The sequence below is a fragment of the Anaerocolumna aminovalerica genome (genome assembly GCF_900115365.1).
Lineage (GTDB): Bacteria > Bacillota > Clostridia > Lachnospirales > Lachnospiraceae > Anaerocolumna > Anaerocolumna aminovalerica.
In genome coordinates this window covers 1-102,636 of record NZ_FOWD01000016.1, presented here as the reverse complement: position 1 = coordinate 102,636, position 102,636 = coordinate 1, and the positions used below count along the sequence as shown (strand labels likewise).

At 36.5% G+C, this 102,636-nt stretch carries 94 protein-coding genes and 2 pseudogenes; 60 read left to right on the top strand and 36 right to left on the bottom strand.

Features of this window, described 5'->3' with window-relative positions; genetic code table 11:
• Positions 1 to 215: 215 nt before the first annotated feature.
• Together BM183_RS10715 and BM183_RS10710 are read right to left on the bottom strand one after the other, a co-directional pair.
• Positions 216 to 1,424 carry an FKBP-type peptidyl-prolyl cis-trans isomerase gene (locus BM183_RS10715; protein ID WP_091686835.1) on the bottom strand — a complete coding sequence of 403 codons (1,209 nt, stop codon included), beginning with the start codon at positions 1,422 to 1,424 and terminating at the stop codon, positions 216 to 218.
• 586 nt (positions 1,425 to 2,010) lie between these two features.
• Entirely contained in the window at positions 2,011 to 2,790 is a 780-nt protein-coding gene (locus tag BM183_RS10710) for an Ig-like domain-containing protein (protein ID WP_091686834.1), read from the bottom strand.
• A gap of 474 nt (positions 2,791 to 3,264) precedes the next feature.
• Between BM183_RS10710 and BM183_RS10705 the strand changes: the two genes are divergently transcribed.
• Positions 3,265 to 4,596 carry a uracil-xanthine permease family protein gene (locus BM183_RS10705; protein WP_091686832.1) on the top strand — a complete coding sequence of 444 codons (1,332 nt, stop codon included), beginning with the start codon at positions 3,265 to 3,267 and terminating at the stop codon, positions 4,594 to 4,596.
• 584 nt (positions 4,597 to 5,180) lie between these two features.
• On the opposite strand, the gene BM183_RS10700 is transcribed toward BM183_RS10705, so the two are convergent.
• Entirely contained in the window at positions 5,181 to 5,546 is a 366-nt protein-coding gene (locus BM183_RS10700; protein WP_091686831.1) for an amidohydrolase family protein, read from the bottom strand.
• Positions 5,547 to 6,041: 495 nt separating this feature from the next.
• On the opposite strand from BM183_RS10700, the gene BM183_RS10690 reads away from it, so the two are divergent.
• From BM183_RS10690 to BM183_RS10675, 5 genes are all read left to right on the top strand, one after another.
• Entirely contained in the window at positions 6,042 to 8,249 is a 2,208-nt protein-coding gene (locus tag BM183_RS10690; RefSeq protein ID WP_091686829.1) for an alpha-galactosidase, read from the top strand.
• Positions 8,250 to 8,288: 39 nt separating this feature from the next.
• Positions 8,289 to 8,594 carry a hypothetical protein gene (locus BM183_RS20525; RefSeq protein WP_242960968.1) on the top strand — a complete coding sequence of 102 codons (306 nt, stop codon included), beginning with the start codon at positions 8,289 to 8,291 and terminating at the stop codon, positions 8,592 to 8,594.
• A gap of 242 nt (positions 8,595 to 8,836) precedes the next feature.
• Complete coding sequence (locus tag BM183_RS10685; protein WP_091686827.1) at positions 8,837 to 9,778, top strand: glycoside hydrolase family 113; 942 nt, start codon at positions 8,837 to 8,839, stop codon at positions 9,776 to 9,778.
• On the top strand, positions 9,775 to 10,758 hold the full coding sequence (locus BM183_RS10680; protein ID WP_091686825.1) for a type I phosphomannose isomerase catalytic subunit: 984 nt from the start codon (positions 9,775 to 9,777) through the stop codon (positions 10,756 to 10,758). The genes BM183_RS10685 and BM183_RS10680 overlap by 4 nt, the downstream gene beginning before the upstream one ends.
• 249 nt (positions 10,759 to 11,007) lie before the next feature.
• On the top strand, positions 11,008 to 12,015 hold the full coding sequence (locus BM183_RS10675) for a LacI family DNA-binding transcriptional regulator (RefSeq protein WP_091686823.1): 1,008 nt from the start codon (positions 11,008 to 11,010) through the stop codon (positions 12,013 to 12,015).
• Positions 12,016 to 12,041: 26 nt separating this feature from the next.
• Here BM183_RS10675 and BM183_RS10670 read toward each other — a convergent pair whose 3' ends face one another.
• The gene (locus BM183_RS10670) at positions 12,042 to 12,938 is read right to left on the bottom strand and encodes a helix-turn-helix domain-containing protein (protein ID WP_091686822.1); all 897 of its coding nucleotides are present in this window, start codon (positions 12,936 to 12,938) and stop codon (positions 12,042 to 12,044) included.
• Between the two features lie 389 nt (positions 12,939 to 13,327).
• On the opposite strand from BM183_RS10670, the gene BM183_RS10665 reads away from it, so the two are divergent.
• The 8 genes from BM183_RS10665 to BM183_RS10630 all read left to right on the top strand — a co-directional run bounded on the left by BM183_RS10665 (position 13,328) and on the right by BM183_RS10630 (position 25,198).
• Positions 13,328 to 14,737 carry an ABC transporter substrate-binding protein gene (locus tag BM183_RS10665; RefSeq protein ID WP_091686820.1) on the top strand — a complete coding sequence of 470 codons (1,410 nt, stop codon included), beginning with the start codon at positions 13,328 to 13,330 and terminating at the stop codon, positions 14,735 to 14,737.
• Between the two features lie 82 nt (positions 14,738 to 14,819).
• The gene (locus BM183_RS10660) at positions 14,820 to 15,803 is read left to right on the top strand and encodes a carbohydrate ABC transporter permease (protein WP_091686818.1); all 984 of its coding nucleotides are present in this window, start codon (positions 14,820 to 14,822) and stop codon (positions 15,801 to 15,803) included.
• Positions 15,803 to 16,642, top strand: coding sequence for a carbohydrate ABC transporter permease (locus BM183_RS10655; RefSeq protein ID WP_091686817.1), 840 nt, complete (start codon positions 15,803 to 15,805; stop codon positions 16,640 to 16,642). The genes BM183_RS10660 and BM183_RS10655 overlap by 1 nt, the downstream gene beginning before the upstream one ends.
• Before the next feature lie 36 nt (positions 16,643 to 16,678).
• Positions 16,679 to 17,701: a glycoside hydrolase family 130 protein gene (locus BM183_RS10650; protein WP_091686815.1), complete on the top strand. Its 1,023-nt coding sequence runs from the start codon at positions 16,679 to 16,681 to the stop codon at positions 17,699 to 17,701.
• Between the two features lie 15 nt (positions 17,702 to 17,716).
• Entirely contained in the window at positions 17,717 to 18,892 is a 1,176-nt protein-coding gene (locus BM183_RS10645) for an AGE family epimerase/isomerase (protein WP_091686814.1), read from the top strand.
• Positions 18,882 to 20,069 carry a glycoside hydrolase family 130 protein gene (locus BM183_RS10640; protein ID WP_091686812.1) on the top strand — a complete coding sequence of 396 codons (1,188 nt, stop codon included), beginning with the start codon at positions 18,882 to 18,884 and terminating at the stop codon, positions 20,067 to 20,069. Before BM183_RS10645 ends, BM183_RS10640 begins: the two co-directional genes overlap by 11 nt.
• Positions 20,070 to 20,210: 141 nt before the next feature.
• Positions 20,211 to 22,313: a methyl-accepting chemotaxis protein gene (locus tag BM183_RS10635; RefSeq protein WP_170847960.1), complete on the top strand. Its 2,103-nt coding sequence runs from the start codon at positions 20,211 to 20,213 to the stop codon at positions 22,311 to 22,313.
• A 98-nt stretch (positions 22,314 to 22,411) separates the two neighbouring features.
• Positions 22,412 to 25,198 (top strand): glycosyl hydrolase, encoded by a 2,787-nt coding sequence (locus tag BM183_RS10630; RefSeq protein WP_170847959.1) that lies wholly within the window; start codon positions 22,412 to 22,414, stop codon positions 25,196 to 25,198.
• A gap of 1,372 nt (positions 25,199 to 26,570) precedes the next feature.
• Here the strand turns inward: BM183_RS10630 and BM183_RS10625 are convergent.
• Entirely contained in the window at positions 26,571 to 27,503 is a 933-nt protein-coding gene (locus tag BM183_RS10625) for an AraC family transcriptional regulator (protein WP_091686808.1), read from the bottom strand.
• A gap of 237 nt (positions 27,504 to 27,740) precedes the next feature.
• Here BM183_RS10625 and BM183_RS10620 point away from each other — a divergent pair, with 237 nt between their 5' ends.
• Genes BM183_RS10620 through BM183_RS10605 form a run of 4 tightly spaced genes read left to right on the top strand, consistent with a single transcriptional unit; the run spans position 27,741 to position 32,150 of the window.
• Positions 27,741 to 29,027 carry a Gfo/Idh/MocA family protein gene (locus tag BM183_RS10620; protein ID WP_091686806.1) on the top strand — a complete coding sequence of 429 codons (1,287 nt, stop codon included), beginning with the start codon at positions 27,741 to 27,743 and terminating at the stop codon, positions 29,025 to 29,027.
• A 36-nt stretch (positions 29,028 to 29,063) separates the two neighbouring features.
• On the top strand, positions 29,064 to 30,368 hold the full coding sequence (locus BM183_RS10615) for an ABC transporter substrate-binding protein (protein WP_091686805.1): 1,305 nt from the start codon (positions 29,064 to 29,066) through the stop codon (positions 30,366 to 30,368).
• A gap of 14 nt (positions 30,369 to 30,382) precedes the next feature.
• Positions 30,383 to 31,306, top strand: coding sequence for a carbohydrate ABC transporter permease (locus BM183_RS10610; protein WP_091686803.1), 924 nt, complete (start codon positions 30,383 to 30,385; stop codon positions 31,304 to 31,306).
• Between the two features lie 16 nt (positions 31,307 to 31,322).
• Positions 31,323 to 32,150, top strand: coding sequence for a carbohydrate ABC transporter permease (locus BM183_RS10605; protein ID WP_091686846.1), 828 nt, complete (start codon positions 31,323 to 31,325; stop codon positions 32,148 to 32,150).
• A 367-nt stretch (positions 32,151 to 32,517) separates the two neighbouring features.
• Here the strand turns inward: BM183_RS10605 and BM183_RS10600 are convergent, their stop codons facing one another.
• The 4 genes from BM183_RS10600 to BM183_RS20710 form a co-directional block, all read right to left on the bottom strand.
• Positions 32,518 to 32,946 (bottom strand): DUF4362 domain-containing protein, encoded by a 429-nt coding sequence (locus BM183_RS10600; protein WP_091686801.1) that lies wholly within the window; start codon positions 32,944 to 32,946, stop codon positions 32,518 to 32,520.
• 81 nt (positions 32,947 to 33,027) lie between these two features.
• Positions 33,028 to 33,723, bottom strand: coding sequence for a transglutaminase-like domain-containing protein (locus tag BM183_RS10595; RefSeq protein WP_091686800.1), 696 nt, complete (start codon positions 33,721 to 33,723; stop codon positions 33,028 to 33,030).
• Between the two features lie 54 nt (positions 33,724 to 33,777).
• Complete coding sequence (locus BM183_RS10590; protein ID WP_091686798.1) at positions 33,778 to 34,527, bottom strand: helix-turn-helix transcriptional regulator; 750 nt, start codon at positions 34,525 to 34,527, stop codon at positions 33,778 to 33,780.
• Between the two features lie 488 nt (positions 34,528 to 35,015).
• Positions 35,016 to 35,174 carry a hypothetical protein gene (locus BM183_RS20710; protein ID WP_170847958.1) on the bottom strand — a complete coding sequence of 53 codons (159 nt, stop codon included), beginning with the start codon at positions 35,172 to 35,174 and terminating at the stop codon, positions 35,016 to 35,018.
• Positions 35,175 to 35,488: 314 nt separating this feature from the next.
• Here BM183_RS20710 and BM183_RS10585 point away from each other — a divergent pair, with 314 nt between their 5' ends.
• The 6 genes from BM183_RS10585 to BM183_RS10560 all read left to right on the top strand — a co-directional run bounded on the left by BM183_RS10585 (position 35,489) and on the right by BM183_RS10560 (position 39,604).
• Positions 35,489 to 36,268, top strand: coding sequence for a SagB/ThcOx family dehydrogenase (locus tag BM183_RS10585; RefSeq protein WP_091686844.1), 780 nt, complete (start codon positions 35,489 to 35,491; stop codon positions 36,266 to 36,268).
• 325 nt (positions 36,269 to 36,593) lie between these two features.
• The gene (locus BM183_RS10580; RefSeq protein ID WP_091686796.1) at positions 36,594 to 37,040 is read left to right on the top strand and encodes a MarR family winged helix-turn-helix transcriptional regulator; all 447 of its coding nucleotides are present in this window, start codon (positions 36,594 to 36,596) and stop codon (positions 37,038 to 37,040) included.
• A gap of 27 nt (positions 37,041 to 37,067) precedes the next feature.
• The gene (locus tag BM183_RS10575) at positions 37,068 to 37,907 is read left to right on the top strand and encodes a DUF6544 family protein (protein ID WP_091686795.1); all 840 of its coding nucleotides are present in this window, start codon (positions 37,068 to 37,070) and stop codon (positions 37,905 to 37,907) included.
• Between the two features lie 11 nt (positions 37,908 to 37,918).
• The gene (locus tag BM183_RS10570) at positions 37,919 to 38,326 is read left to right on the top strand and encodes an FMN-binding protein (protein WP_091686793.1); all 408 of its coding nucleotides are present in this window, start codon (positions 37,919 to 37,921) and stop codon (positions 38,324 to 38,326) included.
• Between the two features lie 84 nt (positions 38,327 to 38,410).
• Positions 38,411 to 38,884, top strand: coding sequence for a flavodoxin domain-containing protein (locus BM183_RS10565; RefSeq protein WP_091686792.1), 474 nt, complete (start codon positions 38,411 to 38,413; stop codon positions 38,882 to 38,884).
• Positions 38,885 to 39,034: 150 nt separating this feature from the next.
• Positions 39,035 to 39,604, top strand: a complete 570-nt coding sequence (locus BM183_RS10560; RefSeq protein ID WP_091686790.1) for a xanthine phosphoribosyltransferase — start codon at positions 39,035 to 39,037, stop codon at positions 39,602 to 39,604.
• 134 nt (positions 39,605 to 39,738) lie between these two features.
• Here the strand turns inward: BM183_RS10560 and BM183_RS10555 are convergent, their stop codons facing one another.
• A complete protein-coding gene (locus BM183_RS10555; RefSeq protein ID WP_091686789.1) occupies positions 39,739 to 39,957 on the bottom strand; it encodes a DUF3006 domain-containing protein in 219 nt (72 codons plus the stop codon).
• A gap of 26 nt (positions 39,958 to 39,983) precedes the next feature.
• Positions 39,984 to 41,093, bottom strand: a complete 1,110-nt coding sequence (locus BM183_RS10550) for a ComEC/Rec2 family competence protein (protein WP_091686787.1) — start codon at positions 41,091 to 41,093, stop codon at positions 39,984 to 39,986.
• Positions 41,094 to 41,440: 347 nt separating this feature from the next.
• Here BM183_RS10550 and BM183_RS10545 point away from each other — a divergent pair, with 347 nt between their 5' ends.
• The 4 genes from BM183_RS10545 (at position 41,441) to BM183_RS10530 (ending at position 45,050) form a co-directional block, all read left to right on the top strand.
• A complete protein-coding gene (locus BM183_RS10545; RefSeq protein WP_091686785.1) occupies positions 41,441 to 42,160 on the top strand; it encodes a LytR/AlgR family response regulator transcription factor in 720 nt (239 codons plus the stop codon).
• Positions 42,161 to 42,358: 198 nt separating this feature from the next.
• Positions 42,359 to 43,090, top strand: a complete 732-nt coding sequence (locus tag BM183_RS10540; protein WP_091686784.1) for a YiiX/YebB-like N1pC/P60 family cysteine hydrolase — start codon at positions 42,359 to 42,361, stop codon at positions 43,088 to 43,090.
• 206 nt (positions 43,091 to 43,296) lie between these two features.
• On the top strand, positions 43,297 to 44,400 hold the full coding sequence (locus tag BM183_RS10535) for a hypothetical protein (protein ID WP_091686782.1): 1,104 nt from the start codon (positions 43,297 to 43,299) through the stop codon (positions 44,398 to 44,400).
• Positions 44,401 to 44,417: 17 nt separating this feature from the next.
• A complete protein-coding gene (locus BM183_RS10530) occupies positions 44,418 to 45,050 on the top strand; it encodes a DNA alkylation repair protein (RefSeq protein ID WP_091686780.1) in 633 nt (210 codons plus the stop codon).
• Positions 45,051 to 45,286: 236 nt separating this feature from the next.
• On the opposite strand, the gene BM183_RS10525 is transcribed toward BM183_RS10530, so the two are convergent.
• Positions 45,287 to 46,180: a metallophosphoesterase gene (locus BM183_RS10525; RefSeq protein ID WP_091686778.1), complete on the bottom strand. Its 894-nt coding sequence runs from the start codon at positions 46,178 to 46,180 to the stop codon at positions 45,287 to 45,289.
• A 121-nt stretch (positions 46,181 to 46,301) separates the two neighbouring features.
• Complete coding sequence (locus BM183_RS10520) at positions 46,302 to 47,267, bottom strand: GIY-YIG nuclease family protein (protein WP_091686777.1); 966 nt, start codon at positions 47,265 to 47,267, stop codon at positions 46,302 to 46,304.
• Positions 47,268 to 47,583: 316 nt separating this feature from the next.
• Here BM183_RS10520 and BM183_RS10515 point away from each other — a divergent pair, with 316 nt between their 5' ends.
• A complete protein-coding gene (locus BM183_RS10515) occupies positions 47,584 to 48,774 on the top strand; it encodes a coenzyme F420-0:L-glutamate ligase (protein ID WP_091686842.1) in 1,191 nt (396 codons plus the stop codon).
• Between the two features lie 137 nt (positions 48,775 to 48,911).
• Here the strand turns inward: BM183_RS10515 and BM183_RS10510 are convergent, their stop codons facing one another.
• A complete protein-coding gene (locus BM183_RS10510; protein WP_091686775.1) occupies positions 48,912 to 49,544 on the bottom strand; it encodes an SIMPL domain-containing protein in 633 nt (210 codons plus the stop codon).
• A 44-nt stretch (positions 49,545 to 49,588) separates the two neighbouring features.
• Here BM183_RS10510 and BM183_RS10505 point away from each other — a divergent pair, with 44 nt between their 5' ends.
• The 4 genes from BM183_RS10505 to BM183_RS10490 all read left to right on the top strand — a co-directional run bounded on the left by BM183_RS10505 (position 49,589) and on the right by BM183_RS10490 (position 52,651).
• Positions 49,589 to 49,741 (top strand): hypothetical protein, encoded by a 153-nt coding sequence (locus tag BM183_RS10505; protein WP_170847957.1) that lies wholly within the window; start codon positions 49,589 to 49,591, stop codon positions 49,739 to 49,741.
• A gap of 512 nt (positions 49,742 to 50,253) precedes the next feature.
• Positions 50,254 to 50,697, top strand: coding sequence for a MarR family winged helix-turn-helix transcriptional regulator (locus BM183_RS10500; RefSeq protein ID WP_091686771.1), 444 nt, complete (start codon positions 50,254 to 50,256; stop codon positions 50,695 to 50,697).
• Positions 50,698 to 50,809: 112 nt separating this feature from the next.
• Positions 50,810 to 51,511, top strand: coding sequence for a pirin family protein (locus BM183_RS10495; protein ID WP_091686769.1), 702 nt, complete (start codon positions 50,810 to 50,812; stop codon positions 51,509 to 51,511).
• A gap of 105 nt (positions 51,512 to 51,616) precedes the next feature.
• On the top strand, positions 51,617 to 52,651 hold the full coding sequence (locus BM183_RS10490) for a pirin family protein (protein ID WP_091686768.1): 1,035 nt from the start codon (positions 51,617 to 51,619) through the stop codon (positions 52,649 to 52,651).
• A 224-nt stretch (positions 52,652 to 52,875) separates the two neighbouring features.
• Here BM183_RS10490 and BM183_RS10485 read toward each other — a convergent pair whose 3' ends face one another.
• On the bottom strand, positions 52,876 to 53,760 hold the full coding sequence (locus BM183_RS10485; protein WP_091686766.1) for a DMT family transporter: 885 nt from the start codon (positions 53,758 to 53,760) through the stop codon (positions 52,876 to 52,878).
• A gap of 401 nt (positions 53,761 to 54,161) precedes the next feature.
• Here BM183_RS10485 and BM183_RS10480 point away from each other — a divergent pair, with 401 nt between their 5' ends.
• From BM183_RS10480 to BM183_RS10455, 6 genes are all read left to right on the top strand, one after another.
• Complete coding sequence (locus BM183_RS10480; protein WP_091686765.1) at positions 54,162 to 54,548, top strand: VOC family protein; 387 nt, start codon at positions 54,162 to 54,164, stop codon at positions 54,546 to 54,548.
• Between the two features lie 448 nt (positions 54,549 to 54,996).
• Complete coding sequence (locus tag BM183_RS10475) at positions 54,997 to 56,448, top strand: radical SAM/SPASM domain-containing protein (RefSeq protein ID WP_091686763.1); 1,452 nt, start codon at positions 54,997 to 54,999, stop codon at positions 56,446 to 56,448.
• Positions 56,449 to 56,934: 486 nt separating this feature from the next.
• Complete coding sequence (locus BM183_RS10470) at positions 56,935 to 57,849, top strand: radical SAM protein (protein WP_091686761.1); 915 nt, start codon at positions 56,935 to 56,937, stop codon at positions 57,847 to 57,849.
• 109 nt (positions 57,850 to 57,958) lie between these two features.
• A complete protein-coding gene (rlmD, locus tag BM183_RS10465) occupies positions 57,959 to 59,356 on the top strand; it encodes a 23S rRNA (uracil(1939)-C(5))-methyltransferase RlmD (protein ID WP_242960966.1) in 1,398 nt (465 codons plus the stop codon).
• 442 nt (positions 59,357 to 59,798) lie between these two features.
• Complete coding sequence (locus tag BM183_RS10460; RefSeq protein ID WP_170847956.1) at positions 59,799 to 60,356, top strand: RNA polymerase sigma factor; 558 nt, start codon at positions 59,799 to 59,801, stop codon at positions 60,354 to 60,356.
• On the top strand, positions 60,353 to 61,813 hold the full coding sequence (locus BM183_RS10455; RefSeq protein WP_091686758.1) for a hypothetical protein: 1,461 nt from the start codon (positions 60,353 to 60,355) through the stop codon (positions 61,811 to 61,813). The genes BM183_RS10460 and BM183_RS10455 overlap by 4 nt, the downstream gene beginning before the upstream one ends.
• A 115-nt stretch (positions 61,814 to 61,928) precedes the next feature.
• Here BM183_RS10455 and BM183_RS10450 read toward each other — a convergent pair whose 3' ends face one another.
• The 18 genes from BM183_RS10450 to BM183_RS21380 form a co-directional block, all read right to left on the bottom strand.
• Complete coding sequence (locus tag BM183_RS10450; RefSeq protein ID WP_091686756.1) at positions 61,929 to 63,497, bottom strand: recombinase family protein; 1,569 nt, start codon at positions 63,495 to 63,497, stop codon at positions 61,929 to 61,931.
• Positions 63,484 to 63,915, bottom strand: coding sequence for a serine integrase family protein (locus BM183_RS10445; RefSeq protein ID WP_091686754.1), 432 nt, complete (start codon positions 63,913 to 63,915; stop codon positions 63,484 to 63,486). Before BM183_RS10445 ends, BM183_RS10450 begins: the two co-directional genes overlap by 14 nt.
• Positions 63,916 to 65,478, bottom strand: coding sequence for a recombinase family protein (locus tag BM183_RS10440; RefSeq protein WP_091686752.1), 1,563 nt, complete (start codon positions 65,476 to 65,478; stop codon positions 63,916 to 63,918).
• Between the two features lie 60 nt (positions 65,479 to 65,538).
• Positions 65,539 to 65,778 (bottom strand): SHOCT domain-containing protein, encoded by a 240-nt coding sequence (locus tag BM183_RS10435; protein WP_330392401.1) that lies wholly within the window; start codon positions 65,776 to 65,778, stop codon positions 65,539 to 65,541.
• A 105-nt stretch (positions 65,779 to 65,883) separates the two neighbouring features.
• Complete coding sequence (locus BM183_RS10430) at positions 65,884 to 66,606, bottom strand: N-acetylmuramoyl-L-alanine amidase (protein WP_091686750.1); 723 nt, start codon at positions 66,604 to 66,606, stop codon at positions 65,884 to 65,886.
• On the bottom strand, positions 66,603 to 67,016 hold the full coding sequence (locus BM183_RS10425) for a phage holin family protein (RefSeq protein WP_091686748.1): 414 nt from the start codon (positions 67,014 to 67,016) through the stop codon (positions 66,603 to 66,605). Before BM183_RS10425 ends, BM183_RS10430 begins: the two co-directional genes overlap by 4 nt.
• An 82-nt stretch (positions 67,017 to 67,098) precedes the next feature.
• Positions 67,099 to 69,570, bottom strand: coding sequence for a glycosyl hydrolase family 18 protein (locus BM183_RS10420; RefSeq protein ID WP_091686747.1), 2,472 nt, complete (start codon positions 69,568 to 69,570; stop codon positions 67,099 to 67,101).
• Positions 69,567 to 70,136: a hypothetical protein gene (locus BM183_RS10415; protein WP_091686745.1), complete on the bottom strand. Its 570-nt coding sequence runs from the start codon at positions 70,134 to 70,136 to the stop codon at positions 69,567 to 69,569. Before BM183_RS10415 ends, BM183_RS10420 begins: the two co-directional genes overlap by 4 nt.
• A gap of 221 nt (positions 70,137 to 70,357) precedes the next feature.
• Positions 70,358 to 72,877, bottom strand: a complete 2,520-nt coding sequence (locus BM183_RS10405) for a phage tail spike protein (RefSeq protein ID WP_091686742.1) — start codon at positions 72,875 to 72,877, stop codon at positions 70,358 to 70,360.
• Positions 72,878 to 72,881: 4 nt separating this feature from the next.
• Positions 72,882 to 73,655, bottom strand: coding sequence for a distal tail protein Dit (locus BM183_RS10400; protein ID WP_091686740.1), 774 nt, complete (start codon positions 73,653 to 73,655; stop codon positions 72,882 to 72,884).
• A gap of 12 nt (positions 73,656 to 73,667) precedes the next feature.
• Positions 73,668 to 76,136, bottom strand: a complete 2,469-nt coding sequence (locus BM183_RS10395; RefSeq protein ID WP_091686738.1) for a phage tail protein — start codon at positions 76,134 to 76,136, stop codon at positions 73,668 to 73,670.
• A gap of 213 nt (positions 76,137 to 76,349) precedes the next feature.
• Positions 76,350 to 76,736, bottom strand: a complete 387-nt coding sequence (locus tag BM183_RS10390) for a hypothetical protein (protein WP_091686737.1) — start codon at positions 76,734 to 76,736, stop codon at positions 76,350 to 76,352.
• Positions 76,737 to 76,739: 3 nt separating this feature from the next.
• The gene (locus BM183_RS10385; protein WP_091686735.1) at positions 76,740 to 77,339 is read right to left on the bottom strand and encodes a major tail protein; all 600 of its coding nucleotides are present in this window, start codon (positions 77,337 to 77,339) and stop codon (positions 76,740 to 76,742) included.
• A gap of 1 nt (position 77,340) precedes the next feature.
• Positions 77,341 to 77,685 carry a hypothetical protein gene (locus tag BM183_RS10380; RefSeq protein ID WP_091686734.1) on the bottom strand — a complete coding sequence of 115 codons (345 nt, stop codon included), beginning with the start codon at positions 77,683 to 77,685 and terminating at the stop codon, positions 77,341 to 77,343.
• Complete coding sequence (locus BM183_RS10375) at positions 77,682 to 78,113, bottom strand: HK97-gp10 family putative phage morphogenesis protein (RefSeq protein ID WP_091686732.1); 432 nt, start codon at positions 78,111 to 78,113, stop codon at positions 77,682 to 77,684. The genes BM183_RS10380 and BM183_RS10375 overlap by 4 nt, the downstream gene beginning before the upstream one ends.
• Complete coding sequence (locus tag BM183_RS10370; protein ID WP_091686730.1) at positions 78,106 to 78,432, bottom strand: head-tail adaptor protein; 327 nt, start codon at positions 78,430 to 78,432, stop codon at positions 78,106 to 78,108. The genes BM183_RS10375 and BM183_RS10370 overlap by 8 nt, the downstream gene beginning before the upstream one ends.
• A gap of 2 nt (positions 78,433 to 78,434) precedes the next feature.
• Positions 78,435 to 78,743: a head-tail connector protein gene (locus BM183_RS10365; protein ID WP_091686728.1), complete on the bottom strand. Its 309-nt coding sequence runs from the start codon at positions 78,741 to 78,743 to the stop codon at positions 78,435 to 78,437.
• Between the two features lie 18 nt (positions 78,744 to 78,761).
• Complete coding sequence (locus BM183_RS21380) at positions 78,762 to 79,385, bottom strand: hypothetical protein (RefSeq protein ID WP_330392400.1); 624 nt, start codon at positions 79,383 to 79,385, stop codon at positions 78,762 to 78,764.
• Between the two features lie 34 nt (positions 79,386 to 79,419).
• Here BM183_RS21380 and BM183_RS10355 point away from each other — a divergent pair, with 34 nt between their 5' ends.
• The 14 genes and pseudogenes from BM183_RS10355 to BM183_RS10290 all read left to right on the top strand — a co-directional run bounded on the left by BM183_RS10355 (position 79,420) and on the right by BM183_RS10290 (position 90,826).
• Positions 79,420 to 79,974: a MerR family transcriptional regulator gene (locus BM183_RS10355; protein WP_207650145.1), complete on the top strand. Its 555-nt coding sequence runs from the start codon at positions 79,420 to 79,422 to the stop codon at positions 79,972 to 79,974.
• A 948-nt stretch (positions 79,975 to 80,922) separates the two neighbouring features.
• A complete protein-coding gene (locus BM183_RS10350) occupies positions 80,923 to 82,383 on the top strand; it encodes an AlkA N-terminal domain-containing protein (protein WP_091686725.1) in 1,461 nt (486 codons plus the stop codon).
• Positions 82,384 to 82,394: 11 nt separating this feature from the next.
• Positions 82,395 to 82,934: a methylated-DNA--[protein]-cysteine S-methyltransferase gene (locus BM183_RS10345; protein WP_091686723.1), complete on the top strand. Its 540-nt coding sequence runs from the start codon at positions 82,395 to 82,397 to the stop codon at positions 82,932 to 82,934.
• Between the two features lie 16 nt (positions 82,935 to 82,950).
• Positions 82,951 to 83,253 (top strand): phosphotransferase family protein, encoded by a 303-nt coding sequence (locus tag BM183_RS10340; protein ID WP_091686722.1) that lies wholly within the window; start codon positions 82,951 to 82,953, stop codon positions 83,251 to 83,253.
• 58 nt (positions 83,254 to 83,311) lie between these two features.
• Positions 83,312 to 83,533 (top strand): annotated as a pseudogene (locus tag BM183_RS21495) (DUF6273 domain-containing protein); the annotation flags it as partial.
• A 62-nt stretch (positions 83,534 to 83,595) separates the two neighbouring features.
• The gene (locus BM183_RS10330; protein ID WP_091686720.1) at positions 83,596 to 84,072 is read left to right on the top strand and encodes a pyridoxamine 5'-phosphate oxidase family protein; all 477 of its coding nucleotides are present in this window, start codon (positions 83,596 to 83,598) and stop codon (positions 84,070 to 84,072) included.
• A 740-nt stretch (positions 84,073 to 84,812) separates the two neighbouring features.
• Positions 84,813 to 85,847, top strand: coding sequence for a hypothetical protein (locus tag BM183_RS10325; protein ID WP_091686719.1), 1,035 nt, complete (start codon positions 84,813 to 84,815; stop codon positions 85,845 to 85,847).
• A gap of 69 nt (positions 85,848 to 85,916) precedes the next feature.
• A pseudogene (locus BM183_RS10320) lies at positions 85,917 to 86,284 on the top strand (ACT domain-containing protein).
• An 80-nt stretch (positions 86,285 to 86,364) separates the two neighbouring features.
• On the top strand, positions 86,365 to 86,730 hold the full coding sequence (locus tag BM183_RS10315) for a hypothetical protein (protein WP_091686717.1): 366 nt from the start codon (positions 86,365 to 86,367) through the stop codon (positions 86,728 to 86,730).
• Between the two features lie 237 nt (positions 86,731 to 86,967).
• A complete protein-coding gene (locus tag BM183_RS10310; RefSeq protein WP_091686716.1) occupies positions 86,968 to 87,339 on the top strand; it encodes a helix-turn-helix transcriptional regulator in 372 nt (123 codons plus the stop codon).
• An 18-nt stretch (positions 87,340 to 87,357) separates the two neighbouring features.
• Complete coding sequence (locus BM183_RS10305; RefSeq protein WP_091686714.1) at positions 87,358 to 88,233, top strand: methionyl aminopeptidase; 876 nt, start codon at positions 87,358 to 87,360, stop codon at positions 88,231 to 88,233.
• Between the two features lie 237 nt (positions 88,234 to 88,470).
• The gene (locus tag BM183_RS10300; protein ID WP_091686712.1) at positions 88,471 to 88,932 is read left to right on the top strand and encodes a MarR family winged helix-turn-helix transcriptional regulator; all 462 of its coding nucleotides are present in this window, start codon (positions 88,471 to 88,473) and stop codon (positions 88,930 to 88,932) included.
• A complete protein-coding gene (locus BM183_RS10295) occupies positions 88,925 to 90,067 on the top strand; it encodes an MFS transporter (protein WP_091686711.1) in 1,143 nt (380 codons plus the stop codon). Before BM183_RS10300 ends, BM183_RS10295 begins: the two co-directional genes overlap by 8 nt.
• A 111-nt stretch (positions 90,068 to 90,178) precedes the next feature.
• Positions 90,179 to 90,826: an FMN-dependent NADH-azoreductase gene (locus BM183_RS10290; RefSeq protein WP_091686709.1), complete on the top strand. Its 648-nt coding sequence runs from the start codon at positions 90,179 to 90,181 to the stop codon at positions 90,824 to 90,826.
• Between the two features lie 210 nt (positions 90,827 to 91,036).
• Here the strand turns inward: BM183_RS10290 and BM183_RS10285 are convergent, their stop codons facing one another.
• Positions 91,037 to 92,032 (bottom strand): SPL family radical SAM protein, encoded by a 996-nt coding sequence (locus BM183_RS10285; RefSeq protein ID WP_091686708.1) that lies wholly within the window; start codon positions 92,030 to 92,032, stop codon positions 91,037 to 91,039.
• Positions 92,033 to 92,598: 566 nt separating this feature from the next.
• Between BM183_RS10285 and BM183_RS10280 the strand changes: the two genes are divergently transcribed.
• The 6 genes from BM183_RS10280 to BM183_RS21270 all read left to right on the top strand — a co-directional run bounded on the left by BM183_RS10280 (position 92,599) and on the right by BM183_RS21270 (position 100,015).
• Positions 92,599 to 93,114 (top strand): GNAT family N-acetyltransferase, encoded by a 516-nt coding sequence (locus BM183_RS10280; protein WP_091686706.1) that lies wholly within the window; start codon positions 92,599 to 92,601, stop codon positions 93,112 to 93,114.
• Between the two features lie 84 nt (positions 93,115 to 93,198).
• Entirely contained in the window at positions 93,199 to 94,104 is a 906-nt protein-coding gene (locus BM183_RS10275) for a poly(ethylene terephthalate) hydrolase family protein (protein WP_091686704.1), read from the top strand.
• A 240-nt stretch (positions 94,105 to 94,344) separates the two neighbouring features.
• Entirely contained in the window at positions 94,345 to 95,760 is a 1,416-nt protein-coding gene (locus tag BM183_RS10270; RefSeq protein WP_091686702.1) for an MATE family efflux transporter, read from the top strand.
• A gap of 576 nt (positions 95,761 to 96,336) precedes the next feature.
• Positions 96,337 to 99,510: an AMP-binding protein gene (locus tag BM183_RS10265; RefSeq protein ID WP_091686700.1), complete on the top strand. Its 3,174-nt coding sequence runs from the start codon at positions 96,337 to 96,339 to the stop codon at positions 99,508 to 99,510.
• A gap of 110 nt (positions 99,511 to 99,620) precedes the next feature.
• The gene (locus BM183_RS10260) at positions 99,621 to 99,905 is read left to right on the top strand and encodes a hypothetical protein (protein ID WP_139221509.1); all 285 of its coding nucleotides are present in this window, start codon (positions 99,621 to 99,623) and stop codon (positions 99,903 to 99,905) included.
• Positions 99,887 to 100,015, top strand: a complete 129-nt coding sequence (locus BM183_RS21270) for a hypothetical protein (RefSeq protein ID WP_276326330.1) — start codon at positions 99,887 to 99,889, stop codon at positions 100,013 to 100,015. Before BM183_RS10260 ends, BM183_RS21270 begins: the two co-directional genes overlap by 19 nt.
• A 126-nt stretch (positions 100,016 to 100,141) precedes the next feature.
• Here the strand turns inward: BM183_RS21270 and BM183_RS10255 are convergent, their stop codons facing one another.
• A complete protein-coding gene (locus BM183_RS10255; protein WP_091686696.1) occupies positions 100,142 to 100,381 on the bottom strand; it encodes a hypothetical protein in 240 nt (79 codons plus the stop codon).
• A 557-nt stretch (positions 100,382 to 100,938) separates the two neighbouring features.
• On the opposite strand from BM183_RS10255, the gene BM183_RS10250 reads away from it, so the two are divergent.
• Complete coding sequence (locus BM183_RS10250) at positions 100,939 to 102,237, top strand: dicarboxylate/amino acid:cation symporter (protein ID WP_091686694.1); 1,299 nt, start codon at positions 100,939 to 100,941, stop codon at positions 102,235 to 102,237.
• Positions 102,238 to 102,363: 126 nt separating this feature from the next.
• Here BM183_RS10250 and BM183_RS10245 read toward each other — a convergent pair.
• Positions 102,364 to 102,636: hypothetical protein (locus BM183_RS10245; RefSeq protein WP_330392398.1), on the bottom strand; the 273-nt coding region annotated here is incomplete at its 5' end.

Genomic DNA, 102,636 nt, shown 5'->3' with positions numbered 1-102,636 from the left:
AGGTTTATTTCGTGTACCCAAAAACAGATAATTATAAGTAGAATATCAAAAAGGCTCTAATACCAGTTGTAAAGTGGGTTCCAAGGGAACCCACCCCAAAACTTGACAAAGAGCCATAATAAATAGCTTTCTTTGGTGATTAACTTGTACCAAAGAAAGCTATTTTTATAGTCATTATTTAAAAAGTTTTTGATTCTTCAAACAACCAGTTTCAATTACTCTATAACGGAATTTTCTTTTAAGTATTCTAATACTTTTTCATGTATTAAATCCTGCATAATATACCCTTTACCATATGACTTAATAAGAGTATCATAATCCTCTGTTGCTTTGTCACCCAGATATTTATCAAATTCATCTAATGTTACTTTAAGACCTTCTTTTTGATAAATCATTTGGAACAATAAAGCCATCTTAGCCGGATCTTGCACTTTTTTCTCTAACCCTGCATCGTATTCTTTCTCAGACATACCGATATATTGTTCAAAACTTGCATAAGGTGGGGTTGATCCAAAAGAAGTATATAATTGATTCATATATTCAAAATAACTTTGATCTTCGAATTTCTGAATGGATTTTAAATGCTTTATATATTTCTCAGGATAGGATGAAACGGTAGTATTATCCATTAGGTAATCTTCTAACCAAGTGTTTAGCTTATCTTCATATTTGGATTTTTTTAAATATTCCTTATATCCGTCAGCAGTCATTGCATATTCAGATAGGTTTTCTTTTACAAAGGCATCTGTTAATTCCGGTATGTTATAAATTCCATTAATTTCAACTTCAAAAACTGCATCTTTTCCGGCTAAAGATTCTTCTTTATAATCTGCTGGGAAAGTTACTTCTACGGTCACTTTATCACCAACGCCATGACCGATTAATTGTTCTTCAAAATCATCTACATAGGTTCCGGAGCCGATTACTAAATCTGTTCCGGCATTTTTTGTATTACCACCTTCAAATTCTTTTCCATCAACAGTTCCCACATAGTCGATGCTTACTTGATCACCATCTTTAATCAACGCATCGGTTTCTGTTTCCAGGGTACCATGGTTTTCCAATAATTCCTGAATATCCTTTTCCATATCTTTATCGGTATATTCTACTTCACTTTTTGGTATGATAATATTGGAATAATCACCTAATACTATATGATCAGATACTTGTACATCTTTTATTAAGCCATCTTCTGTCAGCCTTGCACTAAAGTCACTGCTTGGTCTTACTCTGTTAATACTTCGTTGTACAGAGTAAGCGAATAAGGCTACAAAACCAACACACACCAGAACAATTAAGCTGATAGAAACAATCTTAGATAAGTAAGCATCACGTTTCATCTTTTTAATTTCTTTTTTTCTTTCAATTTTTCTCATTTTGCTCATACTTGTAGAATTTTTTTCATTTTGTGTTGCATCATTCATATTTTACACCCATTTCATATCACATGTTTCTTGTGATAGCGCCACTTATAACTTATGTGAAAGATTCCTTTGTGGCATCCTTTCGATATTATATTTCTTTCACACATGGTGTTATGGCTGTCTTTTGCGGCAGCAAACAGCACATGAAAATCCGAGGAAATATAATAATTAAGCCTCTCCGGTTTCATTACCATATTTCCGCAGGAACTGCTTTGCAGTTATGTTTCATACTTCAAAACAGGATATCCCTTTGGGGTATCTTAGATAATACTTCATTTTTGTCCGGGTATCAGAACATAATCCCTTATGTAATTCATTATACATTAAAATTATGTATGATTTGTGTACAAATTAATTTTTTGGACAAACATAGTATAGAAACTTATAGATATTATACAATAAAAATTAACTAATTTATATAATAAATTATAAAGATTGGATTTAAATATGTAATTGCAGAATGGAACGTGTTAATGCAATTTTTTGGTACCATATTTTCAGAAGTTTCTTTCAGCTTTCATTCTTACACCATTGATATTACTTTGCTTAAAGATGTTTTTTACACTTCTCTCCCCATAGATTATAATTACTCAGTTACATAGATAGTACATCTTGCTTTAGTTCCGTCTTCCTTTGCATAGACATAGGCCCTTCCTTTTTTTAGTGCCTTTATTTGTCCTTTGGAGTTTATGGATATAATTTTTGAATTACTGGTTGACCAGATGGGAGAATTACCCGAGGATACATTGGCAGTAATTGAAGTGGCAGAACCCGCTTTTATAGTCAGTTCCTCTGCACTTAAAGTAATTACGGGTTTTTTTACAATTACTTCGCAAATGTCAGAAACACCGTTAACGGTTGCGGTGATGACAGCAGTTCCATTTTTGACGGCTGTTATATTACCATTTTGATCTACTGTAGCAACACTTTTTTTGCTGGTTTTCCATTTAGGTTTAACTTTGGATGAAACTTTAGCAGAAAGTTTGGCACCCTGTCCCCGGTATAAAGTGATATGGGATTGGTTTAGGGTAACAGTGGGAGAATTAACCGTAACCAGACAGGAGGCATATGCTCCTTTTATACTGGCTGTGATAACCGCTGTACCGGCTTTTTTAGCAGTGACTTTACCATACTTATTCACTGAGGCTATTTTAGAATCACTGCTTTTCCATGTTGGTTTCTTACCAGTGGAAGTTAAAGCAATTATGTAGAATTCATCACTTATAGTAACGGTTTTTTCGTATTGTGTTAGTATTATAAATGAGATTTCTGAGGAAACTGCATTTGCTGGCTGTGAAGGCAGAATAAAAGGAATTGATATAAAAGATAATAGTACAGATAATAAGATCTTCTTTAGATTTAACAATAGAATCCTCCATTCTTTAAATGCAGGAGAGAATCATACAGCTGAAAGAAACTTTCAACTAGTATATCATAAAATTCACTAATTGTAAAATTATTCTTTTTCTAATTTGTTGTACAAGTAGATGATAATAACATAAAATCCAGTCTTGCTTTTGTAAGAATTATATTGTATACTAATGTCGTAAAATAAAATAAGTATTAAAAATGTATAAATAAAACATAAAATATGAATTTTTTTGTATATTTTTAAGTTGTTATTAATATTAAAACGGGTACGGAAATACATAAAAACTGAATAGAGAATAATCTTTATATGAATTTTATATTCATGTGCGTTATTTGCTATTAAATAAGGTCTGAAACCATCAGTAAAAATTAAAACCAGAGAAGGGAGGATTTACATAACAGATGGTTAAAGCCTTTAAGCCGTTTTCTATTTGAAGACATGTAGAATATCGAAAAGGAAGGTTATTATATGATAAATAAGAAAGTTGAAAGATCGGACAAAGCACTTTTTGAATTAAACGGCAAGCCTAGCTGGGGCTTAGCATTTCCACAGGCTATGCAGCATGTTTTAGCAATGTTGGTAGGTAATATTACTCCACCTATATTAATTGCGCAACTACTGGGTCTGCCAGAAAGTGATAAAATAATTTTAATGCAGGCTGCTATGTTAATTGGTGGTATCACTACTTTGATTCAGTTATTTCCTGTATTTGGTTTTGGTATGGGGTTACCAAACGTAATGGGTGTAGCCTTTGCGTATATGCCAATATTATCTGCTATTGGTTTAAGTTATGGTATTAAAGCCATTTTTGGAGCTCAATTGGTAGGTGCCTTTGCTTCAATATTTATAGGTATGTTTATAGGTAAATTAAGAAAGTTTTTCCCGCCAATTGTAAGTGGTACGGTAGTACTAAGTATAGGTTTATCCTTATATACCACAGCAATTAATTATATGGCAGGCGGTAATGCTAATGCAGATGATTTTGGAAAGACTCAATATTGGATTGTAGCTTTAGTTGTTTTAGCGGTTACCCTTGCATGCAGTTTATTTGGCAAAGGATATATTAAAGTATCCGGTATGTTGATTGGTATTGGTGTTGGATATGTAATTGCTCTTTTTATGGGTGATATTAGTTTTGATAATGTAGTAAGTTCATCATGGCTTGCACTTCCACGTTTTATGAAGTGGGGAATTGAATTCCATCCATCAGCTATTATTTCTATGATTCTAATGTACATAGTACAAGCAGTACAAACAATAGGTGACGTTTCATCCACTACCATAGGTGCATTTAATCGTGAAGCTACGGATAAAGAACTTGGCGGAGCTATTAAGGGACAAGGTATCTGCGGTATGTTAGGAGCATGTATGGGCGGTTTGCCAACTGACCCTTACAGCCAGAATGTTGGTTTAATTGTTACTACAAAGGTTATAGCAAAAAGAGTATTTACCATTGTTGGTGTTATTATGATTGCAGCCGGTCTGTGTCCCAAATTTGGTGCGCTTATGACTACCATCCCCTATCCGGTATTAGGCGGTGCAACAGTTACAGTATTCGCTGCGATTACCATGTCCGGTATCCAATTAATTTCACAACAGCCTTTAAATTATCGTAATAAGATGATTGTTGGTATTGCCCTTGCTCTTGGTGTTGGTATCAGTACGGTTACTAAATCTTTACAGTTCTTACCTGTTGATGTACAAAATATAATTGGCAAATCTCCTATTGTTCTTGCCTTTGCAATAGCGTTTGTATTGAATATTATTGTACCGGAAGATAATACGGAAGAGGAAGATTAGTGTTTTTTAAAATATGATAGAAGTTAGACTATATCATTCTAAGTCTTTATGGAAGAATCTCGGGTAGGATTCCACATAAGACTTAGAATGATTTTTTGTTTTAGACAGTTTATATATGAGAAATTAGACAGCCTTTATTTAATGCTTGGGAGATGCCTTTATATAAATGTCTATTCTGCTTATAAATTGGTAGTATAGACGTTTTGTATATTAAGTTCTTTGGTAATTGGTATCTATGCTTTATATACAACCTTTCCGTTAACGATAGTCATGGAAACTTTCACGTCACAGATAGTGTCCATAGATGTATGAAAAATGTCAGCATCTAATACAGAAATATATCTGCCAATTTATCCTGTTTCGAGAACTCCAAGTTCGTATTCACGTCCTAGATTATACTGACCGATTTAAATCCGCAGGATCTCAGCATTCTAGGTCAGTAATTGCATGGCGGTTTACTAATTTATTGTTATCATCTTTTATACAGGAATCAAAAATATCTATAGTTTTGCAAATAGCACCATCACCTTGAGGGTGTAATGAGAAGCGAAATCCTTCTGCATCTGCAGCTAACACATCAGCTTTTATGCCTTCCCATTGACGTTTTTTGCACAACAGGTATTTTTACAAAGATACGGTTGTTTCATATCCCCTTTTAACTGGCTGATAGAGCCATCTGTCATCTGATTGAAGCCAGAAAAACGAACGAATTCGTCTTTTAACATGTTTCTCATTTTCTGACCGTATTCCAGATTCATCAGTGCACTAACTGGCTGACTCATAAAATGAACTCTTGCTGTAAGTTCTTCCTTTTCTTCCAATTCTTTCAGTACTTCAGTAAAGTCATAATAATCATCAAATCCCATTTCTTTTATAGATGTAATACCACGGGAATTCATCATGGAAAGATAATTTTTAAATTCAGGAACAGAAAAATCCCTTTCGTTCAAGAGATATCTTAAAGTTTCCAATAGCTTTCTGTTGGTTTGTCAAACATATGTTACACCATACTTCAAGAAATTCATGAGAGTAGTTCTAGGAGATTTCCATCCTAGAGGTCTCATTGGAAAGTTATAATAGTCCCTTTGGTTATATATACTTAGTTGCTTAGAGAAGTCATCAAAAGAAAAGAAACTGTGTGTAGCATAGAATCTTTCATTATCTTTCCGAATCAATATGTCAAAAATTCAAAATAGAAATACTCGAAACCACCTTGAGAATCAATTGACTCGGGCTAGATCAGAACTTAGATATATGCAAAACTATGGTTATAATCTCTACTGTTCGTATGAGTGATATTATATAGGCGGTTTTTCTGAGTGTTAAAACTTTTTTATAGGAGCGGCTTTTAATTTAAAAATTAATTAAAAAAGATTAAAAAAAGGTTGACATTAGAATAATATTCGATATTATTAAGTTAATTATAATTAAAAATAGGAGGCGTAATGAAAATTGTATTTAATGAAAAAAATAAAGTGTTTCTGATACATACGGATCATACGACATATGGAATCGCTGTCGTGGATGATAAATATCTGGCGCATCTGTATTACGGAAAACGTCTTGAAGATGCAGATATCCGCTATCTACTTAGGGAGGATGAGGCACCATTTGTACCGTCAAAGAATAAGCGGGAGAAAGGTTCTTTTCATGATAGCACGTTTATGGAATATCCAGAGACAGGAATGGGAGACTACAGAGAAAGTGCCTTATGTATTAGAAGCGAGGAGGGATACAGGGCTAGTGAACTGGCTTATGAAAACTACGAGATTATAAATGGAAAACCGGAGCTTTCCGGTCTTCCAGCTACATGGGGCTGTGAATCGGACTGTATGACGCTTAAGATATATGCTGGAGATAAAGTGCTGGGACTTCAAATTATACTGATGTATTCTATTTTTGAAGGATTGGATGTCATTACCAGATCCGTGATTGTGAAGAATAGGGGAGATAGACCGTTTTATCTTGAAAAGGTGCTGAGTGCCTGTTTGGATATGGATGACAGAAATTTTGAAGTGACAGGTTTGTTTGGTTCTTGGGCAAGGGAACGTCATGTACAGCGTATGCCTGTCGGATACGGTAGACAAAATATTGCTTCTTTTAGGGGGGTATCCAGTCATCAGGAACATCCGTTTATAGCTCTGAATACGCCGGAAACAACACAGGATACAGGTGAAGTATATGCCATGAATTTTATTTATTCTGGAAACTTTATTGCACAGGTGGAAAAGAACCAGTTTGATTCTTTGCGTATGCTTGTTGGGATCCATCCAGAAGGTTTTACATGGAAGCTTAATCCAGGGGAAATATTTACTGCACCAGAGGTGGTTCTAATTTATTCCGACGAAGGATTTGGCAAGATGACGCGTACTTTTCATAATCTGTACAGAATTCATCTGATCAGAAGTCCTTATCTTCATAAAAAACGACCAATTTTGATTAATAATTGGGAGGCAACTTACTTTGATTTTGACGAAGAAAAACTCTTGGATATTGCGAAAGATGCGGCAGTACTTGGGATTGAGATGATTGTTATGGATGACGGATGGTTTGGAAAGAGAAATCTGGATGACAGCTCACTTGGGGACTGGTATGTAAATGAAGAGAAGATCAGGGGGGGGCTTAATAATCTGGTGGAAGAAGTGAAAAAACTTGGCATGAAGTTTGGTATCTGGATTGAACCTGAGATGATTTCACCGGATTCGGAATTGTATAAGGCACATCCGGACTGGGCAATTCAAATTCCGGGGCGTGATACAACTCAGAGCCGGGCACAGTATGTTCTAGATTTTTCGAGAGAAGAAGTTGTGGATAGTATTTATGAAATGATTGCATCTGTTTTAAGAAGTGCAGATATTTCTTATGTAAAATGGGACATGAATAGACAACTGGCAACTATGGGAAGTTTTGCTCTTGAGTCGGATCGTCAGGGAGAACTTTGTCATAGGTATATGTTGGGCGTTTATCGAATGCAGGAAAGGTTGATTACGGATTTTCCGTATCTACTACTTGAAAACTGTTCTGGAGGTGGTGCCCGTTTTGATGCAGGAATGCTCTATTATAGTCCGCAGATATGGTGTTCGGATGATACTGATGCTATTGAAAGGCTTGCAATTCAGGAAGGAACAGCACTGGTTTATCCAGTGTCTACAATGGGTACTCATGTGAGCATCTGCCCAAACCATACAGTGGGAAGGACAACTCCGTTTGAAACAAGAGGACATGTGGCACTGTTAGGAACATTCGGGTATGAGCTGGATATCACAAAATTGTCAGTGGAAGAAAAGAAGATTGTAAAGAAGCAGATACAAGAATATCACAAATACAATAAGTTAATCAGAGAAGGGGATTATTACCGGCTAGCTTCATATAGGGAGAATGGGTACTATGACAGTTGGATGATCGTGGATAAAGATAAAAAGAAGGCTCTTATTTTCTATGTTCACGTAAGGGCAAGAGCAAACGGAAAAAGTCGTTTTATGCGTTTGAAAGGGTTGGACGGTAACAAGAAATACGTGACTGATGGGACAGAATATTCTGGAGCAGCACTGATGCAGGCTGGACTTCGAATGCCTTCTGTACAGGCGGATTACAAGAGCTGCCTGATTGAACTTTTGGAGGCAGAAGATGATGAAAATATGGCCTGGTCGTGAGGAACTTCAGTACAACGGAAGAATATTGTGGGAGTCAATATGGGCAGTTGTTTTTGTTTTTCTGTTTACATGGGTGCACAAAAGATTCAGTCGATGATGGAACAGATCCGCACAAATGTGCTAGAAGATATCGGCGGACTTAAAATGCTTCAGTTCCCGGATTACATAAAGGATGTGTTAAGAGAATGTGTAACTGGAGAAGTGACTGTGACAGGGTTTCCAAAATCCAACGTACTTTACTTTGAATTGGAGGATGGTGCTTGGTACTGTATCCGTCAGGAACTGAGCCGAAGATTAAATTTTACATTGGTATCAAGGGTAGCAGTGAAGAGGATGCGTCCATGAAACTTCCAGATTTACAAAAGGTTGTGGAGACACTGGCAGAATAGGGGGAATATGGGATTCTTCCAAAAAATTTCATTGGGGTCCTGTCACCAGTCCTTATTCAATTGAAGGCTGTGTGTATAGAAATAAAGGCAATACTGAAGAACCAGTTAGTATAGGGGTGTAATCTAGAATAAGGGTAAGATTTTAGAAAAATGGTATAGATTAAAAACAACAGAAGATAGAATAGGAGATAGCGGGATATGGAATATATCAGAGGAATGACATTTGCTCCCTTTGCGGGGCGGAATACGCTGTTGGGGGAGGAACCCCTGCTTAGTATGAAGATAATGAAAGAACGGTTGGGAACGAATACTGTTATACTGGTACCTGGGGGTGTACAGCAGACGCCTCAGTCAACGGTAATCGACTATACTTCAGAGCACACGATGTCAGATAAAGAACTGAAATGTATGATCCACCACGCTCAGGAAATGGGGCTTAGAGTGTTTTTGAAGCCCACAGTGAATTGTCTCAACGGAACGTGGCGTGCACATATTAATTTTTTTGATGAAGACGTGCCATGTGAGCCGAAATGGTTCGAATGGTTTTCATCTTATGCGGATTTTCAGCTTCACTATGCAACGATTGCCGAAGAGAATGGCTGTGAGATGTTCATCGTAGGCTGCGAGATGGTTATGGCGGAGCGAAGAGAAACCGAGTGGCGTAAGCTGATAGAGGAGATTCGTGGAGAATATCATGGACTGATTAGCTACAATACAGACAAGTATCAGGAGAATAATGTGAAATGGTGGGACTGTGTGGATGTAATCTCCTCCAGCGGATATTATCCTGCAGATGACTGGGAGAACCAGCTTAATAGGATAGAGAAAGTGGTAGACAGATATAAAAAGCCGTTCTTTTTTGCTGAAAGTGGTTGTATGTCAACTACAGGCTCATCGGAAAGACCGAATGACTGGAAATTAGAAGGCAGTATAAATCTTCAGGAGCAGAAGCTATGGTATGAAAAAGCTGTTCATGCAATGAAAAAAAAATCATGGGTGCAGGGAGTGGCCTTCTGGTCTTGGGATGCAAGGCTTTATTCACCGGATGAAGCAGAAAATCACAAATATTATCAAATATATGAAAAACCGGCAGAGCAGGTGATCCACTGGTTTTTCAGCGATAGGAGTGAGAAGCTATGAGCATATTGAAGTTAAAGCCAAGTTTTAAAGATTATTTATGGGGTGGACACAAGCTGGTAGATGAGTACGGAAAGAAATATTCCGGGGACATTCTTGCTGAGAGCTGGGAGCTGTCCTGCCATCCTGATGGTCCATCCATAGTTGCCAACGGGCCTTATATGGGGAAGACGCTGGAAGAATATATTGAGGCGGAAGGGAAAGTAGTTCTGGGCACTCACTGCCGTCGATTCAAAGAATTTCCTATCCTTATCAAATTAATTGATGCAAAGCAGAATCTTTCTATTCAGGTACATCCGGACAACCATTATGCAATGAAAAATGAGGGACAGTACGGAAAGACGGAGATGTGGTATGTGATGGATGCAGGAAAAGATGCATTTCTCTACTACGGTTTTAAAAAAGAAATTAGTAAGGAAGAGTTCAAGGAACGGATCCACAATGATACACTGATAGAAGTGCTTAATGCAGTTCCGGTTCAAAAAGGAGATGTATTCTTCATCGAGCCAGGAACGATACATGCTATTGGTAAGGATATACTGATAGCAGAAATACAGCAAAATTCAAACCTAACATACCGAATATATGATTACGGAAGAGTAGGAAAGGATGGAAAAAAGAGAGAGCTTCATATTGATAAGGCCCTGGCGGTAACAAACCGTGTTCCACTGAACAAGAGTAAGAACTGTTATCCCCATGTGGCAGACTGTGACTATTTTACAGTAGATAAGCTAAACTTGGATGGAAAGATGATGCACCTCATGAAAGGACAGGTGTTGGAAGAATCTTTTGTCAGTATACTTATGCTTGATGGAGAAGGAAAAATATCTGGAGGTGAGGATATTCTTTCCTATAAAAAGGGCGATAGCTTTTTTCTTCCAGCAGGAACTGGCAACTATATGGTTGAAGGAAGCTGTGATGCACTGATAACAACTATAAGGGGTAAGAAGCCTTCTGTGAGAATTGGAATTGATATCATTTAGTTAAGACATCAAATATAGTATTACTAAAAAAGCAGAGTATCAAAAAATTATACTCTGCTTAATTTTTAACAAATAGTAAAAAAATGCGGCGAAGCCCTTAATTTATAATAAACCAATGTTTATTTTTAAATTTTTATAACTGTTATTTTAAGTTGACAAACCTAATTAACTTAATTATAATTAATTTAACTTAAAAAAAATTAAATTAACCTTTTAAATATTATATATAAGAGGCTGGAGGTACAAGGAATGGCAAAAGTTGTAAAGTTAGCTGATATAGCAAGTGTATTAAATGTGAGTACAGTAACTGTTTCAAAAGCATTGGCTGATAAACAAGGTGTCAGTGAAGAGATGCGAGAAAAAATAAAAGTTTTAGCCAAAGAAATGGGATATAGGCATCCATCCTCTATCAAATCAGAGAGTAATATTGTCAATAAGAATATTGGTGTCATTGTGTCAGAACGATATTTATCACAATATACTTCATTTTACTGGGAACTCTATCAAAATGTTGTAACTCAGGGGAGTAACAAAGACTGTTTTACTTTATTAGAAGTATTAAACAGACAGGATGAGAAGAATCTAGTATGCCCTAAAATCATTCGTGAGAAAAAAGTGGATGGCTTAATTATCATTGGCAAGATTAGTAAAGAATTTCGGGAAAAGTTATATGAAGTATCGCAAGTACCATTATTACTATTAGATTTCTATGATGAAAAATCCCAATATGATTCTGTTATCTCTGATAGCTATTATGGAATGTATCTAATGACGAATTACTTATTTGAAATGGGACATAAAGATATAGCATATGTCGGATCTTTATTGGCTACGAGTAGTATTACAGATCGCTATTTTGGTTATTGCAAATCATTATTAGAACATGGTGTCAAGGTTCGAGAAGAATGGGTATTGTCAGATAGAAACATAGAATCAGGAGATATTATTATTAATATTCCTAAGAATATGCCAACTGCATTTGTATGTAATTGTGATTTTGTCGCATCAGTATTAATTAGAGAACTAAATAAAAATGGTTATCGAGTTCCAGAGGACATTTCTGTAGTTGGATTTGATAATTTTTTATTTCCCAGCCTTAGTAATGTTGGTATCACTACCTATGAAGTTGATATGAAGGAAATGGCTATAATTAGTGTTGAGGCTATTCTTGAAAAGATTCAAGGTACTTATAAAGGTGGCATCAAGGTAGTAGAAGGTCAGGTAATAATTAAAGAAAGTGTAAAAGATATTAGATAACTGGATTAGTCTAATATGCGTGGTTTCTATGGGCGTTGCCTCCTATAATTTAAGGGAGTGACACCCATTGTCTTTTTGAATAGTCTAATAAAATGGCTAGTATTATCAATACCAATAAGGGAACTAATTTCATTTATAGTATAATCCGTTGTCCATAGCAGATTTTTAGCAGCATTCATGCGGCAGTTGATTAAATAATTAATCGGTGAGAGTTCCAGGTAACTTATAAATTCTCTGGAAATGCGATATTTACTTTTATTATATTTTAAAGCAAGAGCGTCTAAAGAATAGAATTCATTATAGTTGTTTTCAAACTGTCTTTTTATATCAAGAATATAAGATGGTATATTTTCTTTTTCCTTTCTTTTATGATTTTTCTCAAATAATATTTCACTTAACAAATCTGTCAGAGTTCTAGAATTTCTTAATTCGTCAAATATAGTATTAGCAAAGTGGTTATGTTTTAAATTATCAAATATATTAGGTATGGGTGAATAATCATTTAAACTAATCATGATAGAATTATCATGTATATATAAATTGTAATAGTATTTACTTGCTCCCCCATTAAAAAATACATGATGAAAATGCCATGAGTTACAATCATGGATTTTTATAGAATATTTTAAATGGCAATCTATAAAGATAAGAGAACCAGCTGTTAATAAATAGGTTCTGCCCCTATAGGAAATAATACCTTTTCCTTCTAAGGTATAAAGAATAAGATAAGAGTTTAAATTCTCGATTTCATAATAATATGGGGCATTAACATTTAAATCACCATATCCCTGCAGGTAAAAAAGAGCTTTTGAAGATTTCTCAGACACTGGTATTGATTCTGGAATATAAGTAGTTAAAGAAATCGACGGTGTTAGTATTTCATTTGATAGTAATGAATCTAAAAATTCTTCTCGAAATTCCATAATATTCTCCTTTCAATTAATTAATCGCCTATGATTGATTGGGTAATATTAAAAAAATTATATGATAAAAATTAAGTAAATGCAACTATATAATTAAGTAATAGAATTATTTGTGTTGAATCAGTCTAATATTTATATTAAATTAAGAATAAATTCGAAGTAAAAGTACATTAATCTACAAGTTTGTTCTAATTTTACAATATAAAAAATTGTGTAAAAATACTAGAAAATATAGTTTGTACTAATATAAATTTAATATTATAATAAAAAAATACAATATACTGCTATAAAACGCAAGATAATATAATGACTAAAAAATAATTTTATAGTACAATATATTTAAGTTAAAATAATTAAATTAACTTAAAAAATTATAAGGAGGATAAGGTATGAAATTAGTGAAAAAAGTGCTAAGCTTAGGGTTATTATGTATTCTTGCAGTATCTCTTGTTGGATGTGGTGATAAGAAAAAAACAGTAGATACGGAGAAAGAACAAGTGAGTGAAAAAGGGGATGGGGCAGATAGTAATTCTTCAACACTTAAAACTATTGATCAAATTAAATTAGGTGAGGATTACAAAGACATTAAAGCAACAATTAAGTTTTTAACAAACAGAACAGATCTTGTCGACACAATATTTGCAGATTATATAAAAAAATTCCAGAAGATATATCCTGGTATTAATATTGAATACGAAGCAGCTACTGATTATTTTGAAGATATTACAATCAGATTAACAACAGATAACTGGGGAGATATCTGCATGATACCAACAACCATAGATAAGAATGAACTACCAAATTTATTTGTTAGCTTTGGAGATAAACCATCTCTTGATAAGGAATATATTATGTTAAATAATTTTTCTTATCAAGATAAAGTATATGGTATTCCATCTACTGGTACTGCACAAGGTATTGTCTATAATAAAAAGGTATTTGAAAAAGCTGGTATTACGGAAATGCCTAGGACGCCAGATGATTTCTTAGCAGTTCTGCAAAAAATCAAAGATAATACAGATGCAATTCCAATGTATTCTAATTTTGCTGCTAATTGGACAATGACAGCATGGGATGCATACATAGGGGGATCCGCAACAGGTGATCCTGATTTTATGAATAATGGCTTAGTACATGGTAAAAATCCATTTTCAAAACGTGATGATATGACAGGACCTTATGCAGTTTATTATGTATTATATGAAGCAACTGCAAGAGGGTTGATTGAGGACGACCCAACTACAACGGATTGGGAAGGCTGTAAAGGTATGATTAATAATGGTGAAATTGGAACAATGGTACTGGGTTCTTGGGCTGTTACGCAGATGCAAGAAGCGGGTGAGAATGGCGATGATATTGGTTATATGCCATTTCCTATTACTATAAATGGGAAACAATATGCTACTGCAGGACCTGACTATAACTATGGAATTAATATTAATAGTTCAGAAGAAAATAAGATTGCTTCTATGCTGTATATTAAATGGTTAACAGAAGAATCTAATTTTGCATATGATCAGGGTGGTATTCCAATTAAAGTAGGTGCAGAATATCCTGATGTTTTATCTGCATTTGATGGTGTTGATTTAGTAATAGACAACCCAGCAGCTCCTGGAGAAGAAACTTTCTTTAACGATATAAATAATGAATCTGAAATTGGCTTAAATGTAGATAATTACCATGTTAGTCAAGTGTTAGAGCATGCATTAACAGGCGATATGACACTTGATGAAATCGTAGCTGATTGGAATGCAAAATGGTCAAAGGCACAGGAAAAGTTTGGTATTAAAGTGAGATAACGGGTAGTCATCAGATAAAGCATAAGTTTTTAGGGTGTACTTAACTATGCTATAAGTACACCCTTCTTAACAGGAGGTAAATATGAGTGAGTTAAGTGTTCATAAATCATCAGGAAAATCAAAAGGCTTTATTAAATGGCTAAAAAGTAGTAAAGGACAACGAGCTACTGTTGTTGTTACATTTATGTTTATACCACTGGTACTATTATTTGTATTTACATACCTACCTTTTGGGAAAATGGTTGAATTTAGTTTCTTTAATATGAAATATATTGGAAAACGGGAATTTGTAGGATTAAGGAATTATATTGATGTCTTTCAAAGAGACGATTGTTTTAAAGCGCTAAAACTAAGTTTTTATTATATGGGAGCATCTTTTGTGCAATTAGCACTTGCACTATATTTTGCTACACTATTAAGTTTTAAAGTTAAAGGGGGAGGTCTGTTTAAAGGAATGTTGTTTTTCCCTTATTTAATATGTGGTATTGCTGTGGGATTTATATTTAAATTTTTTTATACAAGAGGTTTTGTATTGGATTCTTTATTGGGATTCTTAGGATTTGATTTAGAAAAACTACCATATTGGTTAAAAGACATGAGAATTAATAATATTTCATTAGCTGCTGCTTCTGTTTGGAGGTATATGGGTCAGAATATGGTGCTGTTTATTGGTGCAATTATGTCTGTTGATAGCGAAATGTATGAAGCTGCTGCACTGGATGGTGCAAATTATTGGCAGAAATTTAGATATATTATATTACCAAGTATAAAAACCATTGTTGTTCTTAATTTAATACTTTCCATTACAGGTTCTTTAAGTGCGTTTGAACCTCCATATGTAATAACAGGTGGCAATTTTGGAACAGGAACTTATTTTGTAATCATGGATCGTATTGCCCACCAAAATATGAAAGTTGGCTTAGCATCTGCAATGGCAGTAATACTGTTGATTATTATTTTATTTGCAACCTTATTGCAGAAAATGTTTTTCCGGTATGTATTTAATGATGGAAATGAAGACAGCTCAAAAAAAATAGCTAAAAAGATGGCGAAGGAGGCAAAATAATGAAAAAATTACAATATACAATATTAATATTAATAAAATATGCCTCATTGCTTTTCGGATCTTTTTTGTCAATAATTCCTGTTGTTGTTTGTGCAATTACAGCCTTTAAAACAGAAGAAGAATATTCAAGAACCAATGTTATGACTTTGCCAGAAAACTGGGGTTACATAGGAAATTTTAAGATTGCTTGGGAAAAAGCAAATATGGGAAAGGCATTCATAAATTCCTTAATCATTATGATTGTTGTTTTAGCCGGAGCAATAATGATAGGTACCATGTTAGCTTATGTATTAAATCGTTTTCAATTTAGAGGGAATAGATTAATACGTAATCTGTTTTTAGTTGCAACATTATTACCTGGTATTGCCATGCAGGTAACCGTATATCAGATTATGTATAGCTTAAATTTGATAAATACTATGGTAGGTTACATGATTCTTATGATGGGAACGGATGTCATATCTATTTATATATTCTTACAATTCTTTGAAAACATTCCTGTTTCATTAGATGAATCAGCTATTATTGATGGTGCAAGCTATTTTGGTGTTTTTTTTAAGATATTATTACCTTTATTAAAACCGGCAATTATAACAGTAGCTATATTAAAAGGGGTAAGTACTTATAATGAATATTATATGGCAAATCTTTACCTTCAATCAAAAGACAAATTGGTAACAGTAGCTACTTCTTTATATAAATTTACTGGCCCAATGGGAAATCAGTATAACTATATATGTGCAGGTGTAATTATTACTCTATTGCCTGCCCTTATTGTTTTTATTATATGCCAAAAGCAAATATATAGTGGATTAACACAAGGTGCAGTAAAAGGATAAAAATTAAATAGCCTTAAAAGGCAGATAGGAGATTCTATGGGTGACATAAAAATTATAGGAAATATAGTAGAAAAGATACCATGGGAGGAGAAGAAGGGAGGAAAGTATGGTTCTCCAGTATGGAGGTATTCCAACAACCCAATTATTGGTAGAAATCCAGTAAAAGGAGTTGCAAGAATATTCAATAGTGCAGTTATTCCTTACGGGGGTGAGTTCATTGGAGTTTTTCGTGGTGAACAAACCAATGGAATTCCATATATTTATTTAGGAAGAAGTGAGGATGGAATAACATGGAACTTTGATGAGAACAGAATACCTTTTGAAGATGAAGAGGGCAATCCATTCATGCCATTGTATGCATATGATCCACGCTTAGTAAAAGTAGAGGATATTTATTACATAATCTGGTGTCAGGACTTTTATGGTGCGGCTATTGGGATGGCAAAAACGAAGGATTTCAAAAAATTTATTCGTATCGAAAATCCATTTTTACCATTTAACCGTAATGCAGTACTATTTCCAAGAAAGATTAATGGAAATTTTTTAATGCTATCTCGTCCAAGTGATAGTGGACATACTCCTTTTGGTGATATCTTTGTGAGTGAAAGTAAAGATATGGTTTACTGGGGTAAACACAGACATGTAATGGGAAAAAGCTCCAACTGGTGGGAATCTCTTAAAATTGGAGGGGGAGCAGCTCCTATTGAGACAACAGAAGGATGGTTGCTACTATATCACGGAGTATCCAGCACCTGTAATGGTTATGTGTATAGCATTGGTGGGGCCATATTAGATATGGATAATCCATCCATAATAAAATATCGTTGTGAGAATTTTTTATTAACGCCTGAGGAATGGTATGAAGAAAGAGGATTCGTACCTAATGTAACGTTTCCTTGTGCTACAATTCATGATGCTGCAACGGGAAGAATTGCAATCTATTATGGGGCAGCAGATAGTTATGTAGGTTTGGCATTTTCAAAAGTTGATGAATTAGTTGGTTATATTAAAGATAATAGTAAAGTATCAGAATCGGATACGGAAATTGGGAAAAGATAAGTACGAGGTAGAAATATGCTAATTGAAGAAGTGAGAAATCATTTAAATAATGTAATTATCCCATTTTGGAAGAGTATTCATGATGATGTTTATGGTGGATATTATGGATATGTTAATTACGATTTGAAAATAAATGAGAAGGCAGTAAAGGGTTGTATTTTAAATAGTAGAATTCTCTGGTTTTTTTCCAATGCTTATAAATTATTAAAAGATGAAAGTCTACTAAAAGAAGCTAACCATGCTTATACTTTTCTGAAAGAACACTGTATCGATAAGATAAATGGTGGAGTCTATTGGTCATTGAATTATGATGGAACCGTTTATGATAATACAAAGCATACATATAATCAGGCATTTGCGGTGTATGCATTATCTTCATATTATGAAATTTCGAAAAAGACAGAAGCAATAGAACTAGCATGGTCTATTTATGATGTTATCGAAGATAACTGCTTGGATATTAATGGGTATAAAGAAGCTTTTAATATTAAATTTGAGCCAGTTAATAATGATAAACTCTCTGAAAATGGTATTATTGCAGAAAAAACAATGAATACACTTCTACATGTTTTTGAGGCATATACTGAACTTTACAGAGTAACAGAAGAAGAAAAAATTAAGAATAGATTACGATTTATGTTAGATATTTTTATGGAAAAAATATATAATCCAGAGAAACTACGCCAAGATGTTTTTTTTGATAAAGATTGGAATAGTTTAATTGATCTTCAGTCCTATGGTCATGATATTGAAACAGCATGGCTACTGGATCGTGGCTTAGAAGTATTGAATGATGTGGCTTATACCAAAAGAGTGAAACCAATTATCTCTAATTTAACACAGATAGTTTATGAAAGGGCTTATGTCAGACATTCTCTTCTAAATGAATGTGAAAATGGAGTGGATAACACTTCTAGGATTTGGTGGGTTCAGGCTGAAGCCATAGTTGGCTTTTTAAATGGTTATCAAAATGATATGAAAAAGAAGGAATATATGGAAGCTGTAATTTCTATCTGGAATTTTATTAAACAATTTCTTGTTGATAAAAGAAAGAACTCAGAATGGTTTTGGGAGGTGAATGAAGACGGAAATCCAACAAGCAAGAAACCAATTGTAGAACCATGGAAATGTCCCTATCATAATGGAAGAATGTGTCTTGAAATTATCAGGAGGAATATAGATGCTGCATAAACAATACTATATTGAATTGGAAAAATATAACGTATTAATACAAAAAAAAAATAAAAAAACTGATTTTTATAATGGGATCTTTGAACGTTGGGAAAATCCAATTTTAACCAGAGATCATATTCCTCTTACTTGGAGGTATGATCTAGATGTGAATACCAATCCTTTTTTTATGGAGAGACTTTCTGTAAATGCAGTTATGAATTCTGGTGCGATAGAATTAGATGGCAAGTTTTATATTGTTGCCCGTATTGAAGGAAATGATAGAAAATCATTCTTTGGTGTTGCTGTGAGTGATAATGGTGTCGATAATTTTGAATTTTTTGAATATCCTATTCTTTTAGAAGATAAATATCCAGAAGAAACAAATGTATATGATATGCGCCTTACAAAACATGAAGATGGCTATATATATGGAGTATTTTGTTCTGAAAGTAAAAATACTTTAGTGGATGACTTATCTGTTGCTATAGCAGCTGCTGGAATCGTTCGTACAAAAGATTTGAAAACATGGGAGAGATTAGATAATTTAACGACTCTAAATTCTCCACAACAGAGAAATGTAGTATTGCACCCTGAATTTATTGATGGTAAATATGCATTTTATACGAGGCCTATGGATGATTTTATTAATACCGGGTCAGGCGGAGGTATTGGCTTTGGACTATGTGATGATATTACTCATGCAGTGATTGATGAAGAAATTATTACAAGTAAAAGAAAATATCATACTATCACAGAAGCAAAGAATGGTGCTGGTGCAGTTCCAATAAAGACTCCAAAAGGATTTATACATATTGCTCATGGTGTGAGGAATACCGCAGCAGGTCTAAGATATGTTATCTATGCTTTTGCTACTAATCTTCAAAAACCATGGGAAGTAATTGCAGAACCGTCTGGATATCTTATAGCTCCTCTTGGCAATGAGAGAGTCGGAGATGTGTCTAATGTTGTTTTTACCAATGGTGCTATTGCAAGGGAAGATGGTAGTGTATATATTTATTATGCATCTTCTGATACTAGAATGCATGTTGCAACAACAACATTAGATAAATTAATGGATTATGTATTTTCTACCCCAGCAGATCCATTAAGATCAGTAAAATGTGTAGAACAGCGTTATCAATTAATTCAAAAAAATCTAAAGATATTAAAATATGAAGCAGGAGTGCTTAATTGAAATATCCAGGACTTTCTTGGAAAACCAAACGTTCATAGCAGAAGAATACGATTTTTGTACTAGGTTTGAAGGGAGGTTTTAAAGGGGAACAATATTATTTTGCAATGGTTTCGTAAGTGAATGTATAAGGGGTGCAAGAAGATGAAAGATAATCATTTAAGATGGATGGATTTACATAAAAATAAATTAAAAAGTATAAAAGTCAAATTGGTGAAAGAGAGACAAAACAAGATTAAAGTAAGACTGATTAGTGCTTTTTCTATTCCAGCGATTTTAATAATCCTTTTGGGAATTCTTTCTTATCAAAGCGCATCTAAAACAGTAACAGATCATTATGAAAAATCGATTGTAAGTATATCAGATACATCCAGTCTGTATTTACGTTATGTAATGGAAGAGTTATCATCGAAAGTTACTGAGGTAGCAAATAGCAAGAGTTTAGCAAATTATTATAATAAATATGAAAAATTAGACACTAGTAAAAGAGGGGAACTTCTACGAGATACTAAGAATATGATTGTTAATATGAAGGCTAGTACAAACAAAATATTTAGTTATCATATTATTGGAGAAAAGGGAAGTGCAATATCTTCCAATGGAACATTACCTGATTCTATATATACAGACTATATAAATTCAAAGGAAGGAAGAATGTGGAGAGATAATCCATCTTTGAAAGAATTCTGGTCGGGATATCATCATTTTATAGATGATAAATTTAAATTTAATCAGGAGGATTACGGGTTATCATTAACAAGAAAATTTAAAGATGGCAATGGTTTTATTATTGTAGATATAAAAAAAGATGTTATTTTTGAAGCTTTAAATAAGATATGTCAGAGTAAAAATACCATTGCAGCTTTTATTAGTCCAGATGAAAGAGAAATCATAATGTCAGGAAAAGAAATTAAGGGAAATATTTTTATAAATCAGGACTTTTATAAGAATGCAGTAACTTCTCCTGAAAATTATGGAAGTTATTATGTGAATTACAACAATGAAGCCAATTTGTTTGTATATTCTAAATTAGGGAATACAGGTATGATTTTATGCAGTTTAATACCAAAAAGAGATATTATAGATCAATTATCATTGATTGGTTTTTCAACATTTTTCGTTGCATTTTTTGCTGCAGTGGCGGCAATTATTATTGGAACTATGATAGCAACAGGTATAAGCAATGAAGTCAATCATATGACGAAATCTTTTGCTTTGGTTTCAAACGGGGATTTTACAGCTGATTTTAAAACTGAAAGAAGAGATGAGTTTAAGATTTTGAATTCCAGCGTTAAAGGAATGTTAGAAAATATTTGTGTTCTAATTAAAGATATGCTGAAGTTTGGGAAAAAAGTCTATTTATCTACAGAAAGTGTACTAAAAAATGCAGAAACCATTTTATCAGCAACAAAAGATATTTCTACTGCAATGGAAGAGGTAGGAAAGGGCATTGGGACACAGGCAGAGGATGCGGAAAAAAGTTATAAAGAGATGTTCCTCTTTTCTGATAAGATGAATGAAGTGTGTAAACGAAGCAAAAAAATGGGTGAAGTTGTAGATATTGTAATGGGTACTTTAAATAATGGTAAAACTATGATGGAAGAATTCAATACTAAGACGTTAGCAACTACGGGTATTACAAAAACAATCATTCATGAAATTGAAGATCTAAAGTATCAATCCAGTTTAATATCCAGTATTGTTGGTACAATAAATGAACTAGCAAAACAAACCAATCTTCTGTCCTTAAATGCTTCCATAGAGGCAGCAAGGGCTGGTATCAATGGCAGAGGATTTGCAGTAGTTGCAGAAGAAATCAGGAAACTGGCTGAACAATCTATAAATGCTTCCCAAAATATAAGTGAAATTGTTAATATGATTCAGGATAAGATAAAGCATTCAGTATGCACTGCCAAACAGGCAGAAGATTATCTAGAATCACAAGGAATAGCATTAGTAAATACTATAACTATTCTTAATGAGGTAAACACGTCTGTAGACAGTTTGCTGGAAGGATTTGGGGAGATTTCAAAACATATGGTTGAGATAGAGGAATCTAAGAATAAAGTATTGGATTCCATCCAGAGTATCTCTGCTGTATCAGAAGAAGCTGCCGTTTCTTCAGAAGAGATTACAGCTACCATTAACGAGCAGGTTATTGCAGTTTCTTATCTGGTGAATGAAGTAGAAGAATTATCTGTAAAAGCGAAAGAACTTGAAGCATCAATGAATCGCTTTAAAGTATAAAGGTTATAGATATTCTTGTCAGAATCAAAGTAATATGTTTTATGAACCTCGCCAGAAATGGTTATTATAGGTTAAAAAATGGAGAAGGAGTTGTAAGTATGTTTAGAACAGGGTTAAAAAGATGGATATGTGTTTGGGTAATAGTATCATTATGTGTAACAGGTTTTGGATTTTGTAGAAGTAAGGTTGTGAAGGCTTCCACTGTTATAGGCGAGAATATTAAATTTCTCTTTGACAATAATGTTACTGGATTTACAGATGGTGGAGAATATCAATATCATGGTATAAAAAAGATTTCACATGATATTTTGCATGGAGAAGGAGTAATGAAACTGGAACTAGATTATAGTAAAGACAAAGATAAGAATTGGAGTGAGGCCAAGATAGATTATACTTTTGGCTCAAAGATAACTTTCAAATATTATTCAAAATTATCCTTTGATATGATTTACAACACAACGTATAAAACGACAGGTTCTTTTAAAGCAAAATTATTTGCTAGCCAAGAAGGAGCAGGAGAAATCAATGTAGATACAGAGATATCTGAAGGAGAAAAATATTCGACCAATTTAGTAAAAAGTAAAGTAATAATAACCATTCCAACTAACAATATTACTGCAGATAAATTTAGTTTGGGTATTGTTGGATGTAATACAGATTATTGTGGAGAGATTTATATAGATAATCTTGAATTTATTCATAAGTCAATGCAATATGTAAAAGCATCTTTAAAACCTATACCCCAGGCAAGTATTCAGGTGGGAAAGGACTCTATTAGTATTGGTAATATAACAATGCCCGTGAAAACTAAAGTAAAACTTGTAGATAATTATGCTAAAGACTATGTGGCTTCCTTATATTCTTATCTAGATGCAATTGGAAAAACCGAGCTTGTTTTGTATGGACACCAAAATGATATACATCATAAAGCTGGAAATAAGGGAAAGGAATATTCCGGTTCTGATACGAAAGATGTTACAGGCTCTTATAGTGCTGTTGTTGGTATTGATACACTATCGTTAACGGGAAATGAAATGGGAACTTTTGATCAAACACAGTCGCAAAGGGTAAAAAAATGTGTCAAAGTAGCAAAAGAGGCAGCAGACAATGGGGCAATTCTTACACTTTCAGCACATATGCCAAATTTTGAGTTGATTGATAAAAGGGTAAAAAATCACAAATCAGGTTCTAATCATCAGGATGAAGTAGGATACCTGTCTGATGGCAGTTATAATTTCTATGGTTATACACCAAATGTAATATCAGGAAATATTGTTGAAAGAATTATGCCAGAAAATGATTTAAATTATCTTTATACGGCATATTTGGATCTCATTGCAGAATATGGAAAGGAGTTAGAAAAAGTTAATATACCGGTCCTTTTCCGTCCATTTCATGAAAATACGGGTAATTGGTTCTGGTGGGGAGCTGCCCAATGTGATGCTAAAGCATATAAAAATCTATATCGTTATACAGTTACTTATCTTCGGGATAAAAAGCAGGTTCACAATTTTTTATATGTTTATAGTCCGGGAAGTGAACCAGAAAATATAGAAGAATTTGAAACACGTTATCCTGGTGATGCTTATGTGGATATGGTAGGCTTTGATATGTATCATCAATATCCTAATAATAATGACAACTTCATAGAACAATTTCAAAAACAAATAAAGATTGTTGAGGATTTTGCTAAAAATAGGAATAAATTATTTGCAATAACAGAAACGGGTATTGCAAATGGAAATGAAGCCTTATTAATAGCAGGTAATGTGAGAAAGGATTGGTATACTGAAATTCTTAATGTAGTATCAAGAACCAATGCATCTTATTTCTTACTCTGGGCCAATTTTGGTGAAGATAGTAGTTTTTATAGTCCATATGTTGTGGAGAAAAAAGGAGATACAGTCATCGGACATGAATTGATAGATAATTTTATTGATTTTTACAATAATAATAACTCCGTTTTTGCAGCTCAGACAGGGCAATATAAGAATCTAAAAGTAAAGGTATTACCGGAAAAAGGAGTAAATGGATTTATTATTAGTCCTGTTTCTGGTAACAGGATATTAAAAACAATTACATTAAGAGCACAATTAAGTAATGTGGACAAACAGGATACGGTGGAATTTGTTGCAAAAAATCAAAAAGGTTCTGTAATCAAAAAAATTCAGGCAGTTAAAGGGAAGGAAGGTTTCTATAGTGGTAAGTTTTTAAAGTCAGCATTAAAGGATTTAGGAGCCAATATAGGTACAATACAGCTTGTAGTCAATAATAAGGTGTATGATTCTATTGATGTGAAATTTAATATGCCAGAAATAAAACTTCCTTTCACGGTAGTAGATACATTTGAAGGCTACTATGGGGAAGAAAGACTACTTGAGAAACAATGGAGTGTTGGCAAAGGTTCTGGTTGTAGTATCAAGTCTAAATTAGTTACTGATAAGAATAAAATATATAAAGGAAAGTATGGCTTAAAACTTGATTTTATATTAACGGAAAATGGTTATGCTGGAGTTGTAAAGAATATGAATAATGCTGATTGGTCTAAGAAAAATGCACTACAGTTTTTTACGATTCCAGATGGAAAGAAGAAAAAGGTGGTAATTCAGATTACAAGTAATGGTAATGTATTCGAGGTCTATCTCAATGATTATAAAGAGTACAATAAAAACAATAATCCAATACTTGTAACAATACCTTTTTCAAGCTTTATAGGAAGGGATAATAAAGATGCAATCTTTTCAGCAAAATCAATTGATAGTGTAGGTTTATGGTGTAATAGTATAGATAATAAAGAAAAGCTATTAAATACTCAACTGTATTATGATGAAATTAAAGCAGTGAATACTAAATCGAAAAGTATAACCTTTGAACAGGTAAAATAAAGTAAGTTATTGTATCCAATGAACAATATTGCGGTAGGTTTATCAGGAACCACGATGAGGATTGTTGTAACAAATATACATGAGTATTACGATAATTATCGGGGACACCTTAAAATCCTATAAGGATGCCCTCACACTTTATGTAGTTTTTCTTGAAGTGAATGGAATTATGCCTAATAATCTAGACAAAAGTTATTTCGGAAATGGATGGATTACATGGTTGAAAGCTGAACGTAAATGTTGTCTGGCCTGCAATGTCCGACTTGCCTCGTTAAGATTATTCCTCGAATACTAGGAACCAGAGACATTAGTTTATTGTATCTTTATCAGAATGCCAAAAAGATAAAGAGGCAGAAAGTAAGCAAGAAGAAAGTTTCTGGTCTTTCAAGAGGTGGTCTAAAAAGGTAAAATGAAATCCAAATTTTATGCTGGCGAAAGATAGTAAATATTTGCTTTTTGCCAGAGAGTTTGGATTTCATAAAAGTTGTGATTTCGAAAAAATCCAAACATTTGGATTTTTTCGCCATTCCGGGGCTATGAACTTGTACCGAACGGAATGCCGCTACCACTTCTTGCTGAGTTGCTCTGTCATTCCCAAATGGATACAATTATTACGTATGATGCCAATGCAGATACAAAAATGAAAAAGGATGCAGTAGAAAAGCAACTACTAGATTAAATACTTTATTTCAAGATAATCCGGATTTTAATTGGGAAGATGATGAGAATGTTAAGGAAATTGGGATGATTATAAAAAGGGAAATAATTTTTAGCAATTATTTCTCTACTCGATTAATAGAGTTTTAATCATTTCATTCTAAGTCTTTATGGAAGAATCCCAGATAGTGTTATTACCGCTATTCTTTGTCCAAAACCAGACGGGAACTTTTTGTCCACTTACTACCGGAATTACTGCCGACTGAGAGCTTGATAAATTATCTCAGCCGGCTTTCTTTTTATAGTAGTCCCTTTATTTCCCTTATCGCAGTTGCTATTGTTACAGTCTTTTTGTTACCTTTGTAGTAGGTTATCTCACCTGTCCAACGTGTAAGTTTTTTATTTGCCTTATACGTGCATACAAACTTTATTCTCCGCACCTCCTATAAAAACTCACATTCACTCGTACATACTTTATCTATAATTCTGGCTGTTCCTGTACTATACTGATAAATGGAATCAATGGCTGCTTCACTGAATACTTCACTGGTACTTCCTGCTTATTTCATCTGGTGACGGATATAAACTCCTGCTTGCGAGCGGTCATAATGGTTTAAGAGTTTAAGACACTCTGGATATTAATTCTCTGGCGAATTGCTGTATAAGGCTGAAGCTGAATCTTCTTCCACAGTTCGGTCTGTCCAGTCAGTATTAATCACATGGGGAAATTTAACAGTTTTTTATTCAGTGCCTGGGAAATTCCCTTTACAGAAGAAGAATACTCCATAGGAGACATTCCGGTGGCTTTTTTAAATTGGTTTGAAAAATGCTGCAGTGAATTATAAGAAAGAAAATGTGAAATTTCAGTCAGGTTCATATTACCATCTCGAATAATTTCTTTTGAACGTTCTATTTTCATGTTACTAAAATATTCAATAACTCCACAATTTTTATTTTTTCGGAAAAGAGAGTGCAAGGTGGAATGACTAATGGAAAAAGCTTTGCAGATATCAGGAATTTTAAGCTGTTCACATATATGCAGCTCCATATATTGAATAATTTGTTCGAACATATTTGATTTAGCGGAACCCTCTTTTGAGGTGCTAAGGGTTGGTATTTCATTGTTGTCTTTTTCTGCAGAAAAATGATTTCGCTTTACTTGTATTAAAAACAGCTCTAAATACAGTGAGATCAGCTGATGTGAACCAAAGGGAGCATAATCGGATAATACCACCTCTTCTACCGATGGTATATGAAGGGGAGTGGTAAATGCCGCCCGTGCTTCTGCGATGATTTGTGCAATTAATGTTTTTTCAGGTGAAGATAAGGAAGTAACTCTTTCCATAAAAAATGACATGGCCGGAGAAGGGCTTAAAAATGAAATGGCTACCAAATTAGGTGCCTTCTCACCGATTGATTTAATGGAATGAAATTCATTAGGTTTATGGAAGATAATATCCCCAGTTTCTAGCTGATATTGTCTATCATCTGCCCGAACCAAAACGGTTCCTTTATCTACATATAAAAACTCCCAGAAATCATGGGCCTCTCCTTTGAATTCAAAATTTTTCATATATTCAAAATAATGAATTGTTATAATTTCATGGATTTCAATTTCTCGTTTCAATTTTGTACTTACGTATGCCATCCAACCCACTCCTTTAACTGATTCATATTTATATTTTAGCAAATATACTCATATATTACAAATCTAATATATAGGTATTTTGGATAATATGACAAAAAACTTGGATAATTATAAAAGCGGGTTTTAGTAAAAACGTTTATAATTAATTCTATAGTTACAAATTATTCAGCAAGGTGTTAGGTAAAGTACGTATAATACCTTTTTTAAAACAGCATGGTAATTATAGGAGGAATTGGAATGAACAAGAAAGTTAAAGTAGCTTTAGCAGGGCTTGGAAGCAGAGGAAAGGATACCTATGCACCAACCGCTAAATTATTTCCGGAAAAGATGGAAATAGCAGCCATTGCAGATATTGATTCTGCAAAAGTTAAAGAAGTGGCAAAAGAATATAATGTACCGGAATCCGCATGTTTTTCCAGCGCAGAAGAGTTGATCGCACAGGATAAACTTGCAGATGTGATGTTTATTACTACTCAGGATCAGCAACATGTAAGTCAGGCAATTCCTGCTCTTCGTAAAGGCTATGATCTGTTATTGGAAAAACCTATTTCACCTGACCTTGACGAGTGCAGAGAGATTGTTAAGGTAGCAAAAGAATGTGACAGAAAGGTAGTAGTATGTCATGTTTTGAGATATACCCCTTTTTATACAAAATTAAAAGAAGTATTGGATAGCGGTGTTATCGGAGATGTTGTATCCATTATGGCAATTGAGAATGTAGGATATTGGCATCAGGCACACAGCTTTGTCCGAGGCAATTGGAGAAATTCCAATACTACAAGCCCAATGATTTTACAAAAGTGCTGCCATGATTTTGACCTATTATTATGGCTGTCAGGTAAAACATGTAAATCTGTTTCTTCATATGGTAATACCTATTTGTTTAAGAAAGACAAGGCACCGGAGGGAGCAACATCCCGTTGTCTTGACGGATGCAAAGCAAAAGAACATTGCCCCTTTGATGCAGAAAAGATTTATATTACAAATAAAAAAACCGGTGTTGCACATGGAAAAACAGATTGGCCTCTTGATGTTGTAACTCTTCATCCAACTGTTGAAAGTATAACGGAAGCTATTAAGACAGGACCTTACGGAAGATGTGTTTACATGTGTGATAACAACGTAGTGGACCATCAGGTAATAAATATGAACATGACAGACGGTTCTACCATTTCTTTAACCATGACAGGTTTTAGTGCAACCGGCTCCCGCTATCAAAAAATTATGGGTACTAAGGGAGAAGTTGTAGCAGATATGTCTGAGAAGACCATTAAGGTAACTCCTTTTGGTAAAGAGACAGAAGTAATTGATGTTTCTAAATTAGCAACTGATTTTTCCGGGCATGCAGGAGGGGACAACCGCATGGTGGAAGAATTTATTGATATGATTTCAAAAGCAAAAGAGCCTACTAATAAGATTACATCTGTTGAACGCTCCATGGAAAGTCATTATTGTGCTATGGCGGCAGAAAAATCAAGACTGGCAGATGGTGCAGTTATTGATTTGGATACCCTTAGAAAATAGTGAAACAAATAATTTAGAAAGAGAAGGAGATTTGTTATGAAAAAAAACTTGAAGTATTTAGTAACCTTGGGTCTTGTAGCTATTATGGGGGCAACATTACTTACCGGCTGCGGTAAAAAACAGGATAATAAGGATGGTAACACAGCAGGCGGAAAAACAAAAATAACTTTTGGTATATGGGATGAAAATCAACGTCCTACTATGGAAAACTTAGCAACGGCTTACGAAGCAAAGAATAACAATGTAGATGTTGAGATTCAATTAACACCATATAAAGGCGGGGAATACTGGACCAAGTTAGAAGCTTCCGCAACAGGGGGTACTGCACCTGATGTATTCTGGTTAAATACTTTACATGCAGAAAGTTATAAAGACGGCGGAATTCTTTTAGACTTAACTGATTATATAACAAAATCAGATTTGAATCTGGAAGAAAACTATCCGGCTGCTTTAATCAGTATGTATAAATTTGATGATAAAATATATGCAATTCCGAAAGACTTTGATACCAATGCTTTATGGTATAACAAAGAAATCTTTGATAAAGCAGGTGTAGACTATCCAACAGATGACTGGACCTGGGATGATTTTGTAGCAACAGCACAAAAATTAAAGGATGCAGGACTGGATGCAGGGGTTTATCCTTTAGCTGCTCCACTGGATTTCCAAACAGATTATTATCCAACCGTTTATGCAAATGGCGGATGGATTCTAAATGCAGATAAAACAGAAACAGGTTATGAAGATCCTAAGACACAGGAAGGCATTCAGGTATGGATTGATTTAATTAAGGCAGGATTATCTCCTGATCTTGCCACTATGACTGATACATCAGCAGATGCTATGTTTGAAGCAGGTAAATTAGGTATGCTCCTTGCTGGCTCTTATATGACACCTCAGTACATGTCTAATGATGGAATCAATAAAATAATCAATTTAGTTGAATTCCCGGAATTCAATGGTGTAGAGCCTAACATTATTAACGGACTTGGATATGCAGTATATTCAGGAAGCAAGAATAAAGATGCTGCGGTAGACTTTGTATTATGGTTAGGAAGTGCAGAAGCTATGAAGATTCAGGGTGAAGGCGGAGCAGTTATTTCAGCAAGAAACGATGCCTGGCAATATTTTGCCGCAACAAATCCGGATTTAAATCTTGCCGCATATACAAATCATTCAGATGTGGCTTATCCATTACCAGTATGTAAATCTTCAGCTGAACTTTATGATTTAGAAGCAAATTATTTAAAATGGGCTTACAGTGGTGAAAAAACTTTAGGGGAGGCAAGCAAAGAATTAAAGGTAGAAGCAGATGCAGTCCTTAGCAAGATGAATAAATAGGCAGGTGATAAACCATGAGTGACATGGCAAAAACGAAACCAATGAGAAGAAAAACCACCAAACGTGAGAAAAAAGAATGGGTCGCAGCCTATATATTTATTGCACCATTGGTAATCGGTATATTTGTATTTTACATTTATCCCTTTATTCAGAATTTTTGGTTTAGCTTTAATGATGTAAATCGTTTTAACATAAGTACTTTTACAGGTTTAGAGAATTATAAGGCTTTAATTAAAGATAAAGAGTTATACAGAACTTTAGGAAATACTATAAAATATGTTATCATTACCGTTCCCGTTGGAATATGTTTGTCTATACTGATAGCCACACTTTTAAATGCTAAAATCAGAGGTACCTCCATATACAGAACCATTTATTTTCTTCCCTCTGTAACTATGTCCGTAGCCATAGCATTAGTATGGAAATGGATGTACAACGGTGAATTCGGTATATTAAATAATATTTTAGGTGCATTTGGAATAGAGGGCCAGAACTGGCTCTCTAACCCAAAGACAGCTTTGTATATGGTTATGATTGTTGGTATCTGGATGTCGGTTGGTTATAATATGATTATTTTACTGGCAGGTATGCAGGGAATTTCAAAATCCTATTATGAAGCTGCAGCTATTGATGGTGCCGGTCCTGTGAAACGGTTTTTTAAGATTACGATACCAATGTTAACTCCAACAATTTTCTTTGTTATGATTACTTCTATAATCGGTGGTTTCCAGGTATTTGACACTATTTATATGATGATCGGTAAAACCAGTTTGGCCTATGAAAGCACACAGACTTTGGTTATGATGTTCTACCGTTATGCCTTTGATTACGGTCAAAAGGGATATGCGGCAGCTATCTCCATTGTTATATTTGCTATCATTATGCTTATAACAATCTTTCAGTTTGTGATGCAGAAGAAGTGGGTAAATTATGATTAAGAAAGGGGGAAAGAGTATGCGAAATCGTCAAAGTATTCAACATTTATTTATTCATTTAGCCTTAATCATTGGTACCGGTGTAACAATACTCCCATTCCTCTGGATGGTATTCACTTCTTTTAAAACAGTAGGTGAAGCAATGGCCATACCGCCAACAATTCTCCCTAAGGCATTTAATTTTGATTCCTATAAGAATATATTAGATTCTCTGCCTTTTGAAAGAGTTTATCTAAATACGATTATTTCAACTGTTGCAACTGTAATCGGACAGATAACTTTTTGTACTATGGCAGGTTATGCATTTGCCAGACTTGATTTTCCCGGAAAAAATATGATATTTATTATAATTTTATCCGTATTAATGGTACCCGGGCAGATATTCCTTGTACCTCAATATATGATTATATTAAAAATGGGACTGTTAGATACCATACCGGCTTTGTTCCTTCCAAACTTATTCAGTGCCTTTGGTACTTTCATGATGAGACAGTTTTTCACCTCAATTCCAAAAGAATTAGAAGAGGCAGCTATGCTGGATGGATGCAACAGATTCCAGACCTTTGGAAGAATTATGGTTCCATTAGTAAAATCAGGTGTTGTTGCATTAGTTATCTTCACTGCAAAATTTGCATGGAATGACTTTATGTGGCCATTGATTGTTAATACATCACCTAAGATGATGACCTTAGGTCCCTCCCTTTCTACTTTACAAGGACAGTATACCACCAATTATCCGGCTCAAATGGCAGGTGCGGTTATGGCGGTTGTCCCTATGGTTTTATTATTCTTTATCTTCCAGAAACAATTTGTGGAGGGTGTTGCACATACTGGTGTTAAGGGTTAGTCTATTATTTTTCAAAAAGAACGCTTTGCCCTGACGGTTGTGTTAGGATGTTGCAATAGTCAGGTTATGAATAATGCGCGGTCGGGCATGTATCATATTTTTTCGAAATCTGTGTCGAGTCGCGGGCAAAATACTTATCTCTCATTAAAACCTTACTAAAAAATCCTTGCAAAAACCCATAAATTAAAGATTTTTACAAGGATTTTTTAGAGGTTTTATAATCGAGAGAAGTATAAACAGTGGCATTCTCTTTCTTACCACTATGCCCACATACTCGACCCACATTGTCTACAAAATATGATACATGCCCAACCGCATTTTTAAGTGCGCCATATATGGTGATACCAGGATGTGAAAATAAAGAATTTTATCTTTGTATAATTTTTGAAGCAAATTGAAAAACTCTATTATCACACTCTAAAAGATTGTAAGTCCTAAATACCATTCCATAGCGCTGTAGAATATCTGTATATATTTTATAACCATAAAAAGTAAAATATTTTGGTACAGCTTCTACCCTAGTTGTATCCGCAGTATATTTAATTATATTTCCATCATATTGTAAGACAACGGTTACTGGAGGACCATCTATACCAAATTCAGTGATTCTAACTGTATCTGGAATACCAAGATTTACATTTTGAATAAATTGATCTAGTCTTTCAAAGTTATGATCTTCTAATTGATCATCTACTATATCATTATTATAAAGTGCCATTTCTTTGGTATAATTTCTTGGTAAGGCTGCAAGCATTTCTTCTGCAGAATAACGTTCAAAATAGTTAATAATATCCATATTAAAAACCCCGCTTTATAATGGTTTTTCATAATTACTATACAAACATTATACAATCTGATGCCGATTAATGTTTATAATTCAATTACGAATTCTTTCTACATTGCGATTCATAAGTTTACGTCCGATATTCCGATACATCCATTTTTTTAGGGGTGATAACTTCTGTTGGTGTTTCTTAAAGAATTCATCAGGGGAATCGAACAGGCCGAAGTCGTTGTTGATGCCTTCTTTTTGAATATAAGTATCATTGGCATTCCAATCTACTTGTGGGTTTTGAAAGTTATCAGTAGCGGCGCCATATCCACAAAAGTTGGTTTTGCAATCGGAAAACTTTTCTTGAAGCTTTTTCAGATATTCACTATCCAGAATGAAGCCCTCCAGGTTATACCATTGGTCCTTATATTGAATTTCAACCCAGCTATGAATAATACTTTGGGGAGCAAGTTTATAAATCAGTCCTGTCATGGCACCTTTTTGTAATTTCTTATTAATGGTAAAACCATGAATCCGGCAAGGTATTCCAACCGCTCTCAGAAGGGCCATAAATAGGGTTCCCTTTGTATTACATTGTCCATAGCCGTCATTTAAAACTTCAGAGGCGGAAATGGTATCATCTGTGTTATATCCAAAGGCAATATCATCCCGTACAAAGTTATAGATTTTTTGGATTTTCTGAAACTCATCCTCCTTTGCCCACTGTCTTTCCTTTATTAATTTCTGTATGGAGTTATGGGAAAAATTCAACATCCCTGTTTCTTTCAAATATTTATTCATGGTGTAATCCTTCCTTTCCTTCTGTTTGATTACACTTTACCAGAATAATTATCATTAAACTTTCAAAAACTCGCTATCTCTTATAATATTTGTTGCAGACATTCCTGTCATCATTTTATTCGTATATGCAAGATGTGATGGGCTGTCAAAACCGGCATTAAGAGCAGCTGTGGTTATGTTTTCACCATTAAAAATTGACTCGTATGCTATCTGAAGTTTATGCAAAACAATATAACTTTTCAGAGGTATACCTGTTTCTTCTTTAAACAAATGTGCCAGGCGGCTTTCAGAGAGGCAGGTCTTGTCAGAAAAATGCTTTATCTGATGAAATTCGTCTTCATGTATGCAGTCATCCAAGAGATTTAACACTTCAATAACCCTGTTGTCGAAATTTTTCATATTACTGTAATCAAATTGGGAGATTATGCTCTCAACAAAAGAAATAAAAGCGTCGTTGCTTTTTTGTATAAGCCCATGTTTAAAAGCCCGTTGCATAAGGACGGTATTTTCAGGGGGGAATACATAAAAGGGCTGATCCAGTAATAACTCTCTCAGCACATGCCCAAGCTCTGTGGTTGGATCAGCCAGAATGGTGAAATGGGGGCATCTGTCCGCACTGAATAAATGGGGTGTATCCACATTTACAAGAATGGCACCGCAAGTGATATATTGTCCATTCACTTCAATATTTAATTCCTTTTCACTGCTGAGAAACAGTTGCAGCAGCCAGTGCTTATGACAATCTGCTTCTATACTATCTGAAATTGCCATAAAATTTTTACCGTATTTAATGATATAGTTCATTTCATCACCTATGAGATAAGTTTACATTGCTTAATCTAAGTTTCAAATTGTAAAATTGTATTATATACCGTAATATTATTTAGCTTTACTATATCATCAATTACTGCAAAAGTGAATTGTTATCTTTTAAAACTAATGAATGAAAAAGCAAAACAAAATAATGTCGTAAAATCAAATTGGGAAGTTAAATTTAAGAACGAGAACAAATTAGTGACTAATAGTCAAAACAGAATTATATTTATATAGATGAAATAGTGGAAGCATGGAAAAAGTTGGGATTACCGATGAAGATATTGGGGAATTCTGTGATATAGCAATCAGTAAAAGTCTGTTGCAAAATGAATGTGATACAGGTTTTTTCTTCCATGCCTGATAGTTTGCTTCTATTTTGCAACAGTTCTTTTTTATAGAGATGAAAGATTTTAGGGAAAATATTACTAAGCAATTAAGATACAGGTTTCTGCCGGCAAACTATTTCTATATGATTGTTACTTTTTATTGTTTCTGCTTTTTTCGTGTTTGCCTTCATGGACACCAATAACCTGCCCGTTTATCATTCCAACGTCTGCATTATCTTTCGGCTTCATTTTTCTCAATTCAGAATTGCTTTTTTCTCTATCACGCATTCTATTTTTATTATTATCCATATTGTAATCCTTTCTATTATTTACTAAAGTATTTTAGTCAGGGTTATAAAAATATTCAAACATTGTACATATTTTAGTATTTGCAAAAGAAATAAAATTATTTTTCCAATTTTATTGACATACGGTTAATTTCAGATTTGTTGATATTTTATTAATGAGTGATATAATAAGAGAAGAAAATATATTGCCATTTTATTTGTAAAACTAGAACAGAGTGGCAAAAAAGAGTTAATATGAAGTGGGAAGTTAAGAATTTATATAAATGGTATATAAAACAATTTCATAAAAAGATAGAAATAATTGGAGGTATTATAATGGCAGATGAAAATACTAAATTAAAAATAATGGAATTAAGGGAAATGATGAAGGTCCCAACAGAGGATATATTAAGTGATCAATTAAAAGGATTACCACAACCTCCTTTAGAAAGAAATTTTGGTGGTAAAAAGACTATTTCTCTTACAAAAAATTTTGAAGATGTAGTTAAGAATAATGATTTTCTGAATTTAATCAATTCCAGAACCAGTAAAAGAAAATACAATGAAGAACCTTTGAATCAATACGAACTTGCCTTCCTGCTTTGGTCAACACAGGGAATTAAGAGTATAGTAGGGAAGGAAAGAAAAGCTACTTTTCGTACGGTACCTTCCGCTGGAGCGAGACATCCTTTTGAAACTTATTTATTTATAAACAAAGTGATTGGTCTACAGCCGGGATTATATCATTATATGGCAGTAGAACATCAACTTGAATATTTAGGCCCAATAGAGAATCAGGCAGAACGGGTTAGCGAAGCTTTTGGAGGACAGAATTTCTTTGCCAATGCACCGGTTGGTTTTGTATGGTCCGTAATCCCTTATCGAACAGAGTGGCGTTATAGTAACAATGCTCAAAAATATGCATTGGTAGATGTAGGACATGTATGCCAGAATCTTTATCTTGCTTGTGAAGCAATTGAATGCGGCGCATGTGCTATAGGTGCATATGAACAGCCTTTAGCAGATAAACTGTTAGGTTTTGGTACTTCGCCATCAGCAGATAAAGAAACTGAATTTGTAGTTTATGCAGCAGCAGTGGGTAAGGTAGATAGATAATAAATTTATATGAGAGAAAATAGTATGGAGGAAAACCAATACCCTATGATTTAATAAGGGAGATAGTAAAGTTTAGAGTGAAAGAAAGTATAGAGAAGCATCAAAACAAAAGAAATAACAAGTGAACAGGTAATTGCAAAATAATAAAATGTCATTCTGAATGTTAATTCAGCATAGCTGAATATTTTCTCTCAGAATGGCATTTTATTATTTTGTATAAACCATTTTAAATATTGATAAAAAATTATTGACTTTTTATTTAATACGTAATATATTACCTATATAGGTAATATATTACGTATTAAAATTTTAAGGAGTTGCAAAAATGAATAACCAGGATAAACAAAAATATATATTTGGCAGTCTCTTTCTACTTGCCAACAAGTTGCAGGTAAAAGGTGATGCTTACCTGGCAGATGATGAAATGACTACAAAACAATGGTTTTTAATCGTAATGATTTCACAATTTAAAGATACTCCCCCTATGCTGTCTGAGGTAGCAAATCTAATGGGTTCTACCAGGCAGAATGTAAAACAGCTTGCGTTAAAGCTTGAAGAAAAAGGTTTCTTAGTAATTGAGAAGGATCAAAATGACAACAGAATATTACGGTTGAGATTAACGGAAAAAAATAATAAGTTTTGGGATAAACGAGATGCAAAAGATAATAGCTTTGTAGAAAATCTATTTAAAAATTTTACGAAAGAAGAGATTGATGTGATGTATCATGGAATAGAAAAAATGTTAGAAGCAGTTAAAGATGAAAGCATTTAAGTTTTTATTTATGGAAGGAGGCTTGATATGATTATCTATAGTGCAGTAATTTTAGTTGTAATTGCAAGTCTTATTTATTATTTATCCAATGCCTTAAGAAGAAAATATAATGCTGAAGTTAGAGAAGGCTTATATAGAGTAAAAAATATGGAAGAGTCTGTACTTACGGAAAAAGATATTGCTCATTTGCCGGAACCTGTACAAAAATATCTTAAATATGTGGGAGTATTAGGCAAGGAAAAGGTAAAAGATTTTAAAGTTTTAATAAATGGAACCATGAAAACAGATAAGAACAGAGAATGGTCTCAAGTTAAGATAGGGCAGCATAGTTTTTTAGATAAAATAACAAGGCTTTTTTATTTAAATCTTAATATGTCAGGAATTCCGGTTCTCGGATTGCATTTTTATAAAAACGGAATTGCAACAATGGAAATTAAAGTGTTAGGCTTAATTCCCATTGTAGAAGGAATGGGTAAGAAAATGAACCAGGCTGAAACAGTAACTGTTTTTAATGATATGTGTATTCTGGCTCCGGCTTCCCTGATTGATAAAAGAATTCATTGGGAACTGGTTGATTCACATTCGGTAAAAGCAATTTTTTGTAACGACGGTAATTGTATAACAGCGACCTTATATTTTAATGACATTGGACAATTAACTAACTTTGTTTCAGATGACAGATATTACTCTCCCACTGGTAAAACCTTTGAAAGTGTCAGATGGTCTACTCCTGTTAGTTCCTACAAGAATATAAACGGTTTTAATCTGGTGACCTATGGCGAAGCTATATGGAACTTTCCCGATGGGGATTTTTGTTATGCAAAATTTAATATACAGGACATTAAATATAATAATAATAATGATTAGTTGGGGATGGTATGAAATTAATGAAAAAGGAAAATAAAAGAAAAAGATACCTGCTAAGTGTAATACTTATCTTTGTAACTATATTTATAGTTGCATTACTAGTAAAATTCAATGAAATAAATAAAGAGATGAGCAATATAGTAATTTCCACTATGGATTTCGCTGATATAAAAGATGGAATATATGAAGGAGAATACTATATTCAAGATTTTATAGGAGCAAAAGTAAAGGTTACCATTGAAAATGGTAAGATTAAAAATATAGCATTATTAGACCATAAATATGGACTGGGTAAAAAAGCAGAAGAGATTATTAATACAATTAAGGAAAAACAAACATTAGAAGTTGATACTATTTCAGGAGCAACTCATAGTAGTACCGTAATTATAAAAGCCATTGAAAATGCATTAATGGAATAATATATAGTATAAATATAATTAATTAATCCAGTAGTTTATATTTACAAAAATAAATGGTGTTAAGGCACCGGAATCGAGGATATTATGAAAACAGCATTTCTTTATGCCACAAAATATGGTTGTGTAGAACAATGCGGAAAAATAATAGCAGAAAAACTGAATGGAGTTATGGACTTTTATAATCTTAAAGCCAACAACAATGTAGACCTTACCCAATATGACAGAGTAATCCTTGGTGGTTCTATCTATGTGGGAAAAATTCAGAAAGAAGTTACTGAATTTTCTCTGAATAATTTAAAAACCCTAAAAAATAAAAAATTGGGCTTGTTCATCTGCTGTCTGATGGAAGGAGAAGAAGCAGAGACACAGTTAAGAAATGCATATCCGGAAACATTACTGGAACATGCGGCAGCAAAAGAATATCTTGGCGGTCAGGCGGTATTTAATAAAATGAACTTTTTCCACCGTTTTATCTTAAAAAAAGTAGCTAAAACAGATAAGGATGTATATAATTTGTCAAATATAAATATAGAAAGATTTGTAAATGCCTTAAATTAAATAAATAAAATGGTCCTCCAATTTTAGCAGCTTTTCTATTATGTAAGAATTTATATATTGATTAAACCGCTGTATTTTAGTAGAATAAAAATAATACATTTAAGGATAAGTAAATACATTACAGTGAGCTGGTTAAGAATGGGAGGAAAAATGAAGTTATTAGAAGAACGCATTATAAAGGATGGAGTACTAAAAGAGGGTGGAGTTCTTAAAGTTGACAGTTTTTTAAATCATCAGATGGACATTGAATTAATAAACGAAATCGGAAAAGAATTTCTAAGGCTTTTTAAACATAAAAATATTACTAAAATACTGACCGTAGAAGCCTCCGGAATAGGTATCGCATGTATTACGGCACAATACTTCGGAGTGCCTGTAGTTTTTGCAAAGAAAGCACAATCCAAAAATTTGGATGGAGAAATTTATACAACGGAAGTACATTCCTTTACACATAATAAAGATTATACCATTCGTGTGTCTAAAAAATTTATAACTTCAGAAGATCGTGTTTTAGTTATTGATGACTTTTTAGCAAATGGAAAAGCCTTAATCGGGCTTATGGAGATATTAAAGCAAGCCGGAGCTACCTTGGCAGGATGTGGAATCTGTATAGAAAAAGGCTTCCAGAATGGGGGAGATTATATTAGAGGAATGGGAATCGACCTTCAATCACTGGCAATTGTTGATTTAAATGAAAAAGGTGAGCTTATTTTCAGATAAATAAAAGGATTTGTTCCGTAACGTAATATATGGAAAGTGAGTTATGATTAAGTGCTTTTACTTAAAAAACTCACTTTCCATTTTTGATTCAGGCTTTTCTTCATACATTAAATGGTCAGCCCGGTTGACATTAATTATTCAAACAAATGGTTCATCTTTTCCCGAATTCTATGTTCTCTTTCCAGTTTTTCATTAACGTCAATAGAAAAGGTACCATCTTCTTTTTCGATGATACAATCTCCTTCCTTAATACATTCAGGCAATTTGGATCTTAGAATATGAAGGAAGGATTGATCCTCTTGCTCACATATGGCATATATATCCTCAAAACGGTCAATAATGTATTTTTTCATAGGTTCCTCCTATCTGATTGTAGATGCTATTTCGTAGGCGGTTTACAGGTTCCGCATGGTTCTAATCCCTTAGCAAGAGCTTCATCTAAGGTGACCTCTATGTCAACAGTCAGAAAACGGCAGCTTGTAACGTGATATTTGCGTCCGGTACTGGTAATATGGACAATAGTCTTACCGGAATCTTTACTCTTATCCTTTACTGCTGTGGTGCTGTTATTCTTTGCTGTTCCTGACAAATCTGACTGGTTAATAGAGTAGGGTTCTTTATTAACAGTAATATGTTCCCCATCGGAAGTAAATATAATAGTATTTTGTATATCCGTTCGAAAAACTTTTATGTTCCTGTCTTTTAATTTTTGTAAGGTTTCCACATGGGGGTGTCCATATGAATTATCAGCACCTGCAGTAATTACTCCATAGTCAGGATCAACTTCATCTAGGAAATTGTCATGGCTGCTGGTTGAAGAACCATGATGTCCAAGCTTTAACACATCTGCGGATAAATCAATGCCATTGTTAAGCATCTCAGCTTCAGATAATTCTTCTGCATCCCCTGTTAGCAGAAAGGAATTCTCACCGTTGGTGAATTTAATTCCTACACTATAATCATTTAATTCCTTATAACCGGAAGCATTGGGAGCTATGATAGTAAAGGAGGATGCACCTAAAGTATATGTATTACCTGCAACGGCTTTTGTGATTCTTAAGCCTTTCTCAGCAATGGCATCCAAAACATCTTCAAAGGTTTTGGTAGTATGTGTAACATCGGGCATAATTACTTTTCCAATGTCAAAAGAATGAATTACATTATCCAATCCTCCAATATGGTCACTGTGAGGATGAGTTCCTATTACATAATCTAATTTCTTAATCCCCAGTTCCTTTAAATAATTTACTACTGTAATCCCTTGGTTATTTTCACCTGCGTCTATTAACATATAGTGCTCATCTGCTTCAATTAAAATAGCATCTCCTTGCCCAACATTAATAAAATGGACTTTACTGAAAGAAGATGCATTAGTTGAAACATTATTCATAGTTTCCTTTGGTACTTCTTTTGTTATAAATATAATGGATAAAATCAGAAGGAATATACTGCATACCCAACCTAAGGATTTGAAAATTTTATTTAACATTCTGAAACCTCCTATACAAGAATTATAGCATAGAAGCCTTGAGATAGAAGTAGAATTACAATATTTTTTGTGCCTGATAAGTAGTAAAAAATCACTATAGACAAACCAAACAAGAAACATTTGTAATTTATGTAAGAATATAGTAAAATATCAGTATAACGTTAAAAAATGTAAATACTGATTACCGAAATGGGGGTGGACTGGAGAGGATTTAAGTAGCGGATTTAGAATACAAAGAGTAACGCTAGATGAGACAAAAACTATTTTTAGAAGAAATAATAAGTAAAGTAGAGATTTAAACCATAAATAATGTAACACTTGAATCTTCTATGGAGGGGTGATAGGTAATGTTTCGAATAGCAATATGTGATGAAGATCAGATTAGTTGTGCTAACATTGAGAATATTATCTTAAGTTACAGTAAAAGAATAAATGAAAAAATGGAAATTGAAGTGTTTTATTCAGGGGGAGAATTACTGAAATTTATTCTGAAGGAGTACTGTTTTGACTTGATATTTATTGAAATGAATTTAAAACATATCAATGGAATAACAGTTGGGAAAATTATTCGTGACTTATTGGATTACCAAAGGGTTCAGATAGTATATATGTCCAAAACGGATAAATATTTAATGGAATTATTCAATATAAGGCCTATGCACTTTATTGAAAAACCAATTGAATCCTACAAAATAATTAATGATATACGTTTAGCCATGAAATTAACGGATAGCCTAGGAGCAGTCTTCAGCTATAAAAAGGGATATGATATTCATAAGGTTCCTTTAAAGAATATTCTATATTTTGAAAGCGAAGACCGTGAAATCAGGATGGTAACCACAACAGGAGAAGAAATTTTTTATGGTAAATTGGAAAATGTATATAATCAGGTAGCAAAATATCAGTTTGTAAAGATACATAAATCTTATATTATTAATTATGCCCATGCAAGCATGCTTAATTATAATGAGGTAGTCATGTCTAATACCGACTGTTTACCAATCAGTCAGTCAAGAAGAAAAATAATAAGAGAACTATTTATGGAACATGAAACAGGAGTTTTTTAGTTTACTTCAAAAGAGTATATTAATTTCTGCAAGAGTCCGCACAAATAGGAAAATTATGCTAATATGCAATTACCGGAAGATACAAAGTAAAGGGGGTAATTGCTATGAGAGCGTAGAAAAATGAAAAGGTAATAATGCTGATGCACAAAGTTGTTATCATTATTCAGAAGGCGTTAAAACGCCAGAATCGAGGTTAATATGAAAAAATTTAGAAGATTATTATCCGTGATAGTTATTGTAGCAATGTTTGCCTCAATGAGCATTATGGTTTCTGCAGAGCAGGATGCATTAGATGGATTTAAAAACTTACCTTATTCTGATTCTATTGTTTACACTCCCGATGGTAAAGTGGATGGTGCATATTATGAAAATCTTCAGCAGAAATTAATAAATGAGTTTACTTATAAGAATAAAAATTCTATAACCAAATCAGTTCTCCAAAGAGAAATGCAGTTAAGTGCAACACATAATACCATTCCGGGTGATGTATATGTATCCTTTACCGGAACCACCTCCGGAATTGACTTTGCGTTGGTTGGACATGCTTCTTTGGTGGAAACCTCCGGCGGAGTATGGTGTATCTCTTCCTGGCCTGAGAAAGACGGTCATGTAAATGGAGTTCAGTATGAATATAATTATTGGCCGGGCCGTAATAAAATCTACGGATTAAGAGTAACAGAGGGTACCTCTGCTTCCAGAGCAGCAGCAGTAAAAGCAGCAAGAGATTATGTAAATACAAGTCCAAGAATTCCTTATAACTGGAATTTCCTAAATAAATTTACAACAAGCAGTTTCTATTGCTCCCAGCTTGTATGGAGATGCTGGAAAACAGCCGGAATTGACATTGATAGATTCCCTTACGATACGGTAGTATCACCGGCAGAACTTACAGGATCTAACATGACGGTGCTATTTTATGTAAATGATTAAACTTATCATTGCAGGGCCTGTTGAAATACTGAAATATTTGATCCCTTTTATATATCTAGTACAGCAGGCCCTGCTGTATACAGAGTTAAGTAAACTTTATATATTGTTATTACAAAGGTATGAATTAGGCAGGAACCAACTGTTAAAATTATAAAAGCATGGTTTTAAGGCATTATAATAGTCTTAAATGCAGAAAGAGGTAAATGATGAAAAAACGATTCATAATAATCCTCATTATTTGCAGTATTATCTTAATCTCCTGTGAAAAAGCAGCAAAATTTACAGCGAAAAATGTTCCGTTAAAGGATGCTAAATACTTGATTTCTTTTAGCGGAAGTGATATGAACCAATTTAGTAATTCCATATCTGTTTTATATGAAGATGGCAGCGTGAAAGAAATACCTGTAAATACCTCTATGGTATTGGAAAATGCCATTGAAAATCAGGGAGAGTATTATTTTTATTCCAGACAAAAAAATATTCATTACCGGATGAAGGATGGCCGGATAGAGCAATTTTCAATTATGGAGGATGTATATTCCGATGGATATTATGGAGTATTAAATGCATATCCAACAAAAAATGGCTGTATCCAAATCTTAAACATAGGCGTAAAAGATGGGGTCTATGTTACGGACATAGTTAGAACCAGTAATGATATGGAGGAATTAATATATAATTTAGAAAATAAGTTAGCCTGTTCTGTAACTACAGAGGGTGATTTGCTTCATATAGCATATATAGATTTAAAAACTGAAAAACCGGATCAAAATTCCATAGGCAGCAGCGGGATTATGACACTGGATATGGAGAGCAAAAGAATAATAGCAGATACTTTGTTACCAAATCAATACAGGGTAGAACCTGACAGACCAATTGTTGGATTTGACGGTGCCATTATTGTCTATTCCCAGGAACTTACGGAAGAAGGAATTCCTACGGATAAATCTTACATAGCAGCATATAAAGAGGGCAGACAGATAAAAGAATTAGTGGTGGAAAATTTTAATATCCTTGAGTCCTATGTACATGATAACAATTTGTATTTGTTTGGCGATGGTGGTATGATTAAAATATATGATTCAAATTATCAGATCATTGCTGATTACAATCTTAAGATAGAGGATGTCATAAGAAAAATCTATTTTAAAGATAATTATGTATTTACTGCACTATATGGCAATGATTATAAAATGTATATTCATAAATATAATTTAGATTCGGGTATATCGGAAGAAAAGTTTGAAGTACCTTACCCATCTGTAATTGATTGGGAAATAGAAAATTTCACTTTTATACCGAATCCGTAACTTTGTGAGGAAAGAAATTGAATAGGATAAGAGAAGAATTATTTAATTTAGCAGATGAAAAGTACAGACTATTTCAAATGGGGTTATGCCCCGATACAGATGGAATTATAGGTGTCAGGTTACCTGTTTTAAGAAAACTTGCCAAAGAAATAGCTAAAGGAGATTGGAGAACATATCTTAAGAATGGAAATAACCAATACTTTGAAGAAATTATGTTAACAGGCATGGTAATTGGCTGTGTAAAAACGGATATGGAAGAAATATTAAAGTATGTTGGAGAATTTGTTCCTCAAATAGATAATTGGGCTGTCTGTGATAGCTTTTGTGCCGGATTAAAGTTTACAAAATTAAACAAAAGCAGAGTATGGGACTTTTTACAACCCTATCTGTTTTCAAAGGAAGAGTTTCAAATACGTTTTGGTGTTGTAATGCTTCTTGATTATTATATTGAAGATGATTACATAGACAGAATATTAAACATATTCAACGAAATCAACCGGGAAGACTATTATGTTAAAATGGCTGTTGCATGGGCCGTATCTATGTGTTTTGTAAAATATGAGGTAAAAACTATTCATTTTTTAGAGGAGAATGAATTGGATGATTTTACTTATAATAAAGCAATTCAAAAGATCATTGAGTCTTTATGAGTGGATCAAGAAACAAAAACAAAATTAAAGAAAATGAAACGTACAATGATTTAATAACAGATTATTATCTTATACCTCCTTCCATAGATATCCTCAGAAGGGGCTGCTGCAAATTAATAAACTGACATTTTTTAGTACAAATTCAGCATAGCTGAATTTGAGGGGAGAATGAAAAAACTAAGAATAACAGTTTATGTTTGCGGCAGTCTCTTTTCTGTTCATATTGTAATTATTATTTATGTGGGAAGGTATTTTTCAATGGGAACCGGACCTCTTACTACAGTTCTGATTACATGAAGTGATCCGTCCTTGTCTGCACGGATTCGCCAGTCTACCATCATAATTTTACCGTTTGCTATTTCTATGCCGTTAATACCTCTTGTATGGATACAGCAGCCGGTATTAAAATAGGGGAGTTCTTTCCTTTTGGGGAATTTTGGCCTGTGGGTATGGCCGCAAATAAGCATCATTTTGTGCCGCCTGATCCACTTTTTATAATTCTTCTCTATTTTATGGCGTTTAAAATGATTCCTGGCAGGACTGGAAGGATTATGAAATCCTACTACATGCATGAACCTCCAGAAATACCGTAAGGTAAGCATAGAAATAAACCACAATTGATCGTTCATTAAGTCACCCTGATGTCCGTGAACAATCAGTATCTCCTGACCGGATTCCTTGTTTTTTAAAATCAGTGCTTCCTGGGGAGTAAGGCCGTAATATAATTCATGCATATCCTGAGTATATTCGTCATAAAATTGAAAGTAATTTTTCTTCACATACCTTTTATTCTTTAAATAGATATTGTGATTGCCATAAATCATTATTAACCGGTTGTCATCAAAGTATTTTTTGATCACTGTAAATATATCACTGTGGGCTAAGCGAATATATCTGAACTCTTTATATTCCCAAAGCTCATCTCCATCACCTGCTTCAACATAGGTGTAACCATTGTTATAATAATGATCCAAGGCATGTAATAATACATTTTGATTTCTTGCAAATTCATCGGATACACTGTCGTCTCCACGATGAATATCACTAAAGAATATATATTTAGAATTTTTATCAAAGTATTCTACTCTTGCTTTTTTGTAAGCATCGGTCAGTCTTTTATCCGTAAACATAGTGAACACCCCATTTGTTTTTCCTTAAAATATTACATCTTATGATTTTCTATTTATATTATTTGACAAATATAGAAATATTATTATTACTATATAAAATATTAAAAGGGGTATAAAAACTCTAAATAGTTTCCAAAATACATTCCTTTGGTAAAGATAGTATTTCTGAGTATATAATATCGCGAAAATCCATGCCTGCTTTATCATCAAAATTATGGGATAGGAGGATTTTTTGTTTTTTGCTTTTCTTTATAAAAGAATTCATCTGTCTGCTATTTAGGATGGGGAAAAATTCTTTATGTATTATCTGCCCTTTTGAAACAAAGAAAAGTTTATATCCGGTGGAGGCGGGGATTTTTAATACAATATCTTTGAAAAACATATGGTCATATCGAAAGATACCATTATTCAGATATTTGATACCTTCCATCATATCCCTGTATTTTGAAGCTGTTTCAAATTTATAGCAGGATGCGGCTTCTTTCATTTTAGATTCCAACTGTTTTGTTAATATTTCCATATTTACATTATCAGAAAATAATTCTAAAAGTGCTGTTCTATTTATTTCAAAGGTATCCCTATTTAAGGGAATAGGTAAAATGTGATAATCAAATTCAAACCCTTCAGCAGTTTTTTCCATAGGAAATATATGCTTTAGAGAATCAATGATGTCATAAATGGAGTGTTTTCTCCTGAAGGGGCCGTAACAATTATCTTCTCTGTCAAGGATAATGGAAAGTGAGTTATAATTATTGAAGTCATTAACCTTTAAATAGACATAATTCTTATCATGCTTCATCTGGGAATTAAAACTTGGCTTAATACTTTTAATTAATTCACATTCAAGAAGTCTTGCTTCCAAATGGGTATCTGTTACTTCATATTCAATATTATCAATAAATAAAACTAATTTATTGACCTTTTCCCACTTTGGAGAATTGACAAAATAAGATTTTACACGTTTTTTAAGACATTTGCTTTTACCAATATATATTATATTTCCCAGGGAATCCAGCATTTTATAAACACCGGGAAGTTCCGGAAGGGTATGTAGCTGTTCCTTTAGTTTTTCAGATACTTTAATCATAGGTTCCACCTTTACTTTCCTATATAACTAAGGATATTTTAAAGGAAATTATGGAGATATACAATAGAAATGTTTATTTGGTCAGAAGTTCAGGTTAATATAGATTTAATATAAGCTCTGGTTATAACCTGTATAAGGACTATTAGTTTTACTGGAGACTATTTGAGTGCTATAATATAATTAACAAAATATGAGTTTCTAAGAAAACCGTTGAAAGAAAATATAGAAAGAAAGGTGCCACAAAATAATTCTTTCAGCTTAATTTTTGTGGCTGTATCAAATCTGCTTGCAGATGTGGTATGCAATGGGTGTAATAATGGAAAGATTAGTTGGAACAATTTCAAGAGGATTGCGTGCTCCCATTATCAGAGAAGGAGACGATATTGCAGAAATCGTTGTAAATAGTGTAATAGAGGCTGCAAAAAGCGAAAATTTTCAGTTATATGACAGAGATATAATTGCTGTAACAGAAGCAGTTGTAGCAAGAGCTCAAGGAAACTATGCTACTACCGATCAAATTGCCAGTGATATTACTGGTAAATTTGGAAATGAAACCTTCGGAGTTATTTTCCCGATTTTAAGCCGTAACCGTTTTGCTAATTGTTTAAAAGGAATTGCAAGAGGAGCTAAGAAGATTGTATTAATGTTAAGTTTTCCATCTGATGAAGTTGGTAATCATTTAGTTGATATTGATCTATTAGATGAAAAAGGAATCAACCCATGGACGGATGTACTGACAGAAGCAAAATACCGTGAGCTCTTTGGTTATCAAAAACATACTTTCACTGGTGTTGATTATATTGAGTATTACAAAGAAGTAGTTCAGAATGAAGGATGTGAAATTGAGATCATCTTTGCAAATGACTGCAGAACCATCTTACAATATACCAAGAATGTATTATGCTGTGATATTCATTCAAGAGCCCGTACCAAACGTTTACTGAAAGCTGCCGGCGCAGAGAAAGTATATGGCCTTGATGACGTTCTTACCACATCTGTTAATGGAAGCGGATTCAATGAAAATTACGGTTTACTGGGCAGCAATAAAGCAACTGAAGATACTGTTAAACTATTTCCACGCAGTTGTAAGTCCGTAGTTGAGACAGTTCAAAAAAGAATCCTTGAATTAACCGGCAAACATGTAGAAGTTATGGTATACGGTGACGGAGCATTCAAAGATCCAATCGGAAAGATATGGGAACTTGCAGATCCAGTTGTATCTCCGGCATACACCGATGGATTAGAAGGACAGCCTAATGAAATTAAATTAAAATATTTAGCAGATAATGATTTTGCTGATCTTAAAGGAGAAGAGCTAAAACAAGCAATCTCTGATTATATCCGAAACAAAGATAATGATTTAGTAGGTCAAATGGTATCACAGGGAACAACTCCCCGCCGACTGACAGACTTAATCGGCTCTCTTTGCGATTTAACCTCCGGAAGCGGAGACAAAGGAACACCTATCATATTAGTTCAGGGTTACTTTGATAATTATACAAAATAATAATTAGAGCACTTTTTTATGCTTATAATAATGACCATGGAGAGTATGGAATTATCCGTATATTACTCTCCATGGTCTTTCTTAGTTTATGATGTCAAACTGTTGTTTCAAAGTTGATTACTTCGGACAAAACCTTCTTAATATTGAAATACTGCAGTTACAAAAGCCTCTATTAATTGTTCTCCAGGTTCGATTGGAGTGGCAAAAGTACGTTCCGCCACATTACGTAAAAGGGGAACTGGAGGTGCACTACTTTCTACAATTCGGATTGGAATTGGATCCACAGTTATACCAAGATGACGGGAAATAGAATTCGCTTTATCAATTGCATTGCTAATAGCCAGATTCAACGCCTCTTGATAATACATATCTCTTTGGGATACTTCAAATGATACTAAATCAACAACATTAGCGCCATGATCTACAGCAGTATCAATTACCAACCCTGTCTGGCTTATATCATGTAAATTAATCTCAAGGATATTTCGGACAGAATATCCTTTATCAATTCTAGTCCCATTTACGTATTCATAAATCTTATCAATGGTATATTGAAAGGTTTTAATATTTGTAATTCCTAATTGCCTCAAAGAATCTATAACAGCCTGGCTTAAACTTGCATTTTCTGTCTGCACTTTTATCAGATCCTCACCTTGGGTCTGTACACCTAACCGAATGACTGCAATATCAGGAGTTGGTGAGGTTTGACCTCTGCCGGTTAAAGACATGGTCTGCCTATTAGGATAATTGTTATGTAAATATTCACTCATGGATGGAAACTCCTTTTTTATTTATAATATATGATGGCATTCTTATGGGATATGCTGCTATATACTTTTATAATAAAGGAAAGTACATAGAAATTAGTGGTGGGGAGAAAAGGAAAATATTAAAGGGAGAAATAAATATTAAAGGGAGAAATAAATATAAAGGAAGAAATAAATATAAAAGAAGAAATAAACATTAAAGGAAGAAATAAATATAAAAGAAGAAATAAATATTAAAGTAAGAAATAAATATAAAAGAAGAAATAAATATTAAAGGAGAAATAAATATTAAAGTAAGAAATAAATATAAAAGAAGAAATAAACATTAAAGTAAGAAATAAATATAAAAGAAGAAATAAATATTAAAAGGAGAAATAAATATTAAAGTAAGAAATAAATATAAAAGGGAGAAATAAATACTAAAGGGAGAAATAAATACTAAAGGGAGAAATAAATACTAAAAGGAGAAATAAATATAAAAGGGAAAAAATATCCAAGAGGGAAAATATTAGATAACAGGGGAGAAAGTATGAGAAAGGGGAACACAGAAAAAGAAAGAACACATACTAGAACATGTAGTTAAAAAGGTATGAAAGAAAAAGCAAAAGAATAAGTAAAAAATAAAATGAAAAATTAAAGTAAAATGTAAAGTAAAAGTTTAAAAAATAAATTAGGCATTGACATTATTACTAATTAGTAATATATTATTGGTATGAAGAATAAAAAACATTATGGTGAAGAAAATGATTTAAATCTAAAAGTTGTTATTGGAATAAGCAGAGCAAATCAAGCAATTCAAAAACAATCAGCTGTGACTTTTAAGGAAGGAGGGTTAACTACAGCCCAATTTGCTGTTTTAGAAGCTTTATACCATAAGGGAACTTTAACAATCCAAGAAATTATAAAAAGTATTCTTTCAACAGGCGGCAATATGACAGTAGTAATTAATAATCTGGAGAAAGAAGAACTGATAGAAAGGCATGTAAATCCTGAAGACAAAAGATCAAGTTTAATTGAAATCACCCAGAAGGGAAAAAAAATCATTGAAGAAATTTTTCCAAATCATTTACAAAGTTTAAAGGAAGAATTCAAAGTTTTAACGATAGAAGAAAAACAAGATTTAATAACTATATTAAAAAAATTAAGTACTAGATAATAGTACTTTTATTTAAATAATATACTACTAATTAGTTATAATATATAGAGTCAGGTAAATAATAAGTTTCGAGAATCGAGCATTTACAAATTTTATTTATGGAGGTAATAATATGTTAAGAAAATTAGATCATAAGAACATGGGTAAAAGTAATTTAGGTTGGTTAAGGAGTATCTTTCATTTTTCCTTTGCGGAATATTTTAACCCAACAAATATTAATTTCGGAGCATTAAGAGTAATTAATGATGATTTAATTGAGTCAATGGAAGGATTCGACACTCACCCACATCAGGATATGGAGATTATATCCTATGTGATAGATGGTGAGCTGACTCACCAAGACAGTATGGGAAATAAAAGAACCCTGTCAAGAGGAGAGGTTCAGTACATGAGTGCGGGAACCGGAGTTTTCCACAGTGAACATAATTTTGGTAATAAACTTCTTAGACTTCTTCAGATATGGGTTTATCCGGATAAAAAAGGCTATGAACCAAATTATGGTGACTACCGGTTTCCATGGGAGCTAAGAAAAAACAAGTGGTTGCCTATTGTGTCCGGACAGCAGGGAAATGCACCTATTAAAATAAACCAGGATGCGAATTTTTATGTAGTTGAACTGGAAAAAGGAAATGAAATCACTTTTGAAGTAAATAAAGACCGGCAAGCCTATCTCGTACAAATTGAAGGGGAATCCCAGATTAACGATATTAATATGAATGCTAAGGATGGTTTAGAGATTGTAGAAGAGAATATTAATATTAAGGCAACTGAAAATTCATCTCACATTTTAGTAATTGAAATGAAAAAAGCTTAGTTAGAAGAAAAATTCAAATTCATTGATTTGGATTCATATGAAAGACTTTATAACTTTCATTAAAAGTGGCGTAGTAAATATTCTTTGTTAGAAAAGAGGTATGGTATGAAAGACAAACAAATATTAAATATAGAAAAGTTAGACTTTTTATGGGAAACAGATAACCCATTTTTATTCTGTGCACATCACAAAGATGCATTTCCGAAAGGAAATGATGAACAAGGTGTGGATTCCAAACATTTGTCAGGCAGAAATATAGGAAATGACTTTCAGATAAAAGATGGGTTCAGAATGTATCATGGAGATAAAGTACCAGGTTTTCCGGCTCATCCACACAGAGGTTTTGAAACTATAACTATTGTTTTAGAAGGTTTTGTAGACCATACGGATGGCAATGGATCATCAGGCAGATATGGTAATGGTGATGTTCAGTGGATGACTGCAGGAAGCGGATTACAGCATGCAGAAATGTTTCCACTGGTTTATAAAGAGAAAGAAAATCCAATGGAATTATTCCAGATATGGCTTAACCTTCCCAAGAAGAGCAAATTTACGGACCCTTATTATAAAATGCTTTGGTTTGAAGATATCCCTGTTATAGATGTTGTTAATAATAATGGTAAGAAGAGTGAGGTAAGATTAATAGCAGGTACATTTGACGGTGTAAAAAGTCCAGCTCCCTCACCTGACTCATGGGCTGCTAATCCTGACAATCATGTAGGAATTGAACTGATAAAAATGGAGCCAGGAGCAATGATTAAGCTTCCAGCCGTATCAGAAACTTTATCAAGAAATCTGTATTATTATATGGGTGAATCTATAAACATAGGGGAAACAACTATAAAGGTAAACTATAAAGCAAAATTAGCAGGAAATGAAGAGATAACCATAACAAATGGCAGGAAAGAAAGTTATATGTTAGTTTTAGAAGGAGAGCCTATTCAAGAACCTGTTGTTCAATATGGCCCATTTGTAATGAATACTCAAAAGGAAATTCAGGAAGCTTTTATGGATTTTCAAAAAACAGAATTTGGAGGATGGCCTTTTAATCGTTATGACCCAGTACATTCATGTGGAGACAGCAGATTTGCCAAATACCCTGATGGAACAGTAGAAGAACGTGGAACTTTCAAAGGGTAAAATGACAGGATAGCTATGCTGTAACTTTATAAAAAGGAATATTCTATATAAAAGTAAGTGCTGTCACAATATAGAGGTCAATTTGATTGCATTTGAGCAGAGCTGGAATATCTGCTCAAATGCAATGACTTTTTATTCCTTTTGGAATACCCCCGCCAGTAAAATAGCCCAACTCATTATTCCTCAGGTATAACTATTAAATCTGACTATTTGGTAAAACAGCTTCAAACTTTTTCTGTATTTTTACTTTTTGCACTTATCAATTCACTAAAAAAAGTAGAACCTAATATTAAAACTCCGCCAATTACCTGAAGCAATGTCATTTTCTCTCTTAAGAAAATACTGGACAATATAATTGCAAAGATAGGATCAATATAACTATAAACAGCAAGTGTTTGGGCATTTAATTTTGGTATGGTTGAGAAATACAAAAGATAAGCCAATCCAGTATTAATAATACCAACAAACATCATGAATATTAGAGATTTTATATCAAGACCAGTATATTTTATAGTTTCTGTAGCTAGTATATATGGTAGTAATACAACGGAGGCAATTGATAACTGCATTAGAGTAGTTTCTAAACCGGTCAAATTCTTAATGAATTTATTCATTAATACAACCCCAGCATAAAAGGCAGCAGCAGCTAGACCAAATCCAATACCTAGTACATGATTCGTTTCACTTGATCCAGGTCCTACCCCTACTATGAAAAACATGCCTGCCATAGCAGCTATTGTACATAAAACCTTTTGATAAGTCAGCCTTTCCTTTAGGACAAAGGGTGATAAAAAGGTAATAATGACAGGAGCAAAATAATAGCTTAATGTAGCATTTGCAATGGTGGTATATTTATAGGATTCAAATAAAAAGATCCAGTTAAAACCAATAGCAATCCCCGATATAAGTAATATTATAAGATTACTTTTGATGGATTTCCAGGATATTTTTTTCTTGGTTACATAACTAATTAGGATTAAAAAAATACTGCCTATGGCTCCTCTGGCTAAAGCTATTTGGGTGGATGGCAGGTTTATATTACGGACAAAGAGTCCAATACTTCCGAATATGAGCATGGCAAATATAAGCGTGATTTTAGAATTTTTCATTTTAAATTTCCTTTTCTAGTATTTGTATTAAAAAATTCAATGCTTAATTGTTACTGTACTTGATTATATTTTAAAGCATTGGTAATAAGCAATAAACTTTATTAACATAATTCATTTGTAGATAATTAGGATAATATTATCTAATATTGAGTTAAAATACAAGTTATTTTTAATCATAAATGTAAGAACTTATTGCAATAATTGTGGACGAAAGTTTTGGCGACAATCCGCCAGGTACCTCCATGTGTAAAAAAGCGAAATTTACACGAAAGAATAGTATCAAGAACTAATAAGATTTTATTTTGTATTAATGAAAATATATGGTAAAGTATGCTAGAAAGGCTTTTACTCTCCTGTCAGAATATTACAGGAGAAAAATTTAATAATAGGAGGTACACTTAATGAAAAGGTCAATGATGCAAGCTTATGTTAAAGGAAGCGATAAAGCGGTTGAACTCTATCAAAAAGCTTTTGATGCCAAATTGGTTTCAAGCTATCCAAATTCGGACGGAACATTTTATCATGCCGAACTGGACGTCTATGGGCAAATATTAGCAGTATCCGAATTAGGTTCTATGGATGAAGGTAAAGAAGATACCGTAACTACAGGTAATACCATGCAGTTTTGTTTGCATTTTGGAGAGGGTGAGGAAGACGTCGTTCAAAGGGCATTTGATGTACTTAAAGATGGAGCAGAAATTTTTTATACATTAAGTCCATGTGACTTCAGTCCGCTAATGACAGATTTCATTGATAAATTCGGAATTCGCTGGTGCCTCTTTGTATAAGCTTGATCCAGCCAAGTGAGCACAATACGCTATTTAATTATGTCATATAGATAATCTTAATATAAATCTATGGGTGAACCTTTTTGTACAGTTAGACAGCCTTGAATTACTTCTTTCTACAACTTGTATGAAGCCATCCCTATTAAACTATTATTTTTAAACTATTATTATCTAAAAATCCATGAAATACGGTATAAGATAAACCTTTATCTTTGTCAGCATTTCATGGATTTTTGTATGTATGTAAAATTATCTATTTTACGACATGCGGTTTACTATTTATTAAGGAGTTTTTTTACCATATTCATAGATTCTGATTTGAATTATTCCTACATTAATAGGAGGAATATAAACAGGATTAGACTGATTTTGTATAAAGAACTTATATTAGTAAGAGGTATTTAATAAACATATATAAAGCAGATAATAATAAAGGGGAAACAGGGAAATGAAGAAAAGTATAAAGGAAAAGGCAATATCCACAGCAATGAATCAGGCAATAAAATTTATATCAGGAAATCCTAAAGAAAATCTTCCTAAATTGTTGAAATGGGCAGATGAATTTGACCGGTCAGGAACTTGGGAAAGTCAGAGAAAGATATTTCATGAGGTCATTGAAAATCCCGACAATAATTGGAACAAGTATATTATGAACTTATTTGAAGATGTTGATAATGATATTTTAAAAACGATCTTTAAGAATTTCATAGTTAATGCAAGTATGATCGGGTATCCAAAACAGAGGGAACTGGAGAAGAAACATAATTGTAATATTCCATGGGCAATCCTGATGGATCCTACAAGTGCATGTAACCTTCATTGTACAGGCTGTTGGGCAGCAGAGTATGGAAATAAGTTAAATATGTCTTATGAAACACTTGATAATATTATTAATCAGGCCAATGAATTAGCAGCCTATTTCTTTTTATATTCCGGCGGAGAGCCACTGGTAAGAAAGAAAGATATTATCAAACTGTGTGAAGCCCATTCGGATTGTCAGTTTGCAGCATTTACCAATGGAACATTAATTGATGAGGAATTTGCTGATGAATTACTTCGTGTGAAAAATTTTGTTCCGGTCATAAGTGTGGAAGGATTTGAAGAAGCAACGGATTTTCGACGTGGCAATGGTGTATTTGCTAAGGTGGAAAAAGCTATGAAAATATTAAAAGAGAAGAAGATACCATTTGGTATTTCTTGTTGTTATACAAGCAAAAATGTAGATGTAATCGGTTCGGAGGAATACTTTGACCAGATGATCAATTGGGGTGCTAAATTTTGCTGGTTCTTTACTTACATGCCTGTAGGGAAAAAGGCTGTACCGGAACTTATGGTTACTGCACAACAACGCCAATTTATGTATGAAAGGGTCAACAAGTTCAGGGAAACCAAGCCTTTGTTTACCCTGGATTTTTGGAATGATGGAGCACACTCCGAAGGTTGTGTGGCAGGAGGAAGACGTTACTTGCATATCAATGCGAATGGGGATATAGAACCATGTGCTTTCATCCATTATTCAGATTCTAATATTAAGGATAAAACTTTACTGGAAACGTTACAATCTCCCTTATTCCAAGCATATAGAAAAGGTCAGCCTTTTAATCATAATCATTTGCGGCCATGTCCGTTGTTAGACAATCCCGGTGCTCTTACACAGGCTGTTGAACAGTCGGGAGCCCATTCAACAGATTTGCAGAATCCTGAGGAAGTAAAAGACCTTTCTGATAAATGTAAGGAAGCAGCTGATAAATGGGCAGTAGTGGCAGAACATATATGGGAACAGTCCCAGTGCAGTAAATGCAAGGGCTGCCAATACGGTGAGAACATATGTAATGATAATAATTGCAAGGAAAGTAACTGCAATGAAATCAGTAACAGCGATGAACCTGCAAACCAATAAATAGATGGATTTAAAATAGTTTAATAGTGTACTGTAATCAATAAAATAGTAATATATAATTTGTTGTGAATAATAATTGGATTTTTAATCTGACTTGTGAGAATAAACTGTGGGATATTGAAAATTGTCGAAACAATTAGAAAAATATCGAGAAGAATTCAAAAACCTATTTGACATAATTTAGAATTAAATATACAATAGAAGTACTAGAAAAAATAAAGGAGTGAGTTTCATGGGAGATAAAAATCCAAAAAAAGCACCTAAAAAGAAGGGCGACAAAGGTTCAAGTGCAACTAACTCATCGAAAAAAAAATAGTTTAAAAAATTCCCTGCCGGACAGAAGCTATTCAAGTTCAGGATGGGGAATTTTTTTGTCAATTGTTAGGTTTATTTACTTTACCTTGACACTGTTTTTTAGAAAGAATACAATAAAGCATGAGATTCGAAAAACAAGAACAGCATATTTACATGCAGGTGTGATAAGAAATGGGTGTAAGAAGAATAATGAATTTACTAAGTAATTGCACATTATGTCCAAGAAATTGTAAGGCAGATCGTGGGAATGGACAAGTTGGATACTGTAAAGTGACCGAAGAACTAGTTGTTGCAAGAGCTGCACTCCATATGTGGGAGGAGCCGTGTATATCAGGGGAAGCTGGTTCGGGAACAGTTTTCTTTTCCGGTTGTTCTATGGGATGCGTGTACTGCCAGAATAATAATATAGCGGCTGCAAGGGCTGGCAAAAAAATTACCATACAGCGTTTATCGGAAATTTTCTTAGAATTACAGGAGAAAGGTGCCAATAATATAAATCTGGTTACCCCCAGCCATTATGTTCCGCAGATTATAAAAGGAATATCCATTGCCAGAGAGAGTGGATTGACCTTGCCTATCGTGTATAATAGCAGCGGTTATGAGAAAGTTGAGACTTTGGAATTATTAGAGGGAACCATTTCTGTTTATCTTCCGGATTTTAAGTATATGTCCAGTGACATTGCAAAGAAGTATTCCAATTGCAGTAATTATTTTGAGGTAACTTCAAAAGCCGTTGCTGAAATGGTCCGTCAAGTGGGGGAACCTGAATTTGACCAATTAGGAATGATGAAAAAAGGAGTTATTGTAAGACATTTAACATTACCAGGGTATTTGGAGGATTCCAAGAACATTATTAAGTATTTGTATGAGACATTCGGAGATACTGTATATATAAGCATTATGAATCAGTATACACCCCTTCCGCAGGTGGAACAATATCCGGAACTGAACCGAAAAATTACCCAGGAAGAGTATGATGAACTGGTGGATTATGCAATAGAAACCGGAGTTGAAAATGGCTTTATACAAGAAGGAGAAACTGCTTTGGAAAGCTTCATACCGGAATTTAATAATGAGGGAGTTTGATTTAAAGCTATAATATTGGAAAATTCGACTAAAGGTATTTGATTTTAAATATAAGTAATAGACCTTCAAGAGTGAAAGGTAATGTGAGGGACATAGAAAGGAACATAACATGGGAAAAGAAAAAGGGGCGATGCCTTATAAAATTACATCACGTAAACAAATTGGAGTGAATCAAAAAGAAATGGGAAGGGCAAGTGAAAAAGCGGAAGCAAAAGAAAAAGGCAAGTTATTAATGAAAAATATAATAAAAAGTTCTGATAGAAATGCAGAAAGAAGTGCTAAAAGTATAGAGAAAAAATTCCAAAAAAAACAAAATCATAAAAATGAAAAATATGATCAAGGCAAAAAAGGAAAGAAAAATGAATCCATTTGCCCAATTGTAAAAAAGTGTGGAGGCTGTCAATTGCTTCATCAAAGTTATGAGCAGCAATTAAAGGATAAACAAAAACTAGTAGATGGTCTTCTAAGTAAATTCTGCAAAGTAGACAAAATCATTGGTATGGATAATCCCTATCATTATCGGAATAAAGTTCATGCTGTATTTGACCATGATAGAAAGGGAAATCCTATATCCGGTGTTTACGAAGCAGGTACTCACCGTGTTGTTCCTGTAGAAAACTGCCTGATTGAAAATAAAAAGGCAGATGAAATCATCAGTTCTATCCGGGGATTGTTAAAATCCTTTAAAATTAAAACCTATGATGAAGACACCGGTTATGGTTTACTCCGCCATGTACTAGTTAGAATTGGATATACCAGTGGTGAAATCATGGTTGTTCTAGTTTTAGGTTCCCCAATAATGCCTTCTAAAAATAATTTCGTAAAAGCATTACGAAAATTACATCCGGAAATAACAACTATCATAATTAATGTAAATAATAAAAAAACCAGTATGGTATTGGGAGAAAAAGAACAAGTTATCTATGGAAAAGGCTATATAGAAGATACTTTGTGCGGCAAAGTATTTCGTATATCACCCAAATCATTTTATCAGGTAAACCCGGTACAGACAGAAGTACTGTACAATAAAGCAATTGAATATGCAGAGTTTACCGGTAATGAAACAATTATAGATGCTTATTGCGGAATCGGAACTATTGGAATTATTGCAAGTGAATATGTAAAAAAGATCATTGGTGTAGAAATGAATAAGGATGCGGTTCGTGATGCCGTTCTAAATGCGAAGAGAAATAATATATCTAATATTGACTTTTATAACAAAGATGCCGGTGAATTCATGAGTCAAATGGCCGCTCAGAATCAAACAGTTGATTTCGTATTTATGGATCCACCCAGAGCAGGAAGTGATGAAAAGTTCTTAAGTTCCTTATGTTCATTAAATCCGAAGAAGGTGGTTTACATTTCGTGTAATCCTGTTACGTTAGAAAGGGACTTAATGTTCTTAACGAAAAAAGGATATAAAGTTCAAAAGGCGGTTCCGGTGGATATGTTTCCGGGAACGACGCACATTGAGTGCGTGACATTGATGTCGAGGGTAAAAGAGTGAGTATGTGAGAAAGGCTTATATATCAAGGCTTTTAGCACATATGGGTGTAAAATCCATCAAACAAAAATGAGATTTTTTTGCTTCGCGGGAACAAGTCCATAAGAGCGGTTTTTGATAGTCAAGTGGTCAGGTTAGATGTCATAGCCCCGCGAGTGGTCGGGTTAGATGTCAGGGGTCGTGAGTGGTCAGGTTAGATGTTTTTTCGGAAGTTTTTGAGGTTGTGTGGTCAGGTTGGATGCAGAGTTATCAACATGTTACATTATGGCAACAATGTAAATTATGGATATAAACCAAAAGGTGATATTATTATCATTTTGTATTTAGCCAGAATTGGTTCATTCTGGCTGATTTATTTTACGAAAATCAAAAATTCATGCAATATTCAGTACATGTTTTACGACTATACTAGTGAAGGCCTTAAAACATGGGGAAGGAGAGTTATATGGATGACAAGCAGATTATAGAGCTTTTCTGGTCGAGATCTGAAAACGCATTGAATGAAACACGGCAGAAGTACAATCCCTATTTAAAAACTATTGCAATGAATGTACTTGGCAATAATGAAGATTGCGAAGAATGTCTTAACGATACATATCTTGCTGCGTGGAATCAAATCCCGCCGGATAGACCGACATCATTATCTGCATATCTTGGTCGAATTGTGCGTTGTATCTCTATTGATTATTTTCGTAAAAGCAGAGCACAGAAACGATATAGTGGATTGACAATGCTGCTCAGCGAACTCGAAGAATGTATGTCCGAAATACCCGACATGACGGTTGCATCGAGTGATAATGAGATTGGAGAAGCTTTGAATTGTTGGTTACGTAGCTTGGATACGGAGAAGCGTGTGTTGTTTGTGCGCAGATATTGGCATGGTCAACCGCTGAACACATTAGCAAAAGAATTCGGTATAAGTTATAGCAAATTGGCTTCAATGATGCTGAGGCTCAGGAACAATTTACATGATTACCTTGAAAAGGAGGGCATTTCTATATGAAGGGCGAAAAAATGTACTCGATAATATCAAATATTGATTCTGACATTGTTGAGGAAGCAACGAACTATAAACCTAAAAAAAGCACAAGCAGGTTTTTGCGCAGCAAGTGGGTAGCAGTTGCCGCCTGTCTTGTACTGCTTATTAGCACTGTTTCCGGGTTAACCATATATGCGGAGGCTAAAGAATACAAAGCAGCAATCTCTTTCTTTAATGAATACAGTTTAACCACAGAAGGGCTTTCAAGAGGAGAGATTAAGAGCATTTACCGCGATATAACCACAAACTCGTTTTCGTACGGAAAAACTACTGAAGTTTTACAAAAGAGTGTCGGCGGATATGAGATTTTTCAAGATAATCCAACCCCAGAAGATTTGGAAAATCTTTGGAATTACCGTAACAGCAGCAAGAAACTTTTTAACCACAACCCCAATGCCAAAGGTGCTTTATATCAATTTGATTACGTATTGAAATATGACAATGAGCTTAAGTTTGACGTATATGATAAAGTCATTTTCACAAAATCTGTTGACGGGAAAGTAGCCTGGAGCGTTGACATTCCTAATATGGTGCATGAAGGATACCTCGAAAGTGATGATTTCGTCATAGTTTTCGGCTCAACGCCTTCGTGGTCATCGGCGAATACGACATATGGCCGTATAGCGATGATAAGCAAAGACGGAAAACTTATATGGGATAAAACAACTTCAAACGGTTTTAAAAGTGAATACGTTTCATCCGTTGTTTACAGCGAAAATTCTCTTGCGGTTTTCAGCCGTGGCGACTTGAAATATCTCTGTTTCACAAAACTTGATATGGACGGAAATTCCATAGGGTTCACAAAAACCGAAGTAGGAAATTATGGTATTCGAGCGACTGCAAAGCTTGGCGACGGTTTCCTCGTTCAGTTAAATCATTCAAATACCGGCGATTTGCTAATGAAGATTGCAGCAGACGGTACTGCAGAGGATTCGTTTACGTATACATCAGATAAAGATCTGTATTTTATTACCGACATGATAGAATACAATGGCAATATTTATCTCAGTGCTAACTCTGTTCCTAAACTCGATCCCGAACAAAGCAACGCAGGAGGCAGGTATGATATAGCACGTGTTCTAAACGAAATATACAATCGTACGGTCTTGGACATCCCGAACGCTGAACTGACAGAACTTATGCGAAACAATTTCACTGCCGCACTGCTTGTTTGCGATCCTGCAAGTGGAATTCCGCAAACATTCTATACTGTAAAAGGTTCATTCGGTGCAAAACTATCAATCAGTGAAGAAGGTAGTCTTTTGTGGAATGTCGAAAGCATAACCGATTCTTTCTTTTCACCCATGACAAATTCTTTCTCCATAGGAGGGGTAAGCTATGTATATAAGTATGCTTTTGATAGCAATGGCAAAATCATCAGTCAAGAAAAAACCGGAGAGATAGTCCAGTTCAGGAAATAAAAAAGCACGATATGCTGCACAAACTTAGTTCAATATTTCCCGATAGCGTTTGATTTTCGAAACAAAACATGGCACCCTACGTTTATTCCGTAGAGTGCCTTGCTCGTTTTGGGGCTTACTCATTTACATCCACCATCAACCCAGACTTAAACTCTACAGTGAATTTGTCCTCATAGATGGTGACCTTTTCAATCAGCCGTCGGACAAGTTGCTCATCATATTCGGTGAGAGCGGTGGGTTGTTTCTTTAGGAATGTGCTCATATCAGCAATGCGCTTTTTAAGTTCATCACGGTTGGCATTTTCAACCTGCAGCTTTTGCTTCTGATCGCGCAGGCTGTGAATCTCATCGCCAACCTTTTCATAATCCGCATTGGAAGTGGCCAATTTTAGAAGTTCCGTTTGCAACTCCTCCAGCCGCTTATCGATATCCGCTAAGGCCTTGTCGCTTTCACGATTTATGACGGTGGCGATGTTATCCCGTAGAGTTGTGAGGAAAGAGTCTTTGTCGCAAAGCGTCTGATTAATGGCGGTGACTAGCACTTGCTCGATGGTGCTCTCCAGTACCGTGCGGGCATCGCAGAATAGGCCGGTGTTTTCTAACCGGCTGACACAGCGCCAGACGATGGACTTTTTACCTCTGTTGTTCCAATGTACCCTGCGAAAAACCTCACCGCATTTGCCGCAGATAATTATTTGAGCAAACACGTGGTTGCTGCTGAAAGTTCTGGTCTTTCCGTTTGGGCTTGTGTGCACAATACGGCGGCGGATAAGCTCTTCCTGCACCTGCATGAAAACTTCACGCGGGATGATGGCTTCATGGCTGTTTTCTACATAGTACTGCGGAACAATACCGGTGTTCTTGACCCGCTTCTTTGTAAGAAAATCAACCGTATAGGTTTTCTGCAAGAGCGCATCTCCGATGTACTTTTCGTTTCGTAGAATATTATTAATGTTACTGGTGTGCCAGCGCTCATTGCCTGCACCGTTCAGAATACCGTCGGCCTCTAACCCCCGGGCAATCTTCAGCATACTTGCACCCTCAAGGTATTCTCGATAAATGCGCTTTACGATTTCGGCTTCTTCGGGTACAACCACAAGGCGCTTATTCTCATCCTTGGTATAACCGAGGAACCGTGCGCAGTTGACTTGTATTTCACCTTGTTGGTAACGATACTGTAAACCCAGTTTCACATTCTGACTTAAGGACTGGCTTTCCTGTTGAGCAAGGGATGCCATAATTGTGAGCATAACCTCGCCCTTGGAATCCATGGTGTTTATGTTTTCTTTCTCAAAATAGACCGGAATGTTCTTGTCCTTTAGTTGGCGGATATACTTCAAACAGTCCAGCGTGTTTCGCGCAAAGCGGCTGATGGACTTTGTAATGATCATATCGATATTACCGGCCATACACTCGTCAATCATGCGGTTGAATTCTTCACGCTTCTTAGTATTGGTACCGGAAATACCGTCGTCCGCAAAAATCCCCGCCAGCATCCAGTCGGGGTGCCCTTGTATGTAGGCGGTGTAATGCTCAATCTGTGTGTCATAGCTGGTAGCCTGCTCCTCGCTGTCTGTGGAAACACGGCAGTAAGCAGCAACGCGGAGTTTCGGTTTTTCCTCGTCTTTGCTCTTGCGAGTATGCTTTCTTGCCGGAATTACGGTGACATTTTTACTGACCGCCATTCTTGTTCACCTCCATTTCAATTAAACTGTAGGCGTATTCCGCCTGCCCGAAGGGGTCGTCGAGTTCCTCTGTACCTTCTTTCATGCGGAAGGTGGTAGGATAGACGACCTCCTTTACTTGTTTGGGCTTTTTGGTACGGCCGAGTCTTTCCGCCCGCATAATTCGTTCCGCCTCGGCAGTGTTGAAAGTGTCTTTGTCAATAATCGGCGGATAAAACTCATCACCGAGGTATCGGGTATTTCGTAGCATCCTGCCGATACCGGAATGGAAAGCTTTAATACCTGCTTTCTTAGCTGCTGTCGCCAAGGATTCGCCGCTCAGGTAAGATTGGAACAATGTTTTTATCTGCTCTGCAGCCTCTTTATCAATTACGGCTTTTCCGTTTTCAATACGGTAGCCAAATGGTATATGGCTCATTTATCTCACCAACCTTTCTTTTAGCGTAATGCCGCATTTTAGTTCGAATCCGATTTCTTCACGAGAATAAACAAGAACTTTCTCCACATAACGTTTAAACAGTTCACCGTCAAAACCCGTTAGCATTGATGCTTTGGTAGCATACTGCAGCAAAGCGCTGACCTCACTTAGGTTTTGAAAGTCATTATTCAGGAATCGCGTTATGGATTCTTTTTGGCGGCGTAGCCGTTCTGCCTCTTGCAACAATTCGTTATTGCTCTTATTGTAAACGGCAGGCTCAAGATATTTTTTGGTCATCAGCCCAACCAGAACATTTCGCTGTTCCACATTTTCTTCGAGTTTCTTGTCAATCGCTTGAATGCTCTCCAAAGTATCATCGGAACTCATCCCACGCAGACTGACTAACAATTGTTTTAGAACAACTGCATGCCCGAAAATGAGCTTGTTCATCATGGTAACAAACGCATATTCAAAATCAGACTCCGGCACATATTTCATAGAGCATTTCTTGATATCTGCAATATGAGTGGAGCAGCACCAAGCAATTCGATGCCTTCCGCTTGAGTGACTTCTGCGTTTAAATGTGCCACCGCACTGGCCACAGATGATTTTGCCTGAAAAGGAATAACGGTTCTGATACTTTGTGTTTTGCTTTTCCAGCCCCTTTTCCTTACCACGCTGATCAATAATATCCTGTGTGGCCTCAAAATCTTCATGACTGATAATCGGCTCGTGATGATTTCGAATTAGATATTGGTCTTTTTCTCCATTGTTGTTATGGCGGTTGAAGTACTCATCAGTATAGGTCTTTTGAAAAATGACATCACCTGTGTACTTTTCATTACTAACCATCCCGCGTATAGTCGTTGATGTCCAACGACCGCCTTTTTTGGTTGGTACCTTTCGTCTGTTCAACTCATTAGCAATTTTGTGGGTACCCTTGCCGGACAAAATCTCGGCAAAGATGAAGCGGACAATTTTAGCTTGAGACTTATTGATAACCATTTCACCGTTTACATTGTCATAGCCGTAAGGCGGATAAGATATTTTATATGTACCATTTTGGAATCTGCGCTTAATCGACCATTTGTTGTTCTCGGAGATGGAGACCGATTCGCTTTCGGCCAGTCCAGACAGGATTGACAGCATGAGTTCGCTTTCCATTGACCCGGTGTTGATATTTTCTTTCTCAAAATAAATGAAAACATCAAGATCAAGTAGCTTTCTGACCAGTTCAAGACAATCGGTTGTATTTCGAGCAAATCTGCTGATAGACTTCGTTACAATGAGGTCTATTTTTCTGTTTTCACAGTCTGCAATCATTCGAAGCAATTCAGGCCGCTTTTCCTTTTTTGTTCCGGAGATGCCCTCATCATAATAGAGCCCGGCGAACTCCCACTCAGGATTTGCATTGACGTAGGATTCATAATGCTTTATTTGAGCATCCAGACTTTCGAGTTGTTCATCGCTGTCGGTAGATACACGGCAGTAGGCCGCAACCCGCAACTTAGTCTGTTCGGTTAAATTGGCCGTGTTTTGAGCAATTTTCGTTACCTTTTTCAAATTCTCACCTCCTTAGTCAGTGTGACATATTACCTCTGAAACGAAGTTATATCAACGATTTCAAGGCATAATCTCGGCTAATAGCGGCGAGAAAGTTTTGCGATTTAATTCGGTTATCTTGTTGAATTCCGACAAGGTAATTAAATCTTTCTCAAGCATAGAAGTGAGTATTTGCTGCGCTCTCACATAATCAACTTCGCGCTGCATTTGCTCATGCGGAGTAGAGTTCACTTCACCATCGATTTTCTGCCCTTCGCCAATAGGGCAACGCATTAACTCAAGTTTCTGTTCATTGAACACGAGAAACCACCTCCTCGCTATACGGAGAAAAGTGGAGCGTTTTATACACCTATAAATAAAAAAAGCCCGCAGAGTTTTTATGCTCCGCGGGCATGATAATAGTTATCACGAATATTTAATGAAAGCATCCTTAAATCCTGCCGCCTTAACTTTCTTAAGCATGGCGTCAGCATTTGCTTTGACAGAGTATGCACCGACTTGAACTCGGTACAGTTTCTTTGGATCGGTGGAGGTAGGCGCTTCTATTGCTGACAGCAACTTTTTAACTTCGGCACGGAAAGTATCCATTGACTTCCCGTGTTTAGGAAACCAGTGCCCGGGGTCGGCATGGTTACTGGCGATACCGCGCTTATGCCCTTCGTAATGCCCAATGATCACGTCATCTGCCATTGGGTCGAGCTTGTACTCTTTGCAAAGATAGGCGCATAATTCAGTTGCTTCTTTATACACAGCATTGAAGTAGGCGGCATCGGTCAGTCCATCTTCACAAATTTCAAAACTGATATGAGTATCGTTGACTGAGCCTTTTGAACCGGAGCCACCATGCCAACCTCGATGATTCCACGGGAGGGTTTGGTATGTTGCGATACTGCCATCCGCCAGTTTGCCAATAAAGGCATGTACACAGACCTGCCGCCCATCCGGCTTATCCTGATTCCAATGGTTATTATACTGGTTCTTGCCCAACAGACCGTCATCTGGACCCACATAGCGTTTGAGGTTTGGGTTATTTGCCCCGGTAGAATGCACCATGATACCCTTAGGAGTGATAGTTCGGCCTGCTTTGTAGCAAGCATTGTTGGTCAAAATGAGTTTATGGAGGTTCATTTCGTTTCGCCGTCCTTTCCATGAAGCTGTGCCAGCACACCTTTTAACTTTTCAGGCACAGGTAGCCCAATAGCCGTGGCATTCTCAACAAGAGAAATACCCTCATTAGCAATGTAGAAGAAGATAATCGCTGTACGAAGCGGTGCTCCCGTGCCGCCGAGCAGGTAAGTGTCAATGAGATGACCAATACCGACCACAAGGAATAGCGCTACCTTCTTGGCGATACCCTGTGCTCCGATTCGGCTGGAAAGCTTCTTCTCCACAATTGCACGAAGCACACCAGTGATGTAGTCGACAACCACAAAGGCAATGAGTGCGTAAAGGAAACCGTCTAATCCGCCTAAATACCAGCCAAGGGTTCCTCCAATGGCTGTAAACACAACCTGAACCCAAGTCCAAATCTCTTTCATTTTCCTTTTACCTCCTGTTTTTTCGCATAAAAAACGCCTGCTAAAATAAGCAGGCGCGAATGCCGATATTAATGATTATTCTTTAACTCTGTTTCGGGAGTGCCTCCCAAAGCCGCAAGTCTTCCTGACCGAGTGACCATAAGGCAAACCCACGCAAACCCCATCGGTATGCAGCTTCATTTGCCCAGTATACGATCGAATCTACGTCTTGGTAGTAGACGATACCAAAACCATCCCCATCGCCGAGGAATATCCTCGAGCACCAGACATTGATATCACGTGGTGTGAATTTTGCAGTATAGTCAGCGTTGCAGGGAATGTATAGCATCGCTGAATGCACAAAGTCGTAATCCATCGAGATATCCTCACTTCTGGTAGAGGATTCCTCCACATCTGAGGTAATCGTAAATACCTCGAATTCATTGTCCCATGTAACGTTATTCCGGGCGATCCTGCCGTAAGTTTCGGTAGTACCGTTTGGCATCGTCACATCAAAAGCTTCATACGGCTCGTAAGTCCAGGCATCGCCTAAACGCAGAAGTTCACACTTGATTTCATTGTCCGACCGAATACCACAATAACCGCTTGTCGGTGATACCGTGGCTGTGAAGCGGAGGGTGTTGCTGTTTCCGGAATAAACCCTCACGCGGTTGCCGCGTTTCCTCATTTCGATGAGATACATATTGGGGTTTGTTCGGATATCGGAGACGGGTGTTTTAGAGTAAGCTGATCCATAACTGCCGAGCAAAACAGATCCTTGATAGAGTTCCACTTGCTGCGTGTCAATGTTGATACAACAGAAGATGTTGCCAATAAATACCCCAGCGCGCCCGCTTCCGTTATGAGGGAAAGCAAGCCGAGCTCGAAGATGAACATCAGAGAAACTGTCATATCTCCAGGCAAGCTGGCCACTACCTTCCAGCTGTGAGTAAACCCTGCCGGTTGCATATTCATCGCTTCGCCAGACTGCCCAATTGCCTGAAAGCGTAGTCCAGTAAGTGCTTTGCAGTGTGATGGGGTCCCGGAAGTCCTCATACCACACTAAAGCCGAGTCGGGTTTTCTTCGAAGAATCTCGGTGGTCAGCTTGAAGCCTTTGTCCGGAACAGCCATACTCCCGTTCACGTCCTTGAAACTGCGCGGTGAGAGTTCAAAGGTAGCTGAACCCGCTGAGGGCCGTTCTGAAAACGATGAGCAAAGACGAAAGCCATATAATTGTGCGCCAATCACACCTCCGTCAACGGTGATGGTGTGTTCTCCTGCCGACAAGCTGTGCTCTTTGGCAAGAGCCACCCAGAAGGTGCTTCTCCAATATGGCCACCATAGGCGGCTTTCGTAAAATCCGACCGAGGAACCGTCAAGTGAAATGTTGATACCGTTCTTATCCCAATACGGAAAGCAGATACGGACGGCAACATCATAAACTCCCGATTGCGGAACGGTAAATTCGTAGGTGGCTGTACCCGTTTCTGATGAGAGCGTAATCATGCCGTTACCAATAACCACACCCTCTGTATAACTATCCGGCACACCGTCCCGGTCAATATAGATTGTGCCAAACTCTGCCTTTTGTGTTTTTCCGTAGCAAGTTAAGTATCGTCGGCGGTTGTAGGTTTCCCCGATGATAGGGGCTTCTCGGTCGGTTGCATCGCCGCCCTCAGCATAATCGTATACCTGAGGGAGCATATACGGTACCTGATCGTAATCGTCCCAGTAGGCAAGCCACGGTATCATCGGCTGCGGAGGAGCATTACCCGTGAAGTTATACCCGCCTTCCGCCCATATTTTAGCGGCATAGTAGGTAAGCGACACGCCACGATATGTCTTGCCGAGGTCTGCAGGGTTTGCATATATCTGCCACTCCCAACCGTAACCCGGCAAACCCATATAGATCTTTTGCGGTTTCATTACTCTTGCGGCATAATCATACACACCGACAAGCCAGTCCCGCGGAGAGACAGGACCCGGTGCACTGCCAGCCCAAGCCATACCGTAGGACATAATCGCTGCCGTGTCGCAGTACGCATCGAGATCGGCATAGACACACCAGTTCTCACCGCCGACAGAGCCTTGGACGCCAGTCATACCGGGTAAACAGATATTGACCAGTTTTGTGGGATTGTACGCTTTGACGGTTTGGTATATATCGCGAAAGAGGATATTTGCTGCGTCCTTGTTCTCATACCCACCGCCGCGCTCCAAGTCGATATCCACACCAGCGCACCACGGGTATTTCTGCATGATCCGCACTAACTCAGATAGAAACTTAGTCTTTGCACCATTTTCGTTATTCCGCAGAGCAGTGAATATAGAAGCTGTTCCGTGATTCATCACGGTAAGAAACCAACGCACTTTGGGCCATTTGTTGATGTATGGCATCATGCTGGATATCGGTGTACCTGTTTCGGTTATCGTTCCTGATATGTCCACCTCAAAGGTGAAAATGCCGACGGCTTCAAAACGGTCTCCGTAATTATTCAAGGCTTGGTGCATTCGGGTGTTGCCCATGAACGACCATACCATGCATTTCTTTCCCTTAAGATAATCCCTGCTCATAAGCGCGGATCTCCTTCCATCATTTCTACATATTCAAGGTAGACCCTCGCCGATTTTCCACTTTCCAGCTTAATCTGATGCTTACTGTCATAAGCTGCGGTATATTGATAAAATCCATCCTTGGATGTGGGACTGCCATTTCGCAGACATTCCCTTGCCACAGCTTTTAAGGCAAATTCATCACCCGCATTCACCGCCGATGTAAATTTGCACTTATGTGAACCCATGCCCTGTGAAATTTCAATGCTTCCCGCCGACATTGGCTGTTTCGGATAGATATATAAATCAAGACCCGCTGAGGTTTCTCCGGTGTTAAAAAGGACAAGAGTCGCACTGCCACGCACCACGGCATTTTGGTAGCGAGGAGTATTTCCGCTATTTCGGAGCATAACGTTGTTGTGGGGCGTATAGCCTGTCAGTTTGTCGCCTTCTTGAAGTTGAAGGTCGGTATAGTAAATCTCGCCAGTACAGTCGGCAATGAGAGGACGGAGGGTGACGTTCACGATTCGTTTTTCCTCTTTGAGCTTAATTACCTCTGCAAATCGGATGAAGTTGTTAATGACCATAAGTACCACCTACCCATCGAGAGTCCATTGAATTTCACAGACATGGCCGACCCAGCCCGTGGCAACGACACCTGCTTGAAGCATTAGATCAGTGAAGAATACTTCTCCCGTGCAATTCTGTATAACGAGTCGAATGGTGATGGAGCGCAGCCTGCCATAACCTCTGGGTGATGCATCCCGCGCCACTTGTTGAAAAGATACCATGCAAATTCACCGTCCTCTCAATACAAATCAATAAATCGTGTTTCGGTTGTCCCGTCCTCGTATTCAAATACCACCTCGATACCGACCTGTCCGTTCGTTCTCTTGCTTAGGTTATTCGATCCTATTTGCGCCGATATGGTGTAGTTGCGTCTTGATGCCGGATAAACTGTTTGTGCCATACTTTTGGTCATATTCGCCACGCCAACTGCCTTAAAGGAAGCTGTACCGGACACACCGTTTTCAGTATCCACTTCAAAACCGCTATTTTGCCAATAGGCGAAGCCGTCGTCGGCTCGGGAATTTCGCAAATGATTAAAGGGAACCATATCTTTAATTTCCTGCCCAATGAGGTTGCTTTGGTCGAACTGGTCAGCAATCGTCGAGGAGGAAGAGTCGCCCAGTTCTCTAAGTTTGGTGGAGAGTTCCAGTACGGTTTTCCATGGCTCTTGAAGGTTGTACTGGCGGCGTACAATTCGTGTTTTAATGGTCAGATTCAAATCCCTGTCATCAACGGTTACAATGTCACCTAAATCCCATCGCTCATGCTCATAGCCCGTCAGCACGGACAAATCCATCGCCGATAGGACATAGGATACGCGGGGCTTTGCATATTCGGCAAGCCGCATATTGGTAAATTCAAGCATCTGATAGGGGTTTGTAAAATTAGAACAGTCAAGGGTAGCTACCCGAACCTCGCTTGAATAGCTGAAGTCCTCCACGTAGTCCTTGCCACCATTGATTGCAGCGAACGTCATGCCGTCCTTACCGATAGCATAGAGCCTCGTGACAAGGGATCGGGTATCGACTACACGCTTAATCCCGGTCAGGTTTTTACGGTAGGCAAAGAGCGCTCCACTGTCTGTTCCGCTGAATGTCAGTAAATCCACACGTCTGTCCCGACTGTGGAATACCAAATCGCCGCCATGGATGTTCTGTACCATTCGAAGTATGGAGAGTGCGTTTTTTTCTTGGCAGGTCCATGTTCTCAGGGTGGTTACATTTACTGTACCGACTTCCCAGCCTGTACCTTCAAGTGCAAATGCCATCGGGACAGCGGGCAGGTCAGCGTTAAATTCAACTGGTTGTTTCTCTGCAGAAAAAGTCAGGTCATAGAATGCCGCTTCCGCATAGACCGTTGTGAGTATACTATTGCCATCCGAGCCTTTTTCATCAGTCATTGTCCGAATACGATAAACATCCTCAGCAATTTGTACCTGCTTCTCGTTGTCGAGCATTATGCGCTTCGGGTCACTGTAAGGCAACTTGAATTCCAGGGTGTCCGCTCCGTTGATCTCGCCCGTAACAATGATGTCATAAGCATTCTCCAGAACCGTTTCCCACGCTCCGTTCTCATCCAAAATAACAGGGCGGGCAAACCCCAGTTTCTCATACGGAGATTTGGGGATATCATGAAGCGTTATATCGAGTAGCTTTGGTGTAACCGTTGTATCGCTGGTGGTGAGCGTTACCCTGTAGCGGATATATGAACGATTCGGCGAGGTCAGTTCGCCGTTTGTGCTAACTGCCTGCCATGCCGACCAGTTCTGCATATCATCTGAGGTTGATGTTTCTATCAGTGAAATGGACGTGACACCCGAGGTGTATTCACTTGTTGCAGATACTCGACCGCTCCCGGCAAGGCTGCATTCGGTGGCAATAGTCGTCAGTTGGCCGCTTTCGGGGTAGAGATTACCAATTCCCTTACGTAGGGTGACAACCCCCGGCTCAGTTAACGCATCCACGTCACCCGAAGTGTCTCCTCCATTTGCAAGCATTGCTTGACGGAAGTAGTGAATCAAGTCATCAATAGCTAAATTGCTGTCTGTTTCAAAGAACCACTCATCCAAGCCACCTGCGTAGTAATACTGGTTTGCGTGCATTCCCATAACGATATCCGCTACACAGGATGGATTCAATGTACCAGTAAATGTTCGCAAAGGGGCTGTCCAAACTACACCGTCGGCACGGTTACACAGAACTATCTGAGATGTTTTTTCCGTCACATTTATGATCGCAGAGAGAAAATACCAACCACCATTGACCATGTTGAATCCAGGTGTTTCGGTTTGGTCAAGGATAAGCGTTCCTGATGAATTATAGAGCATCATTCGCGGCCGCCCTTGATAGAGGGAGATATAAAAAATAGGCTGACCGGGTCCTTGCCTTGTATTGAAAAGCGGAATGTAGTTCTGCCCTACAGAATAGGTGGTCGGGTTAATCCAACCGCCGACGGCAATTTTCTCACCGAGATCAGAAAAGAACGTACCGTCGTTGGTGGCGACAAGGTGCGTTTTTTCTGTGGTCGGATTGTTGATGTTCATTCGGAAATACCGCCCAAATCTGCCGTTTGGTAAAGAAGCGGTTGTGCCGCTCCATCCAGAGACAGTAAAATGCCGTCCGTTGGCGGAAGAGTCTGCAAGGCGAGTATTACTATCCGGCGTGGATTCGTTGAAACGCCAGAGTGCTGATGTTTTTACGGTTGCAGGAATCTCGCCCGTAAAGTCTGTTTGAGAAGTCAATATGGATTTTACCGCCATGTCCTCACCTCCAACGGCTCTTCGCCTGTATTTGCAGTTCTGTAAATGTCGCACCGATTGCCGTAATGGTTATGATGTTCGTTCCTTTGCGGAGAATTGGAAAATTCAACTCTTGAAGCAGAGGCAGACCATTACGGAGCGTTTCGCCAGTGCTGTCTACCACCTTGGCAGTAACTAATCCGCTGTCGATGATGAGGGTTTCTCCGGCAGCCAAAGGCCCGACAACACGAAGTTCTTCGTCATTTGTTTTCAACGACACATAGGTTGATGACCCTGACGGAATGATGCCTTTCAAAAGGAAGACAGGCAATGAGTCTGTATTTCCTTTACTCCTCGTGACTGTATTTGCACCTTCCTGGGTTAACGTAAAACTCTCGTCCGTCAAAGCGTAGGCATGTGGGTCGGGACAGACGAAGTTTAAGTCAAATGCACCTGCCGAGCGAATAAGTCGTTCACAGTTCACGGCATCCTGCAGTCTCGCTGTGAAATAGCGGTCGGGGACATCGTCAAACACAAGCTGTTTCAGCCCTTTTTGGGGATCTAACCACTCGGCAAGGCCGTCTAACACTCCAACCAGAGAAGCAAGATTGTGCATTGGAGCAATATTACAGCTCACAGTTATGACCCGCTCTGCGCTATCACTGCCAAAGTCTGCCACACCTGGCTTGCCGGGTATGGAAACAAAGGAATTACGCAAGGGAGGCGAAGCCTGCCAAGAGGTCAGACGAGCCTTGACGTTCATGCTTTGTGATGAAATTCCGTTGAAAATAAAGCCCATGCCAACACCTCCTTATGCCGGGCTAAACCGTCCCTGCGCCCGCGAGCCGGTCTGCATCAGGTTATAAAGTTCCTGTGATATTCTTCGGATGTCATCCTCGCTGCGGACAATCATCTGCTGTATGTTGATGAGCGAAGGCATACCTGATACCGCCAAGCCGCCATGACTTCCTGTCACATCACCCATATTTATGCCAGGCGTATCAAAAGAGGTGGGGATAGCGTTCTGCATATCTTCTGCGACTTCATCCATCGCCCGTTCGAAGCCTACACCGATACCTTGACCCATGTTCTCGCCAAGTCCGGCAAATAAGGTAGATGGAGAATGGATACCGAAGAAGTTTTTGATGCCGTCGACGATCCCTCCGAAGAAACCGGAGATTTTACCCCAAATCCAATCGGCGACATTTGAAATACCCTGCCACAGACCCTTGATTAGGTCGCTGCCGACTTGCACGATTTTACCGATGTTACCGGTGAATCCTTTCACGATGGCGGTAATAATCTGGGGTATAGCTTTTACGATTTCCACGATGATGGTTGGCAGGTTCTTTATCAAGGACACGAAAAGCTGGATGCCCGCCGCCACAAGTTGCGGAATACTCCCGATAATTGCGGTAATAAGCGACGTGATGATTTGTGGTATCGCCGCCACGATAGCTGTTATTATCTGCGGTAGATTTTGAACCAACGATACTAACAGCTGAATCCCTGCGTCAATAAGCTGTGGAATAGATCCGAGGATCGCAGAAATCAATCCCTCTATGATTTGTGGGATTGCCGCCACAATTGCCGTGATGATTTCAGGCAAGGCATCTACTAAAGACACGAGAAGTTGAATTCCAGCATCAATAATTTGCGGAATAGCCCCAATGATAAAATCTACAATGCCGAGGATAATTGCTGGCAGAGCAGCGATCAATTGAGGTAGTGCATCCAGGATGCCCTGTGCTAATCCGAGAATCAGTTGAAGGGCGGCATCAAGTATCATAGGCAGGCTTTCAATTAAGCCTTGAACAATTGTGATCACAGCGTTCACTGCTGCCGGTATCAACTTTGGAAGTGCATCGGCGATGCCTGTAACGAGAGTGGCCACTAATTGAACCGCTGCATCAATAAGTAATGGAAGGTTATCAATCAGCGCACCCACAATGGTCATAACGGCATCCACGGCGGCGGGGATGAGTTCGGGCAAAAGCGTCAAAATCGTTGTCAGCACCTGTGTGAAAAGATCGACTACCGTAGAGAGCAGAGTCGGAAGCAAATCACCGATTGCCTGTAGTATCCCGTCGAGGGCAGGCGGCAATGCCCTTACTATATTCTCAATAACTGGAACAATGTTTTTCACGACGTTCTGGAACGCTTCGACCACATTACCAATCAAAAGTCCGACATCAGCATTGGCATTACCCAAACCTGCCATCAAGTTTCCTATAGCTGATTGCATCCCCGCCATAGAGCCAGCTATTGTTTCCGTGGCTTCCAAAGCAGTCGTTCCTGTGATTCCCATTTCGGTCTGAATGACATGGATCGCTTCCGTCAAATCGGAAAATGAAGAGAGGTCGTATTTAATGCCGGATATTTTTTCGGCATCAGCCAAGAGTCGCTCCATTTCAGATTTTGTGCCGCCATATCCCAGCTTCAGATTGTCGAGCATCGTATAGTTTTGCTTGGCAAAACCCTGATAGGCCGTCTGAATAGCTGACAGATCCGTCCCCATTTTATTGGCATTATCCGCCATATCAGTAATCGCCATGTCCGCAACCTGCGCCGCTTTTGCAGTATCACCGCCGAGGGACTGGATAAGACTTGCCGAAAAGCCCGTGACAGTTTCCATATATTCGTTGGCGGACATACCGGCGGTCTTGAAAGCATTTTCAGCATACTTCTGAACAGACTGCGACGCTTCACCAAAGAGTGTATCAACACCGCCGACCAGTTGTTCGTAGTCCGCATAGGCGGATATGACTTCTTTGCCAAGTTTAATGGCAGCGGCTCCGGCAGCCACAGCCACAGCGCCCATTGCCACACCAATGCCTTTTAGGATGCCGCCCAGTTTCTCGAACTTTCCACCAGACTTTTCGGCGCTGTCACCAGCGTCCTCAAGTTCCTCACCAAGGTCGTCGGCTTCTTCCGCGGATTCTTCTAATTCTCGCTCCATGTTGTTAAGTTCTGCGTTGGCATTATTGAGGGCAATCTGCCAGTTTTGAGTGCGGCGATCATTTTCACCAAAGCTTTCGGATGCATTTCGAAGAGCGGCTTCAAGGGTGGAGATTTTCTCCTTCTGGGCATCGATTGCTTTATTAAGGACTTCGTTACGGGCAGCAGTAGCCGCTATGGATTTGTCCTGTTTGTCGAATTCGCTCGTTACCAGCTTCATTTCACTACCGAGCACTTTGAATGACTGGTTTATATCACGCAATGCGTTTTTAAATTCCTTTTCGCCCTCGACGCCTATTTTTAATCCAAAATTGTCAGCCACTTAAAACACCTCCCTCCGTAAAAAATCAGATGCCATCAGGGATGACATCTTCAATAAACAGTTCGCGCTTTGGCTTGACCATTCCGAGGAATTGGCGATGGCATTCCCACAGGTCCAGCAATTGTCCAATTGGGGTAAGCCACGTTTCCTCTTCGGAGCGATTCAGATGAACCGTACCGTAATATAAAAGTCGGGTAAACAACTCATCGTCGCTTACCCGACCTCGGCGTTTTTTGACTCACTATCCTCGCTTTCGATGTTACGAGCCGTTCCTTTAAACATCGCCTCAGTAATTGCCGACTTATATACCGCCAGTTCAAGTGGCGAGGTGAGCAATTCCACTTCTTCCTCGGTCAGCAAATCTTTTGGTTTTTCCTGGTTGTGTAGGTTGTTGATGAGGATGGACTGATTGGCAAGTAGCGTAATCAGCCAAATAATCTCATCCAGAGCCATCTCGAAGTTTTCTGACCTCATTAACTTCTCTCCCAAGTTGTCCAGCCCGCCGTATCGTTTGGCGATTTCCTTTGTGGCGCGAGTGGATAAAATTAGCTCATATTCTTTGTCGCCGATTTTGATAACGGCGCTTCGTTCGTTATCCATGCATTAAACCTCCAAATCCGTGTCAAATTCAGGTTCGTATACTTCCGTATACCAATCACTGGTCACAACCGGTAGTACATCCACATCATCTTCGTTAACTTCCGCTTTCCATGGATGACGACCATTACCGTCCGGTTTATTGCGTCGGGAAACAGTGCCTTCAATACTTGGCGTTGAAAAGGTGATACTATCACCCTTGGTGGCAAGATTGGTGGACGGAATGCCGAACTTGACGCGGTAAAGCCAGAAGTAGCGATACTTACCATTCGCTTTTTTCGCTCGAAATCCAATAGCGACAGGCTCGCCACCATCCTCTGAAGCAGAGATAAGAACACCGTTTTCATCTGTGGTCGCGCCCGTCAGTTTTGCGGCGACGGTTTTACCAATGTCGTCCACACCAAGGGTCAGTTTGCCGTTCTTGAATTCCTTGATAATTTCGGCGGCACCGTCATCCGCCCAAAGTGTCGCTTCCGCAAGTTCGATTGATAGTTCAGCTGAGATTGCCTTTGCTAGCATTACCGGAGCGCCGTAGGTTTCGTAACCCGTAGTAGGCGCTTCGGTGATTGGTGCGTAGTAGAGTTTATCAAGCCCAATTGTAGCCATGTTAAATTTCCTCCGTTTCGTATTCTTTCGCCACATCGATGGCGTAGTGGTGATAGCCGGTGTCATCCTCGTGTCCGATATACCGGCGGTCGGTAATAACAAAATCAGCTTGGAGGAGCATCCTCACAAGCTGATTCTTTCTTTGCAAATAGTTGTTTTTACTGAACAGCGAGATTCTGACTTCGCTTACATCCGCCAGCGGCTTATTATCTCCGTAAACGGCAAAGGTGTCAGTAAGCGGGGTCAGTACCAGGTATTCATCAGGAGCTACTCCGCTGAAGACGCCTGTTTCGACAGGGATATTTGCGGCTTCAAACAGTGTGTTCAGTTCAGATAATATGCTCATAGCTTCTCAATCTCACTTTCCAGCTTATTGGTCATAGCCTCAATGCAAGCACCTCTTGATCTGCTTTTGGCAGGTTTCAGAAAAGGCTTCGGAGGCTGTCCATGTTTTCCGTATTCGAGGATGTTGGCAAGTTTGGCATTGCTGCCGCCGTCAGAGCGCGGCTCTGCAAAGCCTATTTTCACGTTGAAATTACCGTTTCTGTCCTGCTTCGCCGGAGATACACCAAGCGCAGATTCAAGTTCTCCGGTGGAGCGGCTTTTAACCTTTGTGTTTTTACCGACCACAGAAGAAAGATTGCTTTTTACCTTGTCATATACGACTTCAGCACCGGCTTCAAGAACCTTCGGTATAATCTCATCGGTCTTTTCAGCCAACCTTGACACTTTGAGCAGGAATTCCTCCGGCATCTTGAAATCGACCTTAGCCATCAGCGCTCACCGCCAATACTTCAAGATACATTCCTCGGCCCTTTACATTTTCAACCGAGTATATGTTGTAGCGTTTGCCTTCGCAGACGATAACATGGCGGTTGTGAAGAGCAAGTCCTGGAATCGTGCGGAGACGGAACAAGGCATTCACTTCATCTGATTGCGCCATGTTACGCCACTTTTCCGTAGAGTTTTTCTGCTCAAAATATGCCCTGACTGACGCAAGAGCAGTATCACCATGACTAACAAAACCGTCAGCATCCTTCGTGGGGTCGGTTGAGATAATATCGATGAATGTGTTTATTTTTCCAAAACTCATACTCACACCTTCCAATCCCGGTCAAGTTTAAGAAGAAGGTTGACCGTATTCCATACCTGCTGTCCGGCCTGAACGTTGTCGGCGAAAAAGCCGCCGGTGCTGCCGTCCCGGCTCTCATAAAAATGGGACGACAGCATAATGACGGCCTGCTCTGTGGTAGGCGGCATAGGATGGTCCTTGTAGAATTTCTCCGGAAGGTGCTGATAGCTTTCGGCATAGGATACGGCGGCGGTGATGTACATCTGCAGGAGTTCATCGTCCGCCGTATGCTCAAGAATAAGATTTGCCTTTACTTTTTCAATCAGCGTCATTCCGCCACCGTCCTTTCCTTATTCTTCTGTTTCCGGTTCCGCGATGACAACAGTGAATGTGGCTTCGGGATAACCGGATGACCAGAGAGTGAACGACTTCGGCTGATTTACGATTTCGTCGCACTTCAGCCACATCACAATATCTCCGGCCTGCCCGCCGACAGCAGCAGCTTCATCTGCATCGGCTGAGGTCAGCTGACTACCGTTATACTTAACTGCCGTGATGGCAGGAAGTCCTGTGGTTATGAGGATGGCAACCCATTTGTGGGTTCCTTGTGCGGGGGTCGAGCTTTCATACGCAATTAGCCCGTCAACCGGAACAGTGACTGTAATGACATTGTCCTCGATAGTGATGGATTCGACTTTGTCTTGATTGGCTGTCATATCTTCGCTCAGAGCAGTGGTGACATTAGCAACTGAGACATTCCATGTATCGGGTTTCATCAGTCCTGTGTCCTTCAGTTTCAAAAGCAGCGCGTTGAGGTCGTCCTTGAGTCCGGCAACATTTGTAGCAGTACTTGCGGCTTGATTCGGTGCAGAAGGAAGCCCCGTTACCGAAGCTCCTTCCTTAATTTCAAGCGTTCCGCCTATAACAGTTTTCTCTCCACCTTGTTCGGTGTAATTCTTAGTGTTATAGCTCATATTGCACCTCCATCACGCTTTCTGTTGGAGAACCTTGATAGCCTCCGGCAGAATCAATTTGCCGTCTACACGCTGGGTAGCCATAAAGCCTAAGGATATTGATATTCTTAGTTTAATTGAAATCCAACTTTCTAATGTACAAGAGGAAATTGTTCAGAAGCAGCAACTTTTTGGCAAGTTGCTTAAATTAAAGGAAAGGATTAAAGATAATAAAAATTTATCTTTAGAAGATATTCAAGAAATTGTACCATTTATTAATTTATCAGCAGATAAATTTTTTACCAAGGAACAACTTGTAGAATTAAAAGATCGCCTTAGTAGTTTTAATTCAGAAAAAGAAGCTGGTTCAGAGTGGTTTGAATTCATTTCTAAATTAAAGTATTGCTATAAAAATAAATTATCTAAGACGGATATAACAGCAATAGAATGTATTGAGTATTGGAAAAGCATTACAAGTCAGTTAATAGGAGAAGATGAGCAAATGAAAAATTCAATATTTGAATTTCATGCTTCTCAAAATAATATGCAGATGAGATATGGGCTTACTGATGAATTATTTAAGTATTTAATGAGTTTCATGAATAATTAAAATGACGGTTTGTTAATTACTGTTTAAGATAAATACTTTCCACCAGGGAATTACTAGGTACTCACGTCATCTTTATTGTCACCTCAAGGCACGTGGAGAGTGTGATACTACTACATCGGAAAAATATCTAAGAATCCATGATTTTAGGCACTTTGAGAGGTTTTTTCAGTTTTCATAAAGTGACCGAAAAGGGAAGAAAAAAGCAATTTCTGACGGGGTGAACGTGTCAGTGGTATTAGATATGGTATCCGGGAACACATCTGAGTAAGGTTAACATTTTTACTATTTTTCGTTATTCAACTAAACAAGAACATGCCGTGAGACCGTTCATTTTCAAGCTAATTGAGAATGGATGGTCTCTTTTTGTTTTCAGAAATATATTTTAGAGAGACAGCTTCTACCATATCTGTTTCTGTAACATCTTCATTATCTGAAAGCAGCTTTTTAATAAAAAAATGCTTTAGCTTTTCCAGTATCCAGTATCCGTTTTCTATACGGGCAAGAAAAAGAAAAGCCTCTCGATTAGATTCAATAGTTTCCGTGATTTTTACAACACGAATCCAGTTAATACTTTTGTGCTTTAACAGTTCTAAAAAAGCTTCGCGAATAGCTCGTTTTGTCTTTAAAGAGCGCTATCATCCATAACAGTATCCTTTCCGTGTACGCTTCATAATACGTGTTCATATATACTATCGCTGTGATTGCCGATTGATGCAAAAATTATTAATAAGTATTAAATACATGTGTTCAATATTCAATAAGTGTATATGAATGACTTTAATGGTTGATTATGGTTTTGAGTTCGCTTGTGATTTCAAGTTATGGTTTATTTAAACAAATTAGAAATGACGGATTTTAGTTCTGCCTAGAAAGGCATGTCCGAAAATAGCTAGATAATTTTAAGGAATATGCTATAATAAATAAAAATTAGACAAGGAGGCGAAAATAATGATAGCAAAGGATAATGGCCTGTACGCCGCGTTTGTAGCAAAAGACCCACGGTTTGACGGACGCTTCTTTGTAGGTATATCATCCACCGGGATTTACTGTCGTCCTGTATGTCGGGCGCGGCAACCGAAAGCTGAAAACTGTACGTTCTATTCTACTGCAGCGGAAGCCGAACTAGCGGGATATCGCCCTTGCCTTTTGTGTAGACCGGAACTTGCACCTGGCACTTCCATAACTGACGCGTCTACGGTATTGGCTCATAAGGCCGCAAGAATGTTAGAGAAGAACTGCGGAATGGGACAGAGCATAGAGGAACTTGCCAAACGGCTTGGTTGCACTGATAGACATTTACGTCGAGTATTCACAGCAGAATACAACGTATCTCCAGTACAGTATCTTCAAACATGCCGTTTACTACTTGCTAAAAATTTACTTACAGATACGAATTTAAATGTCATTGATGTTGCTATGTCGGCGGGCTTTGGAAGTTTAAGACGCTTTAATGATCTTTTCAAAAAGCATTATAATCTTACGCCGACAACATTAAGAAAACAAAGTGTAGCAGGAAAGGAAAAGGATGGTAATATTACGTTAGCTTTAGGCTATCGCCCACCCTATTGTTGGGAAGAAATGTTGAACTTCCTTGCCGGACGTGCAATAACAGGAATTGAAGTGGTAAAAGATGATGAATATATGCGTACTGTACATTTAGAAAATACAGAGGGAAAGCATGTGTACGGTTGGGTACGGGTGGGCCATAAGCCCAAAAAGAACGTATTGAGCGTTACCGTGAGTGAAACTTTGCTATCTGTACTTCCGCAAGTATTGGCACGGATACGACACTTATTTGACTTATATTGCAATCCGGACGTGGTGTATGAAACACTCCGGGTAATGAACCACATTCGCCCTAATCTTTGCGTTTTGGGAACCCGTGTGCCAGGGTGCTTCAACGCCTTTGAAATGGCAGTACGGGCGGTGCTTGGACAGCAAATTACCGTCAAGGCGGCGAGTACATTGGCTGCAAGGATTGTTGATGCCTACGGTACGCCGGTTCAAACAGGTATTGAGGGATTAACCCACATTTTCCCCTCTCCTGAAGCTATATTAGCTCTGGATGGCCCAATTGAAAATCATTTTGGCCGTTTAGGTGTTATCGCAGCACGTTCAAGAACGATTTATGAACTGGCACGGACAATCGTACAGGGGGAAATTGATTTTGACCTTTGTACCCAACCGGAGGAGGAAATGAAAAAGCTGATGACTATTCACGGTATTGGAAGCTGGACAGCACAATATATCGCAATGCGTGCTATGGAATGGCCTGACGCTTTTCTTGAAACAGACGCCGGCATCAAAAAAGCATTACAGCCTTATACATCAAAAGAATTATTGAAAATGGCTGAAAGCTGGCGGCCGTGGCGCAGCTATGCCACCGTCAATCTTTGGAACTCGTTATAAGGAGGTAAAATATGTATTATTCAACAACATACCTGTCACCCTTAGGGAGGATTACGCTTGCATGTGAGGGTGATAATCTCGTTGGTGTATGGAACGAAGGGCAAAAGTATCATGGTGCGGCTATATCCGAGCAAATGACTGAAAAGGACGATATGCCGGTATTTGACGCGGCTAAAAAATGGCTGGATGGATACTTCGCCGGTGAGAAGCCCGCCATTTCCCAATTGCCGCTGGCTCCAATCGGTAGCGAATTCCGGCAAAACGTATGGGCTATTTTATGTGAAATACCATACGGAGAGGTTATTACTTATGGCGACATTGCCAAGAAGATGGCGGCAAAGATGAACAAAGACCGCATGTCAAGTCAAGCGGTAGGGGGAGCAGTTGGCCATAATCCCATATCTATCATTATTCCCTGCCACCGGGTTGTAGGCTCAAACGGTAGTTTGACAGGGTACGCCGGAGGCGTTTATACAAAAGTAAAGTTGCTTGAATTAGAGGGTGTTGATATGTCCCGCCTGTTTATACCCAAAAAAGGAACTGCACTTTGAACTCTCGCAATCTGAGATGGAAAAGGTAAAAGAATTTCTAAACAGTTATTATGAAATTTCAGCATCTGTTCAGACAGTAATTGTACATGGTGACTTCCACTATGATAATATTTTGTGGGATGAGAATAGAAACCGACTTGGAGTTATAGATTTTAGTGAAGCAGCAATTGAGGACCCGGCTTTAGACTTTATGTATATGTATTATTATCCCAAAGAATTTAGAAATGCCGTATTTGCAGAATATGGTTCGGAATATACGAAATTATATGAGAGAAGTATTTTTATTAAGCATGGAGGAAGTATGCAAATACTTCGGTGATAGCAGTTCAAAATTACATAACCGAGGTAAAAATCAACGATATTAGTTTGAAAGAAAGGATGAAAATAACATAAATCGAGTAGAAAGACTTGAGGCTAATAAAGGGGGGATTTGGTGGTGGTGGCTTAGGTCACCTGGCCGCGTTAATGTAAAAGCCGTGTACATCCATGGTGACGGTAATATAGGTATCCAAGGAAACAATATATTGAAAGGCAACATCAGCGATGGAAAATGTACAGGTGGCGTTCGTCCTGCTTTGTGGCTAAGATTAGAATTGTAGGACTTGGGCACGTTTCAATGTTTGACTATAGTTACAGCATTAAATATAAAGGAGAAGTTTAAATGAGCAAATACGAAAATGCGATGAAACTTATGGAGGAACTTTGCGGAAATGGTAAAGAGGAAGTTATTGCACTTGCCACAATATCATTATCCCCGAATGATGCTGGCAGCCCTCGCCCTGCTGTCCGTATGGTTAGCGCCTATTATGAAAACGGCATATTTTATGTTTCTACGGATGCAAAAAAGAATAAAATGCTACAAATTGAGAAGAACAACGAGGTTTCTGTCGCCGGGTTAGGTTGGTACACTTTCCAGGGCAGGGCTGAAAATCTCGGTTGGGTCAAGGACGAGAAGAATGCGGAAATCAGAGCCAAATTTAAAAAAATCTTTAACTGGTTTGATGAAGTTGGTGATGAGGACAATCCGAACTCAATCGTTCTGCGTATCACCCTCACAGAAGGAGTGATTATTGACAACGAAGAAAAATATGGCGAAAAGCAGTATGAAATTAATTTTATCAACAAGACAGTAAAGTAGAATAAAATATTACTTTAATTTAAAAGGTTAACTACTGACAATCAAATCAGTAATTAACCTTTTTTTTCTAAGACAATATCAAATGGTATCTGATAGCGCTTATGCCCTGTATAGCTACTTTTTTTAGTGTAGAATTTTGCTCCAGTAGTAGGATTCCAGGTTTTGTCACTGCCTATGCTTGAAAAACTGTTTTGGCGTGGAATTTCTAAATATAATATTTTCTTAGCATACATATATCTTTTTTATTTGGCATATATCAAAATTTGTAAAAGGGATGGTATATCAGGGTGGATTTCCTTCATTAGTATCTGTTTTTAGATGAACCCACTAATGGATTATGGATTAAATCCAGAAGCACGTTCTTCATTATGAGAAATTATCCTGTCCATTAGGAGGAATAGCAGTTGAGTCTAAGAGGAAAGCGGAAAATCAAGTGAAAATACACGATAGAGTTGTATACCAAAATGCAAATAAACGAGATAATTAAAAATTAGCAAATAACATAATTCCGTGTTGAGAAATATTGGAGTATGCTATAAAATTATAGTAATAATATCGCTTATATCATAACCAGCCACTTTTTAAACTGGCCACCAAGGGGGGAGTATCAGTTTATGACATCTTTATTGTCACCTCAAGGCACGTTGAGACCGTAATCCTGTTGCAACACCGAAACACCTGAGGATTTATACCTAATAGGATAATGCAAGCTGCTTTATGCCTTAATAAACGAGAAGGGAATGGACATCAAAATGAAGAAAATAGGTGTTGTTTTTACGATTATAGGAATAATATTAATGCTGTTTATTGTATTTGTTACCATTCTGGTTTATCAGTATGATATGGATGATTCTCCGATTATGTTTTCAGATGGTTATTATAGTTTAGTTAAAATTGATTTATTGTGTTTTGCTGTTGGTAGTTTCTGCTTTGCTTATAAGAAGTTAAAAAAATTGAGTGGACAGATAAAGCTAACTATGGAGACAAGGAAGGCAGAGAAAAGACCGGCAAAAAAATCAATATGGCATCAGAAGGCTCCGATTCCGGCCGTAATCCGGTTTCAAAGACCCAATGTGCCTGATAATGTGTCACGGCCACAGTGGATTCAGTCATTATACCTTTGTGAGAACATTCATCCCCTAGTTATTATAAGGTATATCTTAGGAATTATAATGATGGTAGGAACTTTATTATCCATACCGATTTTGGCGAATCAGCTGCCGCCAGATTACGAATTAGACTACATAACGGTTGCGACTGTATTATTTTGGAGCGGTATTCTAATTTTTGTAGCAGCCAGGAATAATATTAAGCTGCAAAAGACAACGGGTTTTGTAATAACAATGGATGGTTTTCTCTATTATCTTAGTATAGACCTGAGTATATACCAGGATAGCAGGATACCGCTCACAAAGCTCGGAAGTATTATCTATAATAGCAGGAAAATTCAAAGAATAAGTGAAGCCGAGAGAACACAGGAAGCATTTTTAAATAGTAAAGAGGCAAAAGAGGAAATTGAAGAATGCCTCAATGGAAAGCAGGTCCGGGATTTGTTTTTAATAACTCGTATAGATGCACCTCAAATATTGCGAAGAAATATAAGTAATGTTATAATAAAGTTTTGGAATGAAGAATCGAACCGCGTCGAAAGGATAACTTTATGCAAGAATAACAAAGGATTCCAGCAGATTTTAAGTACCATAAATAAACTAGATCAGAAAATTAATTATAAAGTATTTGAAAAGAGTCTGCGCAATAAGTGTGTACGGCAGTAAGGAAAATTGGCAGCACAAAGGGAGATCAGGCTGAAAAAGAGTATATTGTAAATTATGGAGGTGTGACTCATGTTAATTAAAACCTATACTGAAGAATTATCCGTCTGTAAAGTGCAGAACATTTCCCAGGTGGATTTTTCTGATAAGTTCTGTTTTCTTGGCAAAACCGATGAGGAAATATCTCTCGTTTGCTTAACGAACAAAGTGCCTGAAAATGTAACCCAGCGGGATGACGGTTGGAAAATGTTCAGAATTGAGGGAGAACTGGACTTTTCTTTGATTGGAATTTTGTCGGAAATTTCTGCAATCCTTGCTGAAATGAGATCGGAATTTTCGCCTTATCGACTTATAATACAGATTATATTCTGACCAAGTCCACTAATTATGAAAAGGCATTGTCCTGCCTGAAAAATTCAGGATACCAAATCAAATGCTAAATTCTAAATTACAATGAGAAATGCTAAGCAGGAACGGGATAAAAATAACTAAATGATAGCTGAATTTTTAGGAGGAATACATGAAAAATTATTTGCAAAAAGAGCTGGATGCTGCGTTACAACTCATATCTTCTACCATCAGTAAGTGCGAAAAAATGCAAGTAAAGTTTGCAGAAGGTACATCACAGCATTCTCTCTTAAAGAATAGAATCAAGGCTTTATATATTTCAAAGGCATTGATAGAAAATGATAATAATATTGGGATGTATACGCAATCAGATTTAGAAAAAGCATTACCGCCTGTACTTTCAATCATTAATAAAACTGAGAAGGCTCAAATGAAGTATGACATGGGGACTGCTCAATACAGGCGATTCGCCCCTATTATCAGTGCAATGTATATTTCTAAAGACTTTATAGAGAACGAAATTTCGAAACGGGCATAGTAGAATAAAGTTATTAGTGAGATTAGAGTATTCCGTTTTTAAATTATTGAGTCTTCGTAAGGTAAGTGGGTGAATCTAAATTTATCTGGACAATGGAGAGTGATGATATAATAATATAAAAATTGTAATCTTTGTGAATATACAAGTCCAATTTATATGATGTTACCATAATTGAAACTGAAATCAAGTTTTAAAATATAAAAGAAGATATAATATTGTTGTGAGGAGTGAACAGGATTGTCTATTAAAACAATTGAAAATATGGTTAATTGGGTTGAAGAAAATATAGAAGAATGTCCAACTTTAGAAGAAATGTCCGATTTTGTAGGGTATTCACCTTGTTATTGCTCTACTAAGTTCCATGAATATGTCGGTGTTTCATTTAAAGATTATATTCAGAAGCGGCAACTAAGTATGGCAGCGGTGGCGTTACAGAAAACGAAGGGACGAATTATTGACATTGCTATACAATATGGATTTTCATCACATGAAGCATTTACAAGGGCTTTTACACGTGCTTATGGTTATACACCCTTTCAATATCGTAAATTGTTGCCTGAAATCTTAACTTTTGATAAAGTTCAAATAGACTTAAAAACCCCACAGTAAATGTAAGGAGTGTTTTTCATGTTAAATAAAATTGGACGAAATGATTTATGTTGGTGTGGAAGCGGAATTAAGTATAAAAAATGTCATGAGTCATTTGATGAAAAGCTATCATGGTACAAAAACCAAGGTTGTATTATTCCACCCAGAAAAATTATAAAAAATCCAGAACAAATTATTGGGATTAGAGAAAGTGGAAAAATCAATATAGCAGTTTTAGATTTCATATCTGAACAGCTGCACATAGGAATGGCAACAGAACAAATTGATCATTTGATTTATGAAAAAACGGTGGCTTTAGGTGGAATTCCAGCCACACTCAATTTTGAAGGTTTTCCTAAAAGCGTATGTACATCAATCAATGATCAAGTATGCCATGGCATACCATCAAGTGATGTTTTGCTGAAAGATGGGGATATTATAAATATTGATGTTTCTACAATATATAATGGGTTCTTTTCAGATTCATCAAGAATGTTCTGTATCGGAAATGTAAGTCCTGAAAAAAAGAAACTGGTGGAAGTGGCTAAGGAATGCATTGAATTAGGATTGGAGCAAATAAAGCCGTGGGGATTTTTAGGCGATATGGGGCAAGCTGTGCATGAACATGCTATGAGCAATGGATATACGGTAGTACAGGAAATCGGCGGACATGGTATTGGTTTGCAATTTCATGAGGAACCCTGGGTAAGCTATGTTTCAAAAAAAGGAACAGAAATGCTGTTAGCCCCGGGCATGGTATTTACTATTGAGCCAATGGTCAACATGGGAACTGATAAAATTTTTGTAGATGATAATGATGGCTGGACAGTTTATACGGGAGATGGAATGCCATCAGCCCAATGGGAAGTCATGGTTTTAGTTACTAATAATGGCTATGAGATATTAGCCTATTAGCTCCAACAAAACTATATATCAAGAACACAAAACAGAGACAACAAAACAAAATGGGCGAAAATGAGCTGAAAAAGTGCCGTTTTCAGCCCTTTTTTTCGGGATTCATTCAAAGTGCTACTCTACCTTTTATCTTAAGAGTGTTATTATAGCATTGCATGAAAATAGTTGCAAAGGAAACTAATATGTGCTATACTTGATATAGTTTCACTTGAAACTATATCAAAAGGAGTGATTAATATGGAAAAGAACGTAACCATAGGGCAGGTAAATGCAGCGATTTATCGCAACATACAAATGCTCCTTAGTAGTACGTTAAATGATTTAGATATAAAAAATGGACAATATGACTTCTTTCTTGTGATTTCACTGTGGGAAGGTCTGTCACAAAAAGAATTAAGTGAACATTTGCACATAAGTAAATCTACTACTGCAAAAGCAGTGAAAAACCTAACTGAAAAGGGTTATGTCAGAAGGCAAAAAGACGAAAGGGATGGTCGAATAGAGCATTTATATCTGACAGAAAAAGGACGGGAAAAGTCCCCCTTTGTTCAGAGTATATTTCAGAAAATTATTGATGTATCTACAAAAGGATTATCTCAGACTGAAATTACACAACTTCTAACTCTCATGCAGAAGGTTTTGGATAATATTATTTCTGAGAATATGCTATTGTCAGAGAAGGAGTACGAAAATGAATAAAACAGATCTTTGGACCAAAAATCTGGTTATTATCACATTTGTCAATTTCTTTATGTTCTTTGCGTTTCAGCTATTTCCTTCAGCATTACCGCCTTACCTGAAGTCACTTGGAGCCCCTGATAGTATTCTTGGATGGTTACAAGGAATCATGACTGCCGCCATACTACTCGTGCGTCCCTTTGCAGGCATTATGCTTGATAAGTATGGACGGAAATGGATTTTTATTTTTGGGGTAACCGGAATGCTATTATCAACAGTGGCATATTGGTTTTTTCCCGTGATCGGAATGATTATTGTTATCAGATGCGCACATGGAATGGTTTGGGGAATAGCCAATACTGCTTGCAGTACAATTGCTTCTGATAATATACCAAAGAAACATTTTTCCGAAGGCATGGGATATTTTAGTCTTGCAAGCAGCATTGCCATGGCCCTTGCTCCAGCGATTGCTTTGTCACTTGGTATGCAGAAAAATATTATATTGGCATCTGCATTTTTAACGATTACAATCTTTTTGGCTCTTCTCATTAATTATAAGGATCGTCCTGCTGCAGAGGACGTAAGAACCAAAAAAACATCGTTGTATGCCCGAGAAGCCCTTTTACCATCTGCTATTATGTTTTTGATTATGATTACATGGGGAGCCATTATCACATTTTTAGCATTATATGGGGCACAAAAATCCATTATGGGAGTAGGAGCCTTTTTTACCGTATATGCTATAAGTATGCTGATAACTCGTCCTTTCTTTGGAAAACTCGTTGACCGGATGGGGTTTGGTACAGGTATCTGGTCAGGCGTACTTTTGATACCGGCTGCATTGCTGTTGCTTTCAGTGAGTAATAGCCTGATCTTTTTTCTGATCTGCGCGGCGATTTATGGGATTGGTGTGGGCGCAGCGCAGTCCAGTCTACAGACTATGGCAATTATTAAAGTACCAAAAGATAGAATGGGTTCTGCAAACGCCACATTTTTTACAGGTTTTGACGGTGGAATCGGTATCGGAGCAGTTTTGGCAGGTACCATATCATCTTATACCGGATATGGGTCTATGTTTGCATTAATGGCTATATTCCCCATATTGGCGGGTATTCTGTATCTTATTGCATTAAAAGCTCAAAAACTGAAAAAGTGAACCTAATGAAAATCTATTCCCTATCTATTCCGAAAACCATAAAATTATTTTTGAATATTTCCTAATTCTAGTACAGATAATATGTTATAACTCAGAAGGAGGAAATATAAAATGAAAAAACTGCTTTATATTGTTGCAAACTCAAAACCCGAAGAAATATCATCAAGTAAAACAGTAGGTCGAGCATTAGTTAACAGCATTCTGGATAAATATAAGGATTTAACCCTGGAAGAATTGGATTTATATAATGAACATATTCCACGCCCAAAGTACAGCTATTTTAGTAGCCGCAGTACTTTGGCAAGTACAGATGCTCTTTCAAAATTGACAGTTCAAGAACAGAATGATGTACAGCAAATGATAAAACTATGCGACCAGTTTGTAGCTGCATCAGTTTATATTATAGCTTCTCCTATGTGGAGCCTATCATTTCCAGCGATACTTAAAGATTATATAGATTGTATTGTTCAGGCAGAAAAGTCAATAACTTTTACAAACAATAAGCCGGAAGGACTTTTAAATGACAGACCGCGTACATTTATTTATGTTCAATCTTCTGGTGCCAATATTCCATGGTTAATGAAGCCTGTTCTTGATAAAGGTCTAAATTATGTGGAAGATATTATGAAGTTCATTGGTATAAGCAAATTTGAACAACTTTTGATAGATGGTACAGGTACTACAGAAAAGGAAAAATCTGAAGCTATAGAAAAAGCAAAAGGCAAAATAGATACTATTGTAGATCAAATTCAGTTTTAGTTTATTTGTTAATGTGAAATCAGTGGAGTTAATTAAAGCAGGTAACTATCAGGGTACCTGCTTTTTGCTGTAACCTGGAGTAATTTTCATAATACAGATTATTATAATTATATTTTGTGGAATTAAAAAACAAAACTCACAACAAGGTGAGGATTGGATAACCGTGATATTCCTATACTATGGTTATAACTGATTCGGCATTTGTATAACTTATACAATGTACATAATTTTGTTATCGGGAAAACGTTTTGTAATTTCATATCTTAAAAATTCTTCTCCTTTTTCTCTTGTAGCTGGGTTGTAGCAGTATTTCCCCCTTCCTCTACCTGTCATTATATCTTTATCATATAAATCAATTGCATTAGGGAAAGCTTCGGTGTTAATCATTCTATGAATATAACTGTATGTCATAAAAATAACCTCAAAAAACAGCTCATTCTTTACCTTTTGAGATAATGTTTCAGCCAGAATATTAAATAATTCTCTATATAAAGCTTCCCAGTTTTCAATTAAAACCACAGGAGCTACTAATATCCCGATTTTGTATCCGGCTTCTTTTAAACTATTTATTGCTTTTATTCTATTTTCCAGAGAAGAAGTACCAAATTCTACTTTTTTAATAATTTCCTGGGGATTAACGCTTATTCTGATTATTGTCCTGCCTTTGTGTTCAAGATTTAATAATGGATTCACCATATCAAATTTAGAAGGAAATGTTATATATCCCCGGTCATTCTTACCGAAATTCTCTATTGTCCATTCAAGGTTACCGGTAATGGTATTTTCGAGTATTAAGTCACTATTGCTTCCTATCTCAAACGTCAGATCTGAACTACTCTGATTGGAAGTTTTAATTAGTTTGTTCAACATCTGTTCCCTATTTACGAAAAGCCTCATATATGAACATTTATTATAACTACATACTAAATAACAGTAGAGACACATAGCACTACATCCTGAGGAGGTATATGGTACTAAAAAGTCAGAGGTTTTTGAATTAGGTACATATTTATGAGTTTTTCTGATTCCAATCACAAGATTCTGCTTCATTCTAGCAAACTCACTGTTCTGATTGTTTCTGAGTTCCGGAATATTATTATGATTTTCAATTTTAACCCATTCAGCTGAATTATATTTTTTAAAAAGAGTTTTTCCAAGTGAGTAATTTAATGCTTCTTCTTCATAATAAACAATATTTGGATTCAATGAACCACCTCCTATTTTAGTTTGTCCTCTTTATATTTTAAATATGCCTAATAAAATTCTATGAAATTTATATTTTAGAGCATATATAAAAAAGTATTGATATGTTTCCGTATATTGACCTTAAGAAAATTCCCATAAAAACAGGTGGATATTTTCATGAAAACGGAAGGTTCAGTAACATCGGCCCTAACATACAACATAGTTAATCATATTGCTATTTTATAGCAATATTTAATTGAATTTAATATGTAGTGTGATATCATATAACATGTCTGAATAAAATAGCAATCCAGCTATTTATAGATATTGATTAGGTGTTATTTGTTATAATACTTAATTGGAAATGAATATGATATATAGAATAAAGCTGTTGTAGATACTAATTCATACATTTGCAATACTGTAGAAAAATATTTGAAGTGGCAGAAATTTTAAGGAGCCTCAGGTAAGTATATGAATAGTTTACTTAAAGTTCTTGTTTTCAAGAGATGAAAAGATAAGAAAAATCTAAAAGATACGGACTGCTTTTTGTCCGTGTTACTAATTTATAAGGAGATATCTGATAAATGAATATAATAGAAACAAAACGATTAATTATTAAAGAATATTCCGTGAATGATGTGCCAGCGTTAAATACAATTCTTTCAAATCCTATAACAATGGGATTTTGGCCTTCACCATTCACTCTACAACAGTCCGAAAACTGGGTCCATAATAATATTGAGAGATATAATAAATTAGGATTTGGAAGATGGGCTGTTATTTTAAAAGATACTGATATGTTAATTGGAGATTGTGGAATCATGATTTCAGAAATCGACGGTAAACAAGAAAAGGATTTAGGTTATATTATTCATCAACCATATTGGCGAAATGGATATGCTGTTGAGGCAGCAGAGGCGTGTAAGAACTATGCCTTTAGTAATTTAGGGATAGATAAATTGTGTGCCAATATGCCCTTTAATCATGAGGCATCCAGAAGGGTTGCTGAAAAAATTGGCATGAGAAAAGAAAAAGAGTTTAATAATAGCAGAAATAGAAATATATTAACTTATCTGTACTCTATTTTTAATAATGATTAACTTGGTAATATTGCTATTGTAGAAGATGCAGCAGGAGATGATTTACAAACTGTTGAAAAAAATGAAAGGCATAGGATGAATTCCATGTGGATTTTATTATTAATACTGGCGATTATTTTCGCTGCAATGCTGTTATTGTGCAGCACCATATTCCTGCCGCTGTTCCTTGGCAGATGGATAAAAAGTCCGGTTACCAAAGAAAGTCGGGAATACTTCTTCAGCGGAGAAGGAGAACATAAAGTAAAGACTCATATCATAGGTGATGGGGAGAATAAAGAAAGCTTTATTCTATATGCTCCTGTCAATTTGGAGGGAGCACTTCCGGTAATTATTTGGGGCAATGGAACAGCCGCCCTGCCGAAGAATTATGAAGAGTTGCATCGGCATCTAGCTTCCTGGGGCTTTATTGTTATGAATACCTATAATAGTGAGACTGGAACCGGGAAGCCCCTAAAGGAGGCTCTTTCCTATCTGCTTGAGGAGAATGCGAAGCCTGACAGTATTTTCTACATGCATGTTGATAAGCAGCGGATAGGCTGTGGGGGACATTCCCAGGGTTCTACAGGTGTGATTAATCTGCATACGAATTTTACGGAAGGGAATTATATTAAAACCATTGTTTCTATTGCACTTCCAGCTCTGCGATGGTGTGATCCTGAGGATGTATATGTAACGGAAAGAATTAATGTTCCTTTTTTGGTTTTAACCGGCACCCTAGATTTTATTATCTCACCCTTCAGAAGTTGTCTTGCTGCTATTAACAGATTAGAAACCGGTGTTGAAGGTTGGTTTCTGGAAGCCCGCTATTGTTCCCATACGGAGATTCAGGAGGAAGGCGGTAAATATAAGGGGATATTGACAGCCTGGTTCCGGTACCGGCTGATGGATGACAATATGGCGGGAGAGATTTTTGAAGAGCAGGGAGAAATATATAAGAATGCAGGCTGGAGAAGAGTATATCGACGGGGAGTCGGTGATAATATTACTTAATTATTTTGAATTTAGATTATAACGCAAAAGAAAGAATACCTGAGGTTATGTACAGACATATCCATTAACAAGGAAGCTTATTTGTTAAATATAAAAGATAAATTACATTATTGTCTGCTGGAATCAATAAACCTGTTACTAGGTTTTAAAGTAGCTATAAATAATTAAAAAATAACAAAAATATCGCTTGCTTTCCTATTTTGAAATGCTTATTATGGTATCGTAAAGGAGAGATACCACATGCAGATTAATATGAGACATAAAATGAAGCTATTGATCCAAGGCTCAAAAGTTGATCTTTTTTTAGAACGACAATTTGGCAGTATGCTGTTTACATATAAAAAGATTTTTATGATGTTAATCCCCCTTATATTGGATCAATTTTTCATAAATATAATCGGTTTGGTGACAACTGCTATGATAAGTTCTTCCAGTCAGGAATCTGTTTCAGCAGTCAGTATGATAAACCCATTGTCTTTGATAATATGGGCTGTTTTTAGTGCAATTTCGGTAGGTGGTACAGTAGTTGTTGCACAGTATAAGGGAAGTGGTAATGAAGCAAAAATCAAAGATGCAGCAGGGCAGGTCATGTTGGCTACATTTTTAGTGGCGATTGTATCATGTGTAATACTTGTAGGGTTTTCAGATGTACTGGTGAATCGTATGTTTGGTGCGGCTGATCCAATTGTTATTAATAAAGCACGGGGCTATCTTATTGGTGTAGCCATATCACAAATTTTTCTTTCTCTTTATATGGGGGCATTTGCAGTATTTCGTGGTATGGGTGCCACAAAGATATGTTTAAGGCTAACCATAATTATTAATGTGATACATTTGTTAGCAAGTATGTTGTTTCTGAATGTTATGCATCTTGATATCTTTGGAACAACCCTTTCGCTGAACATAGCTCGGCTAATTGGCAGTGTTGTAGCTGTCTGGATACTAATGCGCCCCAAGAGTATATTACGAATATATCCTCAGAATATTTTTAAAATCCACAGACCGATTTTAAAATCAGTTTTCAAAATTGGTATTCCTTTTGCACTGGAGCAGGTATTTTTTAACGGCGGGAGTATGATTGTACAAACCTATATTGTGCATCTTGGTACAATAAATATAGCGGCAAATGCCATTGCAAATTCAGCATTTTCTATTCTATATTCTGCAGGCCTTGGTGTAGGTATTTTAGCGACTACCATTGTGGGACAATGTATAGGTGCTGATGACGATGCATTGGCACGATATTACGGTATAAAAATGGTTAGGCTAGGAACTGTATTCTCTTTAGCTTCAATCATTGTACTATTTCCGTTGATGCCTGTAATATTAAATTTGTATCAGGCACCGGAAGAAACCCTTTCTATAATTTATAGGCTACTGCTTATAGGTATAATCCCTATGCCTTTTTTTTGGTCATATTCCTATGTTATGCCATGTGTTCTTCGTTCAGCCGGGGATGCAACGTTTAGTTCAGTGGTATCTCTGATTACTATGTGGGTTGTCCGTGTAGGTCTTGGTTATATATTTACAATCACACTTGGCTTTGGTGTCCAGGGCGTTTGGATCTGCATGGGATTTGAATGGGCGGTACGGGCGTTGATTTTTTATTTACGATATCAATCAGGAGTATGGTTGTCAAAGAAAGCGACAAATTAAAAAAGAGCGGATAAAGTCGATTTCACAGGCCGACAAAATTATGTCGGCCAATCCATACAATTGGATTAAACCAATGGACCCAACATATAAAGCCGAAAACTCTTTGTAGAATGGTAATCACTCAAGCTGGCTCATTAATCTTACCGAACAGAAGCGGCTCAACTCAATTTAACTTTTCTTAAACATTCATCATATACCGCAATCGCCCATTGCGAAACAATCAACATATTTTCTTATCACTCTGTATGAGGCAAAAATCCTTATAGGCATAAAATGATACCAATACGCCAGAGCGGATTATCCAAACGAGCATGGCAGTTTTGTATCCTGATACAACACAGTTAATCATATTACCATTTCATAGCAATATTTAATTGAATTTAATATGTAATATGATATTATATAATCATGACAACAAATGTCATAAAATAACAAACTATCTAATTTTGGGAATTTATTGGGTGTTTATTGATATAATAACTGGAAATTAACAGGAAGTTGTCCGGTAGTTACATAATTTACCTAATTTTATTCATCAAAAAGTATGTTTTTATGTGGAGAAAGTGAGGATAAAGTATGAATTTGTATAGCACATTAGTTGAAGCTTTATTAGCTGCATCAAAAGAAAGTATTAGAACTGCTTGTGGAATTACTTTTTATAAGGGGATGGAAACTAAAAAAATAACTTATAATGAATTAATGATGGATTCATTAAGTGTTTCAGGTGGATTAGACAATCTAAATATTAGAAAAGGAACCTATGTTATATTACAGCTAAAAGATCCAGAATTATTTATAAAAGCTTTCTGGGGTTCCATTTTACTGGGCTGTATTCCTGTTCCTCTAACTGTTAATGATGAAAAGGGCTTTAGTGCCACTAATTTAAAAAATATTATCACTAATTTAAATAACTATATTATAATTACAGAAGGACAGTATGAGAAAGAACTTAAGCAGCAATTAGAATGTAAAAATATGATTTATGCAATTGAAAACATCAGTTATAATGAAAGTTCAAATTTACCTCTTATTCCTTCCAGGGAGGATGTAGCCTATATACAATTTTCATCAGGTAGTACAGCAAATCCAAAGGGGGTATGTCTCTCTCATAAAAACATATGCTCAAATATAACTTCCATGATAGAAAGATTTGGAGGTGTGGAAGATATTAAAAAGGAAAGAATGATGGGGTGGCTGCCATTAACCCATAACATGGGACTTATTGGTATGCATCTTATGCCACTTTTTGCGGGTATGGAACAATTCCTTTTATCTCCCCAGTGTTTAATTCAATACACTACATATATTCTTAGGCAAATTAAAGTACAAAATATAACCGGGATATCATGTCCGACTTTCTTAATGAGATGGATATTAGCAAAAATGAAGAGCCAAGAGCTGGAAACATTAGATTTTTCCACTATTAACACTATCTGTATGGGAGCAGAGCATATTAACCCAAAACTAGTAAGGGACTTTTTAACACAAATGAAATCTTGTGGGTTAAAAGAAAATACAATTTGTTGTGGTTATGGATTAGCAGAATCCTCTCTGCTTGTAAGTCTTCAGCCAAGAAAACAAGGTATTAAAACAATATATATTGATGATAGAGAGATTGTTTTGAATGGACAAGCTTTAGAAGGCGTAAATGTATATACTATAAATGATCAGGAAGAAAGACAAGAAAATGGAAAAATTGGTGAACTCGTTGTTGAATCAGAAAGTGTTATGAAAAGTTATCTGGGAATTGACAGTTCGGACGTTGTAAAGAATGGAAAACTTAAGACTGGCGATATTGGTATTGTAATGGAGGAAGGAGTAGTAATACTTGGGCGTAAAAAAGATATGATTATCATCAATGCAAAAAATTATTATGCTCAGGATATTGAAATGAAAATAGAAGAAATGCTGCATATACCTGCAGATTATTTTGTAATTACTTCAACATTAGATTCCCAAAGTAACGAATTAGTACAACTATATGTTCTAAAAGAATTATATATAAAGGATCCAATGGTTTGTAAAGAAATTGAAAAAGCATTTGAGACATATACCGGCAGTAAGCTGTCGGATGTATTCGTTATTGAGAGCATACCCAAAACAGTAAGTGGTAAAAAGCAGAGATATCAGGTTCAATTTTCTAAAGAAATAATTAAAGTAAGTGAACCGGAAACTGTAAAACATGAAAAACCGTCTTCTGACATGGAGATTCAAATTGCAAAAGTTTGGGAAAGTGTTCTGAATGTACCTGTTTACGATATACACACTTCATTTTTTAAGATGGGGGGAGACTCTCTTGGAGTATTTGAATGTGTTATACAACTAAATAAAATAAATTTATACATATCTTCAGAATATTTCTTTTCACACCCAACAATAGCTGAGTTGGCTAAGAAAGCGGAATCAAAGGGAGATTCTATTATAACAGAACAAGAAGTGGCTGTTGGCTTTGTAGACCCTTTGCCACTCCATTATAGTATATTGCACAATAAGCATATCAATCAATGGAACTTCAGTAGTTTATTAGATTTGAGCCCAATACCCGACATCGAAACTTTAAAAAATATCTTGAGATATCTTATTATGCAACATGATGGATTGCGTTATAGATTTAAAATTGAAGGTTCAAACATAAGGGAATATATTGCTGAAGTTGAAGAGAGTGTTTGCATTGAAACAATCAGATATAAAGATGAAGAGAACTTGGAGCCTGTTTTTGCTAAGTATCAGGAGACTCTGGATATTACCCGGTGCCCTCTTAAGATGGTTGCCTTTTATAAAGAAGATGAGGATTACGGAAAATTACTTGTTATGTGGCATCATGTTTTAGGTGATGCTTATTCCATAGGTAAGTTCATGGAGGATTTCCTGGATATTTACAGAACAGTAGTTGTGAATAAAAGTGAATATATATTGAAAAAAAAGACTACTTCCCTGAAACAATGGAGTGCTATCGTAAATAAATTCGCCTTCGATAAGGAATGCATAGCAGATATTGATTATTGGAAACAGACTTGCAATTCAGATAATATAATCCCAAGTGATTATGACTGGAGTCCGAAAGATAATATTATGATTTACGAAAAGATACACGAATTCTTATTATGCAGAGTGGATGATTTAAAAGATGCAAAAGAGCTACAATATAAACTTCTGGCAGCATGGTCAGAAACTATAAGAAAATGGACACAGCAAGATGAAATAAATTTATCCTATACCTTAAATGGCCGTCGTGGTATACAAGCCGACTCCGATTATGATCTTTCAAGAACTATAGGTTGGATTGCTTTTAATGTACCTGTTAAAATAAGCTTAAAGGGCAAAAATACAAGTTTTGAAATTATTCACCAGGTTAAAACTGCAGTACAATCAATACCACATGGCGGAATCAGTTTTGTATGCTTAAAGTATATTAATAAAGATGAAGAATTAAGTAAAAAAGAACTTCCGAATATAACATTTAACTATTATCAGGTAAACACTAACACTACTCTATTTGAAGACTCAGGTTACAAGATAGCCAAGTCATCTCAAAATATAGGATTAATGGAAGATCCGCAAAAAAATAGAAAACGTGTTTTAGATTTGGTTGTTAGAAGAACACAAGATAATGAATTATATGTAAAGATTCATTATTGTTCTAAAATACATAGTCAGAAAACAATACAGTATCTTGCAGACGAATTTAAAAATCAAGTTCAGATATTTTGTAATCAGACCCAGAACAAAGGATTTGAACCTACGAATTGACATAAGTATCGGACAGTTGAAAGGAAAGTTAAGTGAAATAAGTATGCACTTTATTACAACAAACAAGCTTAAATTATCAATAGCACTGAGATGTAAAAATCTTGGTGCTTTTGTTTTTAAATTCTAAGCAGGGAAAACGCTCTAAGGACTGGATTAAATGTAAAGTATTAGAATCCATAGACTGTGTTATCTGTGGGTACGTGAAAAAAGAAAAGAATATGACTAGTATCATTATCGGGCAATATAATGGAGATAAACTTATCTACAAAGGCCACGTAACATTGGGAGCCGGTATGATGCATTTAAGCCGACGCGGATACCAGGTTATAAACTATTCTCCCTTTGGATATGTGCCCAAGGGAAATAAAGAAGCGGTATGGATAAGCCACAATTAGTATGTATTGTAGAATTCATGCCAACTGACAAAGCCTCCATGAGATTGCCAGTCTTTAAAGGAATCATTGATGATAAAGAACCAAAAGAGTGCCAAATTGCGGCAGAGTAATGTCGCAGTACATAGTGTATCAATTAAACGTTGTACGTTGTAAAATGAAAAGGCCGCAATCCTATATAAAAGAACTGCGGTTTTTTTAACTATTCAATATAAAGGTTATGAAATCTGCGGCTAAAGTTACTTCCAATCTGAAATCCAAGTTTTGTCATTTGCAATAGCAGTTACTACTTCCTCTCCAGATTTAAAATTATCAAAGGTTCCTTTGTTAATTTCGTTGATGGCTTTACTCAGCAGTTTTTCGTAATAGGCCTCAGGTGTTAGATCGGTTGTGGTTTGGTGAAAATGCTGTTGTGATTCAGAAGAGGCTATTCGTGCATACTCGTTTTTTATTTCTTCTATGAGTTTATCACGATTCATATAATTTACTCCTTTTCATAAAAAGTTTATTTTTTGTTTACAGGTAGCTGCCGGACTGCTTCTAAATATTTCGGCTTTCTCCATCTGATACGTTTTTAGCTGTGGTGGGGCGTTTTTTTCTTAAGAATGGGTTATTTGTCAATTTGCCATAATTATTCCTTAATATTAATAGAGTTATTATTTGTAGGTATAAGAATTTTATACAGATTCTATCGGGCATAATCAGAAACTCAAAATTAAGATCATTGTCTGGGGACGCAATTCCTACATTGAAAAGACTTTGCATGTAAAAAAATTCATATGTTGGATACATATTTCTAGAATTTTTGATTGACAAATCATATTGTCCTTGCATATAATAATCTTAATCATACTAAACATATATGAATGGTATATATTATAACAGGAGGTAATTTTTATGAAAATAATATTTAAATTAAAACAAAAAAATTATAAAAAGGATAGTTACATGTGTTGCTCCTGTTGCTCCTGTTGCTGTTGCTGCATTCCTTTAACTATATAAAACAATAAATATTAAAATTAGAAGGAGAGAAAACATGAGTATAGACTTTTTAGCATTAGGTGCATTGGGAGCAGCCATTCTTTTAATTGGTGCATTAGTATTTTTAAGAAAAAAGAACGTAGATTTTGGACTGAGAACGATTATAGCTTTAATTTTCGGATTAGGATTAGGAATAGTTTTTGCAGGTCATACCGATTATGTACAGCTTATTGGAACTGTATATGCAAATATAATCTCTGCATTTGTAGTACCACTTTTATTCTTTAGTGTTATTTCAAGTGTTTCACAGTTGGAGAATATACACAAATTAAAAAAGATAGGCGTTAAAAGTATTGGATTACTAACATCAACCACATTTATTGCCTCAACTATAACAATAATAATTTCATTGGCTTTAGGAGTTGGTAAAAATACTTTTATAACGCTTCCAACCGATTATAAAGCTAAGGAAGTACCAGGAATTACTCAGGTAATTACTGATTTATTTCCAAAGAATTTTTTTGCGCAGGCATCATCTAATACAATTGTACCAGTTATATTATTTTCTTTATTTATTGGTATAGCTGTAGTTGTACTTTCCACTAAAGATTCAGAGGGTGTCAGGCCTTTTAAAGATTTTGTTGATTCCGCTTCCAAGGTTATAAATACAGCTATTTCATTTATTATTGAATTTACTCCATATGCAGTATTAGCCTTAGTGGCTAATGCAGTTTCCAATAATGGAGCAGATAAATTATTACCTCTGTTGCCGGTATTAATTATAGCTTATCTATTGTGCTTTATTCAGACCTTTGGCGTAAATAGTATTCTTATTGGAGCAGTGGCTAAATTAAACCCTATCAAATTTTTTAAATACATCTGGCCTGCGCAGGTAGTTGCATTCACTACCCAAAGCAGTGTGGGTACAATACCGGTGACAGAGAAATGTCTGAAAAACGCTGGTGTTTCAGATGGTATTTCATCTTTTGTTGTTCCATTAGGAGCTAATATCGGTATGCCTGGTTGTGCAGGAATTTGGCCTACTTTATTAGCGGTCTTTGCAATACAAGGGCTAAATATTGAGTATTCCATGGGACAGTATGCCATTCTCATTTTGATAACAACTTTAGTCAGCATTGGTACAGTTGGTGTTCCAGGAACGTCAACTATTACCGCAACTGCAGTTTTTGCTGCGGCAGGACTTCCAATTGAAATTATTGTGTTGTTAACACCAATCAGCTCGATTGTAGACATGGCTCGAACAGCAACTAATATAAGTGCAGCAGCAACAAGTGCATTAATTGTTGCAAAAAGTGAAAATGAAATCAATTTAGAAAAATATAATAATTTGTAAAATGATAAAACCGCAATCCTATATAAGGACTGCGGTTTTTACTTGTTGAATAGGAAAGTTCTCCTTTGGAGAACCCTTGAATTAGAATAGCCCGCTGAAAGCGGGCATAACGAATAGACGATATTGCTAGAAGATATAAAAACCTTCTTCCAATTCATCTTCATCAAGGTCATCATCCTCGATCAGAAAGTAATGCATGTCGAGCAGATCAGAATCAGTCATGTTCCGAACAAGCTTAGCAGTCATTCCTTCCGGAGGATTTTTGATATATTTTTGTCTGAGTTCCTCTAGTTGTTTTGGATCCATTTGCGGTGCCTCCCATCTTAGAATGATTTTAGTATGGACCAGATGGGATAGAAAATCAAGTAGCTTTACCGCTGGAACGGCAGTGGAGTTTTG

Coding starts and splice junctions, on each gene's coding strand:
- BM183_RS10715 (WP_091686835.1), bottom strand. CDS start 1,424: ATGAATGATGCAACACAAAATGAAAAAAATTCTACAAGTATGAGCAAA.
- BM183_RS10705 (WP_091686832.1), top strand. CDS start 3,265: ATGATAAATAAGAAAGTTGAAAGATCGGACAAAGCACTTTTTGAATTA.
- BM183_RS10690 (WP_091686829.1), top strand. CDS start 6,042: ATGAAAATTGTATTTAATGAAAAAAATAAAGTGTTTCTGATACATACG.
- BM183_RS20525 (WP_242960968.1), top strand. CDS start 8,289: ATGGGCAGTTGTTTTTGTTTTTCTGTTTACATGGGTGCACAAAAGATT.
- BM183_RS10685 (WP_091686827.1), top strand. CDS start 8,837: ATGGAATATATCAGAGGAATGACATTTGCTCCCTTTGCGGGGCGGAAT.
- BM183_RS10680 (WP_091686825.1), top strand. CDS start 9,775: ATGAGCATATTGAAGTTAAAGCCAAGTTTTAAAGATTATTTATGGGGT.
- BM183_RS10675 (WP_091686823.1), top strand. CDS start 11,008: ATGGCAAAAGTTGTAAAGTTAGCTGATATAGCAAGTGTATTAAATGTG.
- BM183_RS10670 (WP_091686822.1), bottom strand. CDS start 12,938: ATGGAATTTCGAGAAGAATTTTTAGATTCATTACTATCAAATGAAATA.
- BM183_RS10665 (WP_091686820.1), top strand. CDS start 13,328: ATGAAATTAGTGAAAAAAGTGCTAAGCTTAGGGTTATTATGTATTCTT.
- BM183_RS10660 (WP_091686818.1), top strand. CDS start 14,820: ATGAGTGAGTTAAGTGTTCATAAATCATCAGGAAAATCAAAAGGCTTT.
- BM183_RS10655 (WP_091686817.1), top strand. CDS start 15,803: ATGAAAAAATTACAATATACAATATTAATATTAATAAAATATGCCTCA.
- BM183_RS10650 (WP_091686815.1), top strand. CDS start 16,679: ATGGGTGACATAAAAATTATAGGAAATATAGTAGAAAAGATACCATGG.
- BM183_RS10645 (WP_091686814.1), top strand. CDS start 17,717: ATGCTAATTGAAGAAGTGAGAAATCATTTAAATAATGTAATTATCCCA.
- BM183_RS10640 (WP_091686812.1), top strand. CDS start 18,882: ATGCTGCATAAACAATACTATATTGAATTGGAAAAATATAACGTATTA.
- BM183_RS10635 (WP_170847960.1), top strand. CDS start 20,211: ATGAAAGATAATCATTTAAGATGGATGGATTTACATAAAAATAAATTA.
- BM183_RS10630 (WP_170847959.1), top strand. CDS start 22,412: ATGTTTAGAACAGGGTTAAAAAGATGGATATGTGTTTGGGTAATAGTA.
- BM183_RS10625 (WP_091686808.1), bottom strand. CDS start 27,503: ATGGCATACGTAAGTACAAAATTGAAACGAGAAATTGAAATCCATGAA.
- BM183_RS10620 (WP_091686806.1), top strand. CDS start 27,741: ATGAACAAGAAAGTTAAAGTAGCTTTAGCAGGGCTTGGAAGCAGAGGA.
- BM183_RS10615 (WP_091686805.1), top strand. CDS start 29,064: ATGAAAAAAAACTTGAAGTATTTAGTAACCTTGGGTCTTGTAGCTATT.
- BM183_RS10610 (WP_091686803.1), top strand. CDS start 30,383: ATGAGTGACATGGCAAAAACGAAACCAATGAGAAGAAAAACCACCAAA.
- BM183_RS10605 (WP_091686846.1), top strand. CDS start 31,323: ATGCGAAATCGTCAAAGTATTCAACATTTATTTATTCATTTAGCCTTA.
- BM183_RS10600 (WP_091686801.1), bottom strand. CDS start 32,946: ATGGATATTATTAACTATTTTGAACGTTATTCTGCAGAAGAAATGCTT.
- BM183_RS10595 (WP_091686800.1), bottom strand. CDS start 33,723: ATGAATAAATATTTGAAAGAAACAGGGATGTTGAATTTTTCCCATAAC.
- BM183_RS10590 (WP_091686798.1), bottom strand. CDS start 34,527: ATGAACTATATCATTAAATACGGTAAAAATTTTATGGCAATTTCAGAT.
- BM183_RS20710 (WP_170847958.1), bottom strand. CDS start 35,174: ATGGATAATAATAAAAATAGAATGCGTGATAGAGAAAAAAGCAATTCT.
- BM183_RS10585 (WP_091686844.1), top strand. CDS start 35,489: ATGGCAGATGAAAATACTAAATTAAAAATAATGGAATTAAGGGAAATG.
- BM183_RS10580 (WP_091686796.1), top strand. CDS start 36,594: ATGAATAACCAGGATAAACAAAAATATATATTTGGCAGTCTCTTTCTA.
- BM183_RS10575 (WP_091686795.1), top strand. CDS start 37,068: ATGATTATCTATAGTGCAGTAATTTTAGTTGTAATTGCAAGTCTTATT.
- BM183_RS10570 (WP_091686793.1), top strand. CDS start 37,919: ATGAAATTAATGAAAAAGGAAAATAAAAGAAAAAGATACCTGCTAAGT.
- BM183_RS10565 (WP_091686792.1), top strand. CDS start 38,411: ATGAAAACAGCATTTCTTTATGCCACAAAATATGGTTGTGTAGAACAA.
- BM183_RS10560 (WP_091686790.1), top strand. CDS start 39,035: ATGAAGTTATTAGAAGAACGCATTATAAAGGATGGAGTACTAAAAGAG.
- BM183_RS10555 (WP_091686789.1), bottom strand. CDS start 39,957: ATGAAAAAATACATTATTGACCGTTTTGAGGATATATATGCCATATGT.
- BM183_RS10550 (WP_091686787.1), bottom strand. CDS start 41,093: ATGTTAAATAAAATTTTCAAATCCTTAGGTTGGGTATGCAGTATATTC.
- BM183_RS10545 (WP_091686785.1), top strand. CDS start 41,441: ATGTTTCGAATAGCAATATGTGATGAAGATCAGATTAGTTGTGCTAAC.
- BM183_RS10540 (WP_091686784.1), top strand. CDS start 42,359: ATGAAAAAATTTAGAAGATTATTATCCGTGATAGTTATTGTAGCAATG.
- BM183_RS10535 (WP_091686782.1), top strand. CDS start 43,297: ATGAAAAAACGATTCATAATAATCCTCATTATTTGCAGTATTATCTTA.
- BM183_RS10525 (WP_091686778.1), bottom strand. CDS start 46,180: ATGTTTACGGATAAAAGACTGACCGATGCTTACAAAAAAGCAAGAGTA.
- BM183_RS10520 (WP_091686777.1), bottom strand. CDS start 47,267: ATGATTAAAGTATCTGAAAAACTAAAGGAACAGCTACATACCCTTCCG.
- BM183_RS10515 (WP_091686842.1), top strand. CDS start 47,584: ATGGAAAGATTAGTTGGAACAATTTCAAGAGGATTGCGTGCTCCCATT.
- BM183_RS10510 (WP_091686775.1), bottom strand. CDS start 49,544: ATGAGTGAATATTTACATAACAATTATCCTAATAGGCAGACCATGTCT.
- BM183_RS10505 (WP_170847957.1), top strand. CDS start 49,589: ATGGGATATGCTGCTATATACTTTTATAATAAAGGAAAGTACATAGAA.
- BM183_RS10500 (WP_091686771.1), top strand. CDS start 50,254: ATGAAGAATAAAAAACATTATGGTGAAGAAAATGATTTAAATCTAAAA.
- BM183_RS10495 (WP_091686769.1), top strand. CDS start 50,810: ATGTTAAGAAAATTAGATCATAAGAACATGGGTAAAAGTAATTTAGGT.
- BM183_RS10490 (WP_091686768.1), top strand. CDS start 51,617: ATGAAAGACAAACAAATATTAAATATAGAAAAGTTAGACTTTTTATGG.
- BM183_RS10485 (WP_091686766.1), bottom strand. CDS start 53,760: ATGAAAAATTCTAAAATCACGCTTATATTTGCCATGCTCATATTCGGA.
- BM183_RS10480 (WP_091686765.1), top strand. CDS start 54,162: ATGAAAAGGTCAATGATGCAAGCTTATGTTAAAGGAAGCGATAAAGCG.
- BM183_RS10475 (WP_091686763.1), top strand. CDS start 54,997: ATGAAGAAAAGTATAAAGGAAAAGGCAATATCCACAGCAATGAATCAG.
- BM183_RS10470 (WP_091686761.1), top strand. CDS start 56,935: ATGGGTGTAAGAAGAATAATGAATTTACTAAGTAATTGCACATTATGT.
- rlmD (WP_242960966.1), top strand. CDS start 57,959: ATGGGAAAAGAAAAAGGGGCGATGCCTTATAAAATTACATCACGTAAA.
- BM183_RS10460 (WP_170847956.1), top strand. CDS start 59,799: ATGGATGACAAGCAGATTATAGAGCTTTTCTGGTCGAGATCTGAAAAC.
- BM183_RS10455 (WP_091686758.1), top strand. CDS start 60,353: ATGAAGGGCGAAAAAATGTACTCGATAATATCAAATATTGATTCTGAC.
- BM183_RS10450 (WP_091686756.1), bottom strand. CDS start 63,497: ATGGCGGTCAGTAAAAATGTCACCGTAATTCCGGCAAGAAAGCATACT.
- BM183_RS10445 (WP_091686754.1), bottom strand. CDS start 63,915: ATGAGCCATATACCATTTGGCTACCGTATTGAAAACGGAAAAGCCGTA.
- BM183_RS10430 (WP_091686750.1), bottom strand. CDS start 66,606: ATGAACCTCCATAAACTCATTTTGACCAACAATGCTTGCTACAAAGCA.
- BM183_RS10425 (WP_091686748.1), bottom strand. CDS start 67,016: ATGAAAGAGATTTGGACTTGGGTTCAGGTTGTGTTTACAGCCATTGGA.
- BM183_RS10420 (WP_091686747.1), bottom strand. CDS start 69,570: ATGAGCAGGGATTATCTTAAGGGAAAGAAATGCATGGTATGGTCGTTC.
- BM183_RS10415 (WP_091686745.1), bottom strand. CDS start 70,136: ATGGTCATTAACAACTTCATCCGATTTGCAGAGGTAATTAAGCTCAAA.
- BM183_RS10405 (WP_091686742.1), bottom strand. CDS start 72,877: ATGGCGGTAAAATCCATATTGACTTCTCAAACAGACTTTACGGGCGAG.
- BM183_RS10400 (WP_091686740.1), bottom strand. CDS start 73,655: ATGGGCTTTATTTTCAACGGAATTTCATCACAAAGCATGAACGTCAAG.
- BM183_RS10390 (WP_091686737.1), bottom strand. CDS start 76,736: ATGGATAACGAACGAAGCGCCGTTATCAAAATCGGCGACAAAGAATAT.
- BM183_RS10385 (WP_091686735.1), bottom strand. CDS start 77,339: ATGGCTACAATTGGGCTTGATAAACTCTACTACGCACCAATCACCGAA.
- BM183_RS10380 (WP_091686734.1), bottom strand. CDS start 77,685: ATGAGCATATTATCTGAACTGAACACACTGTTTGAAGCCGCAAATATC.
- BM183_RS10375 (WP_091686732.1), bottom strand. CDS start 78,113: ATGGCTAAGGTCGATTTCAAGATGCCGGAGGAATTCCTGCTCAAAGTG.
- BM183_RS10370 (WP_091686730.1), bottom strand. CDS start 78,432: ATGAGTTTTGGAAAAATAAACACATTCATCGATATTATCTCAACCGAC.
- BM183_RS10365 (WP_091686728.1), bottom strand. CDS start 78,743: ATGACGCTGATTGAAAAAGTAAAGGCAAATCTTATTCTTGAGCATACG.
- BM183_RS21380 (WP_330392400.1), bottom strand. CDS start 79,385: ATGAGCTATAACACTAAGAATTACACCGAACAAGGTGGAGAGAAAACT.
- BM183_RS10350 (WP_091686725.1), top strand. CDS start 80,923: ATGATAGCAAAGGATAATGGCCTGTACGCCGCGTTTGTAGCAAAAGAC.
- BM183_RS10345 (WP_091686723.1), top strand. CDS start 82,395: ATGTATTATTCAACAACATACCTGTCACCCTTAGGGAGGATTACGCTT.
- BM183_RS10340 (WP_091686722.1), top strand. CDS start 82,951: ATGGAAAAGGTAAAAGAATTTCTAAACAGTTATTATGAAATTTCAGCA.
- BM183_RS10330 (WP_091686720.1), top strand. CDS start 83,596: ATGAGCAAATACGAAAATGCGATGAAACTTATGGAGGAACTTTGCGGA.
- BM183_RS10325 (WP_091686719.1), top strand. CDS start 84,813: ATGGACATCAAAATGAAGAAAATAGGTGTTGTTTTTACGATTATAGGA.
- BM183_RS10315 (WP_091686717.1), top strand. CDS start 86,365: ATGAAAAATTATTTGCAAAAAGAGCTGGATGCTGCGTTACAACTCATA.
- BM183_RS10305 (WP_091686714.1), top strand. CDS start 87,358: ATGTTAAATAAAATTGGACGAAATGATTTATGTTGGTGTGGAAGCGGA.
- BM183_RS10300 (WP_091686712.1), top strand. CDS start 88,471: ATGGAAAAGAACGTAACCATAGGGCAGGTAAATGCAGCGATTTATCGC.
- BM183_RS10295 (WP_091686711.1), top strand. CDS start 88,925: ATGAATAAAACAGATCTTTGGACCAAAAATCTGGTTATTATCACATTT.
- BM183_RS10290 (WP_091686709.1), top strand. CDS start 90,179: ATGAAAAAACTGCTTTATATTGTTGCAAACTCAAAACCCGAAGAAATA.
- BM183_RS10280 (WP_091686706.1), top strand. CDS start 92,599: ATGAATATAATAGAAACAAAACGATTAATTATTAAAGAATATTCCGTG.
- BM183_RS10275 (WP_091686704.1), top strand. CDS start 93,199: ATGTGGATTTTATTATTAATACTGGCGATTATTTTCGCTGCAATGCTG.
- BM183_RS10270 (WP_091686702.1), top strand. CDS start 94,345: ATGCAGATTAATATGAGACATAAAATGAAGCTATTGATCCAAGGCTCA.
- BM183_RS10265 (WP_091686700.1), top strand. CDS start 96,337: ATGAATTTGTATAGCACATTAGTTGAAGCTTTATTAGCTGCATCAAAA.
- BM183_RS21270 (WP_276326330.1), top strand. CDS start 99,887: ATGGATAAGCCACAATTAGTATGTATTGTAGAATTCATGCCAACTGAC.
- BM183_RS10255 (WP_091686696.1), bottom strand. CDS start 100,381: ATGAATCGTGATAAACTCATAGAAGAAATAAAAAACGAGTATGCACGA.
- BM183_RS10250 (WP_091686694.1), top strand. CDS start 100,939: ATGAGTATAGACTTTTTAGCATTAGGTGCATTGGGAGCAGCCATTCTT.